Annotated in this window: 107 protein-coding genes and 3 pseudogenes (2 of these 110 cut by a window edge); 50 read left to right on the forward strand and 60 right to left on the reverse strand. The window is 71.5% G+C overall.

Annotated features, from left to right (window positions below; genetic code table 11):
- The 3 genes from mreD to ACIBEJ_RS02070 all read right to left on the reverse strand — a co-directional run.
- Positions 1-81: the beginning of a rod shape-determining protein MreD gene (gene mreD / locus ACIBEJ_RS02060; protein WP_397181985.1), read on the reverse strand. 549 nt of this gene lie to the left of the window's left edge; 81 of the gene's 630 nt are visible here — the first part of the coding sequence; it begins with the start codon at positions 79-81; its stop codon lies off the left edge, out of view.
- The gene (gene mreC / locus ACIBEJ_RS02065; protein ID WP_397180709.1) at positions 81-899 is read right to left on the reverse strand and encodes a rod shape-determining protein MreC; all 819 of its coding nucleotides are present in this window, start codon (positions 897-899) and stop codon (positions 81-83) included. Before mreC ends, mreD begins: the two co-directional genes overlap by 1 nt.
- A gap of 133 nt (positions 900-1032) precedes the next feature.
- Positions 1033-2064 (reverse strand): rod shape-determining protein, encoded by a 1032-nt coding sequence (locus ACIBEJ_RS02070; protein WP_397180710.1) that lies wholly within the window; start codon positions 2062-2064, stop codon positions 1033-1035.
- 180 nt (positions 2065-2244) lie between these two features.
- Between ACIBEJ_RS02070 and ACIBEJ_RS02075 the strand changes: the two genes are divergently transcribed.
- On the forward strand, positions 2245-3042 hold the full coding sequence (locus tag ACIBEJ_RS02075; RefSeq protein WP_397180711.1) for an IclR family transcriptional regulator: 798 nt from the start codon (positions 2245-2247) through the stop codon (positions 3040-3042).
- A 9-nt stretch (positions 3043-3051) separates the two neighbouring features.
- Here ACIBEJ_RS02075 and eda read toward each other — a convergent pair whose 3' ends face one another.
- From eda to zwf, 4 genes are read right to left on the reverse strand one after another with little or no spacing between them, the layout of a single operon-like run.
- Positions 3052-3666, reverse strand: coding sequence for a bifunctional 4-hydroxy-2-oxoglutarate aldolase/2-dehydro-3-deoxy-phosphogluconate aldolase (gene eda / locus ACIBEJ_RS02080; protein ID WP_397180712.1), 615 nt, complete (start codon positions 3664-3666; stop codon positions 3052-3054).
- Entirely contained in the window at positions 3653-4624 is a 972-nt protein-coding gene (gene glk, locus ACIBEJ_RS02085; RefSeq protein WP_397180713.1) for a glucokinase, read from the reverse strand. Before glk ends, eda begins: the two co-directional genes overlap by 14 nt.
- Complete coding sequence (gene edd / locus ACIBEJ_RS02090; RefSeq protein ID WP_397180714.1) at positions 4617-6578, reverse strand: phosphogluconate dehydratase; 1962 nt, start codon at positions 6576-6578, stop codon at positions 4617-4619. The genes glk and edd overlap by 8 nt, the downstream gene beginning before the upstream one ends.
- Entirely contained in the window at positions 6578-8056 is a 1479-nt protein-coding gene (gene zwf / locus ACIBEJ_RS02095; RefSeq protein WP_397180715.1) for a glucose-6-phosphate dehydrogenase, read from the reverse strand. Before zwf ends, edd begins: the two co-directional genes overlap by 1 nt.
- A gap of 141 nt (positions 8057-8197) precedes the next feature.
- On the opposite strand from zwf, the gene ACIBEJ_RS02100 reads away from it, so the two are divergent.
- Both ACIBEJ_RS02100 and ACIBEJ_RS02105 read left to right on the forward strand, forming a co-directional pair.
- Positions 8198-9367 carry an ROK family protein gene (locus ACIBEJ_RS02100; RefSeq protein ID WP_397180716.1) on the forward strand — a complete coding sequence of 390 codons (1170 nt, stop codon included), beginning with the start codon at positions 8198-8200 and terminating at the stop codon, positions 9365-9367.
- Positions 9368-9397: 30 nt separating this feature from the next.
- Positions 9398-10957, forward strand: coding sequence for an OmpA family protein (locus tag ACIBEJ_RS02105; RefSeq protein ID WP_397180717.1), 1560 nt, complete (start codon positions 9398-9400; stop codon positions 10955-10957).
- Between the two features lie 6 nt (positions 10958-10963).
- On the opposite strand, the gene ACIBEJ_RS02110 is transcribed toward ACIBEJ_RS02105, so the two are convergent.
- From ACIBEJ_RS02110 to ACIBEJ_RS02135, 6 genes are all read right to left on the reverse strand, one after another.
- On the reverse strand, positions 10964-11320 hold the full coding sequence (locus ACIBEJ_RS02110; protein ID WP_397180718.1) for an arsenate reductase family protein: 357 nt from the start codon (positions 11318-11320) through the stop codon (positions 10964-10966).
- 165 nt (positions 11321-11485) lie between these two features.
- Positions 11486-12703 (reverse strand): Dyp-type peroxidase, encoded by a 1218-nt coding sequence (locus ACIBEJ_RS02115; protein WP_397180719.1) that lies wholly within the window; start codon positions 12701-12703, stop codon positions 11486-11488.
- A complete protein-coding gene (locus ACIBEJ_RS02120) occupies positions 12696-13229 on the reverse strand; it encodes a copper chaperone PCu(A)C (protein WP_397180720.1) in 534 nt (177 codons plus the stop codon). The genes ACIBEJ_RS02115 and ACIBEJ_RS02120 overlap by 8 nt, the downstream gene beginning before the upstream one ends.
- 103 nt (positions 13230-13332) lie before the next feature.
- Positions 13333-13878 carry an MFS transporter gene (locus tag ACIBEJ_RS02125; RefSeq protein ID WP_397180721.1) on the reverse strand — a complete coding sequence of 182 codons (546 nt, stop codon included), beginning with the start codon at positions 13876-13878 and terminating at the stop codon, positions 13333-13335.
- Between the two features lie 428 nt (positions 13879-14306).
- Positions 14307-14858, reverse strand: coding sequence for a hypothetical protein (locus ACIBEJ_RS02130; RefSeq protein ID WP_397180722.1), 552 nt, complete (start codon positions 14856-14858; stop codon positions 14307-14309).
- A gap of 311 nt (positions 14859-15169) precedes the next feature.
- Positions 15170-15871, reverse strand: coding sequence for a DUF2470 domain-containing protein (locus ACIBEJ_RS02135; RefSeq protein WP_397180723.1), 702 nt, complete (start codon positions 15869-15871; stop codon positions 15170-15172).
- A gap of 78 nt (positions 15872-15949) precedes the next feature.
- Between ACIBEJ_RS02135 and rpsD the strand changes: the two genes are divergently transcribed.
- Both rpsD and ACIBEJ_RS02145 read left to right on the forward strand, forming a co-directional pair.
- The gene (gene rpsD, locus ACIBEJ_RS02140) at positions 15950-16564 is read left to right on the forward strand and encodes a 30S ribosomal protein S4 (RefSeq protein ID WP_397181986.1); all 615 of its coding nucleotides are present in this window, start codon (positions 15950-15952) and stop codon (positions 16562-16564) included.
- Positions 16565-16566: 2 nt separating this feature from the next.
- Positions 16567-17775, forward strand: coding sequence for a low temperature requirement protein A (locus tag ACIBEJ_RS02145; RefSeq protein ID WP_397180724.1), 1209 nt, complete (start codon positions 16567-16569; stop codon positions 17773-17775).
- 3 nt (positions 17776-17778) lie between these two features.
- Here the strand turns inward: ACIBEJ_RS02145 and ACIBEJ_RS02150 are convergent, their stop codons facing one another.
- The gene (locus tag ACIBEJ_RS02150; RefSeq protein WP_397180725.1) at positions 17779-19671 is read right to left on the reverse strand and encodes a spermidine synthase; all 1893 of its coding nucleotides are present in this window, start codon (positions 19669-19671) and stop codon (positions 17779-17781) included.
- A 326-nt stretch (positions 19672-19997) separates the two neighbouring features.
- Here ACIBEJ_RS02150 and ACIBEJ_RS02155 point away from each other — a divergent pair, with 326 nt between their 5' ends.
- Complete coding sequence (locus ACIBEJ_RS02155) at positions 19998-21356, forward strand: S8 family peptidase (protein WP_397180726.1); 1359 nt, start codon at positions 19998-20000, stop codon at positions 21354-21356.
- A 5-nt stretch (positions 21357-21361) separates the two neighbouring features.
- Positions 21362-21628 (forward strand): hypothetical protein, encoded by a 267-nt coding sequence (locus ACIBEJ_RS02160; RefSeq protein WP_397180727.1) that lies wholly within the window; start codon positions 21362-21364, stop codon positions 21626-21628.
- Here the strand turns inward: ACIBEJ_RS02160 and ACIBEJ_RS02165 are convergent.
- Both ACIBEJ_RS02165 and ACIBEJ_RS02170 read right to left on the reverse strand, forming a co-directional pair.
- A complete protein-coding gene (locus ACIBEJ_RS02165) occupies positions 21573-22310 on the reverse strand; it encodes an ABC transporter permease (RefSeq protein WP_397180728.1) in 738 nt (245 codons plus the stop codon). The two genes, ACIBEJ_RS02160 and ACIBEJ_RS02165, sit on opposite strands and share 56 nt — an antisense overlap.
- The gene (locus ACIBEJ_RS02170; RefSeq protein ID WP_397180729.1) at positions 22307-23044 is read right to left on the reverse strand and encodes an ABC transporter ATP-binding protein; all 738 of its coding nucleotides are present in this window, start codon (positions 23042-23044) and stop codon (positions 22307-22309) included. Before ACIBEJ_RS02170 ends, ACIBEJ_RS02165 begins: the two co-directional genes overlap by 4 nt.
- A 55-nt stretch (positions 23045-23099) precedes the next feature.
- On the opposite strand from ACIBEJ_RS02170, the gene ACIBEJ_RS02175 reads away from it, so the two are divergent.
- Complete coding sequence (locus ACIBEJ_RS02175) at positions 23100-23735, forward strand: TetR/AcrR family transcriptional regulator (protein ID WP_397180730.1); 636 nt, start codon at positions 23100-23102, stop codon at positions 23733-23735.
- Here the strand turns inward: ACIBEJ_RS02175 and ACIBEJ_RS02180 are convergent.
- Positions 23725-24030 carry a DUF4190 domain-containing protein gene (locus tag ACIBEJ_RS02180; RefSeq protein ID WP_397180731.1) on the reverse strand — a complete coding sequence of 102 codons (306 nt, stop codon included), beginning with the start codon at positions 24028-24030 and terminating at the stop codon, positions 23725-23727. The two genes, ACIBEJ_RS02175 and ACIBEJ_RS02180, sit on opposite strands and share 11 nt — an antisense overlap.
- 64 nt (positions 24031-24094) lie before the next feature.
- Here ACIBEJ_RS02180 and ACIBEJ_RS02185 point away from each other — a divergent pair, with 64 nt between their 5' ends.
- Both ACIBEJ_RS02185 and ACIBEJ_RS02190 read left to right on the forward strand, forming a co-directional pair.
- On the forward strand, positions 24095-24556 hold the full coding sequence (locus tag ACIBEJ_RS02185; RefSeq protein WP_397180732.1) for a nitroreductase family deazaflavin-dependent oxidoreductase: 462 nt from the start codon (positions 24095-24097) through the stop codon (positions 24554-24556).
- A 75-nt stretch (positions 24557-24631) separates the two neighbouring features.
- Entirely contained in the window at positions 24632-25453 is an 822-nt protein-coding gene (locus ACIBEJ_RS02190; protein WP_397180733.1) for an ion transporter, read from the forward strand.
- Here ACIBEJ_RS02190 and ACIBEJ_RS02195 read toward each other — a convergent pair.
- Together ACIBEJ_RS02195 and ACIBEJ_RS02200 are read right to left on the reverse strand one after the other, a co-directional pair.
- On the reverse strand, positions 25450-27003 hold the full coding sequence (locus ACIBEJ_RS02195) for an LCP family protein (RefSeq protein WP_397180734.1): 1554 nt from the start codon (positions 27001-27003) through the stop codon (positions 25450-25452). The genes ACIBEJ_RS02190 and ACIBEJ_RS02195 overlap by 4 nt on opposite strands.
- A 131-nt stretch (positions 27004-27134) precedes the next feature.
- Positions 27135-28121: a neutral zinc metallopeptidase gene (locus ACIBEJ_RS02200; protein ID WP_397180735.1), complete on the reverse strand. Its 987-nt coding sequence runs from the start codon at positions 28119-28121 to the stop codon at positions 27135-27137.
- A 649-nt stretch (positions 28122-28770) separates the two neighbouring features.
- On the opposite strand from ACIBEJ_RS02200, the gene ACIBEJ_RS02205 reads away from it, so the two are divergent.
- From ACIBEJ_RS02205 to ACIBEJ_RS02215, 3 genes are all read left to right on the forward strand, one after another.
- On the forward strand, positions 28771-29640 hold the full coding sequence (locus ACIBEJ_RS02205; RefSeq protein ID WP_397180736.1) for a LysR family transcriptional regulator: 870 nt from the start codon (positions 28771-28773) through the stop codon (positions 29638-29640).
- A 344-nt stretch (positions 29641-29984) separates the two neighbouring features.
- Positions 29985-30761 carry a dihydropteroate synthase gene (gene folP / locus ACIBEJ_RS02210; protein WP_397181987.1) on the forward strand — a complete coding sequence of 259 codons (777 nt, stop codon included), beginning with the start codon at positions 29985-29987 and terminating at the stop codon, positions 30759-30761.
- Positions 30762-30845: 84 nt separating this feature from the next.
- The gene (locus ACIBEJ_RS02215; protein WP_397180737.1) at positions 30846-33704 is read left to right on the forward strand and encodes a BTAD domain-containing putative transcriptional regulator; all 2859 of its coding nucleotides are present in this window, start codon (positions 30846-30848) and stop codon (positions 33702-33704) included.
- A 7-nt stretch (positions 33705-33711) separates the two neighbouring features.
- On the opposite strand, the gene ACIBEJ_RS02220 is transcribed toward ACIBEJ_RS02215, so the two are convergent.
- Positions 33712-35055 (reverse strand): sensor histidine kinase, encoded by a 1344-nt coding sequence (locus tag ACIBEJ_RS02220; RefSeq protein WP_397180738.1) that lies wholly within the window; start codon positions 35053-35055, stop codon positions 33712-33714.
- Positions 35048-35722, reverse strand: a complete 675-nt coding sequence (locus ACIBEJ_RS02225) for a response regulator transcription factor (protein ID WP_397180739.1) — start codon at positions 35720-35722, stop codon at positions 35048-35050. The genes ACIBEJ_RS02220 and ACIBEJ_RS02225 overlap by 8 nt, the downstream gene beginning before the upstream one ends.
- A 452-nt stretch (positions 35723-36174) precedes the next feature.
- Here ACIBEJ_RS02225 and ACIBEJ_RS02230 point away from each other — a divergent pair, with 452 nt between their 5' ends.
- Genes ACIBEJ_RS02230 through ACIBEJ_RS02240 form a run of 3 tightly spaced genes read left to right on the forward strand, consistent with a single transcriptional unit; the run spans position 36175 to position 39162 of the window.
- Positions 36175-37275, forward strand: a complete 1101-nt coding sequence (locus ACIBEJ_RS02230; protein WP_397180740.1) for an outer membrane lipoprotein carrier protein LolA — start codon at positions 36175-36177, stop codon at positions 37273-37275.
- Positions 37272-38219, forward strand: coding sequence for an ABC transporter ATP-binding protein (locus ACIBEJ_RS02235; RefSeq protein ID WP_397180741.1), 948 nt, complete (start codon positions 37272-37274; stop codon positions 38217-38219). Before ACIBEJ_RS02230 ends, ACIBEJ_RS02235 begins: the two co-directional genes overlap by 4 nt.
- Positions 38206-39162 carry an ABC transporter permease gene (locus ACIBEJ_RS02240; protein ID WP_397180742.1) on the forward strand — a complete coding sequence of 319 codons (957 nt, stop codon included), beginning with the start codon at positions 38206-38208 and terminating at the stop codon, positions 39160-39162. The genes ACIBEJ_RS02235 and ACIBEJ_RS02240 overlap by 14 nt, the downstream gene beginning before the upstream one ends.
- 169 nt (positions 39163-39331) lie before the next feature.
- Here ACIBEJ_RS02240 and ACIBEJ_RS02245 read toward each other — a convergent pair whose 3' ends face one another.
- Both ACIBEJ_RS02245 and ACIBEJ_RS02250 read right to left on the reverse strand, forming a co-directional pair.
- The gene (locus ACIBEJ_RS02245) at positions 39332-40054 is read right to left on the reverse strand and encodes a YcnI family protein (RefSeq protein ID WP_397180743.1); all 723 of its coding nucleotides are present in this window, start codon (positions 40052-40054) and stop codon (positions 39332-39334) included.
- A gap of 50 nt (positions 40055-40104) precedes the next feature.
- Positions 40105-40644 carry an MFS transporter gene (locus ACIBEJ_RS02250; protein WP_397180744.1) on the reverse strand — a complete coding sequence of 180 codons (540 nt, stop codon included), beginning with the start codon at positions 40642-40644 and terminating at the stop codon, positions 40105-40107.
- 115 nt (positions 40645-40759) lie between these two features.
- Between ACIBEJ_RS02250 and ACIBEJ_RS02255 the strand changes: the two genes are divergently transcribed.
- Positions 40760-41239 (forward strand): hypothetical protein, encoded by a 480-nt coding sequence (locus ACIBEJ_RS02255; protein WP_397180745.1) that lies wholly within the window; start codon positions 40760-40762, stop codon positions 41237-41239.
- 50 nt (positions 41240-41289) lie between these two features.
- On the opposite strand, the pseudogene ACIBEJ_RS02260 reads toward ACIBEJ_RS02255, so the two are convergent.
- The 3 genes and pseudogenes from ACIBEJ_RS02260 to ACIBEJ_RS02270 all read right to left on the reverse strand — a co-directional run.
- Positions 41290-41970 (reverse strand): annotated as a pseudogene (locus ACIBEJ_RS02260) (ATP-binding cassette domain-containing protein); the annotation flags it as partial.
- Positions 41971-41972: 2 nt separating this feature from the next.
- Positions 41973-42761 carry an ABC transporter permease gene (locus tag ACIBEJ_RS02265; RefSeq protein ID WP_397180746.1) on the reverse strand — a complete coding sequence of 263 codons (789 nt, stop codon included), beginning with the start codon at positions 42759-42761 and terminating at the stop codon, positions 41973-41975.
- Complete coding sequence (locus tag ACIBEJ_RS02270) at positions 42754-43557, reverse strand: ABC transporter permease (RefSeq protein ID WP_397180747.1); 804 nt, start codon at positions 43555-43557, stop codon at positions 42754-42756. Before ACIBEJ_RS02270 ends, ACIBEJ_RS02265 begins: the two co-directional genes overlap by 8 nt.
- Positions 43558-43724: 167 nt before the next feature.
- Here ACIBEJ_RS02270 and ACIBEJ_RS02275 point away from each other — a divergent pair, with 167 nt between their 5' ends.
- The 4 genes from ACIBEJ_RS02275 to ACIBEJ_RS02290 all read left to right on the forward strand — a co-directional run bounded on the left by ACIBEJ_RS02275 (position 43725) and on the right by ACIBEJ_RS02290 (position 48173).
- Positions 43725-44693 (forward strand): alpha/beta hydrolase, encoded by a 969-nt coding sequence (locus tag ACIBEJ_RS02275; RefSeq protein WP_397180748.1) that lies wholly within the window; start codon positions 43725-43727, stop codon positions 44691-44693.
- A gap of 72 nt (positions 44694-44765) precedes the next feature.
- The gene (locus tag ACIBEJ_RS02280) at positions 44766-45581 is read left to right on the forward strand and encodes a siderophore-interacting protein (protein WP_397180749.1); all 816 of its coding nucleotides are present in this window, start codon (positions 44766-44768) and stop codon (positions 45579-45581) included.
- 188 nt (positions 45582-45769) lie between these two features.
- Complete coding sequence (locus ACIBEJ_RS02285) at positions 45770-47239, forward strand: serine/threonine-protein kinase (protein ID WP_397180750.1); 1470 nt, start codon at positions 45770-45772, stop codon at positions 47237-47239.
- 73 nt (positions 47240-47312) lie between these two features.
- The gene (locus tag ACIBEJ_RS02290) at positions 47313-48173 is read left to right on the forward strand and encodes a phosphotransferase enzyme family protein (protein ID WP_397180751.1); all 861 of its coding nucleotides are present in this window, start codon (positions 47313-47315) and stop codon (positions 48171-48173) included.
- Here ACIBEJ_RS02290 and ACIBEJ_RS02295 read toward each other — a convergent pair.
- From ACIBEJ_RS02295 to ACIBEJ_RS02330, 8 genes are all read right to left on the reverse strand, one after another.
- Complete coding sequence (locus tag ACIBEJ_RS02295) at positions 48167-48631, reverse strand: SAM-dependent methyltransferase (protein ID WP_397180752.1); 465 nt, start codon at positions 48629-48631, stop codon at positions 48167-48169. The genes ACIBEJ_RS02290 and ACIBEJ_RS02295 overlap by 7 nt on opposite strands.
- Before the next feature lie 23 nt (positions 48632-48654).
- Positions 48655-49620 carry an alpha/beta fold hydrolase gene (locus tag ACIBEJ_RS02300; protein ID WP_397180753.1) on the reverse strand — a complete coding sequence of 322 codons (966 nt, stop codon included), beginning with the start codon at positions 49618-49620 and terminating at the stop codon, positions 48655-48657.
- A gap of 88 nt (positions 49621-49708) precedes the next feature.
- Positions 49709-50359, reverse strand: a complete 651-nt coding sequence (locus tag ACIBEJ_RS02305) for a carboxymuconolactone decarboxylase family protein (protein ID WP_397180754.1) — start codon at positions 50357-50359, stop codon at positions 49709-49711.
- Positions 50356-51189 (reverse strand): SDR family oxidoreductase, encoded by an 834-nt coding sequence (locus tag ACIBEJ_RS02310; protein ID WP_397180755.1) that lies wholly within the window; start codon positions 51187-51189, stop codon positions 50356-50358. The genes ACIBEJ_RS02305 and ACIBEJ_RS02310 overlap by 4 nt, the downstream gene beginning before the upstream one ends.
- Positions 51186-51761 (reverse strand): HXXEE domain-containing protein, encoded by a 576-nt coding sequence (locus tag ACIBEJ_RS02315; protein ID WP_397180756.1) that lies wholly within the window; start codon positions 51759-51761, stop codon positions 51186-51188. The genes ACIBEJ_RS02310 and ACIBEJ_RS02315 overlap by 4 nt, the downstream gene beginning before the upstream one ends.
- Before the next feature lie 97 nt (positions 51762-51858).
- Positions 51859-54597 carry an ATP-binding protein gene (locus tag ACIBEJ_RS02320; protein ID WP_397180757.1) on the reverse strand — a complete coding sequence of 913 codons (2739 nt, stop codon included), beginning with the start codon at positions 54595-54597 and terminating at the stop codon, positions 51859-51861.
- 96 nt (positions 54598-54693) lie between these two features.
- Positions 54694-55458, reverse strand: a complete 765-nt coding sequence (map, locus tag ACIBEJ_RS02325) for a type I methionyl aminopeptidase (RefSeq protein WP_397180758.1) — start codon at positions 55456-55458, stop codon at positions 54694-54696.
- Between the two features lie 52 nt (positions 55459-55510).
- Entirely contained in the window at positions 55511-56431 is a 921-nt protein-coding gene (locus ACIBEJ_RS02330) for an MBL fold metallo-hydrolase (RefSeq protein WP_397180759.1), read from the reverse strand.
- Positions 56432-56546: 115 nt separating this feature from the next.
- Between ACIBEJ_RS02330 and ACIBEJ_RS02335 the strand changes: the two genes are divergently transcribed.
- On the forward strand, positions 56547-57446 hold the full coding sequence (locus tag ACIBEJ_RS02335; protein ID WP_397180760.1) for a LysR family transcriptional regulator: 900 nt from the start codon (positions 56547-56549) through the stop codon (positions 57444-57446).
- Between the two features lie 29 nt (positions 57447-57475).
- On the opposite strand, the gene ACIBEJ_RS02340 is transcribed toward ACIBEJ_RS02335, so the two are convergent.
- The 3 genes from ACIBEJ_RS02340 to ACIBEJ_RS02350 all read right to left on the reverse strand — a co-directional run bounded on the left by ACIBEJ_RS02340 (position 57476) and on the right by ACIBEJ_RS02350 (position 59094).
- Complete coding sequence (locus ACIBEJ_RS02340; RefSeq protein WP_397180761.1) at positions 57476-57997, reverse strand: DUF3618 domain-containing protein; 522 nt, start codon at positions 57995-57997, stop codon at positions 57476-57478.
- Positions 57994-58395, reverse strand: coding sequence for a phage holin family protein (locus ACIBEJ_RS02345; RefSeq protein WP_397180762.1), 402 nt, complete (start codon positions 58393-58395; stop codon positions 57994-57996). The genes ACIBEJ_RS02340 and ACIBEJ_RS02345 overlap by 4 nt, the downstream gene beginning before the upstream one ends.
- A 63-nt stretch (positions 58396-58458) precedes the next feature.
- Positions 58459-59094, reverse strand: coding sequence for a TetR/AcrR family transcriptional regulator (locus ACIBEJ_RS02350; protein ID WP_397180763.1), 636 nt, complete (start codon positions 59092-59094; stop codon positions 58459-58461).
- A 62-nt stretch (positions 59095-59156) separates the two neighbouring features.
- On the opposite strand from ACIBEJ_RS02350, the gene ACIBEJ_RS02355 reads away from it, so the two are divergent.
- Both ACIBEJ_RS02355 and ACIBEJ_RS02360 read left to right on the forward strand, forming a co-directional pair.
- On the forward strand, positions 59157-59786 hold the full coding sequence (locus ACIBEJ_RS02355; protein ID WP_397180764.1) for a class I SAM-dependent methyltransferase: 630 nt from the start codon (positions 59157-59159) through the stop codon (positions 59784-59786).
- A gap of 39 nt (positions 59787-59825) precedes the next feature.
- Complete coding sequence (locus ACIBEJ_RS02360; RefSeq protein WP_397180765.1) at positions 59826-60239, forward strand: hypothetical protein; 414 nt, start codon at positions 59826-59828, stop codon at positions 60237-60239.
- On the opposite strand, the gene ACIBEJ_RS02365 is transcribed toward ACIBEJ_RS02360, so the two are convergent.
- From ACIBEJ_RS02365 to ACIBEJ_RS02375, 3 genes are read right to left on the reverse strand one after another with little or no spacing between them, the layout of a single operon-like run.
- Positions 60202-61206: an iron-containing redox enzyme family protein gene (locus ACIBEJ_RS02365; RefSeq protein ID WP_397180766.1), complete on the reverse strand. Its 1005-nt coding sequence runs from the start codon at positions 61204-61206 to the stop codon at positions 60202-60204. The genes ACIBEJ_RS02360 and ACIBEJ_RS02365 overlap by 38 nt on opposite strands.
- Positions 61203-61430 carry a CDGSH iron-sulfur domain-containing protein gene (locus tag ACIBEJ_RS02370; RefSeq protein ID WP_397180767.1) on the reverse strand — a complete coding sequence of 76 codons (228 nt, stop codon included), beginning with the start codon at positions 61428-61430 and terminating at the stop codon, positions 61203-61205. The genes ACIBEJ_RS02365 and ACIBEJ_RS02370 overlap by 4 nt, the downstream gene beginning before the upstream one ends.
- A complete protein-coding gene (locus tag ACIBEJ_RS02375) occupies positions 61402-62067 on the reverse strand; it encodes a HemK2/MTQ2 family protein methyltransferase (RefSeq protein ID WP_397180768.1) in 666 nt (221 codons plus the stop codon). The genes ACIBEJ_RS02370 and ACIBEJ_RS02375 overlap by 29 nt, the downstream gene beginning before the upstream one ends.
- Before the next feature lie 56 nt (positions 62068-62123).
- On the opposite strand from ACIBEJ_RS02375, the gene ACIBEJ_RS02380 reads away from it, so the two are divergent.
- Entirely contained in the window at positions 62124-62978 is an 855-nt protein-coding gene (locus ACIBEJ_RS02380; RefSeq protein WP_397180769.1) for a glutamate-cysteine ligase family protein, read from the forward strand.
- Positions 62979-63009: 31 nt separating this feature from the next.
- Here ACIBEJ_RS02380 and ACIBEJ_RS02385 read toward each other — a convergent pair whose 3' ends face one another.
- Positions 63010-63876, reverse strand: a complete 867-nt coding sequence (locus tag ACIBEJ_RS02385) for an SDR family oxidoreductase (RefSeq protein WP_397180770.1) — start codon at positions 63874-63876, stop codon at positions 63010-63012.
- A gap of 115 nt (positions 63877-63991) precedes the next feature.
- On the opposite strand from ACIBEJ_RS02385, the gene ACIBEJ_RS02390 reads away from it, so the two are divergent.
- The 5 genes from ACIBEJ_RS02390 (at position 63992) to ACIBEJ_RS02410 (ending at position 71094) form a co-directional block, all read left to right on the forward strand.
- Positions 63992-65029 (forward strand): NAD-dependent epimerase/dehydratase family protein, encoded by a 1038-nt coding sequence (locus ACIBEJ_RS02390; RefSeq protein WP_397180771.1) that lies wholly within the window; start codon positions 63992-63994, stop codon positions 65027-65029.
- Between the two features lie 123 nt (positions 65030-65152).
- Positions 65153-67873, forward strand: coding sequence for an AAA family ATPase (locus tag ACIBEJ_RS02395; protein ID WP_397180772.1), 2721 nt, complete (start codon positions 65153-65155; stop codon positions 67871-67873).
- A 231-nt stretch (positions 67874-68104) separates the two neighbouring features.
- Complete coding sequence (locus tag ACIBEJ_RS02400; RefSeq protein WP_397180773.1) at positions 68105-69997, forward strand: WD40 repeat domain-containing serine/threonine protein kinase; 1893 nt, start codon at positions 68105-68107, stop codon at positions 69995-69997.
- 166 nt (positions 69998-70163) lie between these two features.
- Positions 70164-70532: a YciI family protein gene (locus tag ACIBEJ_RS02405; RefSeq protein ID WP_397180774.1), complete on the forward strand. Its 369-nt coding sequence runs from the start codon at positions 70164-70166 to the stop codon at positions 70530-70532.
- A 310-nt stretch (positions 70533-70842) separates the two neighbouring features.
- Complete coding sequence (locus tag ACIBEJ_RS02410; protein ID WP_397180775.1) at positions 70843-71094, forward strand: hypothetical protein; 252 nt, start codon at positions 70843-70845, stop codon at positions 71092-71094.
- Positions 71095-71361: 267 nt separating this feature from the next.
- Here the strand turns inward: ACIBEJ_RS02410 and ACIBEJ_RS02415 are convergent, their stop codons facing one another.
- The 4 genes from ACIBEJ_RS02415 to ACIBEJ_RS02430 are packed head-to-tail and all read right to left on the reverse strand — an operon-like array spanning position 71362 to position 74118.
- Entirely contained in the window at positions 71362-72099 is a 738-nt protein-coding gene (locus ACIBEJ_RS02415) for an ABC transporter permease (RefSeq protein WP_397180776.1), read from the reverse strand.
- Positions 72096-72794 carry a fluoroquinolone transporter permease gene (locus tag ACIBEJ_RS02420; protein WP_397180777.1) on the reverse strand — a complete coding sequence of 233 codons (699 nt, stop codon included), beginning with the start codon at positions 72792-72794 and terminating at the stop codon, positions 72096-72098. The genes ACIBEJ_RS02415 and ACIBEJ_RS02420 overlap by 4 nt, the downstream gene beginning before the upstream one ends.
- Complete coding sequence (locus tag ACIBEJ_RS02425) at positions 72791-73651, reverse strand: ABC transporter ATP-binding protein (protein ID WP_397180778.1); 861 nt, start codon at positions 73649-73651, stop codon at positions 72791-72793. Before ACIBEJ_RS02425 ends, ACIBEJ_RS02420 begins: the two co-directional genes overlap by 4 nt.
- Positions 73648-74118: a GbsR/MarR family transcriptional regulator gene (locus ACIBEJ_RS02430; RefSeq protein WP_397180779.1), complete on the reverse strand. Its 471-nt coding sequence runs from the start codon at positions 74116-74118 to the stop codon at positions 73648-73650. The genes ACIBEJ_RS02425 and ACIBEJ_RS02430 overlap by 4 nt, the downstream gene beginning before the upstream one ends.
- A gap of 395 nt (positions 74119-74513) precedes the next feature.
- Here ACIBEJ_RS02430 and ACIBEJ_RS02435 point away from each other — a divergent pair, with 395 nt between their 5' ends.
- On the forward strand, positions 74514-75488 hold the full coding sequence (locus ACIBEJ_RS02435) for a helix-turn-helix domain-containing protein (protein WP_397180780.1): 975 nt from the start codon (positions 74514-74516) through the stop codon (positions 75486-75488).
- Entirely contained in the window at positions 75485-76417 is a 933-nt protein-coding gene (locus ACIBEJ_RS02440; RefSeq protein ID WP_397180781.1) for a hypothetical protein, read from the forward strand. Before ACIBEJ_RS02435 ends, ACIBEJ_RS02440 begins: the two co-directional genes overlap by 4 nt.
- On the opposite strand, the gene ACIBEJ_RS02445 is transcribed toward ACIBEJ_RS02440, so the two are convergent.
- The 3 genes from ACIBEJ_RS02445 to ACIBEJ_RS02455 all read right to left on the reverse strand — a co-directional run bounded on the left by ACIBEJ_RS02445 (position 76398) and on the right by ACIBEJ_RS02455 (position 81134).
- Entirely contained in the window at positions 76398-77357 is a 960-nt protein-coding gene (locus ACIBEJ_RS02445) for a TolB family protein (protein ID WP_397180782.1), read from the reverse strand. The genes ACIBEJ_RS02440 and ACIBEJ_RS02445 overlap by 20 nt on opposite strands.
- Positions 77354-78565 carry an MFS transporter gene (locus ACIBEJ_RS02450; RefSeq protein WP_397180783.1) on the reverse strand — a complete coding sequence of 404 codons (1212 nt, stop codon included), beginning with the start codon at positions 78563-78565 and terminating at the stop codon, positions 77354-77356. The genes ACIBEJ_RS02445 and ACIBEJ_RS02450 overlap by 4 nt, the downstream gene beginning before the upstream one ends.
- Before the next feature lie 61 nt (positions 78566-78626).
- Entirely contained in the window at positions 78627-81134 is a 2508-nt protein-coding gene (locus ACIBEJ_RS02455) for a proprotein convertase P-domain-containing protein (RefSeq protein WP_397180784.1), read from the reverse strand.
- 339 nt (positions 81135-81473) lie between these two features.
- On the opposite strand from ACIBEJ_RS02455, the gene ACIBEJ_RS02460 reads away from it, so the two are divergent.
- Positions 81474-83000 carry a S8 family serine peptidase gene (locus ACIBEJ_RS02460; protein ID WP_397180785.1) on the forward strand — a complete coding sequence of 509 codons (1527 nt, stop codon included), beginning with the start codon at positions 81474-81476 and terminating at the stop codon, positions 82998-83000.
- Positions 83001-83368: 368 nt separating this feature from the next.
- Here the strand turns inward: ACIBEJ_RS02460 and ACIBEJ_RS02465 are convergent, their stop codons facing one another.
- Positions 83369-84832 (reverse strand): trypsin-like serine protease, encoded by a 1464-nt coding sequence (locus ACIBEJ_RS02465; RefSeq protein WP_397180786.1) that lies wholly within the window; start codon positions 84830-84832, stop codon positions 83369-83371.
- A gap of 46 nt (positions 84833-84878) precedes the next feature.
- A complete protein-coding gene (locus tag ACIBEJ_RS02470; RefSeq protein ID WP_397180787.1) occupies positions 84879-86474 on the reverse strand; it encodes a S8 family peptidase in 1596 nt (531 codons plus the stop codon).
- 264 nt (positions 86475-86738) lie between these two features.
- On the opposite strand from ACIBEJ_RS02470, the gene ACIBEJ_RS02475 reads away from it, so the two are divergent.
- Positions 86739-89618: an ATP-binding protein gene (locus ACIBEJ_RS02475; RefSeq protein ID WP_397180788.1), complete on the forward strand. Its 2880-nt coding sequence runs from the start codon at positions 86739-86741 to the stop codon at positions 89616-89618.
- A gap of 319 nt (positions 89619-89937) precedes the next feature.
- On the opposite strand, the gene aceA is transcribed toward ACIBEJ_RS02475, so the two are convergent.
- Positions 89938-91224, reverse strand: coding sequence for an isocitrate lyase (aceA, locus tag ACIBEJ_RS02480; protein ID WP_397180789.1), 1287 nt, complete (start codon positions 91222-91224; stop codon positions 89938-89940).
- A 238-nt stretch (positions 91225-91462) separates the two neighbouring features.
- Between aceA and ACIBEJ_RS02485 the strand changes: the two genes are divergently transcribed.
- Positions 91463-92932, forward strand: a complete 1470-nt coding sequence (locus ACIBEJ_RS02485; RefSeq protein ID WP_397180790.1) for a helix-turn-helix domain-containing protein — start codon at positions 91463-91465, stop codon at positions 92930-92932.
- 42 nt (positions 92933-92974) lie between these two features.
- Entirely contained in the window at positions 92975-93910 is a 936-nt protein-coding gene (locus ACIBEJ_RS02490; RefSeq protein WP_397180791.1) for a glucosyl-3-phosphoglycerate synthase, read from the forward strand.
- A 2-nt stretch (positions 93911-93912) separates the two neighbouring features.
- Here ACIBEJ_RS02490 and ACIBEJ_RS02495 read toward each other — a convergent pair whose 3' ends face one another.
- Positions 93913-94797 (reverse strand): helix-turn-helix domain-containing protein, encoded by an 885-nt coding sequence (locus ACIBEJ_RS02495; RefSeq protein ID WP_397180792.1) that lies wholly within the window; start codon positions 94795-94797, stop codon positions 93913-93915.
- A 153-nt stretch (positions 94798-94950) separates the two neighbouring features.
- On the opposite strand from ACIBEJ_RS02495, the gene ACIBEJ_RS02500 reads away from it, so the two are divergent.
- Positions 94951-95136 carry a hypothetical protein gene (locus ACIBEJ_RS02500; protein ID WP_397180793.1) on the forward strand — a complete coding sequence of 62 codons (186 nt, stop codon included), beginning with the start codon at positions 94951-94953 and terminating at the stop codon, positions 95134-95136.
- 10 nt (positions 95137-95146) lie between these two features.
- Here the strand turns inward: ACIBEJ_RS02500 and ACIBEJ_RS02505 are convergent, their stop codons facing one another.
- Entirely contained in the window at positions 95147-95731 is a 585-nt protein-coding gene (locus tag ACIBEJ_RS02505) for a TetR/AcrR family transcriptional regulator (RefSeq protein WP_397180794.1), read from the reverse strand.
- 69 nt (positions 95732-95800) lie between these two features.
- Between ACIBEJ_RS02505 and ACIBEJ_RS02510 the strand changes: the two genes are divergently transcribed.
- On the forward strand, positions 95801-96991 hold the full coding sequence (locus ACIBEJ_RS02510) for an MFS transporter (RefSeq protein WP_397180795.1): 1191 nt from the start codon (positions 95801-95803) through the stop codon (positions 96989-96991).
- Positions 96992-97073: 82 nt separating this feature from the next.
- A complete protein-coding gene (locus tag ACIBEJ_RS02515) occupies positions 97074-97493 on the forward strand; it encodes a DoxX family protein (RefSeq protein WP_397180796.1) in 420 nt (139 codons plus the stop codon).
- A gap of 320 nt (positions 97494-97813) precedes the next feature.
- On the opposite strand, the gene ACIBEJ_RS02520 is transcribed toward ACIBEJ_RS02515, so the two are convergent.
- Positions 97814-98944, reverse strand: coding sequence for an MCE family protein (locus ACIBEJ_RS02520; RefSeq protein ID WP_397180797.1), 1131 nt, complete (start codon positions 98942-98944; stop codon positions 97814-97816).
- Between the two features lie 135 nt (positions 98945-99079).
- Here ACIBEJ_RS02520 and ACIBEJ_RS02525 point away from each other — a divergent pair, with 135 nt between their 5' ends.
- Positions 99080-100291 (forward strand): acyl-CoA dehydrogenase family protein, encoded by a 1212-nt coding sequence (locus ACIBEJ_RS02525; protein ID WP_397180798.1) that lies wholly within the window; start codon positions 99080-99082, stop codon positions 100289-100291.
- Positions 100292-100859: 568 nt separating this feature from the next.
- Here the strand turns inward: ACIBEJ_RS02525 and ACIBEJ_RS02530 are convergent.
- Entirely contained in the window at positions 100860-101099 is a 240-nt protein-coding gene (locus ACIBEJ_RS02530) for a hypothetical protein (RefSeq protein ID WP_397180799.1), read from the reverse strand.
- A gap of 14 nt (positions 101100-101113) precedes the next feature.
- Between ACIBEJ_RS02530 and ACIBEJ_RS02535 the strand changes: the two genes are divergently transcribed.
- Positions 101114-101653, forward strand: coding sequence for a GNAT family N-acetyltransferase (locus ACIBEJ_RS02535; protein WP_397180800.1), 540 nt, complete (start codon positions 101114-101116; stop codon positions 101651-101653).
- Positions 101654-102134: 481 nt separating this feature from the next.
- On the opposite strand, the gene ACIBEJ_RS02540 is transcribed toward ACIBEJ_RS02535, so the two are convergent.
- A complete protein-coding gene (locus ACIBEJ_RS02540) occupies positions 102135-102668 on the reverse strand; it encodes a hypothetical protein (protein ID WP_397180801.1) in 534 nt (177 codons plus the stop codon).
- 354 nt (positions 102669-103022) lie between these two features.
- On the opposite strand from ACIBEJ_RS02540, the pseudogene ACIBEJ_RS02545 reads away from it, so the two are divergent.
- Positions 103023-103115 (forward strand): annotated as a pseudogene (locus ACIBEJ_RS02545) (acyl-CoA dehydrogenase family protein); the annotation flags it as partial.
- Between the two features lie 290 nt (positions 103116-103405).
- Here ACIBEJ_RS02545 and ACIBEJ_RS02550 read toward each other — a convergent pair.
- Positions 103406-104056, reverse strand: a complete 651-nt coding sequence (locus ACIBEJ_RS02550) for a hypothetical protein (protein WP_397180802.1) — start codon at positions 104054-104056, stop codon at positions 103406-103408.
- A gap of 513 nt (positions 104057-104569) precedes the next feature.
- Here ACIBEJ_RS02550 and ACIBEJ_RS02555 point away from each other — a divergent pair.
- Positions 104570-104771, forward strand: a pseudogene (locus tag ACIBEJ_RS02555) (helix-turn-helix domain-containing protein).
- On the opposite strand, the gene ACIBEJ_RS02560 reads toward ACIBEJ_RS02555, so the two are convergent.
- Complete coding sequence (locus ACIBEJ_RS02560; protein ID WP_397180803.1) at positions 104764-105483, reverse strand: hypothetical protein; 720 nt, start codon at positions 105481-105483, stop codon at positions 104764-104766. The pseudogene ACIBEJ_RS02555 and the gene ACIBEJ_RS02560 sit on opposite strands and share 8 nt — an antisense overlap.
- Before the next feature lie 18 nt (positions 105484-105501).
- Here ACIBEJ_RS02560 and ACIBEJ_RS02565 point away from each other — a divergent pair, with 18 nt between their 5' ends.
- The 3 genes from ACIBEJ_RS02565 to ACIBEJ_RS02575 all read left to right on the forward strand — a co-directional run bounded on the left by ACIBEJ_RS02565 (position 105502) and on the right by ACIBEJ_RS02575 (position 106675).
- Complete coding sequence (locus ACIBEJ_RS02565; protein ID WP_397180804.1) at positions 105502-105735, forward strand: hypothetical protein; 234 nt, start codon at positions 105502-105504, stop codon at positions 105733-105735.
- A 24-nt stretch (positions 105736-105759) separates the two neighbouring features.
- A complete protein-coding gene (locus ACIBEJ_RS02570; protein ID WP_397180805.1) occupies positions 105760-105933 on the forward strand; it encodes a hypothetical protein in 174 nt (57 codons plus the stop codon).
- Positions 105934-106144: 211 nt separating this feature from the next.
- Positions 106145-106675 carry a DM13 domain-containing protein gene (locus tag ACIBEJ_RS02575; RefSeq protein WP_397180806.1) on the forward strand — a complete coding sequence of 177 codons (531 nt, stop codon included), beginning with the start codon at positions 106145-106147 and terminating at the stop codon, positions 106673-106675.
- Positions 106676-106719: 44 nt separating this feature from the next.
- Here ACIBEJ_RS02575 and ACIBEJ_RS02580 read toward each other — a convergent pair whose 3' ends face one another.
- On the reverse strand, positions 106720-106920 hold the full coding sequence (locus ACIBEJ_RS02580; RefSeq protein WP_397180807.1) for a hypothetical protein: 201 nt from the start codon (positions 106918-106920) through the stop codon (positions 106720-106722).
- Positions 106921-106978: 58 nt separating this feature from the next.
- On the opposite strand from ACIBEJ_RS02580, the gene ACIBEJ_RS02585 reads away from it, so the two are divergent.
- Positions 106979-107602, forward strand: coding sequence for a hypothetical protein (locus tag ACIBEJ_RS02585; RefSeq protein WP_397180808.1), 624 nt, complete (start codon positions 106979-106981; stop codon positions 107600-107602).
- A 45-nt stretch (positions 107603-107647) separates the two neighbouring features.
- Here ACIBEJ_RS02585 and ACIBEJ_RS02590 read toward each other — a convergent pair whose 3' ends face one another.
- Positions 107648-108355, reverse strand: a complete 708-nt coding sequence (locus ACIBEJ_RS02590) for a TioE family transcriptional regulator (RefSeq protein ID WP_397180809.1) — start codon at positions 108353-108355, stop codon at positions 107648-107650.
- Between the two features lie 77 nt (positions 108356-108432).
- Here ACIBEJ_RS02590 and ACIBEJ_RS02595 point away from each other — a divergent pair, with 77 nt between their 5' ends.
- The 3 genes in view from ACIBEJ_RS02595 to glpK are tightly spaced (at most 56 nt apart) and all read left to right on the forward strand, a layout consistent with a single transcriptional unit that may run on beyond the window.
- Positions 108433-109659 (forward strand): erythromycin esterase family protein, encoded by a 1227-nt coding sequence (locus tag ACIBEJ_RS02595; protein ID WP_397180810.1) that lies wholly within the window; start codon positions 108433-108435, stop codon positions 109657-109659.
- Between the two features lie 38 nt (positions 109660-109697).
- Positions 109698-110393 (forward strand): IclR family transcriptional regulator, encoded by a 696-nt coding sequence (locus tag ACIBEJ_RS02600; protein WP_397180811.1) that lies wholly within the window; start codon positions 109698-109700, stop codon positions 110391-110393.
- Positions 110394-110449: 56 nt separating this feature from the next.
- Positions 110450-110923 carry the start of a glycerol kinase GlpK gene (glpK, locus tag ACIBEJ_RS02605; protein WP_397180812.1) on the forward strand. 981 nt of this gene lie beyond the right edge of the window, so the window shows 474 of its 1455 coding nt (coding positions 1-474); the start codon lies at positions 110450-110452; the stop codon falls past the right edge of the window.

Here is a 110923-nt window from a genome sequence, read left to right on the forward strand (position 1 = left end):
GCCGGGCAGCGACAGCCGGTTGACCAGCACCACCTGGACCAGCGGCGCCAGCGCGAGCGCCGCCCAGGCCCGCGCGGGCATCACGGCCCGCTCCCCGGGGGGATGACGACGGCGACCGCGTCGAGGGCGGTGAGGCGGGCGGCGGGACGCACCAGGGCGGTGCGGGTGAGCGGCTGGGTCGGCGGCGAGACGGCGACCACCGTCCCGATCGGGACGCCGGGGGCGAAGGGCACCATCCGCCGCGATCCGAACGTCACGACCCGCTGTCCGGCCGAGACCAGGGCCTCGGCGTCGAGCAGGCTCAGGCGCAGCAGGCCGCCGGGCTTGCCACCACCGGTGACGGTGCCCACCTCGCCCTTGCCATTTTCCTGGTCAGCGGTCTTGTCTCCGGGTGCCTGGAGCCTGGCGCCGACGACCGAGGTGGCGTCGGTGACCAGCAGCACGGTGGCGGTGCCCGGACCGGCGGCCACCACCCTGCCCACCAGGCCGCCGGCGTCGACCACGGTCAGGTCGGGCCGGACGCCGGAGGTGGTGCCCGCGTCGATGGTGACGGTGGCGGACAGGCCCTGCTGCCCGCCGTACGCGATGACCTGGGCCGCGACGTGGCGCGGCCCGGGCACGGCGGGGTCGGGGCGGTACGGGCGGGTCCACAGCTCGGCCCGCAGGCGGGCGTTCTCCTGCTCCAGCGCCCGGATCCGGCGGCGGTCGGACCCGCCGGCGGCCAGGCCGGAGACCGCCCGCTCGACCGGACCCGCCACCGCGGCGCCGGCCGTGAGCAGCGGCTGCAGCGCGGCCTCCCGGTCGGCGGCCATGAGCAGCGCCGCGGCCAGCACGAGCACGCCCACCACCAGACGCCCCCGGCCGGGCCTCCTGCCGAGCGCACCCCGGCCCCTTCTCATCCGTCTTCCTCCTGTACGGCTGCCGCCCGCGCGGCCCCTGCGCCCATCCGCAGGTCGCCTCCTTCCGGATCAGCGACGGGTCTCCGATACGAACTTCCAGGTCAGCGACGGGTCTCCGGCACGAACTTCCAGGTCAGCGACGGGTCTCCGGCACGAACACGTCCTTCAGGCGGCCGAACTGCTCCACGCACCGGCCGGAGCCGAGCACCACCGACTGCAGCGGGTTCTCCACCAGCTTGATCGGCATGCCGGTGGCCTCGGACAGGCGCCGGTCGAGTCCGTGCAGCTTCGCCCCGCCGCCGGTCAGGGCGATGCCGCTGTCCATCAGGTCGCCCGACAGCTCGGGCGGGCAGTCGTCCAGCGTGGCCTGGACGGCCTCGACGATGGCGTTGACCGGCTCCGACAGCGCCTCGCGGATCTCCGCCGCGCTCACGGGGACGGTCTTGGGCAGGCCGCTGACCAGGTCGCGGCCGCGGATCTCGGCCGTCGGGTCCTCCCCGTCGGGGCAGGCGGAGCCGATGTTCATCTTGAGCTGCTCGGCGGTGCGCTCGCCGAGCATGAGGCCGTGTTCCCTCTTCGTGTGGGCGATGATCGCCTGGTCGAGCTCGTCGCCGCCCACCCGGATGGAGGTGGAGCTGACGATGCCGCCGAGCGAGATGACGGCCACCTCGGTGGTGCCGCCGCCCACGTCGACGACCATGCTGCCGGCCGGTTCGTGGACGGGCAGGCCGGCGCCGATCGCGGCGGCCATCGGCTCCTCGATGAGGTAGACCTGGCGGGCGCCCGCCTCGTAGCAGGCCTCCTTGACGGCGCGCTGCTCGACGCCGGTGGTGCCGCTGGGCACGGCGACCACGACGCGGGGGCGGACGATGTAGCGGCGGCGGTGGACCTTCTGGATGAACGAGCGCAGCATGCGCTCGGCGACCTCCAGATCGGTGATCACACCGTCCCTGAGCGGGCGGATGGCGACGATGTAGCCGGGGGTCCGGCCGATCATCTGCTTGGCGTCGCCGCCGACGGCGACGATCTTGTCGGTGCGGGTGTTGATCGCCACGACGGACGGCTCGTCGAGCACGATGCCGCGGTCTCGGACGTAGACGAGGGTGTTGGCGGTGCCGAGATCCACCGCCAGGTCACGGCCAAGGAGGGGGAACGGGATGGGCATGGGCGACACCAGCCCTCGGTGGGGGATAAATCACGCCCTTCCCCAGCTAAACCCCGTCAAACGGCCAGGTCAGAAGGTTTCACAATCGTTAGCAAGGACGGTGTGCTTGATCCCTCGTTCGGGTAAACCCGAAACCATGGATCGCACCCCGGGGGAAGCCCTTCCTTCTCCTTGGCGAGGATGAGGATGGTGGACATGCCGGGCAAGTCGATCGTGCGGCATCGGCGCGCGCCGGAGGCCGCCCAGCCGGGCAGCCTGGAGAAGGGGATCGACATCCTCTTCTCGCTCAGCGCCGCGGCGCAGCCGATCAGCCTGTCGCAACTGTGCAGGAACACCGGCCTGCCCAAGTCGACCGCGCACCGGATCCTCGCGGTCCTGTGCTCCCGCTCCCTGGCCAAGCGGGCCGGCACCGACTACCTCGTCGGCGACCTGCTCGCCCGGCTCGGCGACGCCCGCGGCCGCATCCCCGGGACGCGGCGGGCCGTCCTGCCGTACCTGCTGTACCTGTACGAGACCACCCGCCAGACGGTCAACCTGGCCGTGCTGTCGGGCCTGGAGGCCGAGTACGTCGAGCGCGTCTACGGCCACAACCGGGTCGCCTCGCCCTCCGACGGCGTGGACCGGGCGCCGCTGCACTGCACGGCCATCGGCAAGACGCTGCTCGCCTACGATCCCGGGCTGCGCCAGTCGTTCGCCGACCAGGGCAGCCCGCCGCGCCTGACCCGTCGTACCATCACCAGCCTGACCGGCCTGGACCGCGAACTGGCCCGCGTGCGCCACTACGGCGTCGCCTACGCGCAGGAGGAGTTCGCCGACGGGGTGGCCTGTGTGGCGGCGCCGGTGTTCGACGCCGCGGGCAGGGTGGCCATGTCGATCTCGGTCGCCGGACCGGCGGTCGCGCTGCCCCTGGCCCGCCTCGGCATCTCCGTCAGGGGCGCCGCCCAGGCCATCTCCGCCGCCCTGGCCCGCCTGGGCTGAGGGGCGGCGTCAGGGCCGTAGTGCCGCGGCCTCGGCGGCGAGCTTCTCCACCCGGCCCCAGTCCCCGGCCGCCAGCGCGTCGGCGGGCGTGAGCCAGGTGCCGCCCACGCAGCCCACGTTGGGCAGCGCGAGGTAGGCGGGGGCGGTGTCGGGCCTGATGCCGCCGGTCGGGCAGAACCGCACGTCCGGCAGCGGCCCGGCCAGGCTCTTCAGGTACGGCAGGCCCCCCGCCGCCTCGGCCGGGAAGAACTTGAGCTCCTTGAGCCCCCGCTCGGCCAGCGCCATGACCTCCGAGGCCGTGGCCGCCCCCGGCAGGAACGGCACGCCGGAACCCAGCAGCGCCTCGGCCAGCGCCGGGGTCGTACCGGGCGAGACCAGGAACGCCGACCCCGCCGCCACGGCCGCCGCGACGTCCGCGGCCGTCCTGACGGTCCCCGCGCCGACCACCGCGCCGGGCACCTCGGCCGCGATGCGCGCGATCGACTCCAGCGCGGCCTCCGTGCGCAGGGTCACCTCGATGACCGGCAGCCCGCCCGCGACCAGCGCCCGCGCGAGCGGGACGGCCGTCTCCACGTCGTCGATCACCACGACGGGCACGACAGGGGCGAGATCAAGCAGGCTCATGGACACTTCTCCTCGATAGCTGCTGGGTCAGCCAGGCCGCCGCCCCCGTCAGCGCCGGCTGCGGCGCGACGATCAGCGTGGTGGCGATCGACTCCAGATAGGCGGACATGCTCGGACTGGCCTCGAAGCGCCGGCGGAAGGCGCCGGCCCGCACGCGCTCCACGATACGGGGAAGCACGCCGCCGCCGATGTAGACGCCGCCCCTGGCGCCCAGGGTGAGCGCGACGTTGCCGGCGAACGTGCCGAGCATGGCGCAGAAGACCTCCACGGTCTCCGCGCACAGCGGGTCCCCCTCCCGGGCGACGATCTCCGAGGCGGTCAGCCCGTCCACGGGGGCGGCGCCGTTCACCAGCGCCAGCGCACGGTAGAGGCGGGCCAGTCCCGGACCGGACAGCACGTGCTCGGCCTCGACGTGCGGCAGGCCCTGCGCGCGCAGCGCGGAGACGATCTCCTGCTCGCGCTCGTCGTGCACCGGGACGCTGACGTGCCCGCCCTCGCCCGGCACCGGGATCCAGCCGCGCTCGGCCGGCACCAGCCCGGCCACGCCGAGCCCGGTCCCGGGCCCGAGCACCGCCTTGATCCCCTCGCCGGGCGCCGGCCCGCCGAGACCGGCCAGGTCCTGCCCGCCCAGGTGGGGCAGGGACACGGCCAGCGCCTCGAAGTCGTTGAGCAGCACCGCGTACGGCACGCCGAGATCCCTGACCGACCCCGACCAGGGCAGGTTCGTGAGCTGGTAGAAGTCACCGCCGATCGGCCCGGCCACGGCCACGCACGCCGCCCCCGGCCGCACTCCGCCCGCGTGGTCCGCGAGATAGGCGGCTACGGCATCCGGAAGGCTCGCGTGATCGGCCCCGGCCAGCACCGCGACCTGCGAGGGAGCCTCGCCCGGCGCGGTGACCAGCCCGAACCTCGCATTGGTGCCGCCGACGTCGGCGACCAGCCACGGCAGCTCACCCACGCGCGTGCTCCACGGCGTGGCGGGCGTGCTCCTCCATGACCTTCAGCCGGGACGGCGTGGCCTCGGAGTGCGCGGCACCGGCCGGCGCGGCGAAGCCCAGGCCGGGCCCGTGCTCGGGCTGCTCGGCCCCGCTGACGCCGAAGACGCCCGCGCCGTACTCGGCGGGCCCGGCCATCCGCCGGAACGCCGCGAACAGCTCGCGGCCGGTCCCCACCCACTCGGCGTCGCTCAGCGCCCGCCCCTGGGGCTCGCGTCCCGACAGGTCCGCCAGCACCTCCAGAGTCCCGGCGGCCGAGTCGAGCCGGATGACGTCGCCGTCGCGCACGAGCGCGATGGCGCCGCCGTCGGCGGCCTCCGGCGACAGGTGGATGGCCGCGGGGACCTTCCCCGACGCGCCGGACATCCGGCCGTCGGTGACGATCGCCACGTTCTGCCCGCGATCGAGCAGCACGGCCAGCGGCGGCGTCAGCTTGTGCAGCTCGGGCATGCCGTTGGCCGAAGGCCCCTGGTAGCGGATGACGGCCACGAAGTCCTGCCCGTCCAGCTCCCCGGCCTCGAAGGCGGCCAGCAGGTCGAGCTGGTCGTCGAAGACCTTGGCCGGCGCCTCGATGACCAGGTGCTCGGGCTTGACCGCCGAGACCTTGCTGACGGCGCAGCCGAGGTTGCCCTCGACCATGTGGATCCCGCCGTCGGCGGAGAACGGCGCCGAGGCCGGCCGCAGCACGTCGAGGTCGGAGCTGCCCTCGGTGCGCTCCTCCCAGACCAGCGCGCCGTCCTTCAGGGCCGGCGCGGAGCGGTAGTGGTCGAGCCCGCGCCCGGCCACGGTCAGCACGTCGCCGTGCAGCAGCCCGTGGTCGAGCAGGTCGCCGATGAGCACCTGCATGCCGCCGGCGTCGCGGAAGTGGTTCACGTCCGCCTGGCCGTTGGGGTAGATCTTGGTCAGCGACGGCACGACCTTCGACAGGCAGGCCAGGTCGTCCCAGGTCAGCACGATGCCCGCGGCGGCGGCCATGGCCACCAGGTGCAGCGTGTGGTTGGTGGAGCCGCCGGTGGCCAGCAGTGCCACGCAGGCGTTGACGATGGACTTCTCATCGACGAGCTCGCCGATGGGGGTGTACTCCGAGCCGTGCGCGGTGATCTCCACGGCCCGCCGCCCGGCCGCCTCGGTCAGGGCGTGGCGCAGCTCGGTGTGCGGGTTGACGAACGTGGAGCCGGGCAGGTGCAGGCCCATGACCTCCATGAGCGCCTGGTTGGAGTTGGCGGTGCCGTAGAAGGTGCAGGTGCCGGGGGAGTGGTAGGACTTCGCCTCGGCGTCCAGCAGCTCCTCGCGGCCGACCTTGCCCTCGGCGAACAACTGCCGGGTGCGCGCCTTCACCTTGTTCGGCAGCCCCGAGCCCATCGGGCCGGCCGGGACGAAGATCGCCGGAAGGTGCCCGAAGTGCAGCGCGCCGATGAACAGCCCCGGCACGATCTTGTCGCAGACGCCCAGCAGCAGCGTGGCGTCGAACATGTCGTGCGACAGCGCGATCGCCGTGGACATGGCGATCACGTCGCGGCTGTAGAGCGACAGCTCCATGCCGGCGCGGCCCTGCGTGATGCCGTCACACATCGCCGGCACGCCGCCCGCGACCTGGGCGACGCCGCCGGCCGCGCGCACGGCGCCCTTCAGCTCCTGCGGGTAGGTCTCGTACGGCTGGTGGGCGCTCAGCATGTCGTTGTAGCTGGTGACGATGGCGACGCCGGGCTTGGCCGTACCTCTGAGGACGGGCTTGTCCTCGGCGGAGGCGGCCGCGAAGCCGTGCGCGAGGTTGGCGCAGCCGAGGTGCGCGCGGGCCGGGCCCTTCGCGCGGGCCGCCTCGCCGTCGCGGCGGATGCGCGCCAGATAGGCGGTACGGCTGGCGGCGCTCCGCTCGGCGATCCGGTCCGTGATCTCCTGGATATCCCGGTTGGTCATCACGCCTCCTCGTGCCAGGCCCGGCCGCTGCGGCCGAGCAGTTCGTGGGCGCCCGCCGGGCCCGCGGTGCCCGCGGGGTAGGGCTCGGGCGGTTCGGGAGAGGACTCCCAGGCCGACAGGATCGGGTCGATCCAGCGCCAGGCGGCCTCGACCTCGTCGCGGCGCATGAACAGCGTCGGGTTGCCGGCCAGCACGTCCGACAGCAGCCGCTCGTAGGCCTCGGGGACGCGGGCGGTGAAGGTGTCGCCGAAGCTCAGCGACAGCGGCACCGGCTTGAGCGAGGTCTCGCCCGCGCCCGGCTCCTTGGCCATGATGTGCAGTTCGATGCCCTCCTCCGGCTGCAGGCGCAGCACCAGGCGGTTGGGCGAGCCGCCGGGGTAGATGGAGTGCGGCACGTCCTTGAACTGGACCACGATCTCCGAGACGCGGCGCGGCATGCGCTTGCCGGTGCGCAGGTAGAAGGGCACGCCCGCCCAGCGCCAGTTCTTGATCTCGGCGCGGACGGCGGTGAACGTCTCCACCCGCTTGGAGTCCTCGGTCGGCGGGGTGGAGGCGGGCTCGTCCAGGTAGCCGGCCATGCCGGCGTCGCCGACGTACTGGCCGCGCACGGTGAAGCGGTCGACCTCGCTGCTCTCCTGGATGGGGCGCAGCGCCTGCAGCACCTTCACCTTCTCGTCGCGGATGGCCTCGCGGTCGTTGCGCGCCGGGGGCTCCATCGCGGTGAGCGTGAGCAGTTGCAGCAGGTGGTTCTGGACCATGTCGCGCAGCGCGCCCGCCTGGTCGTAGTAGCCGCGCCGGCCGGGCGTGCCGACGGTCTCGGCGACGGTGATCTGCACGTGGTCGATCCAGAGGGAGTTCCAGATCGGCTCAAGGAAGGCGTTGGCGAAGCGGAGGACGAGCAGGTTCTGCACCGTCTCCTTGCCCAGGTAGTGGTCGATGCGGAAGATCTGGCGCTCCTCGAAGATGGCGCCGACCTCGTCGTTGATGCGCTGGGCGCTGGGCAGGTCGCGGCCGAGGGGCTTCTCCAGCACGACCCGCGACTGCGGGGTGACCAGCCCGGCCTGGTGCAGTTCGCGGCAGAACGGGCCGAACGTCATCGGCGGGCTGGCCAGGTAGAAGACGCGGTCGCGCTGCTCGTGGCCGGCCAGCATCTTCGACAGCTCGGCCCAGCCGGAGGCGTCCCGGCCGGCGCCGACGTCCACCGAGACGTGGTGCAGGCGGCCGAGGAAGCGCTGCCAGACGGCCGGGTCGTCGACGGGGACCTGGTCGCGTACCTCGGCGTCGACCTTGCCGCGGAAGTCGGCGTCGGTGAGCCCGCCCCGTGACATGGCGATGACGCGGGTCTCTGGCGCCAGGCGGCCGTCCCTGTCGCTGTGGTACAGCGCCGGGATCAGCTTGCGCATGGACAGGTCGCCGGTCCCGCCGAAGACGACGAGATCGGCGGCGTGGACGGCGGCGGGAGACGAGAGGGGGGACACGGCACGAGCTCCGATGATCAGCCAAGCAAGGACAGAACGGACATTAGTCAGAGTTAGGGTCGTGCACAACCCGAGTTTTGCTATTTGAGATAAGAAAGTCGGGACTGTTCATGACTTAAGCAGGTGTGATTCACTAAGTCGATGCCTCGACGTACCGCCGCGCCCCTCGCCACGAGCGGGGAGTTCCTGCGGCTCATCCGCACCGGAGAGGCCGTGACGCGAGCGGACCTCGGCCGGGTCACGGGCCTGTCCCGTCCTGCCGTGCAGTTGCGGGTGGGCGAGCTGATCGAGCGCGGCCTGGTCGTGGAGCGCACCGACGCGCCCTCCACCGGCGGGCGGCCGCCGGTCAGGCTGGAGTTCAACGCCGCGGGCGGGGTCGTGCTGGTGGCCGCGCTCGGCGCCAGCCGTACCCGGGTGGCGGTCTGTGACCTGTCCGGCGCGGAACTCGCCGCGCGGCGCTTCCACATCGACGTCGAGCAGGGCCCCGACGTCGTGCTGCCCCTGCTCATGGACACCTGGGACGAGTTGCTCGGCGACACCCCGCGCTCGCGGGTGCGCGGGGTGGGCATGGGCGTGCCGGCGACCGTCGAGTTCGCCCAGGGGCGCACCGAGAGCGCCCGCGTCATGGCCTCCTGGACAGGCGTGGTCATCCCGCCGCTGATCAGGGCCCGCTTCGACGTGCCCGTGCTGGTCGACAACGACGTGAACGTCCTCGCCATCGGCGAGCACCGCGGCGCCCACGCCGACGTGGCCGACCTCATGTTCGTCAAGATCTCCACCCGGATCGGCGCCGGGATCATCTCCGGCGGCGAGATCCTGCGCGGCGCGCTCGGCGCGGCGGGGGAGATCGGCCACATCCCGGTACGCGATGGCGGCGGCGTGCTGTGCCGGTGCGGCAACATCGACTGCGTCGACTCGGTGGCCAGCGGCACCGCGCTGCTGCGCGACCTGCGCGCCGCAGGCAAGGACGTCAAGACCATCGAGGACGTGACCGCGCTCGTGCGGGCCGGCGACGCCGAGACGATGGCCACGGTACGCGAGGCGGGCCGGCGCATCGGCGAGGTGCTGGCCTCCGCGGTCAACATCCTCAACCCGTCGGTCGTCGTCCTGGGCGGCGACGTGGCCGAGACGTTCGGGCCGCTCGTGTCCGGCATCCGCGAGGTCGTCTACCGCCGCTCCACCGCCCTCGCCACCCGCACGCTGCGGATCGAGGCCAGCAGGATGGGCGCGGGGGCGGGCATCACCGGCTGCGCGGTGATGGTCCTGGACCACGTCCTGTCACCGGACGCCGTGGACGACTCCCTCGGCTGAACACGTTTCGGTCATGGCACAATCTCCGCCATGTCTAACCGGATTCTGGCCCTGGCCGCCGTCATGACGCTGGCCGCCACCGGCTGCGGAATGTCGCCCCAACCCGGGCAGCGGCAGGCCGCGCCCGCCACGACGGCCCCCGCCACCACCCCGGCGGCGACGACGCCCGCGGCCACCTCATCCGCCACCCCCTCCGCCACCCAGGACAGCCGCCCCGCCCTGGCCGAGACCCGCAGCACCATGAACCCCGACCTCAAGGTCGAGGTGGTCGGGCTCAACCGGCTCAAGGGCAAGCACCTGGTGGTCCAGATCCGCCTCACCCACACCGGCGACGGCAAGGAAGTGTCCTGGACCGGCCAGATGGGCGACCACACCCGCCCGCTCGGCGAGATCCGGTGGGCCTCCGGCATCGGCGTGCTCGACGAGCGCGCCCGCACCTGGATCCTGCCCTACAAGCCCGAAGGCGGCCCCTGCCTCTGCACCGACCAGAAGCGCGACGGCATCGGCTACTTCGTCGACCCCGGCGCCTCGATCACCCTCTACGCCGTCCTGCCCGCCCCCGCCGGGAACCCGGAGAGCGCGACCGTCGTGACGCCGCTCGCCCCGCCCATGCTCAACGTCCCCATCAGCGACGAGGCGCCGCAGGGCGACTTCCCCGACCCCGACGCCGAGCCCGTCACCCCGGTCACCCGCCGCGTCGTGCTGCCGTCGGAGTCGGCCGACCGGACCGAGGAGACCTCGGACGACGGCAAGGACCTCCAGGTGAACCTGTCCTCCGACGTCCTGTTCGCCGTGGACAAGGCGGTGCTGACGCCGCGGGCCAAGGCAGTGCTGGCGCGTACCGCCAAGCTCGTCGACGCCTCGCCCGCCACCCAGGTCAAGGTCGAGGGCCACGCCGACTCCTCCGGCAACGACGCCATCAACGACCCGCTGTCCGCGCGCCGCGCCCAGGCCGTGCGCGCCGCCCTGGCGCCGCTGCTGAAGCGCGACGGCGTCGCCTTCCAGACCAAGGGGTACGGCTCCCGCCGCCCCCTCTACAGCAACGACACCGACGAGGGCAAACGCCGCAACCGGCGGGTCACGGTGACCTTCGCCAAGCCCCAGGCCGAACCCGTCCGCCCGTCGCAGGACGTCGTCTCCACCGTGGGCCCCGGCGAGGACCTGACGGGCAGCACCAAGGCCGACGGCCAGCCCATCGCCATGGAGATCACCGGGCTGCGCCGCCTGCCGGGCGGGCTCGGCCTGCTCACCTACACCGTGGCCAACGAGGGCACGGCGGAGGCATGGTACAACGACCTGCACGACGGGCAGGACTGGCAGTCGTACAAGTACCAGGCGGCCAGCGCCGTGGTCCTCACCGACCAGGACGGCCGCCGCCGGTACCTGCCCGGACGCCTCCAGGTGCCGTCCGGTGACGAGGCCGGGTCGTACTGCGCGTGCACCGACGTGTCCGGGGTGCGGCTGGGCACCGAGAAGTTCGCGCCTGGGCAGAAGAGGGAGTTCTGGGGGCTGTTCGCGCTGCCGGACGCGGCCTCGGGGCTGAGCGTCAAGATCGCCGGGTTCCGCGAGCTGCAGGTGCCGATCCAGTAGCCCTGCTCAGCGTGGCGGGAGGACGGAGCGTACCGCCTCCTCCGTACGGCCGATCACCGCGTGGCCGTCGTCGGCGGTGATGATGGGGCGCTGGATCAGGATCGGCCGCTCGGTCAGCGCCCGGATCCAGCGCTCCCGGCTGTCCTGGTCGCGGGGCCAGCCGGCCATGTCCTTGGCGGCGTCCTCGCCGGTGCGGGTGATGTCCCAGGGCTCCAGGCCGAGGCGGGAGAGCACCTCGCGGATCTCCGCCTCGGTGGGCGGGTCGTCCAGGTAGCGGCGGACGGTGTACTCGGCCTGCTCGGCGTCCAGCAGGGAGATCGCCGAGCGGCACTTCGAGCAGGCGGGATTGATCCAGATCTCCACCCCGAAAGCATAGGACTTCTCCTCCGGCCCGCACCGAGGAAACCTCACCCCTCCGCCCGCCAGCCCCGGCTGTGGGCCGGAGAACGACTGCACGGAGCGAAGGGGCCTTGCGGCCGGTCCGGCCGACGCGGGGTGGTGCCGCGGCGGCCGGACCGGTCTCGGGTGTCAGGTCAGGAGGTTCTGGCCCATCCAGCCGGACTCCTGGCAGCCGGGCGGGATGTAGAAGACCGCCGAGCCGATCGGGGTCGTCCACTCGTTGAGCAGGTCGGCCTTGGCCAGGCGGCGCTGGACCGGGGTGAACTGCCTGGCCACGTCCGCCTGGTAGGCGGCGAACAGCAGGCCGGTGTCCCCTTCGTCGTAGTTGTACACCCGGCGGAACATCCTCAGCCCAGGATCCTGGGTGTGGGCCCGGCGGATGTGCGCGTACTCCGAGATCACGGGGAAGCCGAGCGTGTTGAGCCTGGCGAAGTCGGCCGGGTCGTGTTCGGCCCGGCCGGTCAGCGGGGCGCCGTTGTCCAGCCGCCGCCCCACCGTGAACTCCTTGGCCACCCGGTCCGCGGCGTCCCAGGTGTCCATGAGCATCCGGATCCGCCGCAGGACCAGCATCGTGCCGCCGGCCAGCGGCCCGTCCGCGATCCACACGGCCCGCTCGAACTCCGGCGTGCCGGGGACGGGGTTGACCGTCCCGTCGAGCTGGCCCATGAGGTTGCGCTGGGTCAGCCCCGGCCGCTGCACCGCCTGCCGGAACCCGCGCTGCACCCACCTGACCTCGGTGAACGACGCGGTGTCCTTCACGATCATGCGCTGTGCGTGGGCCAGCGTGACCGGATCGTCGCAGCAGATCTGCAGCAGCAGGTCTCCTCCCGACCACCGATCCTCCAGCCGGTCCACGGAGAACCCGGGCAACTGCTCGGGACCGCCCTTGACCCGAGCGGCCCGGAACAGCCCCGGCCCGAACCCGAACGTCACCGTCAGCCGCGCGGGCAGCGCCGCCAGTTCCGGCTCGGTGTCGGCCAGCGCGCCGCGCCCCTGGGTGAGCCGCCTGGCGTCGTCGGTGAGCAGCCGCATGAGCCTGCCGAGCGCCTCCCTGCCGACGCCCTCGCGCAGGTCGAGGCCGACGAAGACGGCGTGGGCCTGGGGAGGGGTGGCGATCCCCGCCTGCCGTACCCCGTGGAACGGCTCCACCGCGGCCCCGTCACTACGGCCCGCCTGCCCGGCGGGCGGAACCGTGGCCCCGCCCGCAAAGGGCTCAGCCACAACCTGGCTCGTACCGGTCGCGGCGTCGGCGGGCAGACCGGCCGCGACCAGCCCGCCCGCCGCCGCGGCGCCGCCGGCTAGGAGGCGGCGGCGGGAGATCCTCCGCTGGTGTTCGGCGTCACTCATGGCCCGGCTGGTACTTCTCGTTGGCGCCCGCGAAGTCCTTGCCCACGGCCTTGAACTCCATCGTGCCGCCGTCCTTGAACGTCAGCGTGAACCCCACCTCGGAACCCGGCTGCACCGGCGTGGTGACGTCCATCAGCATGATGTGGTCGCCGCCCGGCTTGAGCTCCAGCTTCCCGCCCGCCGGGATCGTGAAGCCGCCCTGCTTGGGACGCATGGTCATCGCGGTGCCCTCGCCGACCGTCTCGTGGAGCTCCACCCGGGGTGAGCCGGTCGAGGTGGCGGAGACGATCGTGATCGGGGCGGCGGAGGGGTTGGCGAGGGTACCGAAGGCGGCGGTCATGCCGCTCTCCGTGGTCTTGACCCAGGGGTCGGTGATGGTCAAGGCGGTGGTGGGGGTGGCGCCGGTGCTCGCGTTGGCGGCGGGGGTCGCGGAGGCGGACGGAGCGGCGCCGGTGGCCTGCTGGCCGCCACAGGCGGCGAGCGCGGTGGTGGCCACGACCGCCAGGAGGGCATGACGAATACGCATGAGGAGGTTCTCTCTTCCAGAGGTCCGGAAAGAGGCGCCTGGCCGGTGATCGGCCAGTGGCACCTGGGCTGTTTCATGGGCGGAAGCCGCCGGACCCGCGGGGTCAGGCGGGCAGGAAGAGAGGTGGGCCCCGGTTCGAGAGCGTGTGTTCCAGGAGGGCGGAGCGGGGGGCGGGGGGTTCGGCGTGCCGTACCGGAGCGGAAGGACCTTCCACCACGGGTACGGCGGGCAGCAGCCCGAGCCGCACCAGCACCCGGCGGAACAGCCCCCACAGCGCGGCCTCGCCCCGCGACAGCCACAGCGCCGTCAGGACGATCGCCCACCCGTGCATCACGAGCATGCCCAGCCCGGGCACCAGCCCGGAGTGCGCATGCCCGCCCTGGACGGCCACCGGCGCGGCCTCGTGCAGCAGCGAGAACATCACGTGCAGAACGGCCTGCAGCACGACCAGCAACACCAGGATCCCGGGGGCCGAACGTTCCCTGCCGGTCAGCGGCAGCGCCGCCACCAGCGACAGCGCGAACGCCGCCACCGCGCCGGGCAACGCCACCGAGGCGCCGCCCACCACGTGCGCGACCATGCCCAGCCCCGCGCACACCGCGGCGAACGCCACGGCACGCACCACACGGAACGGCAGGGAGGCAGGCATAGTGCCCGCCATCCTCCCAGACCCACCCACCACCCGCCCACCCACCCCGTCCCCCACACCCCAGAAGCCACCCCCACCCACCCCGTCCTCCACACCCCAGGAGCCACCGCCCCCGCCGCTCCACCGCTTCCGAGCCCCGGCAACCCGCCGCGACCCCCGCTTCGGTCCTGTAGCGCGTGGCGACCCCGCTCTGGGCAGCGAGCGACAGTCTCCTGGCCCGACGGGGCGCCGAAACGGCAAGGACATGGGGCGCCACGATGTGTGGCGGCCCTGCTCTCGTGTGGTGCCGCGGCTCGCGGGGCGGCGTGGCCCGCGGGGTCGCGCAGCCGATCGGCGCCTTCGCCCAGGCGGGCGACGCTGGGGGAGTCCGGGTGGGCGGTGCCCGAGCCCGGTGGGGCAGCGGTGCCGGGGCTTGGCGGACTGTGCCGTTAGGGGTTGCGGGGCTGGGAGCCGGGTTTCTTGCCTGGGGTGCGGGTCTTGGTGGGCCGGGGCTTGGGGGGCTTGGTCTTGGTGGGGGTCGGGGCGGCGGTCGGGTGGGGGGCGCCGGGGGTGACGGTCGCCGGCGGCGGGGCGGCGGTGGTCTGGGCGCTGGGGTCGATGGAGGTGAGGCCGGAGGGGGAGTTCCCGCCGGTGTCGGCCGGGCTCGCGGCCACCCGGGTCGGACGGCGGGACTCGCGGGCGGGCACGGTCGTGCGCGTCGGCGGGTGGCCGGTGACCGGGGTCGGCGGGCGGGTGTGGACGTGCGGGGACGTCGTGGGAGACGGCGTGCGGGACGGGCGGGGCGTGGACGAGGGGCTCGCGTCGGCCTGCGCGGTCTTCTGGCCCGAGGAGCCAGGGGAGCCCGGCCAGCCGACGACGTTCAGCGACGCCCCGCCGAGCGCGCCTCTGGCCAAGATGGCCGCGGTCGCCAGCAGGAGCACTCCCAGGAGTACTCCGGCGATCATCAGGGCCCGGCTCGCGCGAGGACGCGTCTCGTTCACAGCCGCCGATGGTAGTCACTCATGGGGCGAATGCACACACGACGTTCACAGCGGGCCGTGATCGGCGGCTGGCATTCTGAGAGATCCGCGCGGGCCGGGCGTGGTGCGGACAGGTCCGGCCCGCGTGCCCCCCACCCGAAGCCCTCGCGTGCCGCCAAAGGCCCCGCGCCGCCTAATGGACCCGCGCCGCCTAATGGACCCGCGCCGCCTAAAGGATCCGCGTGCCGCCCAGCGTGGGATGCGAGGGGCCGGTGGGGCGTGAGAAGCTCCATCCGGTACGGCAGGCGGTCAACCGTGACGCCTGCCGTACCTCAGCAGGCGCAGATCAGCCCCCGCAGCGCCGTCTCCAGGCAGGTGCCGGTCCGGGCGGGCACCGGCCAGGGAAAGCGCACCAGCGTGTCGTCCACGCGCACGGTCGCGCCGTAGCGGTCCAGCTCCCACAGCCACGCCTCGCCCACCGGCGTCCCCAGGTGCGCGGCCACCGCGCCCTGCAGCTGCGCGCGGTGCGACTCGTTCAGGTGGGCCAGCACCCGCTCGGCGGTCTCGGCCAGCGGGTCGGGCTCGGCCTCCAGGTACTCCTCGGCGTCGAGCACGCCGGAGTCCTGGCCGGTCAGGTAGACGACCTGGGCGACGTCCATGCGCATGAGCCGGGGAGCGCCCGGCTCGCCGTACCGCTCGATGGCCTCGAACAGGTCCTCGTCGGCGCAGGCGGCCGCGACGGCGACGGCGGCGGCGCGCGTGTCCTCCTCCGGTACGGCCAGCACCCACCCCTGCACCTCGACCAGCCCCCGGGGATGCTCGACGGTGCCCAGCGTGCGTGTGGCGGTGAGGTTGACCGCGATCACCGCGTCGCCCTCCAGGCCGTGCAGGCGCTCGCCCGGCTTGATCAGGAGCACGGGGCGGCCCTGCTCGTCCACGCCGCCGCGGGCGGGGAAGGGGACGCCGTCGAGGGTGAGCCTGGCGATGCCGGCTCCGGAGGCGAGGGTGCGGATGCGTTCCGCGATCGGCGGCATGCAGGTCTCCTTGAGTTCACACGCTGTAGTAGGTTAGCCTTGCCTAAATAAGTATTACCTAACCACATTGAGGTGAACATGCGCTACACCGGGCCGAAGGTACGGCTGTCCCGACGGGCAGGCGTCCCTCTGACCAGGAAAGCCGTGCGGTACTTCGAGGCGCGGCCGTACCCGCCCGGAGAGCACGGCAGGAAGACCAGCCGCCGCAACACCGGCGACTACGGCATGCGGCTCATGGAGAAGCAGAAGCTGCGCTGGTACTACGACGTCTCCGAACGCCAGCTCCGCCGCTACTGGGACCTCGCGGTCCGCAAGGAAGGCGCATCGGGCGCCGAGCTCGTGACGCTCCTGGAGAGCCGCCTGGCCTCTCTGGTGCTGCGCTCCGGGCTGGCCCCGTCCATCTACGCCGCCCGCCAGTACGTCGCCCACGGCCACATCACCGTGGACGGCCGCAAGGTCGACATCCCGAGCTACCTCGTCAAGCCCGGCCAGGTCGTCGGCGTGCGCGAGAAGTCGCGCAGGATGCAGCCGTTCGTGGCCGCGGCCGAAGGCGTCCACGCCGACGACCGCCCCGCCGGATACCTCTCCGTCGACCTGCCGGAACTGCGCTTCACGCTGGTGAGCAGGCCGCAGCGCGAGCAGATCGCCATCCCCGTCGAGGAGCAGCTCGTGGTGGAGTTCTATTCTCGGTAGGCGTGACCGAAACGGCGGAGCGCCACGCGAGCTGGCTGGAACTGTTCTTCGACCTGGTCGTCGTCGTGGCGGTGGCCCAGCTCGCGCACCGCCTCCTCCACCCCACGTGGGCGGACGTCGCCCTGTTCGTGATGCTCTACTACGCGATCTGGAGCATCTGGACCTCCTTCACGATCTACGCCAACGTCCGCGCGGACAAGACCCGCACCCGCGCGATGCTGATCGGCATGTTCGGCATCGCGGTGATGGCCGCCGCCGCGCCCGACGTGGCCCACGCCGTGCCGGGCGGCGGCAACCACGACGACTGGTTCGCCGCCGCCTACGTCGTCTGCCGGGTCAGCGGCTCGCGTTCCATCCAGAGCTCCGGCGCGATCGTGACCTCGTGGCCCGCCGCCCAGCTCGGCGCCGGGCTGGCCCCCTGGATCGTCTCCTTCTGGGTCGCCGCGCCGGCCACGTACTGGCTCTGGGCGCTCGGCATCCTGCTCGACCTGATCTTCACCTTCCACCAGGCCCGCCACCCGGAACGGCTCATGGAGGGCCTCAGGGCGCAGGCCGAGCGGCTCAGGCAACGGGGCCGCCGCCAGGAGAACACCGGGCGCCGCCGCCCTCCCCGCGAGACGCCCGCCTTCTACGAGGCCGTCCTGCACCCCGCGCACCTCGGCGAGCGGCTCGGCCTGTTCGTGATCATCGTGCTCGGCGAGGCGGTCATGCAGATCGTCGTCGAGGCGAGCGGCCAGGACTGGGGCACCCCGCTGAAGCTCGCCGCCGCGGCCTCGTTCGCGCTGGTGGTGTGCCTGTGGTGGATGACGCTGCAGTACGGCGTGACCGCCGTGCCCGAGGCGGGGGAGCGGGGACTGCCGCCGTGGGTCGCGCTGCCGGCCCACTACGTGATGACCGCCGGGCTCGTCGCGGCGGCGGCCGGGCTCGGGGCGGCCGTCGCCGCGCCCGCCGAGCACCTGCACCCCGGCATCAGGTGGGTGCTGTGCGCGGGGCTGGCCGTGTACTTCGCCGCCTCGACCGTGATCGGCGTCGCCACCGGGGCGCGGCGGCTGTGGATCTGGGCGTGGGCGGTCCCGGCCACCGCGGTCCCCGTGCTGCTGGGGCTGCTGGGCGGGCCGCTGCCCGCGTGGGCGGTCGTCGCCGTCCTGCTGGTGGCCGCGCTGTGGCGGGTGGCCTACCGCCCACCCGCCACAGCTCCGGCCGCGGCCTGACCCTCAGACGAGGGCGGCGTTCTTGCGTGGCAGCAGGGCGAAGGCGCCCAGATAGAGCAGCCCCGCCACGATCAGCAGGCCCTGGTAGCCGATCACCAGCGCCAGGTACTCCAGGCAGCCGCCGACCATCGCGCCCAGCAGGTTCGCGCCGAAGGACGTCGTGGCGTCGGCGGAGTCGGCGAACCGCTTGGCGAACACCACGTTCGCCGCGAAGATCGGCAGGAACGCCACCGTCACCGCCGCCACCGCGCGCAACGGCGTCGGCAACGACAGCAGCCACGCGTTGGGCACCAGCCAGGCCAGGACCAGGCCGGCGAGCAGCACGCCGTACATCACGTGCAGCGGCGGGGTGCGGAAGCGGCGGGTCACCTCCACCGCGGCGAGCACCGCGACCAGCACCCCGGCGAAGACGACCGCGTTGACCACCCACGTCGTGCCGAACAGCAGCGCGAAGCCCGTCACGCTCTTGGTCTCCAGCAACAGGAAGCCCACGCCGAGCAGGAACAGGTCCGCGTAAGGACGCATCCTCCGGTACGGCCCCGCCACCACCCGCACCGCCAGCAGGCTGACGATGAGGATGAGGCCCAGCGTGATGAGGTAGATCGCCGGGATCGTCCGGTCCTTCAGATACAGGAAGGGCCGGTCGTCGGGCGCCGGGGCGGGCGTCCCGGCGGCGGCGCCCGGCCACTCGGCGGCGCAGCGCTGGGCCTGCGGGGTGAGACCCGAGGTGATGACCGCCTGGTGCCCGGCGGTGCTGACCACGTCCACGCAGGGCTTGTGGCCGAAGGCGCTCTGCACGGTGGAGGCCAGCCGGTCCACCAGCCAGCTCTCGCGGTAGTAGTTGTACATGGAGAAGGCGCCGCCCGGTTTGAGGCGGTCGCGGGCGGCCTTGATGGCCTCCTCGGTGAACAGGTAGCTCTCCAGCCGCAGCGAGCTGGCCCCGGGCACCAGCGTGAGCGAGTCGGGCAGCGCGAACAGGATCAGGTCGAACCTGCGGTCGGTCTGCTCCAGGAAGGCCCGTCCGTCGGTGATGTGGGTGGTCACGCGCGGATCGGCGTAGGGCCGGTCGGGATGCAGCTCACCGCCGAGCTGGCGCAGCTTGGGGTCGATCTCGACCGCGTCGACCGAGGTGGCGCCCTTCGACAGCGCGATGGCCACGTCGGTGCCGCTGCCCGCGCCCACGATGAGCACCTCGCGCGGCGGCGCCGCGGCCCGCTCGTACGGCAGCGCGTACTGCCGCTCGATCTGCAGCCGGGTCTCGGCCGGCATGGCCTGCTGGTGCGGGATGCCGTTGACCGAGATGTCGTAGACGGGCATCGCGTACGGCATCCGCTTGTAGGTCACCTTGTAGTACGGCGACCACAGCGCCCCGGCCGTCACGCTCTCGGCGGCCAGCAGCCCGGCCACGAGCATGGCGGGCACCGCCACCAGCCCCCAGTAGGGGACCCACGGCTTAGGCGTCAGCAGCAGCAGGAAGCAGACGGCGGCGATCGTGCCCCAGACCACCGGCGGCGCCGACAGGAACGACAGCGCGGTGAAGGCGGCGATGCCGGTGAGGCTGCCGATCAGGTCGTAGCGGTAGGCCTCCAGCCGGGGCAGCTCGGGGAAGCAGCGCCCGACCAGCTCGGCGGGTCCCATGAGCGCCAGCGCGGCGGCCACGAACACGATGGGCAGCGTGACCCAGGCCGGCGGCCCCTCCATGGACAGGCTCGTCCAGTACAGGACGCCCTCGGTGTCGCGGTTGACGGTCACCGGGAAGGCGAGCACCACGATGACGAGCACCGCGAGCACGACCGGCGAATAGTACGGCTGCCGCTTGGTCCGCCCGACCCGCAGGAATCCCAGCCCGATGCCGAGGAAGGAGCCGAGTAGGACAAAGTTCGTGAAATAACTCAAATGAACAATATTCGAGCCTGTCCACCGAATCAGCGCGAGTTCGAGGAAAAGCATGAACGCGCTGGCGAGTACGAGGCGCGGACGCACGGCCAGCCAATGCTCCGGAGCGGACTCCTGAGGGGCGGCCTGCACCTGGGTGGTCATGACGACTCACCGTAGTTGACCAACCGAAACCAAGGAAGGCTGACGCCCCAGAACAAACGTCGTCCCGTTCGCCAGAAATGAGGCATTTCAGCAGGTCAAACCTGTGACAATGCGCTGGACGCGCCGCGAGGAATGAAGGAATGTTGGGAAGTTCGTTCCCTCCAAACGTTCGGTGGTGTCCCATGCGGGTCCTGATCCAGCTCCGCCCTTCCCCCGATCTGGTCGCGGCGGTAGCCGACCCCGGCCAGACGGCCACCACGGCAGACGTCGCCGACGGCCTGCCCGGAGTCGAGCTCGACTCCGCCTTCGTCCCCGTCGCCGTGCCCAGGCCCGTCCCCCTGGCCGGCGGCGACCCCCTCTCGCTCAACCAGCCGCTCGACTTCTCCCTGGCCGCCGAGGACGCCTCGGTGCTCGTGCGCGGCACGATCTCCGACGATGAGCTGGCCACGCGCGTCACCATGCTGCCCACGATCCGGCCCGACGTGGTCGGCGTCTTCGCCGACCCGGTGATCGAGTCCAGCCTGACCTGCGGCGGCGACCCGCCGGTCGGCGACTGGCACGACGTCGAGCGGCTGGTCAACGCCGCCGGGCTGGCCGCCGAGGGGCTCGACGGCTCGGGGGTGGCGCTGGCCGTGCTCGACACCGGCATCAACGCCGCCCACGTGGCCAGGCAGCTCGGGCGCGGCGTCACCCTCGACGCCGAGCGGAGCTGGAACCCCGCGGGGGTGACGGGACGGCCTGGGGAGTTCGAGGTCGACCACGGCACGATGTGCGCCTTCGACACGCTCATCGGCGCGCCGCAGGCCAGCCTCATCGACATCCCGGTGCTGCTGTCGAGCAGGCCAGGCGGATCGGCGCTCGACGGGCTGCTGTCGGACGCGGTGGCCGCCTTCGCGCACCTGCGCACCGTCCTGGACGCCCAGCCCGCCGACTCCAGATCGCTGGTGATCAGCAACTCGTGGGGATCCTTCTCGCCCTCCTGGGACTTCCCCGTGGGCCATCCGGGCAACTACTCCGACAACGCCGCCCACCCGTTCAACCTGATCGTGGCCAGCCTCGACCGGGCGGGCGCGGACGTGCTGTTCGCCGCGGGCAACTGCGGGCGCGACTGCAAGGACGGCCGCTGCGCCTACCCGGACCGGCCCATCGTCGGCGCCAACTCCCACCCCAGGGTGCTGTCGATCGGCGGCGTCGACGTCGGCAACCGGCGGGTCGGCTACTCCTCGCAGGGACCCGGCCGGCTGACCGCCCGCAAGCCGGACATCTGCGCCTACACCCACTTCTCCGGCTCCAAGGCCTTCGGCGAGTCCGAGCCGGACTCCGGCACCTCGGCCGCCTGCCCCGTGGCCGCGGGCCTGGTGGCCGCGGTGCGCACCCGCTGGCCGTCCGCCCGGCTGTCGCCCGCGCAACTGCGCGCCCTGCTGCGCCGCACGGCCGAGGACCGCAGCGAGGTCGGCTTCGACTACGACTACGGCTACGGCATCGTCGACACCTCGGGCGTCATCGCCGCGCTGCAGCGCAGGGCCAAGAGCGTAGCCTGAGGTCCATGGTCCTCATCACCGTACGGCTGCCGCGCGGCGCGACGCTGGAGGACGCGATCAGCAGGCTGGGCCTGGACGAGGAGGACGTCGACACCGCCTACGGGCTGGTGCTCATCGACCCCGACCTCGGCCTGTACGGCCTGCGGGTGACGGAGGAGGCGGGCCGCAGGGCCGGTCCGCCCTTCTCCGACCCCAGGATCGAGCCCTACGGCCCGCCTAAGCGTTCTCCCGATGGAAGACCCGGGCCCCGACCACCAGGCTCACCGCCGTGAACACCACGACGACGGCGGCGCCGGTGGCGACCGTCGCGTTCGCGTAGTGCCCGGCGAACAGCTCCCGCATCGCCTCCAGCACGTGCCGGAACGGGCTGACCCGCGAGAGCGCCTCCAGCCAGCCCGGCGCCATCGACATGGGCAGGAACGCCCCCGACAGCAGCATCAGCGGCACCACCGCGGTCGTCATCACCGGGGCGAACAGGTGCTCGTCGAGCGTGAGCGCGGCCGCGTACGACAGCGCCGCCAGGCTCACCCCGAGCACCACCACCAGCGCCATCGCCGCCAGCACGCCGGCGATCGGCGCCCGCAGGCCGAGCGCGTAGGCCGCCGCCACCAGCAGCACGGTCTGGATCACCAGGGTGAGGGCGTCGTTGAGCACCCGGCCGAGCAGCAGGGCCAGCCGTGAGGCGGGGGTGACGCGCAGCCGCTCCAGCACGCCCGAGTGCCAGTCGAAGACGACGCCGAAGCCGGCCAGCCCCGCGCTGAGCAGCCCGAGCTGGATGATCAGGCCGGGCACCAGGATCTCCCACGAGCCGAACGTGGCGAAGATCGGCCCGAACAGCACCAGGAAGAACAACGGCTGGATGGCGGCGACCAGCAGGGCGATCCGGTGGCGCAGGCCGGCCCGCGCCGTGTGGTGGAACAGCAGCCAGGTCTCCCGGACCGCGGCGGCGCTCACGCGGCCACGTCCTCGCGCAGCGAGCGGCCGGTGATGTCGAGGAAGGCCTCGTCGAGCGTGCGCCCACCGCTCTTGAGCTCCGCGGGCGTGCCCTCCGCGGCCACCACGCCGTGGTCGATGATGACGATCCTGTCGCACAGGGCGTCGGCCTCGTCGAGGTAGTGGGTCGTCAGGAAGACGGTCGCGCCGCCCTCGCGCAGGGCGCGGACGTGGCTCCACAGGTTGGCGCGGCTCTGCGGGTCGAGTCCGGTGGTGGGCTCGTCGAGGAAGAGCAGGACCGGGTCGTGGACGAGGCAGAAGGCGATGTCGAAGCGGCGCCGCTGCCCGCCGGACAGGGCGGCGCCGGGCATCGTCTCCAGGCCGGTCAGCTCCAGGCGCTCCAGGACCCCGGCGACTCTGTCGCGGGCGGTACGGCGGGGCAGGCCATACAGCATGGCGTGGAGCTCGAGTTCCTCACCCACGGGGTTGGCGGGGCTGAGGCCGCCGTGCTGGGACAGGTAGCCGATGCGGCGGCGCACGGCGCGCGGGTCGGTCAGCAGGTCGTGCCCGGCGACGGTGGCGCTGCCCGACGTGGGGGTGAGCAGCGTCGTGAACATGCGCATCGTGGTGGTTTTTCCCGCGCCGTTGGGACCGAGGAAGCCGACGATCTCGCCCTGGTCCACGTGGAGGTCGACGCCGCGCACGGCGGCCACGCCGTTCCTGAACGTCTTGCCGAGGCTCTTTGTGGTCAACATATTTTTAGGGTAGCTGAAATTTTGGTGTCACTGCAAACTTGGTAGGATTGAAGGCATGGAAGAGGGGCTGCGGGAGCGCAAGAAGCGCGAGACGAGGCAGCGCATCGCGGACATGGCGATGGGGCTGTTCATGATGCGAGGGTTCGACGAGGTGACGGTGGCGGAGGTCGCGCGGGCAGCCGACGTCTCGGTCAACACGGTCTTCAACTACTTCCGCACGAAGGAAGACCTGTTCATGGACCGCTGGGACGAGGTCGAGGACCTGCCGAGCAAGGTCGTGCGCGAGCGCGCGCCCGGCGAGAGCGTGGTGGCCGCCTTCCGCCGCGACTTCCTCGACGCCCTCGACACGGGCGACTGGCGCTACGGGCTCAACGAGGGGGCCGAGGAGTTCGGCAAGCTGGTCGGCGACAGCCCGTCGCTGACGGCCAGGATGCGGGAGCTGGAGCACGCCACGGACGCGCGGCTGGCGCGCACGGTGGCCGAGGACGTCGACGCCGACCCCGACGACCTGGCGCCGCGGCTCGTGGCCGCGCAGATCCTGTCGGTCACCCGCCTGCTGTCCAGCCTGGCGGTACGCCGCAGGTGGGCCGGTGAGAGCTGGGGGGAGATCCTGGCCGACGTCAGGAGGCAGGCGGAGGCCGCCTTCGACCTGCTGGAGCGGGGGATCGGCGGTTACGGGGTCAGGTGTTGAAGGCGCCGGCGATGAAGGCGACGCCGAACAGCAGGGCGTAGCCGCCGACGATCAGGCCCATGAGGCAGGTGCCGATGATGCCGCAGATCCGGCCGGCGTTCACGCTGCCGCGGTTCTCGTAGTAGTAGCCGCTGGAGTCGATCTCGCGCAGCGCCTTGTTGCCCATCGCCCAGGCGAACGGCCCGATGAACAGGCAGACCACGACGCTGAGGATGCCCAGGACGAGGATCGTGGTCCCGTTCGGGTGGGTCATCGGCGGCGGGCCGTAGGGGGAGGGGCCGTGGGGATAAGCCATAGGGAGGTTTTCTACCACAACCGGACGTTTACCGAGCGCTTGCTTGTGTTCTAGCGTGTGCCGCGTGAAGGCGTTCTTCCAGCGGCTGTCGGCGACGTCGTGGTTCCCCAAGGTCGCGCCCGTGCTCGTGCCGCGCATGGACCGCCTCGTGCACCGGCTCACCCGGGGCAGGCTCGCCAGCGACGTGGTCACCCCCGTGCTGCTGCTGATCACCACCGGCGCGAAGAGCGGCGAGCGGCGCTCCTCGCCGCTGGCCTGCCTCGCCGAGCAGGGCGGGAGCATGCTCGTCGTCGGCAGCAATTACGGCCGCCCGCAACATCCCGCCTGGACCGGCAATCTCCTCAAGAACCCCGAGGCCGTCGTGAGCTTCCGCGGCGCGACCTTCCCCGTCCTCGCGACCCTGCTGGAGGGCGAGGCGCGGGCCGCGGCCTGGCAGGACCTGCTGGCGATGTGGCCGGTCTACGACCACTACACGCGGGTATCGGGACGGGAGTTACGGGTGTTCCGTCTGACCCCGACGCGTTGATCGACTGTTTATCTACCGTCCCAAAGTGTTACGTCATCATGGACGGGTCTTGATCAACCTTTGGGGAGCCTGCACGTGCGTGACCGCATTCGCGCCTGTATCGAACATCCGCGCTTCCAGCGCCTCATCATCGCCGTCATCCTCGTCAACGCCGCCACGCTCGGCCTCGAGACCTTCCCCTCCCTCGTCTCCGGGTACGGCGCCGCCCTGCGCCTCATCGACCAGGCCGCCCTCTACTTCTTCGTCGCCGAGCTTTTGGCCAAGCTCTACGTGGAGCGTTCCCGGTTCTTCCGCGACCCGTGGAACCTGTTCGACACCCTCATCGTCGGCCTGGCCCTGGCCCCCGCCAGCGGCAACCTATCGGTGCTGCGCGCCCTGCGGGTCCTGCGCGCGCTGCGCCTCATCTCGGCCGTCCCGAGCCTGCGACGGGTGGTGTCCGCCCTGCTGCGCGCCATGCCGGGGATGAGCTCCATCGTCGTGCTCCTGGCGCTGGTCCTGTACGTGGCCGCGGTCATGAGCACCAAGCTCTACGGCCAGACCGCGCCCGGCTACTTCGGCGACCTGCAGACGTCGCTGTTCACGCTGTTCCAGACCATGACCGGCGAGGCGTGGCCCGACATCGCCCGCGAGGTCATGACCGTCCACCCCGCCGCGTGGGTGTTCTTCGTGGTCTTCATCCTGCTGTGCTCGTTCGTGGTGCTGAACCTGTTCATGGCGGTGGTCGTCAGCGCCATGGAGGAGGAGTCGGCCGAGGAGCGGGCCGAGCTGGAGAACCACGCCGAGATGTCCACCCGGCTGATCCTGGACGAGCTCGCCGCGCTGCGCAGGGAGGTGGCCGAACTGCGCGAGTCCAACGAGCTGTGGGCCGGCGAGGCGGGCTCGCCGGCCGGCCGCTAGCTCAGGCCGCACAGCTCCGACAGGCTCTTGGCGGACTTGTTGGTGTTGCGGGTCGGGGTCTGGGTGGGGGCGGCGGCGCCGTTCCTGGTGGGGGTGCCGGAGGCGGAGGGCGCGGCCGAGGCGTTGGCGACCTGCGTCTTGCGGGCCGGCTTCAGCGAGTCGGTGAGCGCCTTCGCCGACGCCCTGCGGATCTTGGCCCAGTCGGGGCGGCCCGAGTAGAACTCCGGCGGCACGAACTGCAGGCTGGTGATCCTGGCGCCCTTCACCTTCACGGCCAGGTTGACCAGGTGCTCCAGCAGTTCGTGCGGGATGTTGGTGGAGGCCATGCGCTTGGCGGCGCGGGCCACCTTCTCGAAGTTGCTCAGCACCTTCATGGGCGTGGCCTGCTGGGCGAAGGCGCCGATGACGCAGCGCTGGCGGGCCATGCGGGAGAAGTCGTCGCTGCCCACGCGGGAGCGGCCGTACCACAGGGCCTCCTCGCCGGAAAGGACGTGGGTGCCCGCCTTGATGGTGCCGGCGGTGCCGTACAGGCCGCCCCAGGGGATGTCGCGCTCGACGCGGATCTTGAGGCCGCCGATCGCGTCCACGAGGTACGCGAAGCCGTACATGTTGACCAGGGCGTAGTAATCGATCTTGAGGCCGAGGGTCTGGCCGATGGCGTCCATGAGGACGCGGGCGCCCCGGTTCTTGCCGCCGGCCACCTGGGGGTTGTCGTTGGCGAACTTCCAGACCTCGTTGAGCAGGCCGCCGTTGGGCAGTTCCGCCTGGAAGCCGTTGGGGAAGTGCTTGGCCATCGGGGTGCCGGCCGGGAAGCGGATGTGCTGGAGGTTGCGCGGGAGGCTGAACAGCACCGTGTTGCCGGTCTGCACGTGCACGCTGGCCACGGTCATGCTGTCGGTGCGCACCCCCTCGCGGTTGCCCGCGCCGTCGCCGCCGACCAGCAGGAAGTTGACCCGGTCGCGGCCGTTCCAGGGGTCCTCCTGCCTGACCGGAGCCAGGTCGGGGTCCTTCTGGGCGCTGGGGAAGATCTCCTGGAGCGCGTCCTGGCCGCTCATCACGAGCTGGGCGGTCAGGGCGAAGGGCGCCATGACCGCGACGCCGAGGACGCCGACGGCGATGCCGGAGACGATCTGTCCCTGCTGCCCGAGCCTGCTGGGGCCCAGCGCGATGTAGGAGGCGAGCATGAGCGCGAACCACGCCAGCGCGCCCACGACCGCGAGCACCGTGATCGCCGTCGTCCACCCGATGACGACGCCCGGACTGGCCATGTTGATCAGGACGATGACCAGCGCGGTCAGCAGGACGAGCGCGTAGGCGCCGAGGAGGATGAGCCCGGTACGGCGGCGCCCGGCGCGCAGGTGCGCGGCGCCGGGCACGAGGACCGAGAGCGTCGTCCAGCCGAGGACGGAGGCGAGGGTGAGCGGCTTGGCGAAGCGGGGCATGGCGGGCTTGGCGGCGCCCTCCCCGGCCGGCCGGGCGGCGCGGGTGCGGCGCGCGGCCCGCCGTTTCCTGTCCGCGGGCACGGTGGCGACCTCTTCGTCCTTCGTCACACCGGCTCCTTCAAGCATTTACCAGGCAAAACCCATGGCTTTGCCCCCGGTTGCACAAGATTGCCAGATTCTAGCCCCCATAAAGGGACATCACAGACAACTGGCCAATCCAGGGTGAACGCCGGATGACCTCAGGAGGTCGAGGACGAGGACGCCGCCCAGGTGTTGCACTGGAGCGCCTGGTTGCGGTCCCAGCCCTGCCGGAACCACCGGTGGTTGTTGGCGGGAGAGCCGTGGTCGCGGGGGTATCCGGGCCAGTCGCCGACCCGGGAGTAGAACCAGAAGAGCTTGGCGCGGTTGGCCGGGCTGATCGGGTAGCTGGGCGCCACCGCCTTCATGAACATGCCCCCGAAGCAGGTGGCCTGGAGCTCCAGCCTTCTGCTGAGCGCCAGCTTCCCGCTGCGGCTGGTGGAGTCCAGGGTCCTGGACCACCAGGAGTTCATGAGGCCGGTGATGTTCTGCACGTGGTGGCCGTACTCGTGGGCCATCATGCTGATGATCGCCCCGTTCCACGGCACGATCTGGCCGTATCCGACGGCCCTGCCGTTCCCCTTGGCCATGGCCGAGGTGGAGGCGTAGATGGTGTTGTTGCGCGGGCAGTAGTAGGGCACGATGCTGCCCGGCGACGGGTAGTCCCCGCAGGCGCCGCGGCCGCGCTTGGCCGCGATCGCGTAGCCCGGCGGGCTCCAGTCGATGCCGCGGCGTTCCAGGATCGGGCCCCACGCCTGGTCCATGCACCGGCCCGTCTTCAGGATCAGCGCCTTGAGCTGGCTGTGGCTGAAGATGCTGGCGTTGCCGGCCCGGCAGTTCGTGCGCGGCAGCCCGCCCGCCCGGTACATGGTGTTGGTCCGCAGGCTCGTGTCGAGCTTCACCTGCGCGGGCGGGTTGACCGTCTCGGTGTCGTCGGGGGCCGTGTCCTCGGTCTCGGTCGCGGTGGGCGTCGGCCGCCGGGTGGGCCGGATCGGCTCCCTGGTCTGGGTGCGGGCCGGCGGCGTGTAGGTCGGCACCGCGACCGGCGTGGACGTCTCGGGACCGGAGTCGCCGCCCATGAGCAGCGCGGAACCGACCACCAGCAGTACCCCGAGCACCGCCACGACGCCGAAGACCGCGCCCAGCACGGCGGCGGTGCTGCCCGACTTCTTGCGCTGCGGCTGCGGCCACTGCCGGAACTGCCCCGGCGGGGGTGGCGGCGGCCATCGCCTCTGCGGGGGGCGGGGCGGCTGTCCGTAGGGGGCCTGTCCTTGGGGGGCCTTTCCGTAGGGCGGCCGGCCCGGTGGCGGTCCGTACGGGGGCCCGCCTTGCGGTTGTCCGTAAGGGGGACGATTTTGCGGCGGTCCCGGCTGTCCGTAAGGGGGCCTGCCCTGGGGCGGCCCAGGCTGGCCGTACGGGGGCTGACCCTGCGGCGGGTACGGCGGGCGTCCCTGCGGCGCGGAAGGCGGGTAGGAGGGCCCCTGGGGCGGTGCGGGCTGCTGATCCGGCTTGCGGTAGCCCGGAGGCGGCCACGGCCGGGACGGCGGGATCTGTGGCTGCCCCTGTCCGTGGGGCGGCGGTGGATGCTGCCCGTTCCCCGTCACCGTGAACCCCCTTCACCCCGCAGTCGGCAGTTTCGCGCGACCCACACCGGACCTTTGCCGAATTTGGGGCAGAAGCATACTGATTTATCACCCGTCACGGATGTGGGCATACTCGGTTACGGTCCGAAATCATTCGAGGTGATCTCTGCTATGTGCCGGACCGAGGGGGGCCTGTTGTCCTAGCTTCATTGGCATGAATCTGCAGCAGCTCCGCTATGTGGTCGCAACTGCGGAGCACCGCACCATGACCGACGCGGCCAGATCGCTCTACATCGCGCAACCTGCGCTTTCTCGGGCGATTCGGGACCTTGAACGCGAGCTGGGCATGACGCTCTTCGCGCGTTCGGGTCGGGGCGTCGTGGTCACGTCGCAGGGCAGGAGAGTCATCAAGCTGGCAAGGGAGGCATTGGATGCCGTAAGCGAGATCGAAGCGCTCGCGAGCCACGGCGGATCCCCTGAGGTGGAGCTGCGGATCGCCACCACACCAAGCCTGGAGGCCGGACTGGCGGGCCGTTTGGTGCCCGCCTTCACCACCGAGCATCCAGGGGCTCGCGTGCAGATCGTGCGATGTGAAGGCCGGGACGGAGTCGTCACGGCCATCAGGGAGGGCAGGGCCGACCTCGGCCTGACCGACCTCCCGGTCCCCACGGACCTGGTCACCCATCCGCTGGAACGGCAGGAGATCGTGCTGATCTCCCCGCCGAGCCTCGACCTGCCGGATCCGGTCCCCATGGGCCGGCTCCACGGCATGCGTCTGGCGCTGCCCGCACGAGGATCGTTGCGGCGCAGGGAACTGGACGCCATGTTCGGCAAGTTCGCGGTCACCCCGGTGGTGGTGCTCGAGACCGACGAGCGCAACGGGTGGCTCAACGCGGTCAGAACGGGACAGGCCTCCTTGCTGTGGTATCGGGGCCTGGCCGAGATGGCCGTCCGTGCGGGCCTGGTCGTACGTTCCTTGGACCCAGCGGTGCGGCGCGTCATAGCCGTCGTGCACGCCCGCAAGAGACTGTCGCTGAGCGCCCAGGACTTCCTGGCGACGGCGGAGAAGGGAAGTGCCGCCTGACCCTCTAGCATCCTGTCCATGACCCGACTACCGGTTGCCGTGGACGCGATCACGCCACGTTCCGACGAGGATGATCCGTTCTCCCGCAGCGGCAGGTCACCGGTATCAGCGCAGAGGCAAGGGCCTCTGAGTGAGTTCCAGTCAGAAGTCGCCGGCCCGCGCACCGGCCTCGACGACCTGGACGCGGCCCCGCAAGGCGTAATGCGGCTAGACGGCATTAAGGGGATGTGCCTTGTGGGCCGACGCGCCCGTCCTGGTCGCCATCTCGGCGGACGGCGGAACCCGTGACGACGGGGACCCTCCGCCTGGGAGAGCGGACCTTCGCCCCCGGGCAGTTCGCGATCATGGCGGTGGTCAACCGCACCCCGGACTCCTTCTATGACAAGGGCCGCACGTACGGCTTCGCCGCCGCGCTCGACGCGGTCGACCTGGCCGTGGCCGGAGGCGCCGACATCGTCGACATCGGCGGAGTCAAGGCGGGACCCGGCGACGACGTCGACGCCGCCGAAGAGATCCGCCGCGTGGCCGACCTGGTCGAGGCGGTCCGCGAACGCCATCCCGGCCTGCTGATCAGCGTCGACACCTGGCGTGCCGAGGTGGGCGAGGTGGTGGCCCGCGCCGGCGCCCATCTGCTCAACGACACGTGGGGCGGTGTCGACCCCGGACTCGCGAAGGTCGCCGCCCGGCACGGCACCGGCCTGGTCTGCGCGCACGCCGGCCGCGTGGAGCCGCGCACCCGCCCGCACCGCATCGCCTACGACGACGTGGTGGACGACGTCATCGCCTACACCTGTGACCTGGCCGAGCGCGCCGTGGCCGCCGGCGTGGCCCGCGAGGCGATCCTCATCGATCCGGCCCACGACTTCGGCAAGAACACCTTCCACTCGCTGGAGGTCAGCAGGCGGCTGGACGAGATGGTCGCGACACGCTGGCCTGTGCTCGTGGCGGTGTCCAACAAGGACTTCGTCGGCGAGACGCTCGGCGGGCTGCCGGTCGATCAGCGCCACGCCGGGACGATCGCCACCCTCGCCGTCTCCGCCCTCCAGGGGGCCCGCGTGTTCCGCGTCCACGACGCCGCGTCCGCCCGTTCGGCGCTCGCCGAGATAGCTCGTCTCGCGTAGTATCCCCCTGCCTAGCTGGGTTGCAACCGGAGTGCAGACCTTGTGCAACACCGGCTTGGAAGCATCACCGGCGGAGGAGAGCGGATGCGATTCAAGATTCTCGGACCGCTGCTGGTCGAACACGAAGGAGCGGAACTCCATCTCGGGGGAAGCCTCCAGCGGGTCGTCATGGCCATGTTGCTGCTCGAAGCGAACCGGGTCGTCCCGCTGGAGCGGATGATCGAGGCCGCCTGGGGGGAGAACCCGCCGGACACCGCGCGCAACCAGGTGCAGATCCGGATCTCGCAGTTGCGCCGCGTGCTCGGCGACACGGCGCAGCCGTACCACACGCTGATCACGCGCTCGCCCGGCTACCTCGCGAAGGTGGATCCGGCGCGGCTGGACCTGACCGAGTTCGACGACCTGCTCACCCGGGCGCGCGGCGAGGAGCCCGAGCGGGCCGTGCGCACGCTGCGCGCGGCGCTGGCGCTGTGGCGCGGCCCCGCGCTGTCCGACGTCGACAGCGACCTGATCAGGCCGATGGTCCACGACCTGGAGGAGCGCCGCCTGCTGGCCCACGAGCAGTGCGTCGAGCTGGAGCTGGGGCTCGGCCGCCACCTGGAGCTGGTCGGCGAGCTGCGGCGGCTGGTCGAGGCGCACCCGCTGCGCGAGCGGCCGCACCACCACCTCATGCTGGCCCTCTATCGCTCGGGACGGCAGGCCGAGGCGCTCGACGCCTTCCGCGGCTACCGCGAGATGCTCCTCGACACGCTCGGACTGGAGCCGAGCGACGAGCTGCGCCGCCTGGAGCTGGCCATCCTCAACCAGGAGGACGAGCTCGACCGGCCGGAGCCGCCCGCCAGGCTCACGCCGGTGCCGCGCCAGCTCCCGCCGATGATCTCCACGCTCTCCGGCCGCTCCGACGAACTGGCCAGGCTCACCGGCCTGCTTGCCGGCGCCGAGGCGGCGGGCCCGCTGCCCATGGCCGCCGTCGTCGGCCGCGCAGGCGTCGGCAAGACCGAACTCGCCGTCCACGCCGCCCACGACCTGGCCCCCCACTACCCCGACGGGCAGCTCTACGTGGACCTGCGCGAAGGGCAGACCGAGGCGACGGACGTGCTCAGCATGTTCCTGCGCGCGCTCGGCGTCAGCGCCATCCCGCGCTCGGCCGAGGAACGCGGCGCGCTGTTTCGCTCCACCGTCGCCGGACGCAGGCTGCTCGTCCTACTCGACAACGCCGGCTCCTTCGAGCAGATCTGGCCGCTGCTGCCCGGCGGCGCGCCCTGCGGCGTGCTGGTGACCTGCCGCGAGCGTCCCATCGGGCTGGCCGAGCGCTGGGTGGTCAGGCTGGAGGTCCTTGACGACGCCGGCTCCGTGCGGCTGCTCATGGGCGACGTCGGCGAACGGCGGGCCGCCGCCGAACCCGACGCGCTCAGGCGGCTCGCGGCCCAGTGCGGCGGCCTGCCGCTGGCGCTGCGCATCGCCGGGGCCCGGCTGGCGGTGCGGCCCCAGTGGACGGTCGAGACCCTGGTCGGCCTGCTCAGCGACTCGCGCACCATGCTCGACGTGCTCAGCCACGGCGACCTGGAGGTCCGGGCCAGCCTGGAGGTCTCCTACCGGGGCCTGTCGGCGCGCGCCCGTACCCTCTTCCGCCGCATCGGACTGGTCGACAGCCCGCAGACCACCGCCTGGATGGCCGGAGCGCTGCTCGACGGCGAGGCCGGCGAGGCGCTCGACGAGCTCGTCGGCGCCTCCCTGCTGTCGGTCAGGGGCGGCCACTACGCCATCCACGACCTCGTGCGCGCCTTCGCCGGCGAACGCGCCCAGACCGAGGAGCGGCGCGAGCAGCGGCTGGCCGCGCTCGAACGCGCCTGCTCCGCCTTCGTCCGCCTCAGCGAACGCGCCCACGAGCGCTACTACGGCGGCCACTTCACGCTCCTGCGCGGCAAGGCGGGACCCGGCCCGTTCGCGCCCACGCTGGCCGACGGCCTCATCGGCGACGACGCGCTCACCTGGCTCGACGGCGAGCGCGCCACCCTGCTCGCGCTGGTGCGCCAGGCCGCCGCACACGGCCTGGACGAGCTGTGCTGGAGCATCGCGATGACGGCGATCACCCTGTTCGAGACCCACGGCTACTTCGACGAGTGGCGCGCGGTCAGCGAGACGGCGCTGCGGGCCTGCCGCGAGGCGGGCAACATCCGCGGCGAGGGCGCGATGGTCTACTCGCTCAGCTCCCTCGCCGTCTTCCAGCAGAGGTACGGCGAGGCCCACCCCATGCTGATCGAGGCGCTCGACCTGTTCGACGAGATCGGCGAGACCCACGGCAGGGCCCTGGCGCTGCGGAACATGGCGATGGTCGAGCGGATGCGCGGCGACGCCAGCGCCGCCAGGGACCGCTACGAACAGGCCCTGCCCCTGCTGCGCGCGGTCGGCGACCGGGCCGCCGAGGCCCACGCGCTGGTCAACCTGGCCGTCATCCACCTGGAACGCGGCACGCTCGACGAGGGCGGCCCCCTGCTGGACCAGGCGCTGGCGATCTTCAGGGAGGAGGGCGTGCCGCGCGGCGAGGCCCAGGCGCTCAACTCGATCGGCCGCCTCGCGTTGCTGAAGGGCGAGGGTGGGCGGGCGCTGGAGGCGTTCGAGTCGGCGGCCGCCATCGTGCGCGACGTGCGCGACCGGATCGGGGAGGCCTACGTCATGCAGGGCATCGCCGAGGCCAGGATCGCGCTCGGCCAGCCCGAGCGGGCCAAGGGGACGCTGGCGGCCGCGCTGGACCTCGCCGAGCGGCTGGGGGAGCGGCTCATCGCCGGCCGGATCCGGCTGAACCTCGGGCTGCTGATGATGGAGGGCGGCGAGCGGGCCGCCGCCTCGCACCTGCGGGAGGCGTACGCGCTGTTCGAGGAGATCGGCGCCGAACCGTGGCGGGAGAAGGCCGCCGACGCCCTCGCCCGCGCCCGCGCATAGGCCCGCTTCAGGTGGTGACTGGGAGTTCCACCACCGCGCGCAGGCCGGGCAGGGCGTCCTCCAGGTAGACCCGGCCGCCGTGCGCGCGCACCGTCTCACGCACGATGGCCAGGCCCAGCCCGGCGCCGCCCTCGTCGCGGCCGCGGCCCGAGTCCAGCCGGGTGAAGCGGTCGAAGACGCGCTCGCGGTCCTCGGCCGGGATGCCGGGGCCGTCGTCGGTCACGGTCAGCACGCCGTCGGCGGTCAGCGCCACCTCCACCTTCGAGGCGGCGTGGCGGACGGCGTTGTCCAGCAGGTTCGTCAGCACCCTGGTCAGGTCGAGGGCGTCGCCGGTCACCAGGACCGGGTCGCAGGCCACCAGGTGGGCCTCGGCGTACCGCTCGACGCAGCGCCGTACCACCTCCTCCAGGGCGACGGGCTCGCGGCGGGCGGGACGGCCGCCGCGCTCGTCGAGGCGGGCCAGCGCGAGCAGGTCCTCGGCCAGGCGCGACAGGCGCAGCGTGTCCTCCAGCACGCCCTCGGCCGTCTCCTGCCAGTCCGCGCCCTCCGGGTGGCCCAGCGCCACCTCCAGTTGCAGGCGGATGCTGGCCAGCGGGCTGCGCAGCTCGTGCGAGGCGTCGGAGACCAGCGAGCGCTGGCGCTTCTCCGCCTCCTCCAGCCGGGCCAGCATGTCGTTGAGCGTGAGCGCCAGCGCGTGCACCTCGTCGCGGGCCTGCGGCACCGGCAGGCGGCGCGAGCGGGCGGTGTGGGTGATGTCGGCGGCGCCCCTGCGCAACGCGGCGATCGGCCGCAGCGTCCTGCCGATGATCAGCCAGCTCGCCGCCGCCAGCAGCACCACCAGGGCCGGCGTGCCCACGAACAGCACCTTGCCCGCCACGCCCAGGCTGCTCACGATCTCGCCGATCGGCCGCGCCGCCAGCACCGTCCGCCCCCGGTCGGCGCTCACCGCGACGACGCGCAAGGGCCCGGGGATCGCGTACGGCCGGCCGTCCAGATAGACCGCCTCGCCCTTGAGCGCCCGCCCCCTGGCCGCGGCGTCCAGCAGGGGGACCAGCCGGTCGGCGCCATAGGTGACGTTCGTGATCCGGCCATCGCGCTCCAGAACCTGCACGATCGTCCCGTCATGGGTGACGATCGGGCTCGTCAGCGTCTCGTTGTCGGCCTTGACCCGGACCGTCTGCGCCTGCTGGCGCAACGAGTCGTCCACCGTGCCCATCAGCGCCCGCTGCAGCACGGTCAGCAGGACCGACGCCGAGAACGCCAGCGCCAGCGCGAGCACCGCGGCGGCCACCATCGTCAGCCGGAAGCGCAGCCCCTGCCGCCGCCACCAGGCCAGCGGCGAGTCAGCCACCGTCGCCGGCCAGGCGGTAGCCCGCGCCGCGCACGGTCTGCAGGGCGTTCCTGCCGAACGGGGCGTCGATCTTGCGGCGGAGGTAGCCGACGTAGACCTCGACGACGTTGGGGTCGGTGTCGAAGGTGTCCCAGACGTGCTCCAGGATCTCCGACTTGGAGACCACCTCGTCGCGCCGCCGCAGCAGGTACTCCAGCAGCGCGAACTCCCGCGGGGTCAGCTCCACCTGGTTCTCGCCCCGCTCCACCTTCCGCCTGGCCGGATCCAGCGAGAGGTCCCCCGCGCTCAGCACGGCCGGCCGCCGGCCCGCGTCCCGCCTGAGCAGCGCCCTGAGCCGGGCCACGAGCACCACGTAGGAGAACGGCTTGGTGAGATAGTCGTCGGCCCCGAGATCGAGCCCGTCGGCCATGTCGTACTCGCCGTCCTTGGCCGACAGCATCAGGATCGGCACCCAGTTCTCCTCGGCCCTGAGCTGCTTGCACACGTTGTAGCCGGACAGCCTGGGCAACATGATGTCCAGGACGACGACGTCGTAGTCGCCGTTGCGGGCCAGGTGCAGCCCTTCCTCGCCGTCGTGGGCCAGATCCACGGCGAACCCCTCCGCCTGCAGACCACGCTGCAACGCCGCTGCCATGCGCCGCTCATCCTCGACGACCAGAAGCCTCATGCCCTGGAGTGTAGGGACCCCCGCCTGAGAACCCTCTCAGCCCCACTCCACCACCGGAAACACCCCACGGCAGCGAACAGGCAGCCACGCGGTCAAGCGGGTCAGCCGGGCGAGCGGGTAGCCCCGTGTTTCCGGCGCCGGTGCGGTGGAGGTCGGCGCAAGGCGTGCGGTGGGAGGGCGGGGCCGGGGGAAGTGGTGAAGGGGGCCGTTGCGGTGGGACGTGGTCCGACGTGAGAAGCGATCCCCCCGACCTGCGCCGGCGCACGTCGGCGGGTGGCGTGTGCGGCGGCCCGCCGTAACGGATGGTGCAGGTTGTGGGGGAACGAGCGAGAGGACGGCGGTGGATCAAGCTGAGAGGGTTCTCAGAGGCTCTCAGGATCGCCTAAGGACGGATGACGCACGGTGGGAGCATCCGCATACCGTTAAGGAGTGAGATGCGCAGAGGAACGATCGTGAGGTGGGGGGTTCCGATCGCGGCCGCCGCCGTGATCGGGGCGGCGATCGGCGCCGGTCCCGTGATCGCCGCCGTCAGCGGTGACCCCGTCCTGCCCGAACGCACGGCCGCGCAACTGCTGGCCGACGCCGCCGCCGCGGTCAAGAAGGCCGGCGGCCCCCCGGCGATGTCGGGGACGGTTCAGCAGACCGCGTCGCTTGGCCTGCCCGCGCTGCCCGGCCAGGGTGGCGCGGCCTCGCCGCTGGCGTTGCTGTCGGGCTCGCACGAGGTCAAGGTCTGGTACGGCTCGCAGGACCGCCTGAGAATCGCCCTCCCCGGCCAGATGAGCGAGACCAACCTGATCGTCAACGGCGACCAGACCTGGTACTGGGACAGCGGCACGAACACCGCCACCAAGGTGAAACTGCCCGCCAAGACCGAGCAGGACCAGAAGTTGCCCACCCCGGGCCCGACGGACCTGACCCCGCAGCAGGTGGCGGAGACCTTCCTGGACCGGGTCAACGAGGACACGGGGGTCTCGGTGACGAACACCTCCGAGGTCGCCGGCCGCCCCGTCTACCAGCTCGTCCTGACGCCCAAGGCGCAGAGCTCGCTGGTGAAGGAGGTGCGGCTGGCCCTGGACGGCGAGAACTACATGCCGCTGCAGGTGCAGGTGTTCGCCAAGGAGTCGGCCGAGCCGGCCTTCCAGGTCGGCTTCACGCAGGTGACGTTCAGCCCGCCGGCCGAGGAGAACTTCGTCTTCACCCCGCCCGCCGGGGCCAAGGTGGAGGAAGCGGAGCTGGGCAAGCTGCGCGAGCCGGCCGCCGCCGACCACAGCAAGGAGGCCGGGAAGGCCGCCGAGCAGGTCAAGGTCGTCGGCGACGGCTGGACGAGCGTGGCCGTGCTGCCGTTCGAGCAGAAGGGACAGCAAGGCCGGCAGGACTCGCCCGAGGCCCAGGCGGCCAAGGTCATCCTCGACCAGGCGACCCCGGTGAGCGGCACGTGGGGCTCCGGCAAGCTGATCAGGACCAAGCTGGTCACCGCCCTGCTGACCGACGACGGCCGTCTGCTGGCCGGCGCGGTCACCCCTGACGAACTCGTCAAGGTCGCAGGCCGGTGACCTCCGAGGTCATGCTGGAAGCGGGGGCGTCCTTCGGGGCGGCCCCGCCCGCCGCCATCACCACCAGCGGCCTGACCAAGCGCTTTCGCGGCGGGCAGGTCGCGGTGGACGCGATCGACCTGGACGTGCCGAGCGGCTCCGTCTACGGCTTCCTCGGGCCCAACGGCTCGGGCAAGACGACCACGATCCGCATGCTGCTCGGCCTGATCGCGCCCACGGAGGGCGAGTTCACGATGCCGCCCCTGACCACGGTGGGGGCGCTGGTGGAGGGGCCCGCCTTCTATCCGTACCTGACGGGTGAGGCCAACCTGCTGCGTTTCGACGCCGCCGACCCGAGCGCGCCGCCGCGTACCGCCAAGGCGCGGGCCGCGCGGGCGCTGGAGCGGGTGGGGCTGGCGGCGGCGGGCGGCAAGCGCTACCGGGCGTACTCGCTCGGCATGCGCCAGCGCCTGGCCATCGCCGCGGCGCTGCTGCGGCCCCGGCGGCTGCTGGTGCTCGACGAGCCCACCAACGGGCTCGACCCGCAGGGCACCCGCGAGGTGCGCACCCTGGTCAAGGACGTCGCCGCGGAGGGAACCACGGTGTTCGTCTCCTCGCACCTGCTGGCCGAGGTCGAGCAGATGTGCACGCATGCCGGGATCATGAGCGCCGGCCGGCTCGTCGCCCAGGGCACCATCGCCTCGCTGAGCGGCGGGCGCGCGGCCAGGATCAGGATCGACACGCCGGACCTGGAGGAGGCCGCGCGGGTGCTGGGCGCGCTCGGGCTGCCGGACGTGCGGGTCGGCTCCGACGTGACCGCCGAGCTCGGGGGGCGGGCGCCGGAGCGGATCAACGCGGAGCTGGTCGTGGCGGGCGTGGCCGTACGCGGGCTGTCGGTGGTGCGCACGAGCCTGGAGGACGTGTTCGTGGGACTGACGGGGGAGGGGTTCGATGTCGACGGCTGAGACCGAGACCGGCACGCGCAGGATGCCGGGGCTGGTGCCGGTGAGCGAGACCCGGCGCAGCGCCGAGCGCGCGGTCGCCGACGCTCCCGGCGAGCCCGTGCCGGCCGAGGCCGAGGCGCCGGGCGGGGCGGTGGCCTTCTGGCGGCTGCTGCGCTCGGAGCTCGGGCTGACGTTCCGGCGGCCGCGCAACCTCGTCATGCTGGGCGTGCTGGCGCTGGTGCCGGTGATCATCGGCGTGGTGCTGAAGAGCATCGGCACCGAGGAGGCCGACGGCGGCATGGGCGCGCTGCTGGCGGCCACGGCGGGCAACAGCCTCATGCTGACGTTCGTGGCGCTGTCGGCGCTGGTGCCGTTGCTGATGCCGATCGCGGTCGCGGTCGTGGCGGGGGACTCGATCGCCGGCGAGGCCGGTGGTGGCACGCTGCGCTACCTGCTGGCCGCCCCGGCCGGGCGGGGACGGCTGCTGGCGGTCAAGTACCTCAACGCGGTCGCCTTCGCCGCCGCCGTGACCGCCGCCGTGGCGGCGTCGGCGCTGGTGGTGGGCATGGTGCTGTTCCCCGTCGGGCCGGTGACGCTGCTGTCGGGCACGACCGTGAGCTTCGCGGAGGGGCTGCTGCGCATCCTCATCACCGTCGGCTACGTGACCGCGGGCATGGCGGCGCTGGCGGCGGTCGCGATGGCGCTGTCGACGCTGACGGAGGTGCCGATCGGGTCCATCGCGACCACGCTGGTGCTGATCATCGTCACGCAGGTGCTGCGCGCGTTCCCGCAGCTCGACGCGGTGGCCCCGTATCTGCTGCCGACGCACTGGTCGGGCTTCGACGGGGCCCTTCGCGACCCGATCGGCGACATGTCCCCCGGCCTGCTGGCCTTCGCCGCGTATGTCTTCCTCTTTCTCTCCCTTTCGTGGGCGAGGTTCTCCGGCAAGGACATCTCTTCTTAGCCTTACGGCACAGCCAGCCAGGCGCCACCCGCCGACGTGAGCGGGCGCAGATCGGGGGATCGCTTCTCACGTCGGACGTGGCGCCCACCGTCACGGCCCTTCGTCAACCAGGGCCGGGGTGTAGCGGACCCAGGGCGGCGGGTTCGCGGGCCGGTGGGGTTGTGGTTGGTCAGGAAGGGCGGCGGCGGAGGGCCAGGGCGGCCACCACCACGCCGATGACGCCTACCGCCAGGCCCGCGCCGCCCAGGACGCGGGCGGTGTTGTCGGCGGAGGACGCCGCGGCCACCGGGGTCATCGAGGGCTGGGCGGCCGGGGCGGCGGCCGGGGTAGGAGAGGCCGAGGCGGCGCCGTGGCCGTCGCCCGTGGCGGGGGTGAGCTTCAGGACCGGGGCCGGGTGCTCCACCTCCGAGCCGTCCGGCTTGGGCGCGTCGGCCCACTTGACGACCTCGCCGCTGGAGTAGGTCTGGGTGGCGGGGAAGACGAGTTCGGTCACGTCCTTGGGGAGCTGGCCCATCGAGACCTCGAACTCCTGGAACTCACCCGGGTTGATCTTGCCGCCGGACCACTCGATCTTGGTGACGGCCTCCTCCAGGTCGCCGAACTCGGTCTTCACCGGCTTCGGCAGCTTGCTCTCGGTGACCTTGACCTTCCAGCCGTTCACGGGCTTGACGCTGACGAAGGCGAGCGGGTGGTCGGTCGGGAAGGCGACCTCGATCTTGGTGGTGCCGGCGTCGTCGCGCTCGTTCGGCACCCGGAAGGCGACCTTGGTGAACCCGCCCTGCTCGGCGGTTCCGGGGTTGATGGTGACGTGGGCCAGGGCGGGGGCGGCCAGGCCGAGGGTAAGGGCTGAGGCGGCGGCCAGCACGGTCGCGGCACGTCGGAACATGGACATGCGGAAGTCTCCACTTCGCGTTCGGGAAAAGGGGATGGGGTGTCAGGCGGTCAGGCGGGAAGTGGAGGACCGCGCCTGCTGACGGTGAGCGTGACGGCCGGGCAGACCGGTACGCGGCGGGAGGTGGGGAAGACGGCCTGCCGTACCCGGGCAGGAGGGGCGCACACGAGCAGCAGCACCAGGCGGCGGCCCACGCGGCGCAGCAGCGACCACAGCGCGCCCTCGCCGCGCGCCAGCCACCAGCCCGTGAGCAGGGTGGCGATCAGGTGCGTGAGGAGCATGCCGGTGTTCGTGCCGAGGCCGTGCTCGGGGTCGGTCAGCGGGGACAGGACCGCGGGACCCGCGGCGTAACCGAAGGCGGTGTGCAGGGCGAACTGCGTGGCGACGAGGACGGTGTTGATCGTGGCGGGGGCGCGTTCGCGGCCGGACAGAACCGCTCCCAGCGCCATCACGGCCGCCAGGCTCAGGCACAGCAGGCCCGGCGCGGGCGCGGCGCCGCCGGCCATGGTGTGGGCGAGCGCGGCGAGTCCCACCCCGACGGCGGCGAAGGCGGCCGAGCGGGTGAGCCGGAGCGGGAGTTGGGCGCGCATGGGTTGCCCCATGGTCTCACGGGGCAGGGGTCGTGGTAGTCCCAACCTGATCGATGCCTGGATGATTTGTGGCATTTGTCGCTAGGGTCTGTGCCGATCGCGTTGACATGAGGTGATGACGTTGCGGCACTTTGCTGGATTACTCCTCGGCCTGGTGGTGACAGCCGCCGTGCTGGTGGGCGGGGGATGGGCCGTGCAGCAGGCGTTCGTCGCCGGCATGGGGACGCCCGTGAGCGGGCAGCGGCTGTGGATCGCGCTCGGGGCCATGGCGGCCGTCGGGCTGGTGGTCGGGCTGGTGGTGGCCGGGAGGGTCTCGCCGCTGGCCACGTTCGTCCCGTCGCTGGTGCTGCTGGCCTGGACCGTGGTCTACGCCCTCGACTCGGTACGCGCGCTGTCGCTCATCCCCGACCAGCCCACCATGCACTGGCTGCTCACCGAGGCGGGCGCGGGCAACAAGGCGATGCTGACCTCGGGCTTCTACGCCCTGCTCGGCGTCGCGATGTTCATCCCCGTGCTGATCCCCTCCCGCTGGGCCCGCCGCTACGACGACATGGACGAAGAGTACGAGCAGACGCAGGAGAGCACCTACTACTGAGCGCCCGCGGTGTAGAGGCGGGTGACGACCTCCTCCAGGGAGCTCTCGCCCGCCATCAGCTCGTCCAGCGTGCCGTCGAACTGCAGCCTGCCGTGGTCGATCACCATGACCCGCCGGCACAGGCGCTCGATGTCGCCGAGGTCGTGGGTGGTGAGCAGCACGGTGGTGCCGCGCTCGGCGTTCACGCGCTGGAGGAAGGCGCGGATGCTGTTCTTGCTGACCACGTCCAGGCCGATCGTGGGCTCGTCCAGCACCAGCACCTCGGGCGCGTGCAGGAGCGCGGCGGTCAGGTCGCCGCGCATGCGCTGGCCCAGGCTGAGCTGGCGCACCGGCGTCTTCATGAACGTTCCGAGGCCGAGCGTCTCGACCAGCTCCTCCAGCCGGTTCCGGTAGTCCTCGCGATCTACTTTGTAAAGGAGCCGGATCAGGTCGAAGCTGTCCTTGAGCGGCAGGTCCCACCACAGCGTCGTACGCTGCCCGAAGACCACGCCGATGCGCCTGGCCACGACCGTGCGCCGGCGCGAGGGATCGAGCCCGGCCACGCGCACCGTGCCCGAGGTGGGCGTGAGGATGCCGCAGAGCATCTTGATGGTGGTGGACTTGCCGGCGCCGTTGGGGCCGAGGTAGCCGACGAACTCTCCCGGCGACACGGTGAACGACAGGTCGCTGACGGCGTGCACGACGTTCCTCTTCACCTTGAAGGAACGCGCGGCCCGGTCCAGCTCGATCATGGTCAACTCCCGGTGGATCGGTAGCGTCGGATGCCCTGGCGCCAGGCCAGCCCGGCCAGCAGGGCGAGGACGAGGGCCGCGGCGGGCCCCAGGAAGCGCATGAACTCCGGCGTGCCGAAGGGATCGGGCAGGCCCAGGACGTAGAGGCCGGGTTGCCAGTTGACGAAGGCCAGCGGCAGCACGTACGTCACCCCGCGCACCAGTTCCTTGCCGTAGACGGCGAACGGGTACTGGGTGAGGTGCCCGCTGGCGTAGGTGAAGGAGCTGGACACCTCGGGCGCGTCGGTCAGCACGAACTGCAGCGCGCCGGCGATGGTCCAGAGGGCGGAGAAGATGACGATGCCGCAGCCGATCATGACCGGCACCATCCACAGTCGCGACCAGGGCAGGTCGAGCGCCACCAGCGCGTAGCCGAGCACCAGGGCGGCCTGGACGACCCGGCCGATGCGCGTGATCAGGAAGCGGTCCGTGGCCGCCTGGATCCAGGTGCTGACCGGGCGGATCAGCATGCTGTCGAACGTGCCCGCCTTCACGTGCACGCTGATCCGGTCGAGGTTGCTGACCAGCGTGTCGCAGATCGCGAAGGCCACGTTCGAGGTCCCGTACAGGAACAGGACCTGCTCGCGGGTGAAGCCGGCCAGCGTGGTGGTGTTGGAGAAGATCACCAGGATGGCGGCCACGTCGAGCCCGGCGACCGCGAAGGCGAGCACGGTCATGATCGTGAAGGAGACGGGGTACGCGGCCGCGGCGCGCGTCCAGACCCAGGCCAGCAGCAGGTAGGTCCTAACCACCCTGGATCACCACCCGGTGGCGGATCAGGCGGGTGCCGAGCGCGCCCAGCCCGAGCAGGACCGCGGCCCAGAACGCCTGGCCGCCGAGCGCCTGCCAGAGGTCGGCCTTGCCCAGGTAGACGTCCAGGGGGACCTGGACCATGGCCGCCCACGGCAGGGCCTCGGCCAGGTCGCCGAGGAATCCGGGGAACAGGCCGAGCGGCAGCGTCATGCCGCTGAAGAACGTGGTCAGCACCAGGGAGACCGCCATGACGCCGCGGTCGTCGCTCAGCCAGCACACCGACAGCGCCACCAGGTAGCGCCAGCCGAAGCTGACCACCACGCCCAGCGTGAAGCTGGCCATGAAGGCGAGGGCGTCGTGCGGCGCGCCGATGCCGAACAGCAGGGCGCCGAGCAGCACCGGCGGCAGGCCGCGCACGACGAACAGGTAGGCGGCCCTGCCGAGGTCCTCCGCCAGCGAGCACAGTTGCAGGGAGGCGGGGCGGACCAGGTCGAGGGCGATGTCGCCGCTGCGGATGCGTTCGGGGATGCTCAGGCCGCCGCCGAACAGTTGCATCGAGCCGATGAAGGCCTGGGTGACGAAGCAGAACGTGACGGCGTCGTGGACGTCGTAGCCGGCCAGGCCGGGCCTGGCCTGCCACAGGGCGATGAGGACGTAGGCGCGCAGGATGCCGAAGACGCTGTTGGTGAAGGCCCCGGCCAGCGCTGCCGCGACGTAGGTGGCGTGTTTGCGGAAGCCGTACCGGACGAGCCGGGCGTAGAGGAGAATGGTGGCACCTCCGGAGCGTGAGGGCATGACGACAGCCCGTGCGCGGGAGAGCGCACGGGTATGCCGGGCGAAGCCCCGTATTATGCGGCGGCCCGCCCGCCGGGTGCAACGGGTTTCGGCGGCGGGGGCGAGTAGGTGCTTACCGGTGGGTAGAGCGGTGTTTCCGGGGGAATGGGATACATCGGAGGCCTTGTATGCGCATCGACAGGGACGTCTACCCCGACTACCCCATGAGCTGGCAGGCCCGCGCGCTCAACGGCGTGCTCCGCGGCACGCTGAAGCCCGCGTCCAGCCTGCTGCTGCGCCATCCGCTGGCCATCGACGCGGCCGCCCGGCTGGGGACGCTGTCGCGCCTGCTGCCGATGGCTCCGCCCGAACACGTCGACATCGTCCCGGCCAGTTTCAGCGACTGCGGGGGCGAGTGGATCCGCGCGGGGGAGGGCCTGGACGAGCGTAAGGTCCTGCTCTACTTCCACGGCGGCGGCTACTTCTCCTGCTCGCCGCGTACCCACCGGCCCGTCACCTGGCGGCTGTCGGTCGTGGCCAGGCGTCCGGTGCTCGCCCTGGACTACCGCCAGGGACCGGTGCACCGGCTGGCCGAGTCGCTGGCCGACGCCCTGGACGCGTACTCCTGCCTGCTGGAGCGCGGTCACGCGCCCTCCGACATCCTGCTGGCGGGGGACTCGGCCGGCGGGCACCTGTGCCTGTCCGCCTTGCTCGCCCTGCGCGATCGCGGCCTGCCGCTGCCCGAGGCGGCGCTGTGCCTGTCGCCGTGGGCCGACCTGACCGACGCGCCGCGCCGGGCCAACCGCTGGCAGGATCCGATGCTGCCGGCCGGGCGGGTGCGCTGGCTGGCCCGGCACTGGACCGCCGGCCTGGACCCGCGTGACCCGCTCGTCTCGCCGGTCAACGGCGACTACACGGGTCTGCCGCCGTTGATGATCGTCACCGGCTCGACCGAGGTGCTGCGCGAGGAGGCCCACCGGGTCGCGGTCAGAGCGCGCGCGGCGGGCGTGCCGGTCCGCTACGAGGAGTGGCCGAGGATGCCGCACGTCTTCCCCATCCTGGCCGACGTGCTGCCGGAGGCGCGGCTGGCGTTCCGGCACATGGCGTCGTTCCTGGCGGACGTGCAAGGGCGTACTTTCCTCGAAGATGCCGCCTGACGGCGCATCGCTCCTTACCGGGGGTGTAGGTTAGGTATACCTAAGTAAGCTCCGGAGGGGGATGGGCCCGGGATGTCGAAGAGCGAGCACAAGGCGACCGTGCTGCGGACCGAGCAGCTCACGCCGCACATGATCCGCGTGGTGGTGGGCGGGGAGAGCCTGCGCGGCTTCGCCACCTCCGGATTGACCGACCACTACGTCAAGCTCGTCTTCCGCCATGAGGGCGTGGAGTATCCGGAGCCGTTCAGCGTGCAGACCTGCCGCGAGGAGATGCCCCGCGAGCACTGGCCGAGGCTGCGCACCTACACCGTGCGCGCCTGGGACCCCGACGCGCTGGAGCTGACGATCGACTTCGTCCACCACGGCGACGAGGGGCTGGCCGGTCCCTGGGCGGCCGCCGCTCAGCCGGGCGACACCCTCTACATGCTCGGGCCGGGCGGCGGCTACGCCCCCGACCCGGCCGCCGGCTGGCACCTGCTCGTCGGCGACGAGAGCGCGCTGCCCGCGATCGCCGCCGCCCTGGAGGCGCTGCCCGAGGACGCGGTGGCGCACGTGTTCGTCGAGATCGAGGGCCCGGTCGAGGAGCAGAAGCTGGATCGCCCGGTGACCTGGCTCTACCGCGGTGACCGGCCGGTGGGCCGGCTGCTGGTCGAGGCGGTGCGGGGGCTGGAGTTCCCGGAGGGCGACGTGCACGCCTTCGTCCACGGCGAGGCGGGTTTCGTCAAGGAGTTGCGGCGCCACCTGCGGGTGGAGCGCGGCGTGCCGCTGGAGCGGCTGTCGATCTCCGGCTACTGGCGGCTCGGCGTCGACGACGAGGGCTGGCGGGCGGTCAAGAAGGACTGGAACCAGGCGGTCGAGGCCGAGGAGGCCAAGGAGCTGTCGTCGTAAAACGCCACTTCAGGCCGTCCAGTCACACCTCTTACTAGCCGAAAGGTAACACCCGCCTTACTCGCGATACCCCTTGGGAAAACCATGCGGAAACCCTCCGCCTGATCGGGCCACAGTGTGCTTGCCAGGTCCCATACAGGAGAGGCGAGATCCGGATGGCGCGTGGTGCGAGCGACATGCCTCCAGGCGTGCGACCGCTGACGGTGGGAGACCCGGTCATCATCGGCCGCTACCTTCTCCTGGGCCGGCTCGGCACGGGCGGGATGGGCGTCGTCTACCTCGCCGAACATCCCCGCGGCGGCCTCGTCGCGCTCAAGACGCCGCACGCGGTGCACCTCGGCGACCAGACGCTGCGGGCACGCTTCGCCGAGGAGGTCGCGTTCTCGCGGCGCGTGGTGCCGTTCTGCACCGCCGCAGTGATCGAGGACGGCACCGACCGCGACCGGCCCTACCTCGTCACCGACTACATCCCGGGGCCCGCGCTCTCGCAGGTCGTGGAGGCGCGCGGGCCGCTCACCCCCGATCTGGCCTACGGCGTGGCCCTGGGCGTGGCCGCCGCGCTCGTGGCCGTGCACGACGCCGGGCTCGTCCACCGGGATCTGAAGCCGGGCAACGTGCTGCTGTCCACGCACGGGCCGCGCGTCATCGACTTCGGCATCGCCCGCGACGTCGACACCCTCGCCGCCCACACGCAGGCCGGGCAGGTCATGGGCAGTCCCGGGTGGGTGGCGCCGGAGCGGCTGACGGGGGGCGCGGCCGTACCGGCGGCTGACGTGTTCTCCTGGGGCTGCCTGGTGGCCTACGCCGCGAGCGGCCACCACCCGTTCGGGCGGGGCGAGACCGACGTGATCATGCGGCGCATCATGCTGGAGCCGCCGCGCCTGGACGCCGTCCCCGCCATGCTGCGGCCCGCGGTGGAGGCGGCCCTGGCCAAGGAGCCCGCCGACCGCCCGCGCGCCGCCGACCTGCTGCGCGCGCTGCTCGCCGCGGGCGGCGTCGGCGACCCGTGGGACCTTCGCGCCGCCGTCGGCGACGTCCTGGACGAGCTCTGGACGCCCGTGCCCTACCCTCCGGGCGCGGGCAGGGTACGGCTGGCGCCGCCCCCGGCGGAGGAGAGTCCCAAACGCCGCCGGGCCCGTGCCGGGGCCCACTTATCCCACGCCAGCTTCGCCGCCCTGGCCACGGTCTCGATCGCGGCGATCACGGTCGTGGCCGCGGGCAACCCCGGCAGCCTCGGCTTCTCCGGCAGTTCCGTCATCCCCGACATCCCGGTCGTGCAGCCGCACGGGTCGGCGGGCTCGACCGTCCGGCCCACCTCGGGTGTGGCCTCCGGCGTGCCGACGCCCGTGACCACCCCGCCCTCCAGCCCGACCGTCACGCTGACCCGCACCCTGAGCCCCAGCGCCATCCCGAGCCCGTCGCCGCACCGGCGTACCACCGACGGCATGGGAACGTTCCTGCCCGAGCCGCCCGAGGACGACGACTGCGTGAACCCGGCGGGGCGCAAGCGGGGCAACGCGGCCAAGCGGGACTGCCCGGTGCCCTCGACCGGCATCACCACGATCCCCCAGGAGGGGCCGGGCGAGGAGTCGCCGGGCCCCAGCGTCACCCCCACCCTCAGCCCCACCTCCAACCCCACGCCGACCACCACCACCTGACCGCCGGTCGTCGCGGCACCTTCCAGACCGGGGGCTTGCCGTAACGTCTGGAGGAGAAGCGGAGGGGGATGGCGTGAACAGCGCTGAGATCGCGCGGGCGGTGGCGGCGGCCGTCGAGACGGCCGCCGGGTACGGGCTGGGCGCCGACGACGCGTCCGTGCTGCACCACTCCAACCGGATCGCCGTCCTGCTGCGGCCCGGCGGCGTGCTCGCCCGGGTCGCGCCTGTCTCGCAGCGCCTCGACTTCGAGGCCGAGGTCGCCCGGCGCCTGGCCGGGACGGGCAGTCCGGTGGCGGGTCTCGATCCGAGGGCCGAGCCCCGCGTCCACGTCCGCGACGGTTTCGCCGTCACCCTCTGGACCTACCACGAGCCCGCCGCACCGGGCGACCTCCCGCCCGCCGCCTACGCCGGCGCCCTGGCCCGGCTCCACGCCGGTCTGCGCCGCGTCGACCTTCCCGCGCCGCACTTCACCGGCCGCGTCGCCGAGGCCCTGCGCGTTGTCGAGGACCCCGCCGTCAGCCCGGACCTCGCTACGGCGGAACGCGCCCTGCTGACCGGCACCCTGCGCGGCATCAGCCGCGCGATCCTGGACCGCGACCCGCGCCAGCAGCTCCTGCACGGCGAGCCGCACCCCGGCAACCTGCTGGCCACCGCGGACGGGCCGCTCTTCATCGACCTGGAGACCGTCTGCCGCGGGCCCGTCGAGTTCGACCTCGCGCATGCCCCCGAGGACGTCGCCGCGCACTATCCGGGCGCCGACCCCGGGCTGCTCGCCGACTGCCGCGTCCTCAGCCTCGCCCTCGTGGTCTCCTGGCGCTGGGACCGCGACGACCGGCTCCCCGACGGGCGCGCGCGGGGCCGGGAGTGGCTCGCCCAGCTCCGGGCCGCCCTCGGCCGCAGACAGGAACCGGTTCCCGGCCGTGCGGGTCAGTAGTAGCCGCGCATCAGCTCGCTCGCCCACTCCGGCTGCCGCGTCGGCCCCTGCGGCCCGAACTCGGTCATGTACGGCTTGATGTCCAGGACCGGCGAGCCGTCGATGGCGTCCAGGCCGCGGACCCGCAGGTCGAGCCCTTCGACGGCGAGCAGCCGGCAGCGGGAGACGCCGAGCAGGTTCGGGCGGTTCTTGCCCCGCTGGGCGAAGATGCCGACCTTGGGCCAGCCGGGGTTCCCGCGGGGATGCCGGGCGGAGGTGTTGATCGAGGCGGGGTCCACGCGATGGAACCGGAACACCACCTCCAGATGGGAGAAGGCCTCCAGCCCGGCCAGGGACTCCGGCCCGAAGCGGGCCGCGTCGAGGCGGATCAGCGCCTGCTCGGTGTCCCAGTCGTCGTCGACCGCCTCGGCGCGCCCGCCGATGACCGTCCCGATCGGCTCCACAACGATGGTCTGCACGGCGTTTTCCTCCGGTGATCGTGTCAGTTCGCGAAGAAGGACTGGAGATGCCGGTTGACCGGTTCCGGGCAGTCGAGCTGGGGCGCGTGGCCGCAGCCGTCCAGGATCACGAGCCGGTCGTCCGGGAGCAGTTCGGCGAAGCGGTGGGCGCGCTCGACGGGCTGGACGGTGTCCTGCCCGCCCCACAACACCAGCGTCGGGATCCTGGTGGCCGGCAGGGCGCGTTCCGTCACCGCCCAGTCCAGGCGGCGCTCCAGCAGGTAGGTGGCGCGGATGTTGTCGTGGAAGGTCATCGGCGCCCACCACTCGTCCAGCAACTGCTCGGTGACGCGCCCCTTGTCGACCATCATGCCCTCGGCCAGCCCGCGGACGGTTGCCCTGCCCGTGGACAGCTTGACGGCCAGCTCGCCGAAGACGGGGATCTTCAGCGACTCCCACATCAGCGTGCCCGGCTCGTCCAGTCCGGTGGCGTCCAGCAGGGCCAGCTTGCTGACCCGGTCGGGGTGTCGCTGGGCGAAGGCCAGCGCCCAGCCGCCGCTCCACGAGTTGCCCGCGAGGGCGGCCCGCCGTACTCCGAGGGCGTCCATGAAGGCGCCGACGGCCGCGACCATCGCGTCCAGGTCGTAGGCGAAGCCGGGGTCGTTCAGCCGGGTGTATCCCTGGCCGGGCAGGTCGACCACGTACACGGTGTGGTCGCGGGCCAGCGCCGCGAGCTGGTCCTTCCAGCCGATGACCGAGGTGCCGCCGGGCGAGAGCAGGATGACCGGCGTGCCGGATCCCGCCCGGACGTAGTGGAAGCGCGCGATCGGGGTGTCGGCGTGGCGCGAGCCGACCTGCGCGAGGTACGGCGAGCGGAAGGCGCGGCCCTCCTCGGCCGGCTGCCAGACGTAGGCGCCGGCCAGCAGCGCCGCCACCAGCGGCACGGCCACGGCCAGCGCCCATCGGCGCCGTTTGCGCGCGGGGCGGGCGGTGTCGTCCAGACGGACCATGATGATTCCTTGGTGAGGGTCGGAGCGCTTTCATGCGTCTGGACGGGACGGCGCTCGCGGGCGTGACAACGACGGCACGTGATCTGGCTCACGGGTGGAACAGGGCCGCCGCGGCGGCCCACGCCCGGGTGAGCCCGAACTCGGCCAGGCCGCGGACCAGGTCGCGCAGGGTCTCCTCGGTGGCGCCGGCCGACCTGGCCAGCTCGGCGTGCAGGCGCAGGGACGGGCCCGGCGTCTGGTAGAGGACGTCCACGGTCAGGCAGGCGATCGCCCGCTCGCGGACGTCGAGGTGCGGCCTGGCCCACCGCTGCGCGAGCTGGTCCTCGGTGAACGCGGCCAGCCCGGGGTCGACGTCCTCGAGCTCGCGTACGGCAGCGGCCAGCGGGCCGTCCAGCGGCACCGGCGTGACCGGATCGGTGTCGCGCGCCTCCGGCAGGCCCAGCTCGGCCAGCCGCTGGAAGGCGGGGACCACGATCGGGTACCCCACGTACGGGGCCAGGTGCCGGTACAGCTCCCTGATCGACTCGGGGTCCACGTCATGGGCCAGGGCCATCTGGACGTGCATGGCCAGGGGCAGTCCGAGGTGGGGGTGGCACAGGTCGGCGGTCAGGCAGACGAAGGACTTCTCCCGCATGGTCAGGTGGGCCAGGCCCCACAGGTGGTGACCCGCTCCGACGGCGAGCCGGGCGAAGATGGGGTCGAGCGCGGTCAGGGCGTCGGCGCCGGCGAGCTGGGTCATCGGTGTGGCTCCGTTCTGGACAGGCCGAGCGCGCGCAGGCGCAGGGTGTCGAGGGTGTACTGGGGGACGATCCGGCCGAGCGTGCTCATCAGCCGGGACTTCCTGCCGACCGGGTAGCGTGCGCGGGGGCGGCGCGCGGTGAGGGCGTGCAGGACGGCGCGGGCGACCACGTCCGGGCTGGAGCCGGACCGCTCCTCCTTCAGCCCGCTGGCGACCATGGTCCGGTAGGCGGTGCCGTACAGGCGCCTGCCGTCGGCGCCGAGGGAGGCCAGGCGGGGCTCGACCTCGTCTTCGAGCTTGTCGACGGCGTCGGTGTGGATGGAGCCGGGTTCGATGAGGACGGCCGCGACGCCGTACGGCCTGAGCTCCATGCGCAGGGCGTCGTTGAGTGAGCGGATGGCGTGCTTGGAGGAGCACAGCGGGCCGCCGAAGGGCAGCGTGATCCAGCTCCCGACCGAGCCGACGGTGACCACCCGGCCGCGCGCGGCGCGCAGCTTCGGCAGCATGGCCTGGGTGACGGCGACCTGGCCGAAGACGTTGACCTCGTACTGCCGGCGCAGCGCGTCCAGGGGGACGAACTCGAGCGGGCCGGTGACGCCGATGCCCGCGTTGTTGACCAGGGCGTCGAGGTGGCCGATGCGCTCGGCGGCGGCGGCGATCTGGCCGGGGTCGGTGACGTCGAGCAGGATCGGGGTGACGGCGGGGCCGAGCGCCTGCCCGTCCGCCTCCTTGCGCACTCCGGCGTGGACGGTGAAGCCCGCGCGGGCCAGCAGCAGGGCGGTGGCGCGGCCGATTCCGGTGGAGGCGCCGGTGACCAGCACGTTCTTCATGCCGTCCGTACCTCGGCCTTGAGCTGCCGGTTCTCCCTGACGAGCAGGTAGATGAGCAGCGTGCTCATGAGGAGGTGCCCGGCGGCGGTGTACAGGCCGGGGAAGTAGCCGCCCTTGAGGATCGGGAAGACGAAGTGGGCGATGCCGTTGAGCAGGCCGGCGCCCAGGGCGTACCACCACAGGAAGAAGTTGGCCACGCGGATCCGGTACAGCGCGCCCGCGCCGGCGAAGAAGTAGAGCGCGCCGAAGCCGAAGACGAAGACCAGCAGGAACTCCTTCTCCGGCCAGTCGCGCGGCGAGTCGAACAGCTCGACGATCTCGTGCGGGAAGCCGCCGGTGTACTCCTCGGCCATGTGGATGAGCTGGAAGCCGACCGCGCACAGGTAGACGGCGATCACCCTCCTGGACTTCACCGGGTGGGTGTAGCTGAAGGCCATCCATCCGCTCCAGCCCAGCACGCTGGCCACCACGAGGATGACGGCGCCCTGCAGGGGTAAGGTCAGCAGCGCCCAGGCGCAGAACGCGGCGGCGAGGATCGCCATCACGACCGCCGAGTACGGTTCAGGTTTCATGGCCAGAACGGTAGGAAGCGGGCGGTGCCGGCCGCCTCTGTCAGGTGACTGATGGTCGCCGGCGGCACCTCAGTCACCTGGCGGAGGGCCACGCTGGTCAGGCGATGAGGCCGGGGATCCTGGCCAGCTCGGCCCGCGAGGCGACGCCCAGCTTGGGAAAGGCCTTGTACAGGTGCGAGGCGACCGTGCGCGGGCTCAGGAAGAGCTGGGCGCCGATCTCACGGTTGGACGCGCCCGTGACGGCCAGCCGTACCACCTGCAGTTCCTGCGGCGTCAGGACGTCCAGCCGGTCCCCGGCCCTGGCGCGATCGGGCAGCGGGACCCCGCAGGCGCGCAGCTCGGCGGCGGCGCGCGCGGACCACGGAGCCGCGCCGAGACGGTCGAAGGTCTCCATGGCCGCCTCCAACTGGGCGCGCGCGTCGGTGCGGCGGTGCCGGCGGCGCAGCCACTCCCCGTAGGTCAGGCGGGTACGCGCCTCGTCGAAGGGCTGCCGGTCCTCGGCGTGCAGCGCCAGCGCGCGCTCGTACAGGTCCCCGGCCGCGCCGTCCGCGCCCAGCAGCGCGCGCGCCCGATGGAGTACGGCCAGCGGCCCCGGCCGGCCGATGGACTCGGCCCAGCCCGCGTAGCGCCCGAGCAGATCCCGCGCCCGTCGCGGATCCCCGGCCCGCGCGGCGGCCTCGATGGCGTCCGGCCAGGAGTAACGCCACAGGAAGGCGTGGCGCGCGGGGCCGGTCATCGCCCGATCCACCCGGTCGAGCACCGCCTCGTAGCGGCCGAGCCCGAGGTCGAGCATCGCCCGCGCGTACTCGGTCCAGCAGGAGGCCAGGATCCACCGGCGGTGGTCGGCGTCGCGGATCGCCCGCGCGGTCATCGCCTCGCACTCCTGCTCGGCCCCGGCGACCGCGGACAGCCACGCGTGCAGGCCGGCCAGGTACCCGGCCGAGGTCGGCTGCCCGGCGTCCGAGGCCAGGGCCAGGCCCGCCGTCACGGTGACCCGCGCGGCCGGGTGCCGGCCGCTGATCAACTGGGCGATGGCCAGCAACGTCATGGCCTGGGGCAGGCGGGCGAGCCGCCCCTCGGCCCGGCACTCCTCGACGAGCGCGCTCGCGCCGTCGAGCAGGCCCTCGGCGTCGCCGTGCACGACGCCCTGGAAGGACTGGAGATAGCGCAGCTCGTACGGGATGTGCTCGCCCGGCGCCGGCGCCGGGAAGGCGGGCGTGGCCACGACGCCGCCCTCCAGGCTGAGGCGGAAGGCGTGGTTGATCGTGCGGACCACCGCGGGCAGCCCGTCGCCCGGCGGGCACAGTTCCTCGGTACGGCGGGCCAGCGCGAGCTGGTCGGGGTGGGCGCTGCTGGCCCAGGCGTAGGAGCCCGCCATGCTCAGCAGCGACAGCTTCACGCCCAGGTCGCCGCTCGCCTCGACTCCCTGGTGCAGCAGCCGCACGCCGTCCAGCGGGCGGCCGGCCTCGATCTCCAGCTTCGCCCGCACGTAGGCCAGCTCCGCCTGGACGGCGCCCGTCAGCGTCGCCGCCTCGGCCTGCCGTCTGGCCCTGTCCACCAGCTCACGCGCGCGCTGCCACAGGCCCGCCTCGGTCGCCGCCTCCGCCGCGGCCGCCCACCGGTGTACGGCCCGGCCGGGATCGGCCGACAGCTCGGCGGCCCGCGCGTAGGCCGCCGACACCGCCGCCTGGCCGCCGCGTTGACGCGCGCGCAGCGCGAGGTTCTCCAGCTCGGCCGCGACCTCCTCGTCGGGCCGCAGGGTGACGGCCGCCAGGTGCCAGGTGCGCCGGTCGTCGTCCACCGCCTCGGCCAGCGCGCGGTGCGCGGCCATCCGGGCGGCGATGTCGCAGGCCAGCAGCACCGCCGTACGCACCAGCGGGTGGCGGAAGGCCACCTCGGCCAGGCCCACCCGGACCAGGCCCGCACGTTCGGCCGCCGCGAGGTCGCCCAGCGACGCGCCGAGCCGGCCGGCGGCGCGATCGAGCACGTCCAGCTCGACGTGGTGGTCGAGGGCCGCCACCAGCAGGCAGGACCGGGTGGCGTCGGGGAGGTCCGCGACCCGGTCGCGGAATCCGGTCAGCACCCGGTCCGTGACGGCCGTGGCCGTACCGAGGGAGAACGGCAGCGGGAGCAGCGCGCCGCCGCGCTGCCCGGCGGTGAGCATGCGGGGCAGCTCGATCAGCGCCAGCGGGTTGCCCCCGGCCTCGGCGAGAAGGTGGTCGCGCACGGCCGGCGGCAGGCCGGCGGCCTGCTCGGCGAGCAGCTTCCGGGCGGCCTCGGCGTCCAGCTCGCCCAGCCGCAGCTCCGGCAGCCCTCTGGCGGGGAAGGCGCCGTCGCCGTCGCGCGCGGCGAACAGGACCGTCACCGGCTCGGCGTGCAGGCGGCGGGCGGCGAACAGCAGCGCGTCGGCCGACTCGCCGTCCAGCCACTGCGCGTCGTCGACCAGGCACAGCACCGGGCTCGCCGCCGACAGCTCCACCAGAAGGCTGAGCGTCGCCAGCCCGACCAGGAAGCGGTCGCCGCGGATGGCGCCGCCCTGGCCGAGCGCGCCGCGCAGCGCGTCGGCCTGCTGCGGCGGCAGGGCCCGCGCGTGCTCCAGGATCGGGCGCAGCAGCAGGTGCAGGGCGGCGAACGGCAGGTCGGCCTCGGACTCGACGCCGGTCACCCGCAGCACGCGGGCCTCCGTCGCTCGCGCGGCCGCGTCCTCCAGGAGCGCCGACTTGCCGATGCCCGCCTCGCCCCGCACGACCAGGGCGCCGGAGCGGGCCGCGAGCAACTCGCCGAGGACGGCCTGTTCGGCCTGACGCCCGTACAGCGTGACGTTGACGTGCTCCACGGGTGTTCCTCCGGGCTCGGTCGGACGGGCTGGCAAGGATCATAGGCTTCGCCCGGCTTCCGGCTCGCATGGGCGGCGACGGTCACCATACGGTCTTCAGAGGGCGGTCAGCACCCGCGGGCCTTCCTCCGTCACCGCCACCGTGCGCTCCACGTGCGCCGCCCAGCGCCGGCTCACGCTCCGCAACGTCCACCCGTCGTCGTCCACCTGGTAGCGGCCGTCGCTGCCCGCCACCAGCATGGGCTCGATCGCCAGCACCATCCCCGGTCGCAGCACGAGCCCCCGGCCGTCCCTGCCGGTGTTCGGCACCGGCGGATCCTCGTGCATGTGCCGGCCGATCCCGTGTCCGCCGAACCCGCTCATCACCGCGAGTCCCGACGTCTTGGCCACCGCGCCGATCGCCGCGCTCACGTCGCCCAGGCGGTTGCCCGGCACCATCTTGGCGATCCCCGCCGCGAGGGCCCGCTCGGCCGCCTCGATGAGCCCCTCGCGGTCGTGGTCCGCGCCCACCGTGATCGAGAACGCCGCGTCGCCCGCCCACCCGTCCAGGTAGGCGCCCGCGTCCACGCTCAGCAGGTCGCCCTCGCGCAACCGGTAGCCGTCGGGGATGCCGTGCACGATCGCGTCGTTGACCGAGGTGCAGATCACCTTCGGGTAGGGCGTCGGGGCGAAGTCGGGCTGGTAGTTCAGGAACGCCGAGGTGGCCTTGTGATCGGCGATCACCTGTTTGGCCGCCTCGTCCAGTTCCGCCAGCCGTACTCCTGGGGCCACCAGTTGCCGGGCCGCTTCCAGTGCTCTGGCCACCACACGGCCCGCTTCGCGCATGGCGTCGATCTCGCCCGGGGTCTTCAGTTCCATCATGAGCGATAACTATACCGGTATTACTATACCGATGGACAGGGTGGGTGGCGCGTTACAGGCTGCGGGTCGTGGCGCAGGCCCATCGCGGAATCGGATCGTAGGCGTGCACGTCGTGTGCCGGCACCACGTGCATCCGGTCGGCCAGGCTGATGACGCGCAGCAGCCCTTCGCGCACCCGCGCGGGCTGGACGTCGGCCAGCACGCGCAGCATCTTCGGCCGCTCCGCCCGCAGCGTCACGCCCTCCATCTGCCAGGTCAGATCGCCGATGAAGGCGAACCGGCGAGCGTCGGGAAGGCTGACGAAGACCACGACGGAGCCGTCCGTGTGCCCACCGGCCTCGACGATGACGACCGAGCCGTCGCCGTACACGTCGTGACTGCTCGGGAAGCCGAGGTACGGCGGGCCGTCGAACGTGTACGAGTGGACCTGCCGGCGACCGGCGATGCCGCGGAACAACGCCGCGTCCTTGGCGCGTTCGACGTACCGGCCCTCGGCGGGGTTCATCCAGATCGGCACGTCGAGGTCTTCCAGGCCGCTGACATGGTCCCAGTGCGCGTGGGTGATGAGGACGCCGCGCAGGCGGCCCAGGTCGTAGTTCTTCGCCCGCAACTGCTCGTCTACCGTGGCCCCGAGTTCGTGCGGGGTGCGCCGGTAGGACGGCATGGCCGCGATGTGCGCCTCGACGCCGGCGCCGAATCCGGCGTCGATCAGCAGGTCGCCCGCCGGGTGCTGAACGAGTACGGCGGTGGCCGCGAACCTTCGCACGTCGCCGAACGATCCGCCGCGGTAGGCCAGGGCGGCCCGATTCTCGTACGTGCCGGTCGGGAGCTGGAAGATCGCCATGCCCTCCGGCGGTGCCGCCTGCGGCAGCGGGCCCGTCCACGGCGCCGGCGCCGGGAGCGGCGCGGGCCGGAAGGAGCGGACGACGAGGAACACCGCGGCGGTGGCGGCCAGCGCCACACCGGTCCACACATAGATCATGGTGCGTCGTGCCTTTCTGCGGCTGCGGTCGTCCAGCCCCTCGATTGCATCGCGCCGCCGGCAGGGGCGTCCAACACCTGATGAGAGGCGGCGATACCCTGAGGGTATGGTCGATCTGCGCACTCTCGGCTACTTCGTCGCGGTGGCCGAAGAGCTCAACGTGGGCCGGGCGGCAGCCCGGCTGCACATGTCGCAGCCCCCGCTGAGCAGAGCGATCCAGAAGCTCGAAGTGGAGCTCGGCGCCGAGCTGTTCACCCGTTCCGCTCGCGGCATGGCATTGACCCAGGCCGGTCACGCGCTGCTGCCGGAAGCGCGGGAGGTGCTCGCCAGGGTCGAGTCGTTGCCGTCGCTGGTGGCGCAGACGGCGGAGGTGCGCACGCTCACCATCGGGACGCTCGCCGACAGCGTGGATCGTGCCGGCGGCGCGCTGATCGAGGTGTTCCGTTCGCGTTACCCCGGTGTGGAGATCCGCATCGTCGAGGGCGACCTCACCGATCCGACCATCGGCGTCGGCCGCGGGCTCGTGGACGTGGCCGTCACCCGCACCCCGTTCACCGCCAACGGCGTCGCCGTCGCCGAGATCCGGCGCGACCCGGTTGGCATCGTCATGCGCGACACCGACCCGCTCGCCGCCCGGGAACGGCTTCAGCTACGAGACGTGCGGGACCGCCGGTGGTTCCGCATCCCCGACACGGCGGATCCGCTCTGGCGCGACTACTGGGCAGGCGGGCGCGTGAACCAGGACGACACCATCGTGCGAACCGTACGCGAATGCATCAAAGCCGTCCTGTGGTCACACGCCATCGGCCTCGCACCGCTGACCATCAGCCGGGCGCCCGGCATCGTCGTCGTGCCGATCGACGACGTCGCGCCGAGCCCGCTCGTCGTCGCCTGGCGGCGGCGGGATCGCAGGTCGCTCATCCACGGCTTCGTGGAGGTGGCGACGACCATCGCGCGACCGCCTGACGTGGCGACGAGCGCCGCGCGAGCGGCTCCCGTCCGCTGACGGCTTCGCGCATGGCGGCTCCTGGAGGTTCAGCGTCTGCGCTTGAGGAGGCGGCGCACGACGAGGGCGACGACGGCGCCCACGGCGGCCAGCACCAGGACGGGACGCTTCTTCGCCTTGGTGACGGCGTCGCCCGCCTTCTCCTTCGCCGTCGCCATCACCTCGTCCGCCTGGTCTCGCACCCTGCTGGGCACGTCGGCTTTGGCGGCCAGCGCCTCGACGGTGTCGCCCAGGTCCTGTCTCGTCCGGACGATGTCCTGCTTCACCGCTTCCTCGCCCGGCTCCTGCTCAGGCTGGACGTCCGAGTCCTGGGTGGCCTCCGGGAGCGGACGGTCGTCCGCGGGGCGTTCTTCCGCGATGGGCGGCTGCGGGACGAACGTCTCGTGCGACTCGCGCTCCGCCTCGTCGGCCAGGGCGTTCTCCGCCGCTCCCGGCCTGGTCGGGGGCACGTTCACCGAGATGTCGTCCGTCGGGGTGCCCACCGTCGCCCGGCGCGCGCCCACGTTTCCCGCGTTGTGTTCCCGGTCCATGCCGGGGTCTGCCTCGGTCATCTCCGGGCCCTCTCCTTCACCACGTCGACGTCCGTCTTGAGGCTGTCGATCGCCTGGGTCGGCACCGGGGGAGTGGCCCGCCGTACCTGGGACCTGCCCGCCAGGGCGAGCACGCCCGCGAGCGCCAGCAGCGCCCCCGCCACCACCCCGGCGGCCGCCCAAGCGGGCAGCACCAGGGCCAGCAGCAGGATCACGGCCGCGACCAGCGCGGCGGCGCCGAAGAACGCGGTCATCCCCGCCGCGCCGAACAGCCCGGCGCCGAAGCCGGCCCGCCGCCCCTTGCCCTTGAGTTCGAGCGCGGCCAGCCGCATCTCGTCGCGGACCAGCCTGCTCACCTGCTCGGACAACTGCCCGACCAGCTCAGCGGTGGACAGGTTGCCCTTCGGGTTCTCCCTCACGGCCGTCACCTCCTCCGATGAGGTAGGCGCCTACCCAGCCTGCGGGCGCTCTATCACCGCTGTTCAGCCAGGGGCGCAGAGCTGGGAGGTCAGGGTGGTGCGGGCCCATGCCTCCCAGGCGTCCGGGGACCAGTCCCGGTCCCGGACGAAGATCAGATAGAGCTCCGGGCTGAGCAGGCCGTACAGCAGGTCCGCCGCCATCCCGGCGGTCAGGCCGGGACGGGCGTCGGGCTTGCCGGCCAGGGCTTCGGCCGCCGCGTACTGCACGGTGTAACGCGGGTCGGGACCGTCCGGCCACTGTGCGGCGATCTCGGGGTCGGTGGCCGCGGCGGCCGCGATCAGCGGCATGATCGGGGCGACCCGGCCCAGGATCTCCCGGGTGCCCTGGACGTGGGCGCGCAGTTGCCCGGCGGCCGTGGGCTCGGCGCACGCGGCGCGAAACCACTCCCGATCCATGGTGGCGACCGGCTCGGTGTCCCCGGCGATGGACGCGTCGACGACGTCCTTGAACAGCGTGCGCTTGTTGCCGAAGACGAAGTAGACCGTCTGGACGGCAACCCCCGCCCGATCCGCCACCTCCTGAAGGCTCGTCGCCCCGTAACCCTGCGCGACGAACAGCTCGCGAGCCGCCGCCACGACCTTTTCGCGGGTACGGCGCGAGCGCTCGGCTCGCTTGTCCGGCCGCTTGACTCGATCCATGAGGCGAGTATATCTCTAGAGTCAATCACTAGAGTTCAACTACAAACTCTTGGAGGAGTCCGATGGACGACAAGCAGCGAGACCGCGAGGAAGAGTCCGTCTACCGCGCACTGGAGGGCTACTACCGGGGCGGCAAACCGCCGTGGGACACCGGCGTGACACCGCCCGAGCTGTCCGCCCTGGTCGAGGGGGACGGCGCGCTGCCGCCCGGCCGCGCCCTCGAACTCGGCTGCGGCACCGGGACCAACGCCGTCTACCTCGCCCGGCACGGCTGGGACGTGGCCGCCGTGGACGTGATCGAGCACGCCGTCGACCAGGCCGGGAAGAAGGCCGAGGCGGCGGGAGTGGCGGTACGGCTGCTGCACGGAGACGCCACCCGCCTCGACGAACTGGACGTGCCCGGCCCCTTCGACCTGTTCTTCGACCTGAGCTGCTACTGCGGCATCCCGCTGCACCGCCGCGACGCCTACGCCGCCGGGCTGACGCACCGCGCCGCTCCAGGAGCGCGGCTGCTGATGTTCGGGTACGGCCCCGAGCCGCTCGGCAACCCGACCTCCGAGATCACCTCATGGGCGGCGGGGGTCACGGCCGACGAACTCCGCACCAGGTTCCCCGGCTGGGAACTGGTCGAGGTCACACCGGGCACCAACTCGGTGCCGACCTTCTGGTTCACGCTGCGCCGCAGCGCCTAGACACCGTGTGTCCCGCCGGCGTGCGGGCATCCTGGACTCATGACTCAGATGCCGCCGTCGGCCGACCGGTTCGACTTCGCGTTCGACGACCGTTACCGGTGGCCGCTGTGGTTGCTGGGCATCCGCCCCGGCAACTGCGCGGTCATGGTCACCGAACGCGGCGTCCGGGCCCGGTTCGGCCCGTGGGAGCTGGTCACCGACCTGCCGAACCTGGCCGGTGCCGAGCTCAGCGGTCCGTACGCGGCGATCAAGGCCATCGGGCCGCGGATCTCCCTGGCCGACCGAGGGCTGACCTTCGGAACGAACACTAGGCAGGGCGTGTGCCTGCGCTTTCACCACCCGGTGAACGGCGGCGAGCCGATCGGATTGATGCGCCACCCCGGTCTGACCGTCACCGTGGCGGATCCGGCCGCGCTCATCCGGCGGCTTCAGCCGTACCTCGAACGGGGGTGAGCGGCCCGGCCCTCAGCGAGCTGCGTGGGCCGTCCGTGCTTCGCCAGTGTTCCAGCACGTGGTCGGCGAAGCGGCCTTCGAGCGCCTGGGTGGTCTGGACGCCCAGCACCACGTCGGCGGCCAGGTCCGGCTCGGTCAGCAGGAGGTCGCCGATGACGTCGCGGCGCAGCACGAGCTCGTGCACCGCGTCGGCCTCGACGTGCTCGGAGAAGAAGATCGCCTCGACGCCCAGGCGCCGCAGGCCGCGGTCGATCCGGTCGGCGCTGGGCGCGGTGGTGATCTCGGCGGCGGCGAAGTGGCCCACCAGCGCTCCGCGCAGGCGGCGATGCAGGCCGTACAGCGACATCATGTTCACGATCGCCAGCATGGGGGCGGGCACGCGGTCGAGGTAGAAGCCGTAGCCGGAGTCCAGGCCCAGCTCGTCCATCAGGTCGGCGAACAGTCGCGCGTGTACCATCTCGGCCCTGCCGCCGCCGAACTCGTCGAACTCGACCGCGACCAGCGCCGCCTTGGCCCGTCCCGACAGCCGGGGGATCACCCAGGCGTGCGGGTCGGCCTCCTTCAGGTGGTAGACGGAGCGGTGCACGACGTACTCGCGCAGTTGCCACAGCTCGGCGTGGTCGCGCAGATGATGCGAGACGCCCTCGTCATCGGCGCGTTCCACCAGCAGGTCCTCCAGGACCGAGGGCACGTCGGCGCCGCCGTCGGTCACCTCGCGCAGGCCGGACAGGAACACGTCCTCCATCGCGGCGCGCAGGCGCAGCAGGTCAGGGTCCCACTCCCACGCGGGCGCGACCCGGTCGAAGCCGCGGTAGTGCAGCTCGTAGCAGACGTAGAGGGCGAGCTGCAGGTCCTCACAGAACGGATCATCCGGTACGGCAGGCCAGGCCCCCTCCACACCAGGAACGGACAGCGCCGCGATCACCGCCTCCGACAGCGGTCCGCGCGGGCCGGGAAGGACGCTCATGGCGAGCCCTCCTCCGCCTGGCCGCGTCTCCTGCGCCGGTGACTGGCGTCGCAGAAGGGGAGGCGCCGGCTGCGGCGGCAGGCGCACAGGGCGACCAGGAAGCGCTCCGATCTGACCGTGCTCCCATCCTCGAGGACGACCTCGACCGGCCCCTCGACGAGCATCGGCCCGCCGGGCACCATCGTGACGCGGGTGTCACGCCGCGTTGCGGGTTCGGTCGGCACGGATGACCACCAGTTCCTCATGACGTTGCCCGGGGCTGATCAGCCCGTGGGCTTCGAGCAGTTTCGCCCGGCCGCGCATGACCGGGCCGAACGGTTCGAGCTGCCGGGCGACCACCTCGGCGGCGAGGCCCTCGCACCTGAGCCGGTACAGCGACTCGCGCACCCCGCTCAGCGACGACTGCACGAGGAGCAGCGTTCCGCCGCTGGTCAGGTGCGCGCTCGCATGCCGGCAGATGCGGTCGAGCAGCCTGCGGCCGTCGGCTCCCGCGTTCCAGGCGCGGCTGGCGCTGTGCGGGGCGGGCTGGGCCTCGATCCCGGGCACGTACGGCGGGTTGGCCAGGATGAGGTCGAAGCGTTCGCCGTCCACGGGGGCGAACAGGTTGCCGCGGATCACCCGCAGCCGCAGCCCCCGCAGCACCGCGTTGAAACGCGCGGACAGCACGGCACGAAGGGACAGGTCGATCGCGGTCACCTCGGCTTCCGGCCCGCGGGCGGCGATCACCGCCAGCGCGCCGGTGCCGGTGCCCAGGTCCAGGATCCTGCCCCCGGGCGGCAACGCCAGCCGGCCCAGAGCCTGGGCCAGCATCCTTGTATCCCCTTGCGGGCGATACACCCCCGGCAGGCGCAGCAAGAACATGCCCAGCAACTACCCCAAAGCGGACTTATAACACGTGACAGGGGTAGAAGTGGGCGATGGGGACATTCGGCGTGGAGGAAGAGTTCTTCCTGGTGGAAGCGCATTCCGGCCAGCCGGCGGAGCGGGCGTCAGCCGTTCTGGAGGGGGCGGGACGCCATCCCGGCGCCGAACAATGGGGCGGATACCACGCCGAGCTGCACCAGACCCAGGTGGCCGCCACCGGCGTGTGTCACGACCTCGGCGAGATCCGCGGGCAGATCGAGCACGCGCGCGGCGCCCTGGCCCACGCGGCCCATGGGCTCGGGCTCCGGGTGCTGAGCACGGCCACACCGCCCCTGACCTCGGCCGCCCCGCCCGCGTTCACCTCCGGAGACCGCTTCCGGCGCATCGGCGACGCCTACGCCGCCCTGGTGAACCGGTACGAGTCGTGCGGCTGCCACGTCCACGTCGGCGTGGACGACCGGGACACCGCGGTCGCCGTCATGAACCACCTGCGACGCCGTGCTCCAGGCCGCCCTCACCAGGGCTGCGGTCGCCACGGCCTTGGCGGAGCTGGCCGCCGGGCGGCAGGCGCCCGCGGCCGACGACCAGGTGTGCGCCGCCGCCGTGTGGAACGCCGCCCGCCACGGCCTCGACGGTCCGGGCGTGGACGTGGTCGCGGGGACGCGGCGGCCTGCCGTACGCCTGCTGGAAGCCTTCGTCCGGCACGTCACGCCCGCGCTGGAGGCCGCTGGAGATCTGCCGGAGGTGCGGGCGTCGCTGGCCAGGCTGCGGCGGCGCGGGACGGGGGGCGCATGGCAGCGCCGAATCCGCCGCTCCGGCCCCGAGGCGCTGCTGGAGGCACTGACACCCGGTTCCGGTCCGCGACGTCCGCAGGGGCTCGGCGAGCCGGTGGTGAACGGAGCGGGTGAGACCACGACGCGTCGTGTATTGAGTGGCGGGTCAGCCTGGCATCGTCTCGCCACCGACCGGGGCGAGGATCTCGCCGGTGTAGTAGGAGGACAGACGGTCCGCGGCGAAGAAGACGTAGGACGGCGCGATCTCGTCGGGCTGGGCGGCGCGTTTCATGGGCGCCTGCCGGCCGAACTGCTCGACCTTCTCCGGGGGCATGGTGGCGGGGATCAGCGGCGTCCAGACCGGTCCCGGTGCGACCGCGTTGACCCGGATGCCCCGTTCCATCAGCGTCTGCGCAAGTGAGTAGGTGAAGGCGTTGACCGCGCCCTTCGTGGCGGCGTAGTCGATGAGGTCCTTGTTGCCGCGCAGGCCGTTGACCGAGGAGGTGTTGACGATCGCGGCTCCGCGCGGCAGGTGGGCGAGCGCCGCTCTGGTGATCCAGAAGTAGCTGCCGATGTTGACGGCGAACGTGCGTTCCCACTGCTCGTCGGACAGTTCCTCCAGGCCGTTCACGGGAGACTGGGTGGCGACGTTGTTGACCAGGAGGTCCAGGCCGCCGAGCGCCTTCGCGGCGTCGCCGACCACCTGCGCGCAGTGCGCGGGCGCGGCCAGGTCGCCGGGCAGCAGGACGCAGGTGCGGCCGCACTCCTCGACCAGCGATCTGGTGTGCTCGGCGTCGGCGTGCTCGCTGAGGTAGGCCACGGCCACGTCGGCGCCCTCCTTGGCGAACGCCACCGCGACCGCGCGGCCGATGCCCGAGTCGCCGCCGGTGACCAGTGCCTTGCGCCCGGCCAGGAGATCGCGTCCGGTATAGGCGCGCATCTCGTCCTGCGGCTCCGGGTCCATCGCATCGGAGTACCCGGGGTACGGCTGCTGCTGCGCCGGCTGAGCGGTGTCTTCGTTGTCACTGGTCATGACCGACCGCTACCCCCGCACCAGGCTCTTGAACAGTCACTGCCAGGCCGTCAGGTCAGGTTTCCGCTTCTCAGCGGGGGTAGGCGTGCCGTACACCTCCGAGGGGAGACGGCACATGAGAGTCGTCGTCGTGGGCGCCACCGGCAACGTCGGCACGAGCGTCCTGAACGCGCTGCGCGTGGATCCGGCCGTCACCGCCGTGGTCGGCGTGGCCGATCGGCGGCCGGAACGCGATTTCGGCGCCAAGACGAGCTGGCAGACGGCGGACGTGACCCGGGACGATCTGGTCGCCGTCTTCCGGGGCGCCGACGTGGTCATCCATCTGGCCTGGCTGTTCCAGCCCATCCGCGACAGCGCCGTCACCTGGCGCGCCAACGTCCTGGGCAGCATGCGCGTGTTCGACGCGGTGGCCAGGGCGGACGTCCCGGCTCTGGTGTACGCCTCGTCGGTCGGCGCCTACTCGCCGGGCCCCCGTGACCGGGTCGTCGACGAGTCGTGGCCCACCCACGGCTGGCCACGCGCCGCGTACGGCAGGGAGAAGGCGTACGTCGAGCGCGCCCTCGACGTCTTCGAACGTGATCACCCCGACATCCGCGTCGTCAGGCTCCGGCCCGGCTACGTCTTCCAGCGCGCCGCGGCCAGCGAGCAGCGCCGCCTGTTCGCCGGGCCGTTCCTGCCGGGCAGGCTCGTGAAACGGGTGCCCGTCCTTCCCGACCTGCCGGAACTGCGGCTGCAGACGGTCCACGCCGAGGACATGGGGCAGGCCTACCGGCTGGCCGCCGTGCGGCCGGTGTCGGGTCCGTTCAACATCGCGGCCGACCCGGTGCTGACCACGCGTGAGCTGGCGGAGATGCTGGGCGCCCGGACGGTGACCGTACCTCCGTGGCTGGCACGCGGCGCGCTGGCCGCGGCCTGGCACGCCCACCTCGTCCCCGCCTCGCCGGGCCTGTTCGAGATGGCGATGCACGTGCCGGTCATGGACACGACCAGAGCACGCACCGAACTCGGTTGGAGCCCCCGGCACAGCGCGGGCGACGCCGTACGCGAGATGATCGAGGGACTGTCGGAGGGCGCCGGTCTGGACACGCCGCCGCTGAAACCGGACGGCTCACGCCTGGACGAACTGGCCTCGGGAGTGGGCGAACGACGCTGAAGGCGGCCCACCCCGGCCGGGTTCCGTTCGACACCCCTTCCGAGCTGCGGGAAACTCCTCGGGATGACGACAGGGCTCCTGGCCCGCATCGTCGGCGACACGGCTTGACCTAGGAGTAACGCGATGGCACTGGTAGGCAGGGAGGTCGAACGAGCGCGGGTTCAACGCCTTCTGAGCGACGCACGCGGCGAACGCAGCGGCGCGCTGGGGCTGCGGGGCCCGGCGGGCATCGGGAAGTCGGTGCTCCTCGACCACGCGGTGTCCATCGCCGAGACCGAGGGCATGCGCGTGGTCCGCGGAACGGGGGTCGAGTCCGACTCCGAGCTGGCCTACGGCGGGCTGCACCAGCTCCTGTTCCCGCACTTGGATCGGCTGGAGGCGCTCCCCGCTCCGCAGGCCAGGGCGCTGCGGTGCGCCTTCGGCATGGCGGAGGGAGACGAGGTCAACCGGTTCCTGATCTCCGCCGGGACCCTGTCGTTGCTCGCCGACCTGGCGGAGGACGCCCCGCTGCTGTGCGTGGTCGACGACCTGCAATGGCTCGACCAGGGGTCCCTGGAGGCGCTGTTGTTCGCGGCCCGCCGGTTCGTGGCCGATCCCATCGCGATGCTGTTCGCGGTGCGCGAGACGACGGTGCCGTTCGAGGTCGCGGGCGTCGAGGTCGTGGACCTGTCCGGCCTCGCCGCGCCCGATGCCGGCCGCCTGCTCGACGACCACGCGCCGGCACTCGTCGAACCGGTGCGAGCCCGGGTCCTCACGGAGTCCGGCGGCAACCCCCTGGCCATCATCGAGCTCGGGTCGTCGCGGCAGGCGGCCAAGGACGTCGACGCGTCCGACCCGGCCGAGCAGGTCGGCCCGCTGCCGGTGACCCGCCGTGTGCAGGAGGCGTTCCGCCACCAGATCGTGCGGCTGCCCGAGCCCGCCCAGCGCGCGCTTCTGGTGGCGGCGGCCGACCTGGCGGCGCCGCTGACGACGATCCTGCACGTGATCGAGTCCCTCGGCGGCGCCGCCGGCGACCTGGCTCCCGCCGAAGGCGACCGGCTGGTCTGGATCGACAGCCGGGTCACCTTCCGCCACCCCCTGGTACGGGCTGCCGCCTACCAGGACGCGCCCCTGCACCGGCGGATCGAGGTCCATCGCGCCTACGCCGAGGCGCTGCGCGCGGACGCCGACGCCGACCGCCGGGCGTGGCACCTCGCCGCCGCCACCACCGCCCCCGACGAGACCGTGGCCGCCGAACTGGAAGCCGTGGCGGAACGGGCCTGGCACCGAGGCGGCGCGATGGCGATGTCCGCCGCCTACGACCGCGCCGGTCGGCTCAGCGCCGACCGGGAGCTCAAGGCCCGGCGCATCGCCCGGGCCAGCCAGGCCGCGTTCGACGCCGGCAAGGCCGACCGCGCCGCCCGGCTGGCGGCCGAGGCACTCTCGCTCACCACCGACCCCGGCATCCGGGCCGCGGCCATCTACACCCGTGGCGCCGTGGAGTACGAACGCACCTCGCCGCGGGCCGATGCGGAACTGACGCTCGAAGCCGCCGCCCTGGTGTGCGACACCGATCCGGAGCGCGCCGCGCTCACGCTCTACGAGGCCGCGCACGCCGCCCGGCACGGAGCGGCGCACGACCTCCTGCGGCGTGCCGCGGAGCTGATGCACGGGTTCACCCCGCCGGAGCACTGGGCGTCCGTCGTCGCCGCCCTGCTCGGGTGGGCGGAGCTCTTCGCCGGCCGCCCGGAACTGGCCGTCGGCCCGATGCGCGATCTTCACGCCGCCATCCGCGCGGGCGACGACCTGACGCATCGCATCACGGCCGGGTTCGGCGGGCTCATGATCGCGGACGAGGACCGTGTCATCGCCGGAACCGAGGACATGCTGGCCGAGGTGCGGGCCAACGGGGCGCTGGGATGGGTCCCGTACATCCTGAACGTGCTCGCCGTGGCGCGGCTGTTCCGCGGCGAGTTCGCCGACGCCCGCGCCTGCGTGGCCGAGGGCGCGTCCGTCGGCGACGAGCTCGAGAACCCGACGGAGAGCCTGGCACACCGGTCGATCGAGGTGTGGCTGCACGCCGTGTCGGGTGACGAGGCACGCTGCCGGGCTCTCGCCGGGGAGGTGCTCCCGCGAGCCCGAGCCCGGCACCGGGTCAACGCCGAGATCGCGGCCTGGGGCCTCGGCATGCTCGACCTGTCCGCCCGGCGGTTCGCGGAGGCACTCGACACGCTCGAAGAAGTGTCCCAAGGCCCGGCGAGCCGCGACCTCCTGGTCCGCGCGGTGCCGGACCTGGTGGAAGCGGCCGTGCGCGCCGGCCTGCCGGATCGCGCCCACGCAGCCCTGGCTGAGTTCCGCCACTGGGCCAAGTGCGTCGACCGCCCGGTCGCCGCCGGGCTCGTCCTGCGCTGCCAGGCCCTGCTGGCCGACGACGGCGACGCCGACGCGCTGTACGCCGAGGCGCTGCGCCTGCACGAACGGCACGGCGGCCCGTATGAGCGTGCCCGTACCCAACTGGTCTATGGCGAGTGGCTGCGCCGCCGGCGCCGCCGTACCGAGGCCCGCGCCCATCTCGCGGGGGCGGTGTCCGCGTTCGAGCGCCTCGGCGCGCGGCTGTGGGCCGAGCGGGCGCGCGGTGAGCTGGCCGTCTTCGGCGAGCGGGGCGACGAACCTCAGCACAGCGGCCCGCTCACGCTGTTGACGCCACAGGAACTTCAGGTGGTACGGCTGGCCGCCACCGGTCACACGAACAAGGAGATCGCCGCCCAGTTGTTCCTGAGTCCGCGAACCGTCGGCCACCACCTCTACAAGGCCTACCCGAAGCTCGGCGTCACGGGTCGCGCCGAACTGACCGACCTCGTCTAGCGTCCCGCCGTTGCTGAAGCCACGCCTGTCCAAGCCTCGAGGCAGAAGATCGGGCCCATAGACTCGGGGTTCTTGAGATCTTCGTACACGCCGGACAGATCGTGGCGCAGGACTTGCGAGGTTCGGGGGAGGCTGGCGCATGCGAGTGAGCGAGTTAGGAGCGGCCCGCGGTGGCCAGGAGCGGTCCGCCATCGCGCGGATGCGGGGACTGCCGCGAGAGCGCCTCGCCGCATGAACCCGCTGGGCGGCACCGATCCCAAGAAGATCGGGAGATACCGACTGCTGGGCGTCCTGGGAGAAGGCGGTCAGGGCGCCGTCTACCTGGGCGAAGGGCCGGACGGTGACCAGGCCGCGATCAAGATCCTGCACGCCGGGGCGGCGCTCGATCCCGGAGCGCGGCGGCGCTTCTTCGCCGAGGCCGAGGCGGCTCGCCGGGTGGACATCTTCTGCACCGCCCAGGTCCTCGACGTCGGCACCCACGAACGCCGGCCGTACATCGTCAGTGAGTACATCAGGGGCATCTCACTCGCCGACCACGTACGCCGGCGCGGGCCCTGGACGGGCAGCGGCTTTCACCGGCTGGCCATCACCACGATCACGGCGCTGGCCGCCATCCACCGAGCCGGCGTGGCGCACCTGGACTTCAAGCCGGGCAACGTCATCCTCGGCGAGGAGGGCCCGGTCGTCATCGACTTCGGCATCGCGCAGGTCGTCGACCAGACGATGATCAGGTCGGGGGCCATCGGAACGCCGGGGTACATGGCGCCGGAGCAGATTTCCGAGGAGGCGACCGGGCCCGCGTCGGACGTGTTCGGCTGGGCCGCGACGATGGTCTACGCCTGTGCCGGCCACCCGGCCTTCCCCGGCTCCAACGTGCCGTCGATCATCAACGCGATCCTCAGCCGGCCGCCCGACCTGTCCGGAGTGCCGTCCTCGCACGCTCCGTTGCTGGCCCGGTGCCTGGACAAGGACCCCGCGCGACGCCCCGGCACGGATGAGATCGGGCGGATGCTCACCGGGCAGGCGCCGATGGATCGCCGCCGTCCCGCGTGGCGGCGCCCCGGGACCCTTGTCGTCGCGGCCGCCGCGCTCACCGCCGTCGTCGTCGCGGTTCCGCTCGTGCGGGGCCTGACGGAAACCGCCGCACCGGGACCCTCACCGTTCGCCGCGGCGCCCATGGCCACACGGCTGGCCAAGCCCGCGGGACTGACCTACGGCGAGATGTACACGCTGGGACAGATCGAGGTCGGGGGACGGCAGATCGTGGTGGGCGGCGGATTCGGCGGGGCCCTGGCCACCTGGGATGCGCGCACCGGCCTGCAGGTCGGCGAGAAGATGCCCGTCGGCGACTTGATCCACAAGCTGGCCCTGACGCGCATCGGCGACGAGGCGCTCGCGCTCGCCGCGAGCTCCGACGGAACGGTCACCGTATGGGACCTCGCCACCTGCCGGCGGCGCGGGGTGCTCGACAACGAAGACCAGGTCGCGATGACCGCGGTGGCAGGCGCCACGGTCGCGGGCAAGGCGGTCGTGGTCGCCGCCGGGAGCGACCACAGGCTCCGGATGTGGGACCTGTCCACCGAGCGGCCCGTCGGCGGGCCCTTCGGCGGGCACACCGGGCGTGTCCAGGATCTGGCCGTCGCCGAGGTGAACGGGCGGCAGGTGGCGATCAGCGTGAGCGACGACGGCACCGTGCGGCGCTGGGATCTGGCCGCCCGCGAGCAGATCGGCGACCCGCTGTGGAGCGGATCCGGCCGCGTCTCCGCCGTCGCCACCGGCGAACTCGACGGCAGGCCGTACGCGGTCAGCGGCCACAGCGACGGGCGGGTGATCGTATGGGACCTCACCACGGGCAGGGTTCATGTGGGCGGCCGGCTGAGCGGCGAAGGTGAAGGCGTCCGCGCGGTGGCGGTCGTGGCCTCCCGCGACAGGACCCTCGTCGCCGCCGGTGACCTCGCCGGCAAGGTGCGGCTGTGGGACATGAGGACCGGAGTGGAGCGCCTGCCGCCACTACGCGGACACCGCCAGATCAACGCCGTGAGCCTGGCCTTCCTTACGGACCGGATCACCGTGGTGACGGCAGGCTCGGAGGGCACCACCCAGATCTGGCGGTTGACGCCATAGAGGGGCGGTGGAGGCAGGCCGTCGATCCGAGCTTCAGAGGTAAGGGCCGGTCATCGATCTGCCGGACATAGGTAACGGTGACCGATGCCGTACCGGGGAGCCCCGGCCTAACGTTCAGGCAGTGGTCGCCGGACGATCCAGCGACCACCCTGACGAGGAGATGACAATGACGCAGTACTTTCTGAGCATCCCCCACGCCTCCGACGAGGAGCCGACGATGGAGAGCATGGACCCCGCGGAGCTGCAGGAGGCTATCGCCGCGGTCGGTGCGTTCAACACCGCGCTTCAGGAGGCGGGCGCGTTCGTGTCGGCCGGCGGCCTGCAGCCGCCGTCGAGCGCGACCACCGTGGACTACTCCGGTGACAGCCCCGTGCTCACCCCGGGCCCGTTCGTCAAGGCCGACGAGTACCTGGGCGGCTTCTGGATCATCGAGGCCGAGAACGACGACGTCGCGATCGAATGGACCAAGCAGGTCTCGCGGGCGCTGCGCAGCAGGATCGAGGTGCGCGCCCTCCAGGAGGCGCCTCCCGCCTGACATTCCACAGCCCGGTGGCGGCTACCGACAGCGTCGGTGGCCGCCACCGGGCTTTGTCGCGTACCCGGCGCCCGCTCGCGAGGAGCGCGAGCTGTGTCCGGGTCTGTCCCGTCTGGTGGAATCGCTGGCCTGATGGCGGTTCGCGAGGTTCATTGGAGGCACGACCAAGGAGCCCGTTCCGAAAGGGGAACCGTCCATGATCAGGACAGTGAGCCGTGTTGTCGTGGCTTCCTTACCCGTGTGCGCCCTGCTTACGGGCCTCGTCCAGCCTGCTTCGGCCGCCTCCGCCGCCGCGTGCAGCTCGACCGCCGTGAACCGAAGCGCGGCGTATTCGCTGTGCACGCCGTTCGTCATCCTCTCCCAGCACCGGGTCAAGATCACGTGCGGGACCGGGCCGACCCGCAGAACCGCCTACGGACCCTGGAAGAACTACGGGACACGGTCCAGCGCGACCTGCCCGATCGGCTTCCTCATCGGCCACACCTACCAGACCCGCTCCTCGAACTGCCTCCTCCCCGACTCCGGCGACGACGCGGCCCGCGAGGAGTCGGTGGCCTGTTAGACCGGGCACCGGGCTGATCCGGCTCGCCAGGAGCCGGACGCCCGCGTTCAGGTGGGAACATGTTGTCCGGTTCGACGCGATGGCTCCACGATCTGCTGTTCGCGGCACCCGCCTCGGTTGCTCCGCCGTTGGCCGCGCCGTCCACGTGTCAGCCGAGCGGCCACAGGCGCCACGGTCTTGCCAAGGGCGTCAGCGTGGCCGGCGCTGCCCATGGCGTACAACGGGTTGTCGTGGCGGACGAAGTCGTGGATCACGGCGTTGCGCTCTCTATCTGGTCAGACGTCGGTTCAGCGCTTTGAGCAGAGTCAGGCAGAGCACGGTGTTGTAGAGGAGCCCGGCCAGCAGATACGGCCAGTAGGCGCCGCCGTCCATAAGCGCCCAGAACGCGCGCATCGGCCAGTACGGCGGCAGGATTCCAAAGGCGAGTTGCCACGGTTCGTGGAGGAAGAAGAATGGGACGAACGGGATGGTGAACACCGTCAGCCCGAGCACGCGCATCACCGCCAGTCCTTCGACCTTGTTACGTGCGAGGGAGGCCATCAGGAAGCCCATGATCGGAGCGAGCAGCCCGGCGCTGATGGCCACCGGGATGCTCCGCACCAGTTCCTGAGCGGTGAGCGTGCGCGAAACGGCCAGTGAGGCGATGATCATGAGCGTGGTGACCGTGCCGGTGATGGCCGCCCGGTAGGCGGGATAGAGCCCCGGCGGGACTGGAGTGACGCGGAGTGCGGACATGGTGCGCTGGTCGCGTTCGTCCAGCAGTTGCAGCGCCATGACCGCGCAGAGCAGGAGCGGCGGCCCCATCACGCAGAACGCGCTGATGATCAGGGACCGGTAGGGGATGAGGTCGAAGGCCCATTGCCGCTCGGCGACGGTGGTGGCCGCGGGCAGGAACCACAGAAAGGCCGCGTACAGGAAGGGCCCGAGCAGTACCCCGGCCAACAGGGAGTCCCGGCGGACGGTCCGCAGGTCGTTGCGGCCGAAGGCGCCGATCATGCGCATCATCGGCCGCCCTCCCTGGCCACGACGTGCCGGTCGAAGACCCATCGGGCGGTACGGCACAGCAGCGCGATCCACAGGGCCGGATACGCCACGGCGTAGACCGCCTGCCAGCCGGTGAGCGATACCTGGTGGAAGGCCGAGCCCAGCAGCAGGGCCACGCCCTCGGTCGGAATCAAATAGAACGCCCAGTGTGGCACCAGCCCGGAGTAGTCCAGCAGGGGCAGGTTGGCCAGGGCGAGCACCAGGGTGGAGGGCATCAGCCACTCGCTGACCGAGGGGAACAGCGGCGCGGTCACGAAGCCGGCCAGGATCATCAGCAGCGCCATCGCGCTCACTCCGGCCGTCAGCGCGAGCGGGTCGAAGCCGAGGCCGTAGTCGGCCAGTACCACGACGGCACAGGTGAGCAGGGCCAGCGCCAGCATGGACAGCAGCTTGGCCGTCAGATAGTGGCCGAACCGCAGCGGGGTGATCAGCAGCGCGAACAGGGTCCGCTCGCCCTTCTCGAAGAACAGCGCGCCACCGATGAAGAACATGAAGAACTCCAGGTCGGCCATCAGCAGGTACGGCATCGCCGCCCCGAGCAACTGGTCCGGCACGATCCACAGCACGCCGATCCAGAGGAGGATGACGAACGCGGTGGCGTGCCAGAATCCGTATCGGCGCTGCAGGCGGAAGTCCAGGAGCAGCGCGGCCCTCATGCCAGTGCCCTTCCGGTGACGTCGATGAAGACGTCTTCGAGGCTGGCCTCCTGGCTGTGCAGGGCTTCGATGGCGTTCTCGGCCGCCAGCGAGCGAAAGAGCGGGTCGTCGGCGAAGCCGTCCAGCGGGAAGTCCTTGCTCGCCAACCGGGTTCCGGCGCGGTAGGTGACGCGTACCAGCCGGCGGCTGCGGCTGACCTTGTGCTCGGCGGGGGTGTCGAGGGCGGCGATCCGGCCATCGTTGACGAAGGCGACCCGGTCGCACAGTTGGTCGGCGGTGGCCATGTCGTGGGTGGTGAGGAACACGGTGCGGCCTTCGGCGCGGATCTCGCCGATGATGTCCTTGACCCGGCGGGCGTTGACGGGGTCCATGCCCGAGGTGGGTTCGTCCAGGAAGAGCAGTTCTGGCCGGTGCAGCAGGGCCCGGACGAAGACGAGCCGCATCTGCATGCCTTTGGAGTAGGCGCCTACCCGGACGTGGGCGTGCTCGGCCAGGTCGACGCGCTCCAGCAGCGTCATGGGGTCCTCGGTCGGCCCGTGGTAGAGGGAGGCGAAGAAGCGCAGGTTCTCCAGCGCGGTGAGCTTGTGGTAGTGGTTGGGCAGCTCGAAGGAGACGCCGATGCGCTGGTAGTAGTCGCCGCCCCAGGCGGCGGGTTCCTTCCCCCAGACGGTGGCCCGCCCGCCGTGGCCGGCCAGCAGCCCGGTGAGGATCTTCTGCGTGGTCGACTTCCCGGCGCCGCTGGGCCCGAGAAAGCCGAACACCTCGCCCTGCTCGACGGTGAAGCCCATGCCGTTCACGGCGGGCTCGGCCGATTTCGGGTAGGTGAAGGTCAGCTCGCTGACGTCGACAACGGTCATGTCTCCTTCTTCGCCTGATGTTCCAGCCATCGATCCTGGATGCGGCCGTACTCCTGCTCCAGGAAGGCGTACATGTCGTGCGCCTCCTGCATGCGCCGGCGGCTGTCCTCGCCGCGGTCGCTCAGCAGTTCCAGCCCGCGTTCGGTGACCTTGCGCCACTCGCCGGCCATCCGGGCCTTGTCCTCGGCCTCGCGCAGCCAAAACCCCGGCCGCATCCGGTAGTACGTGCGACGCGTCCCGGGCACGAGGTGGCGCTCCACCGAGCCACCGGCCATCAGCATCCGCACCGACATGCTGATAGCGCCGCGGCTGGCCTGCAGCGCCTCGGCCAGCTCGTCGGCGGACTGATGAGGAGGCTCACACACCATCAACCAGCCCAGCACCCGCCCGGCCATGCGAGGCAGCCCGAGCCCCTCTATCCACGCGCCGATCTCGTCGGCGTAGTCGTGCAACGCGGTCCTGTCCATGCGGAAAAGATAGACGCTGACGGACTGAACTTTCAATACTTATTGAAAGTTCAGTCAAGGGTGGCAAGGTCGTAGGCGACGCCGGCCACCCTGATCGCGCGCATCCGGGGGTCGTCGATCAGGATGCGGAGGTCGCGGATACGGGTGCGCTGGGTGACGTAGGCGTAGGCCAGACCGTCAGCGGCAGACTTGGGCGGCGCCTTCAGGCGAGGCCGAACTCATCCAGGTTGGCTCCATCATGGTCGTGCGGGCCGGCGACCCAGCCGCGGAGCCCGGCCAGCCCGTTTCCGGGCAACTGACAGGGGGCGAGCTCCGGCGCGTCGCCGTCCGGCGGGTCCGGGGAACTGTGGGCGAAGGGCCGGGAGTATCGGGCCGGAACATGCCATAGTGACCGCGTGGAACAGGAGGATCTGCACCACCAGCTCGTCCTGCTGGGCCTGCGTGCCGACACGGCGAGAGTCTACGAGCATCTGTTCAGAGTGCGACGCGCCACCGAGGCCGAGCTGGCGGCGGCACTGGACCTGCGCGGCGACGGCGTGCGCGCCGCGGTCAAGGAACTGATCACCTGGGGGCTGGCCGCCCGCCACGACACCGGCGGAGGCGTGCGCGCGGTGATCCCCGAAGCGGGCCTGGAGGCGCTGGTACGGCGCCGCCAGGTCGAGCTGGAACAGGCCAGGATCGCGGTGAGCCAGTCCTTTGAGGAGCACCGCAGATCCGCGCGTCCGGTCGATGTCGACTCCCCGGTCGAGGTGGTCACCGGCGCGGCGGTGAAGCTGCGCATCCGGCAACTGGCGGCGGGTGTCCGCCACGGGATCCGCCGCCTGGACCGGCCGCCGCACTTGTTCGGCGCCGCCAACCGGGCCGAGATCGAGCACCTGGGCCGCGGCGTGAGCTACCGCGTGGTCTACTCGCGCGACTGCCTGGAACTGCCCGGCTACCTCGAGGAGAACGTCATCCCCTGCGTCGAGGCCGGTGAGCAGGCACGGGTGGCGCCGGAACTGCCGGTGAACATGACCGTCCTGGACGCGGACCTGGCCTGGCTGACCCGGCCGGGCGACGGCCCGGACGCGCGGCTGGTCATCGTGTACGCGGGCGGGCTGCTGGAGGCGTTGATCGGCCTGTTCGACCTGGCCTGGGCCACGGCGGTGCCGCTGCACCTGGCCGGCGGGCCCGCGGCGGCCATCAAGCCGGCCGATCGACGGCTGCTGGTGCTGCTCAACTCCGGCATCAGCGACACCAGGGCGGCCGAGACGCTCGGCTTGAGCCGCCGGACCTTCTACCGCCGCCTGGAGCAGCTCATGGCCCAGACCGCGACGACCAACCGCTTCCAGCTTGCCGCCGCTGCCGCCGGCCGGGGCTGGCTGTCGTGAGCAGGAGGCGCACGGAGCCGGCGCTTGCCGACGCACTGGAGAGCGGACCGTTCAGCCTGGCGCTGCGTCTGGCCATCCAGGCCAGCGGCCTCAGCCTGGAGCGGCTCCAGCACCATCTGCGCGAGCAAGGGCTCTCGGTGAGCCGGACGGCGCTGAGCTACTGGCAGTCGGGCCGCACCCAGCCCGAGCGCGCCGACTCCCTGCGGGCGGTCGGCGTCCTGGAGCGGATGCTGGAGTTGCCCGCCGGCTCACTGGTCACGCTGCTCGGTCCGCCACGTCCCCGAGGCCGCTGGAGCGGGCACCACCCCTCGCGCCCCGACCAGGCGTGGGCCAGGCCAGAAGGGCTGTGGCGAGCATTGGCGCAGTTGGAGGCGACCCCCGACTGCCTGACCCGGCTGGAGCGGCTGCGGCACAGCGCACTGCTGCGCATGGACGCGCATCGGCAGATCCGGTCCCTGACCACGCAGGTGGTGGTGCGCGCTCACCGCGAGCCGGTGTGGCGTGAACTCATGGTGCACCGCTCGTTCATGGCGGGTGTTCCGGGGCCGGAGATCGAACAGGCGCGCGGCTGGCGGCCCGGCCGGATCAGGAACGACCCGGAGACCGGTTTCGAGGTGCACGAGATGCTCCTGGACCGGGAACTGCCGGTGGGCGGGACCGCGGTGCTGGAATACACCCTGGCCTTTCCGCCCGGGCACATCGACCGCTACGCGAGTTTCCGCGTCGACGAGGGAATGCGCGAGCTGACGGTGGAGATCGCCTTCGATCCGGCCGTGTTGCCCGCGCACTGCCACGCCTACTTCCAGCCCTCGGTCGCCCATCCGAAGCGTGAGGTGGGGCAGTTGCGGATCGGGTGCTCGGCCGTCGCCGCGCACGTCAGGCTCGATCCCGAGCACGGCATCCACGGCGTCAGCTGGGAATGGGACTGACCAGCGCCGGAGACGTGGCCTCGCGCCGCAGCAGCCGTGGCGCCCCGCCGCCGTCGGCGGGCACGGCGAACAGCGCCGGACGCCCGTCGACCGGACGCGAGTAGGCCACGGTCGAGCCGTCCAGCCACGCCGCCTGGTCGTCCACCTCGGCGGGTTCGGCCAACGGGGTCTCCCTACCGCCGGCCAGATCTCGGACGTGCAGCCGCCAGTGCTCGCCCACGCGCTTCTTGTAGACCAGCCGGGTGCCGTCGGGCGACAGGGACGGGCACTCGGCGTCCCGCCCGATCGCGGTGAGCGTGCGGGTGGACAGCTCACCGCGCAGCAGCCAGATCTTCGTGGCCGAGCCCATGGTGGCGTAGAAGGTCTCGTCGTCGGCGGCGAAGGTCACGCCCCAGAAATTACGATCCTCCCGCCGGTACGGCTCGCCGTCCACCACCACCGAGAAGTCCTCCAGCGAGCCGTGGTGTATGCCCGTGCCGGTGTCGTAGATGCCGGTGGTGGTGGCGAAGCCGCCCGGATCGTAGGAGTCGCCGCTCCGGAAGACCGTCCAGGCCGCCAGCCGCCCGCTGGGAGAGACACGGGCCCGGCTGGGTGTGCCGTCGATGTGCAGCGGCTCGGTCACCGGCCGGTCGTCACGCGTGATCACCGCCTCGAACCCGGCGGGGAGCGTGACCGGACGCAGGCAGATCGTGGTGCGGGCGGCGGTGTAGGAACGCACGCAACTCTGCCCGCGCGGGGCCGGGGCCGCGCCGGGGTCGGCGGCGGGCACCTGGGCCAGGGTGCGGCCCTTGTCGAGGAAGACCAGCCGGGCGGCGCCGCTCGTGGCGGCCTGCCGTACCGGTGGCTGGTCTTGGCTGTCAACGGCCTGGGCCACGTAGCCGCCGCCCGCGCCGAGGATGGCCACGATGGAAAGGACGCCGATCACGGTGCTGCGCTTCATGACGGGGACCTCCAGGCCGTCAAAAGGATCACGCCGAGCGCGAGGCCCGCGGCGGTGAACGACCACCCCAGGCCCAGCCCGGTGGCCAGTACGCCGAAACCGACCGCCCCGCCCGCGCGGGCCACGGCCTGCGCGGTCTGGGTGAGGGCCAGGCCGCTGGCCCGCAGGTGGACGGGCAGGCGGTGAGCCAGCAACGCCATCAGGACGCCGTCGGTGGCCGCGTAGTAGAGCCCGAGCAGTGGCAGCGCGAACAACGCCGTCGCCGGCAGCGCGAGCAGGCCGTAGGACGACGCAAGCAGGGCGTGACCGATCAGGAAGACCCGCCAGCCGCCCATGCGGTCGGCCAGCCGGCCCAGCGGCACCGCCGCCAGCAGGAATATCAGCGAGGTGGCCAGCGGCATCAGCGGCAGCGTCCCGACCGGCAGCCCGGCCTGCCGCTGTACCGCCACGAAGACGAACGCGTCACCGGCGGTGACCAGGCCGAAGAGTCCGGCGTACAGGGTCACCCGGCGCAGCGCCGGGTCGCTCACCAGTCGCAGGCCGTCCTTGAGCACGACCTTCGGCCGTGTCCCGGCCTCGATCCGGCGCTCCCGGACGAAACAGGCCAGAATCATCAGCCCGATCAGCGCCAGGCAGAAGCTGGTGACGAAGACGGCGTCGTAGGCGTCGCCGATCACGGCCACCAGCGCGAAGACCGCCAGCGGGCCCAGCAGTGCGCCCGCGGTGTCCAGCGCGCGATGCACTCCGAACGCGGCGCCGAGGCGCGGCGGCGGCGTCGCGGCCGTGATCATGGCGTCGCGGGGAGCCGTCCGCAGGCCCTTGCCCGCCCGGTCGACGGCGATGGCCGCGCTGATCCCGGCGACCGCTCCGCCCGCCACCGGGAACAGCAGCTTGCTCAGCGCCGACAGGCCGTAACCGGCCATGGCCACAACTTTGGGGCGTGCCAGGCGATCGGCCAGATGCCCTCCCGCCAGGCGTAGCAGGGCGCTGGCCCCGGTGTGCAGCCCGTCGAGCAGGCCGAGCTGCAGGTAGCCCGCGCCCAGCCCGTAAAGCACGTACATGGGGAGGAACGCGGCGATCATCTCACTGGAGATGTCGGTGAAGAAGCTGACCAGGCCCAGTGCCACCACGGTGGCCGGGACGCGGAAGGAACGCGGGCCTCCGCCCGCCGGAGCGGGGGCGGCAGCCCTGGTGGAGGACAGGTACACAGCACACCTCTGAAGAGAGAGGCGGGTGCGGGGCCCGGAATCCCCGCACCCGCGGTGGCGGTCAGAAGGTCAGGCTCCACCCGGTCAGGACGCCGTTGTCCTGCGCGAGGGTGTCCTTGACCCGCAGCCGCCACGTCCCGTCGGCCACCACGGCTGAGGCGTCGACGATGGTGTCGAGCGCCAGGTCGGTGCCGTCCTGTTTGGTGTGCGGCGCCTTGACCGGGAAGATCCGGTTGTCCGGCGCCACCACCTCGACCGCCAGGTCACCCCGATAGGGATGGGTGACCTGGGCCTTGACCCGGAGCGCGGCCGGGGCGTTGCCCGGCTGCCCGGTGACCTCCACCGCGCTTTCCGCGCTCCCCTGGTCGGCGACGGGGACGTCGGCGTCGTTGCCGAACGTCGCCCCGCCGGCCCCCGACGCGGTGACGCTCACGTCGTCGATCGCGGCCTCGATGAGGCTCGCGGTGTCGGCGTCGGCCGTCTCCACCAGGATCCGGACGGTCTGCCCGGCGAAGGCCGAAAGGTCGGCCGTCAGCGAGGTCCACGCGCCGTCCAGGTCGGTGCCGGCCGTGCCCTTGCGTTCCAGCACGGTGGCGGTGGTGGAGCCGATCACCTTGACGCGCAGGAAGTCGGCGGCGGAGGAGTTGTCGCGGTGGGAGAAGGTGTGCGAGAGCTTCAGCGTGGATGTCCCGGAAGGCAGCGTGATGGCCGGCGACCGCACACTCGTGAGGCCGCCGTCCACGTCGTTGGCGCCCGGGCCCGATCCGGCGAGCCTGCCGGTGACCAGCGTGTTGGTGCCGCTCACGGCGGTGCCGAGCTGCTTGACGCCGGACTCGGCGGTCTCTTCCGGGTCGCCGCGCTCCCAGCGGCCGGACGTGGCCGTGTCGGTCCCGGCCGGGTTGACCTGCCAGCCTCGGTCCTGCTCGAAGTCGTCGGCGAAGACCGGGCCGCCACCCGTGCCGACCGTGAGCCGGACCTGCGTGGAGTGGGACAGGGACCCGGAGGCTCCGGTCACGGTCAGGGTGTGGGTGCCGGGCGGGAGGCCCTGGGCCACCGCCACGTCGAGCCTGGCGCTTGCCGTGCCTCCGGAGGGCAGCGTCACCGACGACGGCGAGAGGGTCGCGGTGATGCCGGACGGGGCGGAGGCCGACAGCCGCGCGGTGCCTGCGAAGCCGTTCGTGCTGGCCAGGGCAACGGTAGCGGAGCCGGAGGCGCCCGGGGCGACCGAAAGCGCGGCTGGATCGGCGCTCATGGCGAAGTCCGGGTCGCCGGTTCCGGCCTTGTGACAGCGCTGGGTGCCGGAGTCGGTGAAGGTCCGGCCGGCGATCGGCACGAAATCGAAGCGGTAGGACTCGGCCGACAGGGTCAGCTTGAGCACGCCGTGGGTGTTGGCGTTCTTTACCTGGAGGTTGGCCGGGTTGCCGGAGCCGAGGGGGTAGAAGCTCCTGCCGCCGGTGCCGACCAGGATCTCCCGGACACCGTCGGCCTTGGCCGCGCCCTGGTGGTCCTGCGGCGCCCAGCGCTGATAGTTGTGGTCGTGGCCGGCCAGCATCAGGTCGGCCTTGGCGTCATACAGCGCCTTCCACAGCGGCCGGGTGCCGGTGGAAGGACTGTGCCTGCCGACGTTGTAGAGCGGGTGATGCAGGTACGCGGCGGTGCAGGGCTTGGTGTTGGCGGCCAGGTCCTGGCGTAGCCACTGCTCCTGTGCCGAGCCGGTGGCCATGGAGACGTTGCTGTTGAGGGCGATGAAGTGCCAGTCGCCGATGTCCCAGCTGTAATAGCCCTGGCCACGGACGCCGGCGCGGGCCCCGAAATAGTCGAAGTAACCCGAGGCGCCACTGGTCTCGTACTCGTGGTTGCCCGGGGTCGGATAAGTCTTGCCGAAGAAGGGGCCCCAGGTGCGGTGGTAGGCACCCCTGTACTCACTCAGCGTGCCGCTTTCGTAGGCGTTGTCGCCGGTGGTGAAGACGGCCGCCGGGTTGATGGAGGTGAGCAGCTTTCCGGTCTCGGCGCAGGCGCTGCCGCAGATGTCGCCCGCGCCGGCCACCACGACCTCGGCCGACGCCAGAGGTCGTGTCCCGGCCTGGACGCTCTCCACGGCGTAGACGCTGGCCGGGTCGGCGAAGCGCGGTTCGACCTTGACGCAGTCGCCCTGGAACGCGCGGGTGGTGAAGCCGCGGTCGCGCCAGTGGGCGCCGGTGAAACGGAAGGTGCCACCGCGCGAGCCGGTCAGCTTCAGGCTGTCCTTACCGCGCAGGTCCAGGCGGGTGAAACGGAGGCGCAGCCAGGCGGCGCCGCTGCTGCAGACGTCGCGGGCGGTGGTGCCGGAAGCGCCGGCGGCGGTGACGGTGGCACCGGCCTCGGCGAGCTGGGGGACCGCGTTCGTGGCCGGTGCGGCCTGGTCGCGAAGGACGGCCTTCTGGGGTGGTGCCGCTTCCTGCTGGGGTACGGCTAACGCGGCGGAAGCGGGCATGGCCTGGGCCGGAGTGATGGTCGTGCCCAGGGCCGCCAGCATCACCACGCCCGTCGCGCCGGCCAGCAGCCGTCGTCGATGCTCGTGACGGATCACTGTGGGGGTTCCTCTCGGATTGGGGGGAGATCGCGAGTTGATCCGTGGGCCCACGGCGGACTGAAAACTACCCGCGCTGAACTCCGAGTCAATGGGCCGGTCATGCCGGGCACCTTCATTCCGTGAATAGCCGGGCAGGGCGGACGGGTCTTTGCCGAGGTGAAGGTGGTAATTCTGCGTGCCAAATCGGGTTGTTCCGTGATTTGGCCCCTTCCTCAGTTGGGCATTTAAGATCTTTTATGGTGATATATCGGTTTTTGTCGCCTTGGGCATGGCACATTGGTGCCAGTGGCAATGGACGGCCCACACGTGCGGATTGTGGGGCGACCTTTCTGACCCATGAGACGAAGCACCCGCACGCTGGCCGCCGGCCTGATCGCTGTCACGGCCGTCGCGTACTCGCCGGTCGACGCCCACGCCGCCCCGCCGCCTGATCCACAGGCCATCCCCGACCGCTACATCGTCGTACTCAAGGACACCGGGGAGTTGCACGGACGTGGTGTCGCTCCGGCGGCCAGGGATCTCGCCGCGCGTTACGGCGGCGAGGTGGAACGCACGTACTCCACCGCGATCAAGGGCTTCGCCGCGGCGATGAGCCAGACCGCGGCGCGCGAACTGGCCACCGACCCCTCGGTGGCGCATGTGGAACAGGACTCCATGGCCATCCTCGCCGCCGATCGGCAGGACGACCCGCCGAGCTGGGGGCTGGACCGGATCGACCAGCGCGACCTGCCCCTGTCGCGCTCCTTCACCTATCCGGGCACCGGGCAGGGGGTCCGGGCCTACGTGATCGACACCGGAATCCGCATCACCCACGCCGACTTCGGCGGCCGGGCCTCCTACGGACGCGATCTCCTCGACGGTGACGACGTGGCCTCCGACTGCAACGGCCACGGCACGCATGTGGCCGCCACTATCGGCGGCACCGCCCACGGCGTGGCCAAGAAGGCCATGCCCATCGCCGTCCGGGTGCTGGGCTGCGACGGGCGCGGCCCCAACTCCGCGGTCCTGTCCGGTGTGGACTGGATCGCCGCCAACGGCACTGCGCCCGCGGTGGTCAACGTCAGCGTGAAGACCGCCGTCAGCTCGGCCCTCACCACCGCTATCCGCAACTCCGTCAGCCGCGGCTACACCTACGTGGCCGCCGCGGCCAACGACAACGCCGACGCCTGCTCGGTTGGCCCGGCCTCCGTCCCCGAGGTGATCACCGTCGGCGCGACCAACTCCAACGACAGCCGCCGCAGCACCTCCAACTGGGGACGATGCCTGGACCTGTTCGCGCCCGGCGGGGAGATCACCTCCGCCTGGCACACCTCCGACAGCGCCGTCAACACCATCAGCGGAACCTCGATGGCTTCGCCGCACGTCGCCGGAGCCGCGGCGCTGCTGCTGGGCGCCTCGCCGGGCAGGACGCCGGCCCAGATCCAGCAGTCGATCATCGATTCGGCCACCTCCGGCAAGGTCACCGGTGCCGGGTCCGGCTCGCCCAACCGCCTGCTGTTCATCCCCCAGGCGGCGGCCTGCGGGCCGTTCACCGACGCCCGGGGCGCTGATCTGGCCGACCGTGCGACCGTCGAACGCCCAGTCACCACGGCCGGGTGCACGGGCACCGGATCGGCGTCCGCCAAGGTGGCGGTGAACCTCCGTCACACCTACCGCGGCGACCTGGTCGTGGACCTGATCGCGCCCGACGGCAGCGCGTATCCGCTCAAGCGGGCCGACTCCGACGACTCCGCCGCTGATCTGATCGCCGATTATCCCGTCGACCTCAGCGCGGAGGTGCTGGAGGGCGTCTGGCGCCTGCGCGTCCGCGACGCCTACAAGGCCGACGCCGGAGCGGTGATCTCCTGGACCCTGACCCCATGAACGTGGCCGGCTCCGCCCATCTCCAACTGCCCGACGAGGTCGCCCTGAAGCGTCGATCTCCTTCGGCGTCAGGGGGTTGCGGGGACGTGCCGACGCGCCTGCTCCGGCAGTTTGCGCGCAACGCGCACGCCCTGATCCTGCCGGGCCAGGACGCGGGACGGGCAGCCCATGGAGGCTGTGCTGCCCACCCCTGACGCCTGTCTGAACCGTCGCCACCCCCGATCGGGGCCAGGGTTCGTCTGGGGCAGGGGGACACCGCGTCGTGGCGGGCGACTTCTGCTCGAAGGTGTTCTCCAGTTCCGGCCGCGACCCGGCGGGCCGTGGCCGGTTCGTACGGCCCGCCGGGTCCTGAACTCACCGATGCGAGATCATCGCACGGTGAGGGTGTAGAGGGCGCTGCCGGACTTGGACGCGCCGTCCGTGGCGGTGATCGTGATCGTGTAGGTGCCCGGTGTGAAGGGCGCGAAGATCATGACCTGTGATCTCCCGCCCGGACTGACGGACGAGGGGTTGAAGAACGGGCTGATGGGCAGCCCGGGCCCGGATGCGCTCAGCCTGCTGGTGCCCGATCCGCCGGTCACGGTGACCGTCGCCTGGGCGAGCCCGCCGCGCTGGACGGTTCCGGACGCGGGCGAGACGGAAACCTGTGGGCCTTCGGTGCCGCCGCCGTCGCCGACGGTCAGGGTGTAGTCGGCGGTCTTGGCGCTGCCGGAGCCGCTCTGAGCGGTGACAGTGATCTTGTAGGTGCCCTTCGGGGTACTCGCCGCCGTCTCGATGGTCAGCTTGGCGGTGTCGCCCGCGTTGACCCTGGCCGGCTGGAAGGTCGCTCTGGCGCCGCCGGGCAGCCCCGCGGCGGACAGGTCGAGCCCCTCCGGCCCCTGATCGCCGGCCTGGCTGGTGACGGTCGTGGAGATGTACGCGCCGGGCTCCACCTTGCCGGCCGACGGGCTGAGGCCGACGCCGAACGTCCCGTCGCCTGGCTCCTGACCGATGGTCTCCCGGGCCCAGTCGCCCATCGCGTTGGTGAGACGGGCCATGATGCTGTAGCGGTCACAGGTGCCCGCGCCGAACGACACGATGCCGACGACGACTCCGTCCACGGTGAACGGGCCGCCGCTGTCGCCGGAGCAGATCCCCGTCCGCCCGTCGTCATAGCCCGTGCACAGCATGACGTCGCCGTTGACGCTGACGTCGAATACCTGGCAGCCGCCGGGGTCGTTGACCGGCAGCGTGGCCGAGTACAGCTTGCCCTGCTGGTGCTTGCCGAACCCGAGCACAATGCCGGTCCTGCCCGGCTGCGTGAGCGCGGCGTCCCCCGATCCGGCCACCCTGGCCCATTGGCTTCGGGGTACGGGCAGGTCGTCCTGGGTGGTGACGACGGCGACGTCGTACCCCTTACGCCAGTCGTTGGCCTGCCGGTACTCCGGATGCGTGACGAACTTGTCCACCCGCGTGCGGAACGCCTCGTCGCCCGCGGTGGTCAGGTCGTCGTCGCCGTACACGTAGCTCTTCTCGCCGGCGACGTCGATCATGCAGTGTGCGGCGGTGAGGATCGTCCGCTTCCCGACGACGGACGCCGTGCAGGAGGCGCCCTGCGGCCCGCTACCACCGACGCGTAAGCCCGCGATGACGGACGGGTGGTCGCGGTGTGAGGCCGGCTGCCCGTTGACGATGCCGGGGCTCGGGGTCGCGCCCGGCGTGAGCCGGTCGGTGGGGGTGGCCGCGGTGCTGCGCGGGCGGGGCGGCGGGTCGGCCGCGGCCGGGCCCGTCATGGGCGTCATCGTCACGGCCAGCGCGAGGGCCAGCGGCAGTATGAGACGTGGTGCTCTCATTCGAGTTCCCTTTGCTGTGGGGTGTGGTGGGAACGGCACGTACGCATCAGAAGGTGATGGACCAGCCGGTCAGCTTGCCGGTGTCGAACCGGTACACGTCCTGGATCTGCAGCTTCCAGGTGCCGTTGGCGTTCTCACGCGAGGCGTCCACGGTGTAGGTCTGGTGCACTCCGTCGTGCGCGCCGACGCCGCCGGCCTTCTCGAGGTTGTAGACGGTGCCGCTCGGGCCGATGAGGTCGATCGCCAGATCGCCGGTGTAGGTGTGGTCGATGTCCACCTTGACCGGCAGCGTGGCCGATGCCCGGCCCTCGCAGGCGTCCTGAACGATCGTGGTGCCGACCGGGCGCGGGGGCATGGCGCCGGTCGCGGGGTCGGGGATGTCGACGTCCGCGTCGTTGGCCACGGTGCCGCACGTCGGGGTCCCGGCGCCGATGAAGCCCGTCCACAGAAGCCTGTTCGGTGAGCCGGTGCCGGGACTCGTCACCAGGCCGGGGGTGGCGTTGTCGACGAGGGCGTCGCGCACCTGCTGCGGCGTGGCGGACCTGTTGGCCTGCACGTACATGGCCGCCGCGCCCGCGACGTGCGGCGAAGCCATCGACGTGCCGCTGCCCGAGCGGTAGCCGCCGGTGTGGTCGGCCGAGTGAATGCCGCCGCCGGGTGCGAACAGGTCGAGGCAGGTGCCGTAGTTCCCGCTGCGTCCGCCACCCTGGTTGATCCAGCCGACGGTGATCGCTTCGGGTGTCCTGGCGGGGCTCACGCCGCACGCGTCCTGGCCGTTGTTGCCGGCCGCGACCGCGACCACGAAGCCTTTCCGCACCAGCGCCTTCACCTGCTCGTCGCCGACGCCGGCCGAGTCCATCGTGAGGCTCATGTTCACCACGGCCGGGAGCACGCCGTTCGCGCCGACCCACTCCATCGCGCTCACGGTCGCCGAGTCCGGCGCGCTCCCGCCGCAGCCGAGTGAGCGTAACGCCACGACCTTGGCCTTTTTGGCGACGCCGACGGTCTTGCCGGCGATCGTTCCGGCGACGTGCGTGCCGTGCCAGAAACAGTCGGAGGCGTCGGCGTCGTCGTCCACGAAGTCGTAGCCGTAGGAGGCGCGGCCCTCGAACTCCGTATGGTCCCGGTTGACGCCCGAGTCGATGACGTAGGCGGTGACGCTTCCGGCGGTGTTGGGGTAGACGTACTTCTTGTCGAGGGTGGTCGTCTTCTGGTCGATCTGGTCCAGGCCCCATGAGGGCGGGTTCGGCTGCTCGTCGGCGGCCCGGGTGATGCCGTCCTCGTACACGGCCTTGACCGACGGGTCCGCGGCGAGTTCGCGCGCCTGCCGGTCAGACAGGTTTTCGACGGTGTACCCGTTGAGCGTGACGGCATAGGTGGCGGTGACGTCGCCACCGTAGCGGCGGCTCAGCGCGGCCGCCTGTCCCTGGGCGGCCCGCGGGGCGTCCTGCCTGAGGACCACGATGTACTGCCCGCTGACGTGGCGTTCGGCCTGCACCACCTCGCCGTCTGGACCGTCGGCCGCGGCGGTGCCGGTCAGCATCGCCGTAGCGCAGGCGAAGACGGCCAGGGCCGCGGTCAGGGAGGTGCGGCGCGCGGACCCTCGCCCGGCCCCTGTCGGGGTTCGTTCTGGCTGTGCCATGACCACTCCATCTCCCCGGTCCCGGCCGCGCGCGGCTGAGACAAGCGGCCTGCGGGGCGGGGGGTGGAGGAAATGTCGGCCGCTCGGCGGTTACCATCCGCCACCACGCAGCGGGGAACAACCGTGGCAACGACCCGTAAGGGGTACGGGATTTGCCGATCGCGACTGCCCGGGTTCCGCAACCGTACGGTGCGCAATACGCTCGGGAGATCCGCACCGGCGCCGCCCGCGGGCCGCGGCGTGACACCCCGGCGGGAGCGAACGATGACCGACGGCAGGCACCTGATCGAGCACGGCCGGTCGAGTCCGTCCACGGCCTCGATCCGCGTCGGTTCCCCCGTGCTGATCGGGCGCGGGGCCGAGCTGGACACCCTCGTCACCGCCGTCGCCGCGTCCCCGTCCATCGTGTTCGTCGAGGGAGAAGCGGGCGTCGGCAAGACCCGGCTGGTCAACGAGCTGATGACCGGGCTGACGGCCGGACCGGAGCCGTGGGTCGCCGCCGGGCACTGCCAGCCGCTGCGTGAGCCGTTCCCCTATGGCGTGATCTTCGAATGTCTGCGCTCCTGCGGCCCCCGGCTTGGCCGGCCAAGCGCGGTGACCGGCGTGCTGCGCCCCTACCTGCCCGAGCTGGCCGACCGGCTGCCCGCCCTACCGGACCCGCTGAACGACCCGGCCGCCGAGCGGCACCGGCTGTTCCGGGCGATCCGCGAGCTGCTGGACGCGCTCGGACGAGCGGTGCTGGTGATCGAGGACGTTCACTGGGCCGACGACGGCACCCGACAGCTCCTGCGGTTCGTCATGACGGACCCGCCTCCCGCCCTGTCGCTGGTGGTCACCTTCCGCCGCGAGGACCTGCCCGCCGACGCGCCGCTGGGCCGCGCGTTCCGCCCGCCGCCGGGCACCACAGCCGCGCACCTCGTCCTGGGCCCACTCGACACCGAGGGCGTCCGCGGGCTGGTCCAGGCCATCCTCGGCGGGCGGAACGTCTCCCTGGGATTCGCCGAGACCATGCGGCAACGCACCGCGGGCATCCCCTTCGTCGTCGAAGAGACCACCTACGCGCTGTGCGACCGCGGCGGCGACCTCCAGCTCGGCGGTACGGCGGCGCGGCGCCTGCTCGACGACGTCGAGGTGCCCACACTGCTGCGGGAGACCATGGCCGAGCGCATGCGCGCGCTGCCCGGTGCCGCGCGAGCCCTCGCGCAGGCGGCGGCCGTCCTCGGCGTGCCCACGACCGCGGAGCTGCTGGCCGCCGTCGCCGCGTGCGGGAGCGGCGAGCAGGTCACCCGGCTGCTGGAGGACGCGGTCCTGGTCGAGACCGCCGAGAACGAGTACGGCTACCGCCACGCCCTGGCCCAGCGGGCCGTCTACGACGTGCTGCCCGGCCCCTACCGGCAGGAGTTGCATCTGCGCGCGGTGCGGGCGCTGGCCGTCCTCGACCCGCCCCCGCTGGTACGGCTGGCCGCGCACGCCAAGCACGCCGGGCTGGCGGACGAGTGGCTGCGCTACAGCGAACTCGCCGCCGACGCCGCAGTGGACGCGGGAGACGCCCCCACGGCGATCGACCTGCTCTGCGCCACCGTCGCCGACCCGTCCGCCGCCACGGCGGACGTGAACAGGCTGGCGACCAAGCTGTGCCAGTACGCGCTCACCGGCCTGCACCACGACGAGGTGATCGCCCAGATCGAGCGGCTGCTGTCGGACCCCCGGCTGTCCGGCGCGGCCCGCGGCGAGGTCCAGCTCTGGCTGGGCCTGCTCCTGGTACGCAAGACCGGGGAGATGGACCGGGGGCGCACCTACATCGAGCAGGCTATCGGCTCGCTGCGCGAACGCCCCGAGCGAAGGTTACGCGGGATGGCCGTCCTCGCCCTGCCCTATCTGGGCACCACGCCGATCACCGGCAGCCGAGCCTGGCTGGAGCGGGTCGAGGACGCGCTCGGCGCGCTGCCGCCCGGCGCGCTGCCCACCTCGCTGCTGGCCAACACCGTGAGCGCCCGGCTCATGTCCGGCGACCCCGAGGCCCGGCAGCGTATCGCGCTCCTGAGGCCACCCCGGGATCCGGGCGGCACGGAGCAGACGCGGGAACTGGCGCGAGGACACTGCAACCTGGCCGACGCATGCGCGTGGATCGGCGACTACCCGGGGGCGCGAGAGCACCTGCGCACCGGGCTGAGCCTCGCCACGCAGTCGGGCGCCGCGTACGTGATCGGCACCGCCGAGTCCACCCGCATCCGGCTGGACTGGCTGGCCGGCGCGTGGGAAGGGCTGCGGGAGCGGGCCGAGCGCATGGCCCAGACCTACGCGTACCTGTTGCCCGTCACCAGCGAACTGCACCTCGTCCTCGGCTGGCTGGCCGCCACACGCGGCGACTGGGGTCGCGCCGAGTCCTGCTACCAGGCCACCCGTATGTCCCAGCCCGACTCCGCCATCATCCCCGTCGCGAACGCCGCGACCGGCGGCATGATCACCATGCTGCTGAGCCGCGGTGACGTCTCCGCCGCCTGCGCCCACGCCGACCGCGGGACCGCCCTGCTCCACCGCAAGGGCCTGTGGGTGTGGGCGGGCGACCTGGCGCCGCAGGCCGTTGAGGCCTATCTGGCGGCGGGCCGTACCGGCGACGCGCGCAGACTCATCGAGGACCTGCGCGCCGGGCTCGCCGGCCGCTACGCTCCGCTGGCCCGTGCGACCTTGGTCGCCTGCCGCGCCCGGCTTACCCTCGCCACAGGAAGCCCGGCCGCGGCCGCCCGCCTGTTCGAGATCGCGATCCATCGGCATCGGCAACTCGGCCTGCCCTACCAGACGGCCCGGCTCTCCGAGGAGGCCGCTCGCATCCACCCGCCCGACACCAGCGTGCTCACCGAACTGGCGCGTTCCTACGAAAAGCTCGGCGCCCCCCTGGACGCCGCCCGCTGCCGCCACCTCGTCCGCAGTACAGGCGTCGCCACCCCGTCCGCCCGGGGTCGCCGCGGCTACGGCGACGAACTGTCACCCCGCGAACGTGAAGTCGCCGAGTTGCTGGCAGGCGGGCTGACCAACCGCGAGATCGCGCACACCCTGTTCCTGTCGCGCCGGACCGTCGAGGATCACGTCGCCAGGATCCTGCGCAAACTCAACGTGGGTTCCCGCAAGGACGTGCACTTCTGAGAGGGCGTTGACGGGAGCACCCTGGTCCGGGCGCGCACGCACTCGGCTGATCGTCGGGCCGGGAAAGGGCGGACGCGAACGTGGTCTCGCGGCGCTTCTGCTGGGTTTCGAAGGGCCGGTTCCCCACACGAAGCCCCTGAGGGCTCTCGGGCCGGGCATGGCGAAAGGGCCGTGCCCGGTGGCGGCCCGGCACGGCCCTTGTTCGCCGGTGAACGCCCGTCACCACGGGGTCCGGCGAGCTGTGCGGTCGTCGCGACGGTGACGACCGTGTTCCTGGGAGGTCCTCAGCCCCGTACGGCGGATGGGGCTGGGGGCGCCGCTAGTGGGCGGCGAACTGCTCCTCTTCGGTGGAGCCCTTCAGGGCGGTGGTGGAGGAGTCGGGGGCGATCGCGGTGCTGACCAGGTCGAAGTAGCCGGTGCCGACCTCGCGCTGGTGGCGGGTGGCGGTGTAGCCGCGGGTCTCGGCGGCGAACTCGGCCTCCTGCAACTCCACGTACGCCGTCATGCCGTCGGCCGCGTACCCCTGGGCCAGGTCGAACATGGAGTAGTTCAGCGAGTGGAAGCCGGCCAGCGTGATGAACTGGAACTTGTACCCCATGTGCCCCAGCTCGCGCTGGAACTTGGCGATCGTGGAGTCGTCGAGGTGCTTCTTCCAGTTGAACGACGGCGAGCAGTTGTAGGCGAGCATCTGGTCCGGGTACTCGGCCTTGATCGCCTCGGCGAACTCGCGGGCGACGTCGAGGTCGGGGGTGCCGGTCTCCATCCAGAGCAGGTCGGAGTGGGGCGCGTAGGCCAGGCCGCGGGCGATGCACGCCTGCACGCCGTTGCGGACCCGGTAGAAGCCCTCCGCGGTACGGTCCCCGGTGGTGAACGCCTGGTCACGCGGGTCCACGTCACTGGTCAGGAGCGTCGCGGCCTGGGCGTCGGTCCGCGCGATGATCAGGGACGCGACGCCGGCCACGTCGGCGGCCAGCCGCGCGGCGTTGAGAGTCTTGATGTGCTGGCCGGTCGGGATGAGGACCTTGCCGCCCAGGTGGCCGCACTTCTTCTCGGAGGCGAGCTGGTCCTCCCAGTGCACGCCCGCGGCGCCGGCGGCGATCATGCCCTTCATCAGCTCGAAGGCGTTGAGCACGCCGCCGAAGCCGGCCTCGGCGTCGGCCACGATCGGCGCCAGCCAGTGGGGCGCCTCGATGCCCTCCGACCAGGTGATCTGGTCGGCGCGCAGCAGCGCGTTGTTGATGCGGCGCACGACGGCAGGCACGGAGTTGGCCGGGTACAGCGACTGGTCGGGGTAGGTCTGCCCGCCCAGGTTGGCGTCGGCGGCGACCTGCCAGCCGGACAGGTAGATCGCCTGCAGCCCGGCCTTCACCTGCTGGACGGCCTGGTTGCCGGTCAGCGCGCCGAGCGCGTGGACGTAGTCCTCGGTGTGCAGCAGGTTCCACAGCCGTTCGGCGCCGAGCCGCGCCAGCGTGTGCTCCTCCTGGATCGAGCCGCGCAACCGGATGACGTCCTCGGCGCTGTAGGTGCGCTCGACGCCGGCCCAGCGGGGGTTGCTCTCCCAGTCCTGCCGCAGCTCCTCAGCCGCTCCCTTGAGGCGATCGTTCATGTTCGCTCCTTATGTCGTCCCCTGGGTGCTTGCTGCTGAGTCTGTGCCCCGCCGTACCGCTTCCCTAGAGGTTTTTCGGAGCGAAGAACGCGCAGATTTCTGCTAGAGAAAATACTGAAGCGTATTCGAAGCAGAAAAGTTCGCGAAGTTTTCCGTTGGCCTAGACCAATCGCGGCGCGCCCGGATCGGCAGCGGCTACCCCTAGAAGAAGTGGCGTTTTTCTGTCTAAGCTCAGCTCATGGCCTCCCTGATGCGCGAAGAACCGCTGTCTTTGACTCAGGAGCTCGATCTCATCGCTTTCGGGCAGCGGCTCCGTCACCTGCGCAAACAGCGCGGCCTGACCCTGTCCGACCTCGGGGAGCGGGTCAGCCGCGCCCCCAGCCAGCTCTCCCTGCTGGAGAACGGCAAGCGCGAGCCCAAGCTGTCGCTGCTCAAGTCCCTCGCCGGAGCGCTCGGCGTCCCCGTCGAGGAGTTGCTGCGCCGTCAGGCGCCCAACCGCCGCGCCCAACTGGAGATCCAGTTGGAGGAGGCGCAGCGCGACCCCATCTACGCCGGTCTGGGCCTGCCGCGGCTGAAGGTCTCCGCGCGCGTGCCCAACGACGTGCTCGAACACCTTCTCGGCCTGTACGGCGAGCTGCGCGCCCGCCAGGCGAGGGGCACGGCCACCCCGGAGGAGGCCCGGGCCGCCAACGCCGAGCTCCGGCGCAGGCAGCGGGAGCTGGGCAACTACTTCCCCGAGATCGAGAAGGCCGCGGCCGAGGCGCTGTCGGCGGTCGGCTACCGCACCGGCGCCCTGTCGCAGTCGCTCATCCAGGCCCTCGTTGCTCATCTCGGCTACACGGTCCACACCGCCCAGGACCTGCCCCGATCGGTACGCTCCATCACCGACCTCCGCAACCGCCGCATCTACGTCAAGCACGAGCAGCTCGGCATGCACACCCCGCGCACGATCCTGCTGCAGACCATCGGCCACCTCGCCCTGGGCCACGACAAGCCGCGCGACTTCGCCGACTTCCTGCGCCAGCGCACCGAGGCCAACTACTTCGCCGCCGCCGTCCTGGTCCCCGAGCGGGCGGCGGCGCCGTTCCTGCGCGAGGCCAAGCAGGACCGGGCCCTGTCGGTGGAGGACCTGCGCGACGTGTTCGCCGTCTCCTACGAGATGGCCGCCCACCGCTTCACCAACCTGGCCACCCACCACCTCGACCTGGTCTGCCACTTCGTCCGCAACGACGCCGGCGGCATCATCTACAAGGCCTACGAGAACGACGGCATCGTCTTCCCCGCCGACGAGCAGGGCGCCATCGAGGGCCAGCGCATGTGCCAGCGGTGGTCGGGCCGGCAGGTGTTCCTGTCGCCCGACCGCTTCTCGGTCTTCTACCAGTACTCGGACTCGCCGACCGGGACCTACTTCTGCGTCGCGCACGTGGACCCGTCGCGGGAGCGGGACTTCGCCATCACGCTGGGCGTGCCGTACCGGGAGTCGCGGTGGTTCCGCGGCCGGGAGACGACCAACCGCACCAAGTCCAACTGCCCGAACGGCGACTGCTGCCGCCGGCCGCCGACCGAGCTGGCCGAGCGCTGGGAGGGCTACGCCTGGCCGTCGGCGCGCGCAAACTCGCACGTGCTGGCCGCGCTGCCGCCCGGCTCGTTCCCCGGCGTGGACGAGGCCGACGTCTACACCTTCCTGGAACGGCACGCGGCGCCGTAAAGCTTAAGCTGGTAGGCGTCTGGTTGACGGGGGAGGGGTCGCGTGCTGCCTGAGGTGGAGTCCTGGTGGCGTCGCCGTACCTTCTCCGCGGTGGACTGGCCCCTGGAGCGCCTGGTCGAGGCCAAGGGCGGCACGTCGGTCAGCGTGGTTCTTCCGGCGCGCGACGAGCGGGAGACCGTCGGGGAGATCGTCGGCGTCCTGCTGCGCGAGCTGCCCGACCTGGTGGACGAGGTCGTGGTGATCGACTCGCGCTCCACCGACGACACCGCCGCGGTGGCCAGACGGGCCGGCGCCGCCGTACACGCGCAGGACGAGATCCTTCCCGGGCTCAAGCCGCTCGACGGCAAGGGCGAGGCGCTGTGGAAGTCGCTGGCGGTGACCTCGGGCGAGCTGGTCGCCTTCGTGGACTCCGACATCCGCAACTTTCAGTCGTCGCTGGTCACGGGGTTGCTCGGGCCGCTGCTCGACGATCCCGGGCTCGCGTACGTGAAGGGCTGCTACGACCGGCCCCTGCGCGGCGCGCCGACCGGCGGCGGGCGCGTCACCGAGCTGGTCGCCCGCCCGCTGATCAACCTGCACTGGCCCGAGCTGGCCGGGTTCATGCAGCCGCTGGCGGGGGAGTACGCGGGGCGCAGGAGCGCGCTGGAGCGGGTGCCGTTCATCACCGGGTACGGCGTGGAGCTGGGCCTGCTCGTCGACCTGCTCTCCCTGGCCGGTCTGGACGGCCTCGCCCAGGTGGACCTCGGCGCCCGCGAGCACTCCCACCAGTCGACCGAGGCGCTCGGCGCGATGGCCGCGCAGATCATGCTCGCCGCCTGGTCCCGCCTGGAACGCCAGGACAAGATCCACGCGGCGCACGAGCCGTCGACCCGCCTGACCCAGTTCCGCCGCGGCCTCGCCGGCCACCACACCGCCGACCGCGACGTCTCCATCGCCGAACGCCCGCCCATCCTGACCGTGGACGGCTACCGCCCCTAGGATTACCGCGGCATCGCGGCGAGGATGACGCGCTTGGAGTCCTCCGGGGTGTGGGCCGTGGCGATGAGCCTCTCGAAGGCGTTCGTGTACGCGTCCAGGTCCACCCTCCTTTCCAGGAAGGCGCCCTGGTTCAGGTGCTCGACGAACACGGCGTCGGGCAGTTCCACGTCGGAGAACCGGAGGATCGAGAACGGTTCGCTGACGTCGCGAGGAGTCGTGAACGGGAGGATCTGGACGCAGACCTCCGGACTTTTGCTCACCTCAAGCAGGTGCCGCAACTGCGCGCGCATGACCTCCGGGCCGCCGATCGGGCGCAGCAGGACGGCTTCGTCGATCACGAACCAGAGCCGCGGCGGCTCGGCCCCGTCGAGGAGCTGCCGGCGCCGCACGTGGTAGTCGATCCGGCGCTGCCGGGCTTCCTCCGGGAGGTCGGGAGGAAGGAGCCCCGCCGCGTACTCCCGGGTCATCAGGAGATCCGGGATGTCGAGGGGTTCGTAGCCGCGGATGAGGTGGGCCGCCTCCTCGAGCCCGAGGTAGGGCTGGAACCAGTGCGGGATGGCGTCGGCGAAGCGGTGCCACCAGCTCGGGACGTTCGACTGCCTGGTCATCGCGAGCAGGGTCTCGCGTGTGCCGGAATCGGTCACCGCGTACAGGGTGAGCAGGTCCGCGACGTCGCGTTCCTTCAGCCCGATCCGCCCGGACTCCATGCGGCTGATCTTCGACTGGCTGCCCCTGATCGCGTACGCGGCCGCGTCGGCGGTGATGCCCCGGTCCAGGCGCAGGCGGCGCAACTGGGAACCGAGCTGGATGCGCAGCACCGTGGAGCCGCTGCCGAGAACGTACGTGTTCGGCGTCACGCCGGGCTCCCGGCCCGCCGATTCGCCCATGAACGCTCCTGTCCTCGTCGCGGTGTACCAGCATCCTAAGGGCTGAGCCGGTCGATCTTCCAGAATGCATATGCATCGCGATGCACTTGCATATGCATTTGCGCGCGGCCATGATGAGCATGGCGATTCCCACCGACAAGGGCGAGGTTCATCATGGACGCACCACAGAAGGGCGCGGAGCCACCCGCTGAGCGCCCCTTATTGAGCTCGCGCGCGCTGCTCATCATCCTCACCGCGGTGCTGGTCGGCGTGGTGGTCGCGCTGTATCCGGCGCTCGCGGTGCCCGTCGGGATCGGCGTGGCCGTGCTGACGCTGCTGGTGAGGATCCTCGGGGACTGATCGGGTCCGTTCAGGCGGGCGGCCGCTGAAGTGCGGCGGCGACGAAGGCGGTCACGTGCTCGCGCATGTCCTCGTGCGCCTCGGCGTCCTCGCCCAGCATGATCCTGGCCAGTTGCGGCAACATGTGCGGGAGTAGCGCCAGCCCCGTGAGCAGGAACATCGTCCTGGCCGTGCTCGCCGAGGGCTCCTGGCCGAGCCCTTCGGCCAGGGACGCGTTCTTGCGGGCGCACCGCTCGACCCTGACCTCCTGGCCGGGCAGCAGGTCCTGCCCCCGGTAGTTGAGGGCCTCCCACATCAGCAGCCGCACGAGCTGCGGATGTTTCGCGTAGTAGGCCGACAGCCGGTCCGCGTACGCGGCCGGGTCCGCGCCGGGCAGGGCGATCTGGGCGGTCAGCTCGTCCAGCGCCTCGGTGATGACGGCGTCGAACAACTTCTCCTTGTTGCCGAAGTGTCCGTAGATCCGCTCCTTGTTGACTCCGGCCCGCTCGGCGATGCGGTCGACGCGCGCCCCCGCGATGCCGTGCGCGGCGAACTCCTCCCGCGCCGCGTCCAGCAGGGCGGTCCGGGTGGCGGCGGTGGAGACGTTGGGTGCCATGCCTCGCATCCTACAGCTTCCAACTAGTTGGTTGACATCCAACTAGTTGGTTGGCTACGGTCCGACCTCATGACTCTCGTCGGCATCCCACCAGAGGCGGCGCCCGGCCCGGCCGCCGAGCGGTACGCCTCCTTCACCCCCACCGTGACCGCCTTCACCCTCGCCGCGATCCTGGTCAGCGGCCAGCTCTACATCGTCATCCCCCTGCTCCACGACATGGCCGCCGTCTGGACGACCACCACCGCGTCCCTCGCCTGGCTGGTCACCGCCTTCGCCATCGGCTACGGCGTCGGCTTCCTGCTGTCCGGCCCGCTCTCCGACCGTTTCGGCCGCCGCAGGCTTATCCTGTACGGCCTGCCGCTCGCCGCCCTGGCCACCGCGGCCGTCACCCTGAGCCCGACCCCCGAGGCCGCCGTCGCACTACGCCTCGTCCAGGGCCTGGCCGTGGCCACCTTCCCTCCGGCCGCCCTCGCCTACCTGGCCGAACGCGTGGACCCGAGGCGCCGGGCCGTCGCTATCTCCGCGGTGACCGCCGCCTTCCTCGCCTCCGCCGTACTCCTGCAGGTCGGCGCCCAGATCCTCGTCCCCCTGACCGGCTGGCGCGCCCCGTTCCTCATCTCCGCCGCGGGGCTGGCCCTGTCGATGCCGGTCATCCGCGTGATCATGCTCCCCGACACCCCGCGCGCCACCACGCCCTCACTCCTCGGCGCCTACCGCGCCCTGCCCGGCCTGCTGCTCCACCGCACCCTGCTGCCGCGCTACCTGGCCACGCTCATCCTCATGATCGGCTTCGTGGCCGTCTACACCGCCCTCCAGCTCCACGGCGTCACCGCCACCTCCTCCCAGCTCCTGGCCCTGCGCGCGGCCGGACTGCCGGCGATCGTCGCCATCCCGCTCCTCATGCCCTGGCTGAGCCGCCTGTCCGCCCCCGTCCGGGCCGCGGGCTTCCTGGCGCTGGCGGCGGTGGCGGTGACCGCCGTGGCCGTCATCGCGCCGTCCGCCACCTGGCTGGCCGTCCTCCTGGCTCTGTACGTGGCCGCCGTCGCCGGCGCCCTCCCCGGCCTGAACGAGTCGATCTCCGCCGCCGCGGGCCCCGCCCGCGGCGGCGCCCTGGCCCTGTTCTCCTTCTCCCTGGCGGTGGGCAGCGCCATCGGCCCCCCGCTGGCCGCCGCCTTCCCCGCCTTCCCTCCTCTCCTGTACGGCGTGGCCGCCGCCATGACCCTGGCCGCCCTGGCCGTCCTGGCTTCCAGCAGGCGTTGAGGAAAGGTCAACTTCGATGGGACCCGACATTGTGCGCTTGTGACTGGACTACTACTGTCAAAACAGGAGGGAAGGAGGAGTCATGGTCGACCAGGTCCGTCCCATCGTTCTCTTGCTCGCCCGCGTAGCCATCGGTGCGATCTTCCTCGTCCACGGGTTGGTCAAGTTCACCGGCGGCATAGGCGGGACGACGGCCTTCTTCGAGCAGATCGGCATTCCGCTGCCCGGGCTGGCCGCGCCCGTGGTCGCCGTGGTGGAGACGCTCGGCGGCGCCGCGCTGATCCTCGGCGCCGGCCTGCCGATCGTGAGCGTGCTGCTCGCGCTGGACATGCTCGGCGCGGCGGTGTTCGTGCACTTCGCCAATGGTTTCTTCATCGACAAGGGCGGCTTCGAGTTCGTCCTGGCCCTGGCGGCGGGCGCGCTCGCCGTCGGCTTCACCGGTGGTGGCGCGCTGGCTCTCGACAGCCTGTGGCAGCGCCGCCGTACCACCACGACCGCCTGATCGAGCGCCTGGCGATTACCCAGATCTCCAGGCGCCCTCAATCCCGCGCCCAGCACCCGCGGAACCCGGCGGCCGAAACCCGCGCCCGTGGAAACCCGCGCCCGTGGAAACCCGCGCCTGCGGAATCCGCGACCATCACCCGCAGAACCCGCACCCGGAACCCCGCACCCGGAACCGCGACCAGCATCCGCAGCCGGAACCCGCGACCATCGGCGCCCACGGCCCGCGCCCACGGCCCGCGCCCACGGCCGGCGATCACAACCCGTGGCCACAACACGCGATCAGAACCCGTGGCTCAGCGGCCACGTCAGCACGCGGGCTCAGCGGCCGCGGGGGAGTAGGCCGCCCACGGTCGCGTCGGGGCGGTCCACGTGGGCGTCGGGTAAGAGGGCGGAGGCGTCCAGACCGGCGTGGTTCAGGGCGCGGCCGAGTGGGTTCAGGGGCTCCAGCAGGGGTTCGCACTGGGACGGGGGCGTGCCCATCGAGTACGCCAGCGAACACAACCACATCGCCAGGTCGTCGCTCTGGCCGTTGAGGTCGACGCGGGCGCGGAACGTCCCTGAGCGCGGGTCGTAGGCGTTGCTCGCGTTGTTCACGGCCAGCGGGGCGGTCTGGAGGAACGTCTCGATCGAGGCGCGCTGCCGTACCAGAAGCCGGGTGATGTGGGCGAGGTCGCGGGTGTTGGCGGTGATCTCGGTGCGGTTGTCGTCGACGAAGTCGGCGACCTGAGTGAGCGTGCCGGACAGGCCCTTGAAGACGGCGCGCAGCTCGTCGCGTTCGGCGGCGAGGTGCCCCGACGCCGTGGCCAGGTCGCGCATGAACGCGCGGATCCGGGCGTCGTCCTCGGCCATCGTGCCGGTGATCAGGGCCAGGTTGCGGATGGTCTGGGAGAACTCGTCCTTGTCGGCGGCCAGCGCGGCGGCGGCGTCGGACAGGTCGCGCACGCTCGCCCCGACGGTGGCGCCCTGGCCGCCGAAGGTGTCGGCGGAGACCCTGAGCAGGCGCGACAGCGAGCCGTCCGCGTTCGCGCCATCGGGGCCGAGCGCCCTGGTCAGCGTGTTGAAGCTGCGCAGCGCCTCGTCGATCTCGACGGGTGTCTGTCCGGCGGCGAGCGTCCCGCCGTCCCTCAGCACCGCGCCCCCCGTGTACGGCGGCGCGAGCTGCACATACCGATCGGCCACCACCGACCTGGCCACGATGACGGCCTGCGCGTGCGCGGGGACTTTGAGCCCGGCGTCGTAGGCCAGATCCACCCGGACCTGGTCGCCGATCGGCGTCACGGCCGTCACCTCGCCCACCTTGACGCCCAGGATCCGCACGTCGGAGCCGGGATAAAGGCCCACCACCCGCTCGAAGCGCACGCTCACGCGCACGGTGGAGTCAGGCTGGAGCAGCAGGAACCCGGCCGCGCCCAGAAGGGCGGCCAGCAGGGCGGCGAGCCAGCGGTTCATGGGGGTCTTCCGACGGGGATGGGATGGTGAGCGAAAGGCTACCGAGGGTGACTGACATTCGCGGGCTTTCGGCGCTGCCTACTCACCGGTAGGGTGTTACCGGCGGTAACCCCAGGAACTTCAGGGAGCGGCGAGATGACCGGCTTTTGTCCAGAGCTCAGTGACGATGTGCGTGAAGTGCGTGACTGGGTGCGGACCTTCGCCCGCGACGTCATCCGCCCCGCCGGCGCCGAATGGGACGAACGCGAGCAGACCCCGTGGCCCGTCATCCAGGAGGCCGCCAAGATCGGGCTGTACTCGCTGGACTTCTTCGCCACCCAATGGTTCGAGGAGAGCGGGCTGGCGCTGCCGGTCGCGTTCGAGGAGATCTTCTGGGGTGACGCCGGGATCGGCCTGTCGATCGTCGGAACCGGCCTGGCCGCCGCCGCGCTCTCCGCCGGCGGCACGCCCGAGCAGATGGGGGAGTGGCTGCCCCAGATGTTCGGCACCGAGAACGACGTCAAGGTCGGCGCGTTCTGCGCCTCGGAGCCCGACGCCGGCTCCGACGTGGGCGCCATCCGCACCCGCGCGGAACGCGACCCGTCCGGCGACTGGATCCTGAACGGCGTCAAGACCTGGGCCACCAACGGCGGCATCGCCAACGTCCACGTCGTCGTCGCCTCCGTCGACCCGGCCCTCGGCACCCGCGGCCAGGCCACGTTCGTCATCCCGCCGGGTACACCGGGCCTGTCCATGGGCCAGAAGTTCAGGAAGCACGGCATCCGCGCCTCCCACACCGCCGAGGTGGTCCTCGACCGGGTACGCGTCCCCGCCGCCTGCCTCCTGGGCGGCCAGGAGAAGCTGGACGCGCGCCTGGCCCGCGTACGCAACGGCGAACGTTCCGGCGAGCAGGCCGCGATGCGCACTTTCGAGACCACCCGCCCGTCAGTGGCCGCGATGGCCGTGGGCATCGCCCGCGCGGGCTACGAGTACGCCCGCGACTACGCCGTCGAACGCGAGCAGTTCGGCCGCAAGATCGGCGAGAACCAGGCCATCGCCTTCCTCCTGGCCGACATGGCGACCCGCGTGGACATGGCCCGCCTGCTCACCTGGCGGGCGGCCTGGATGGCGCGCAACGGCCGCCAGTTCGAGCAGGCAGAGGGGTCGATGTCGAAGCTGGTGGCGGGCGAGACGGCGGTGTGGGTGACCGAGCAGGCCATCCAGATCCTGGGCGGCGCGGGATACACGCGCGAGCACCCAGTGGAGCGCTTCCACCGCGACGCCAAGATCTACACCATCTTCGAGGGCACGTCGGAGATCCAGCGCCTGATCATCGGTCGAGCGGTGACCGGATTGCCCGTGCGGTAGCTCTGAACAGCACAAACGCGCCCTCTGCTGTTCTAATGGCAGAGGGCGCGTTCTTAGCAGACGAGACTATTAGCACTAGTGATCAAGCTCTGTTCCGTACCTGTTCCGTGATCTTGTTAGGACTCGGAACGGGTGAAATGGTCATGGATCGCGTCTCGGGCGCGTTGATGTGAGCTCGGAAGCATGTGGGCGTAGCGGCGGAGGGTGAAGGCCGGGTCTGTGTGACCAAGGTACTCGGCGAGTTCGTTAATGGAGACGCCGCCAGCGAGAGTGATGGAGTTGGTGTGTTCCCTCGCGGCGGGTGGTGGCGTAGCAGAGACGGGTACGTCGTTTGCCGTCGAGGCCGGGTTGCTCAGGTTTGAGCTTTCGTGAGGGGGCGGGGATGATGCCGACCTTGACGAGAGCGGACTTTCAGATCTGTTCGCTGTAGGTGCGGGCATGGCCATGCTCTCCGATGACCGGCCAGCGGGGTTATCCAGTATGCCGAGGACGCTTGGAGTCACGTCGAACCAGACGACATGGGCGAACTGGGAGGCATCGCAACCTTCAGCCGTCCCCGCCGGGTCTACTACGCTGCTGATGCTCTTGCATGGCTGCCCTCCGAATCCAACAAGGGGAGATCGAAGGAGCCGCTGAAGCTCTCGTGCCAGTCCTCGATCTCCCGTCTTACCGGCGCATCAACGGCATCATCAAGTTCGTGGAGCACGTTCATCAGGTCCTCGCCAAGGCGCTCACCAGTGGCGAGGCCCAGGAAGTGCAAGAGCACATCGAGTTTCTTCGCACGTACGCCGTTGAAGGCACTTCCCATGTAGATTTCGGATCATGTATCCGGTGTATCTGCCCAGTAAGAAAGTAGTCCTACGCGAGTTTCGTCAAGATGACGCGGAGGCTGCGTTCCACGTCGTTGGTGACTCTCGCGTAACTGACTGGCTGTCCTTCGATGCCCGCTCCCATGAGCAGGCTACCGACATGGTGGCCGGTATCGTCGCGCGTGCCCAGGACCAACCACGTACCGAGTACTACCTAGCGATCACCACCCATGAATCAGATAGCTTGATCGGGTTCGTGCGTCTCGGGCTCTCTGGTGTCCAAGCGGCTAAGCTCGGATTCGCCATTACTGCTGACGCATGGGGGCATGGATACGCAACCGACGCAGCCAGGACACTAACCACGTTCGCCTTCCGCAGCCTCGATCTGCATCGAGTTAGCGCAGCCATCGGCCCTACAATTAGAGTTTCCATGCTCTTGGTTACCAAGCTTGGCTTTGTCCCCGAAGGCCGGATCAGAGATCATGTGTTCACGAACGGTGCATGGAGAGATAGCGTTCTCTACTCTGTGCTGAATGACGAGTGGTCTGGATAATCCTGTAAGAACTTTCTTCTCATGCTTAAGTGGCCCTGACGGGCCGCACGCGCCGCCCACGCGGCGCGGGCCGACTGCTCCCGCTTGAGCTCCCGCACCGGCCCGCACGAACGCCGGTCGGCTGGCGCGAACGAGGACAGGGCCGCTTTGGGGCGCGGTGCCCTGCTCACGGCGTTGATCTCGCTAAGCGCAAGCGGAGCCAGTCACAGGGCCGGGGTCACGGCATGCCTCCGGCGGGGGCGCTCCGGCTCCGGGCTGGCCAAGATCGCGACGTACGGCGGTGGAGTGGCTTAGGTGGAAGCCTGCCCGCCTGCCGCCGTCCCAGGACAAGCCCTAGCAGGCCAGCCGCGGGGCCGCCTTCGCTCCATGACAGCCGTGACACCGGGCGTATGGTAGGGCAGCCCCGCGGCTGGCCCGCTACCTCGCCAGGAGGGACGACGGCAGACGGGCAAGCCAGGGGATGGATGTGCCTGGCGCAGGCTCACTGTCCACGATCGCGTTTGAACTTCTCTCGATCTAGAAAGTGCTCAGCCATTTCACTTGTGGCCTTAACAACGACGGGTTCCTGAAGGGGGGCGGGCCAGATCTGAATGTAGTGGTTATCGACGCCATCATCCCTCGAGCCTTCCCAATCCATGTTCTTGACGTGGTACCGAATGCGGTAAGTCCCGGGTCCGGCCGGAAGAGGAGGAAGCGGATGCATCACTGCATTATCATGGGCGAATCCGCCCATCTCTACTTCGCCTGATATGGACACATAGCCAATGTCTACGATGTCCTCATAGGTGGAAAGATCTGCCCCGGGGTCCTGGTCAGCCATAGTCACGGTGAAGTCGGCGGGCCCATACTGATGTGTAATGTGAAGAGTGACCCAGCCCTGCTCGACCTCGATGAACCCAACAGACTGGGCTGGTGTATCTGCATATCCTTCAAGTTCCCTGTCCTGTAGGCCAGCGATGCCATAGTCAGAGACATCGACGGTCAGCCGTACAGTGCGAGTCTCATCGTTGTTCATGAACAGGAAGCGTAGACGCCGCTACCCACAAATCTCTCGAAATCCTAACGGTTTGGCCTGTCTCAAGACCGTGATTGGCTGAGCGGCGGAAGGGGAGCCAATCCGGGAGCCACACCAGGTGAACCGGCCTGAACAGATCTGGGCTCGATTGACCAGCCGACCTCGCGTCAGGACTGGCGTGAACCTATCCAACCGGCGAAAAGCTGGGTCGAGTCCTTTCGCGGATCACAGGACTGATCTTGCTCCGTCTCTGTTCCGTCAGACTCAGAAAACCGCCGTAAGAGGACGGCAGACGTTCCGAGGTGTCAGCCCTTGTCAGCGCCGTGATTCGACAGCCTGCCCAAGTCGCGATCACGCGCAGTCAAGATCTACACCATCTTCGAGGGCACGTCGGAGATCCAGAGATTGATCATCGGCCGCGCCGTCACCGGCCTGCCCGTGCGATAGGAACCTCGTACGTCAGAAGGGGGCCGAAGGTGGAGCGGTGACACTCGGCGGGTAACAGCGGGTGCAGCCGGTCCCAGACGCCGGCCGCGTGCTGCACGCCGCCGGCCGACTCGACAGGTCGTCAACGGTGATCGACAGCTCGCGCGTCGGGCGTACAAGGGCGGCCCGAAACCGGCCCGAGCCCGGCCGACCGTGCCAAGCCGGGCTCGAAACATCACGTCATGCCTCTGGTCAAACCCGTCATGGCCCGCTGCGGACGCGGCCATCAGCCTCGTCCGCTGATCTTTCTGTCAGGACCTCGTAGGCAGTCTGTAGATCCAGAGCGCTACCTGCTGGCCTGAGATGGTGTGCGATGCGTTCACCGCGTCCGGGTAGCCGTATGTCGTGGGGACCTTGTTGACGCCCCGTGTCCTGTCCAGAGAGGCTTCGGGGGTGTTGTAGATGCTCTCGACAGTGATGGGGACCTGGCTTCCGGAGTGTCCGGCCGCAGCGAGGAGGTCGCGGTAGAAAATCTGGAGGCGGGCCTTGCACCCTGTGCATGGCCCGATGTTGCTGATCAGGATGACCTGGATCGATTGAGCGGCGACCTTGAATCCTTGATCGGCAATCCACTCGTAGGCATCGAGCAGAGTGGTGACCTCGCTGTCCTGCTGCGAGAGCTTGGCCTCGTCCAGACTGATCTCTCTGGGACGTTCGGCGCCTTCTGTCGCTGTGAGGGTGTAGTAGCCCTGGCCGGACCTGGGCGCCGCGACCGGGGTCAAGTAGCAGTTGTCGCTGTCGCCCTCGGCGGGGATGTTGCCGTCGACGATCACCATGATGCGGGAGTAGAGGCCGGGTTCTCCTACCTGATGGTCTTTTGCGGCGAGTTCGTGGATCACGGCCAGTTCCCGCACGATCGCCTGGGTTCGCAAGTCAGGGCCCTGGGCGTGACTGTGCGACATCGTCGACCTCCTTCATCGGGGAATTTCACCTTCTCATCGGGCGAGGGCGAATCAAGGGGCCGTCAGTGTCCAACTCCGGCCAAAACTGCAGGTAGTGGCGCTATTGCCCCTATTCGTACCGACCGGTATCGAAGGTCGAGTCGGTACCAGCAGGGTCCGCTACCCGCAGGCGTCGCGACGCGAGAACGCCAGGCTGCTCAGCTCCCCGCGTTGGAGGAGGTGTTGCCAGTCTGCGTCCGGGTGGTGGGCTGTTTGACACTCCCGGGCGACGGAGAGACGTGTGCCCCCCGGACCGATCATGGTTCGGGGGTGTTTGTGTCCCCGTGACAGTGACGTCGGCTGCTGTTCGGCTGGCCGGGAGGCGGTGACGATCCGGAAGTGGGGCCGTGAGGTTGTCCACGACTTCGCGGATCCGGCGTGGGGACGAGGCGCCCGAGTCACCGGAGGGCCGGGATGCGTTGCGGGCTCGGCTGGCGTCGACAGTGTGAAGCGAGGCAACCAGGGGTGGCCGTGATGGCAAGGAAGTACCAGCGGGTGACGGGCGCGGAGCGCGAGGAGTTGAAGCGCCGGTACCTCGCGGAGGAGTCGATCCGGGGCTGTCGATCTCGACGGGCCGTTCGTACGGGTTCGTTCACCGGCTGCTGCAGGAGGCGGGGCCCCGCTGAGGTCGCCGGGCGGCAGCCAGAGGCCGGCTCGCCGGATTGCGGTCAGCTGATCCAGTTGACGAAAACGCCGATAGGCACGGACATGCTGATTCCGAGTACGAAGAACATCCACTGATGACGCCGTTCGGCGCGGACGGTTGCCTTCGTCTCGCCAACGAGAATCTGTCTGATCTTCTCGGCCTGTTCCTTGTCGATCTCGAGTAGTTTCTGCTGACTATCGGCTTCCGCTAGCAGTGCTTCGCGCACGGTTTGCTGGGCTTCGAGGTCGCGTCGCAGTTCGTCCATCAGGATGGCGGCTTCGGTGAACGCGTCGTTTACCGCCTTGATTCGGGTTCGGAGCCGTTCACCTGGATCGCTGCGTACTTCCAGGGGGAAGATCTCAACCTCGCGCTGCCGTTCGGTGCGCCTTGAGGTCCTGCGCTCCCAGGCATCTCTCATGGACATCACCCAAGAGATGATCGCTATGGCAGCGAAGGCGACCAAGACCGGCCATGACACCCAGGGATGCCTGTCGATGAGCCGCATGAGACCGACGAGCGCCCAGAACCCTCCGATGGCCAAGGGAAGGCCCACAAGGACGCCTGCCAAGGTCCAAGCAAGTAGGGAAGCTAGCGCGGCGCGAATTCTCGTGTTCACGGTGCCTATTGCATCGCGGGTTGGGCCGTACCCATCGGCGTTTGGGCAGATCGCCATGTGACTGTTGAAGATCGGTACGAGCGGAACATTGTCCAAGTTGAGTTCCGCTCCGTGTGCTAATGCCACGAGTGATCCACTTCCCTCGTGAAAGGTGCTCTCAGGAGCAACCACAGCAGCGACCGGCTCCACCCCGCCGCTCCGCTCGACGACCTGATCACCCGCGTCCGCCTCCGCCGGCCCGACGCGACCGGCGAGTTCATCGCCGCCGCCCTCCACTCCTCCCCGAGCTGTACGCCCGAGTTGGAAGCGCTCGCCGCCGACAACCAGACGCTCCGGGTGCTGCTCGGCGAACTCGCGCAGGCCGGTGGGCGGACGTGAGTACCGAGCTGGTCAAGGCACCGCGTGGCGACCTCGCGCCACCCGATCATCCTTAACCTGACCCGGACGTGGCTGCGCTCGTACGACTCGCCGAACACGCGCGAGGCGTACGAGCGGAACATCCGGCGGTGGTTCCGGTTCTGCACGGAGACCGGCCTCGACCCACTGGAGGCGCGCAAGCCGCACGGCGACGTGTGAGGACAAGAATTCGCCCAGGTCAGGACTGCTCTTGCGGACCAGCTACAGGTGGGGGTTTGAGTGCCGTAGCTCTACACGATCTTCGAGGGCACGTCGGAGATCCAGGGTTTGATCATCGGTCGAGCCGTCACCGGGCCTGCCCGTGTGGTGATGACGCGGGCGTAATCGCGTCGTAAGACCCGGGCGGGGGCTGATGGGGTTACCTGGGGGCATGAGCATCTTCAGGCGGCCCGTGACCTGGCTGGTCGCCGGCGTGGCCCTGGTGGTCGCGGCGGTCGGCCTGTATCTCTTCCAGCCCTGGCGGCTGTTCACGACCGTCACGGTCGACGAGGCGCTGCCGGTCGTCGCCACGACGCCCGCCGCCACCCAGGCGGCGGCGCCCACACGGGTGGCCGTTCCCGAGGTCCAGGTGCTGGCGCGCGGCGAGTTCCGCAGTCACGAGCACAAGACCAGGGGCACCGCGAAGGTCCTGCGCCTGGCCGACGGCAGCCGGGTCCTGCGGATCGAGAAGCTCGACACCTCCGACGGGCCCGACCTGCGCGTGTGGCTCACCGACCGGCCGGTGACCGACGACTGGTTCAGCGTCGGCCGGGGACGGAACGTGGAGCTCGGCGACCTCAAGGGCAACAAGGGCAACGCCAACTACGTCATCCCGGCCGGTACCGACCTCGACGTGTTCACCAGCGTCACGATCTGGTGCAAACGCTTCAGCGTCTCTTTCGGCGCCGCCGCACTCAAGTGAGCTCCGTCGGGGACGGTGCTGACCTGACGCGCCTGGACCATGTGTCAGGAACGCACGTCGGTCACCTCCGCGCCGAGCAGGTCGGCGATAGCCGGCAGGCCGGCCAGCCGGTGACCGGTGCCCAAAGCCCAGTGGTGCGAGATGCCGGTCGCAATCGGCCTCGGCGGTAGGCCCCATCGTAGCGACGCCACCATGGCCGGCGTCTCGACGATGACCGCCACGGCCATCAGGAACACGAGGCGCAAAGGCAAGGATCCACTCGAAACCCGCCAGACTGCGGATAAACCTCCGATGTGGTGGATCATGGCCTTCGTGGACTTCGCGGGGGTATTCGACATCCATCTGACCGTCGCGCCCGGCGGCGACGTGGACCGGCTGGACGCCTGGGCGGCGGGCAACCAGGCCACGCTGGCCCATGTCGTGCTGGCGCGCGGCGCGGTGCCGTGCCAGCCGACGGTGACGCTGGCCGGCCGCGGCACCCTGCCCGAGCAGCGCGCGGCCGCCGCGACCTGCGCGGAGGGGCTGGAGGAGGCCGGGTTCCGCGTGGTCAGGGTGAAGATCGAGGCGGCGCCCTGGAACCGTGACGTGCCATGGACCGCCGCCGCGGCGGCGAAGCTGGACGGATGCTACTTCGAGCACCACGTCACGGTGATCGACCCCGCCAGGACGGAGGAACTGGCCGGGATCGCGCAGCGGCACTCCGCGCACCTGTCGCGCGACGCTCTGCGGGTGCGGGCGGACGGCTCGGCCGAGCGGTACGTCACGCAGCGCTGCCGCGGCGTCGGCCTGTCGGTGGCGGGGCACCGGCTCGACGGCCTGGTACGGGCACTGGGCGCGGACGGCTTCGCCGTACTGGAGGCCGAGCGCGAGTTCGTCGTCCACGACGACAACCCCGGCATCGACCGGGGCTGGATCGAGGAGCGGTGAGGCTCGGCGGCGCGCAGGTAGGTGCTGACGGTTGGTGGCGTGCGGTTAGGGAGGCGGTGACGGTTGGCCGCGTGCGGTCAGGTAGGCGTCGAGGGCGGCGGCGCCGCTCAGCATGGCCAGGCCGCGGGCCGACAGCCGTTCGCGCCAGCCCGACAGCGCGGCCTCCAGCGGGGCGATGCCGCCGGCCGTTCGGACCTGGGTGAGCAGGGGGGCGATCTGGTCCAGCAGGTAGCCGCCGCGCCTGAGCTGGTGGGCGAGCTGGGCGTCGCGGACGTCGCCCGAGGCGTAGACGCGGTAGCCGGTGTGCCGGTCGCGGCCGGGGCGCAGGATGCCCGCCTGCTCCCACTTGCGCAGCGTGGCGGGGCGCACGCCGAGCCTACGGGCGAGCGGGCCGATGTGGGTGACGCCGTGTTCGGGCGGGGTGGGGGCCAGGTCGCGCAGCGCGTTCTCGACGGCGGTCAGCGTGCGGCGGTCCTCCAGGAGCTGGGCGTGGCTCTCGTCGATGAGCCGCAGGGCCTCCTCCAGCGCGTCCTCGTTGACCGCGCGCAGGACCGCGGTGGCCGTGTGGTGCCCGTGGGCGGGGATCAGGGCGACGAAGGCGCGCAGCGCCTGCGCGTGCAGCGGGGTGTAGGCGCGGTAGCCGCTCGGGGTGCGCGCCGCCCGTGGGAGGATGCCCGCCTCCTCATAGTTGCGTACGGCCTGCGAGGAGATGCCGTGCTCACGGGCCAGGTCGATCGGGCGGAGCTGCCTCATGGTTTAAGGTTACGGCCTCGCCGTACTGGATGGCATCTTCAGACCCTCAACAGAAAGTTCAACGATATCGTCGAAGCATGCGGACGGATGCGGAGGAACTGGGCGCGGCGGTGCTCAGGCTGGCGGGTGAGCGTACGCGGCTGCTGGGGCTGGGGGAGCCGACGCACGGGGTGGAGGCGTTTCCCCGGCTGCGCAACGAGCTCTTCCGGTATCTGGCCGGGCACGCGGGGTTCCGCTCGGTGGCGATCGAGAGCGACTGCCTGAAGGGGCTGGTCGTCGACGACTACGTGGCGGGCGGCGAGGGTGACGTCGAGGAGGTCGTGCGCGAGGGGTTCAGCCACGGGCTCGGCGCGTCGGCCGCGGCGCGGGAGCTCGTGCTCTGGATGCGGGAGCACAACCACGGCCGGCCCGAGCACGAGCGGCTGCGGTTCTACGGGTTCGACGCGCCCATGGAGCTGAGCGGCGCCGCGAGCCCGCGCGAGGCCGTTCTGCGCCTGCACGCGGCGCTGGCCGCCCACGTGCCGCTTGCGTGGGACGTGCCGGAGTTCGCGGGGCTGTTCGGCGCCGACGAGCGCTGGGACAACCTCGACGCGATGATGGACCCCGCGCGCTCGATCGGCCGCTCCGCCGACGCGGTACGGCTGCGCCTGCTCGCCGATGACCTCACCGGCTACCTCGACGCCCACGCGCCCCGGCTGGCCGGCGCGGGCGAGCGGGACTGGTGGCGAGCCCGCCTCTACGGCAGGACGGCCACCGGCCTGCTGCGCTACCACGCGGCGATGGCCGACGACACCCCCGACCGGCTGGCCCGGCTGAGCGGAATGCGCGACGCCATGATGGCCGCCAACCTCCTGGCGATCGAGGCCCGCGAGACCGGGCGCGGCGCCACGCTCGTCTACGCCCACAACCGCCACCTGCAGCGCGAGCTGAGCACCATGCGGCTGGGGGAGACGTACGTGGAGTGGTGGAGCGCGGGGGCGATGACCCATGCGCGCCTCGGCGACCGCTACGCCTTCTTCGCCACCGGCGTGGGCCACTGGCCGGGCCTGGAGCCTCCCGCGCCGGACACGCTCGAAGGCGTCCTGTCCGCCCTGCCGGGCGAGCGCCTGGTGGCCGATCCAAAGGCACTGGCGGCCACCGGCGTACGGCTGAAGCCCCGGATCAGCACCGACTACCGCTACATCCCGCTGGAGCCCGACCACGACGCCGAAGGCATCGTCTTCCTGAAGACCGCCGAAGCGGACACCGAAGAGGCTGCCGCAGCGGACGCCGAACAGGACGCCGCGACAGACCTCCCAGGTTAGCTGTTCGACGATCCCGAACAGGCGCTATCGTCGGCTGCGTGGGAGAGACGATCCAGTCAGTGGAGCGGGCCGCGGCCATCCTCAGGCTCCTGGCCGCGGGCCCGCGCCAGTTGGGCGTGGCCGAGCTGGCCAGAGCCATGGCGCTGCCCAAGGGCACGCTCCACGGCATCCTGCGCACGCTCGTGCACGTCGGCTTCGTCGAGCAGGACGCCGCCACCGGCAAGTACCGGCTCGGCGCCACGCTGCTCCACCTGGGCAGCAGCTACCTCGACGTCAACGAGCTGCGCGCCCGCTCGCTCAACTGGGCTGACGGCCTGGCCGGGCGCAGCAGGGAGAGCGTGTGGATCGGCACCCTGCACGAGGGCCAGGTCCTGGTCATCCACCACGTCTTCCGCCCCGACGACAGCATGCAGGTGCTCCAGGTGGGCGCCCACCTGCCGGCCCGCACCACCGCGCTCGGCAAGGTCCTGCTGGCCCACGACCCCTACGAGGAGCCGGGCGAGGACGAGCTGGACCAGGTCAGGTCCCGGGGCTGGGCCGCCGACCTGGAGGAGCTGGAGGAGGGCGAGGTCTCCGTCGCCGCCCCCATCAAGGACCCCAGCGGCGTGGTCGTCGGCGCGATCGGCATCCGCGGCGCCGTTGAGCGCCTGACCAGGGACGGCGAACTCGACATGCGCTACGTCTCCTACGTGCGCGACGCCGCCAGGGCGATCACCCGCGACCTGGCCCGTTGAAACATGCGCCCCGCACCCCATACGATTCCCCCGAGCGTTCGGCATTGTCGAACATCGTGGAAAGAGGCTTCCCCGTGTACGTAGCCGCCATCGACCAGGGCACCACCTCCAGCCGGTGCATCGTGTTCGACCACGACGGCAACATCATCTCCGTCGCCCAGCGCGAGCACCGCCAGATCTTCCCCCGCCCCGGCTGGGTGGAGCACGACGCCACCGAGATCTGGGCGGCCGTGCGCGAGGTGCTCGACGAGGCGGTCGACGGCCTGGAGATCGCGGCGCTCGGCATCACCAACCAGCGCGAGACGGCCGTGCTGTGGGACCGGCACACCGGCGAGCCCGTCTGCCCGGCGATCGTCTGGCAGGACACCCGCACCGACGAGCTCATCGACGGGATGGACGGCCAGATCTTCCGCGAGCGCGCCGGGCTGCCGCTGACCACGTACTTCTCCGGTCCCAAGGTGCGCTGGATGCTCGACCGGGGGCTGCGCGAGCGGGCCGAGCGGGGCGAGATCCTGTTCGGGACCGTGGAC

Origin of the sequence: Nonomuraea sp. NPDC050790, assembly GCF_044456745.1 — a bacterium.
Lineage (GTDB): Bacteria > Actinomycetota > Actinomycetes > Streptosporangiales > Streptosporangiaceae > Nonomuraea.

Coding starts and splice junctions, on each gene's coding strand:
- mreC (WP_397180709.1), bottom strand. CDS start 899: ATGAGAAGGGGCCGGGGTGCGCTCGGCAGGAGGCCCGGCCGGGGGCGT.
- ACIBEJ_RS02070 (WP_397180710.1), bottom strand. CDS start 2,064: ATGCCCATCCCGTTCCCCCTCCTTGGCCGTGACCTGGCGGTGGATCTC.
- ACIBEJ_RS02075 (WP_397180711.1), top strand. CDS start 2,245: ATGAGGATGGTGGACATGCCGGGCAAGTCGATCGTGCGGCATCGGCGC.
- eda (WP_397180712.1), bottom strand. CDS start 3,666: ATGAGCCTGCTTGATCTCGCCCCTGTCGTGCCCGTCGTGGTGATCGAC.
- edd (WP_397180714.1), bottom strand. CDS start 6,578: ATGACCAACCGGGATATCCAGGAGATCACGGACCGGATCGCCGAGCGG.
- ACIBEJ_RS02100 (WP_397180716.1), top strand. CDS start 8,198: ATGCCTCGACGTACCGCCGCGCCCCTCGCCACGAGCGGGGAGTTCCTG.
- ACIBEJ_RS02105 (WP_397180717.1), top strand. CDS start 9,398: ATGTCTAACCGGATTCTGGCCCTGGCCGCCGTCATGACGCTGGCCGCC.
- ACIBEJ_RS02115 (WP_397180719.1), bottom strand. CDS start 12,703: ATGAGTGACGCCGAACACCAGCGGAGGATCTCCCGCCGCCGCCTCCTA.
- ACIBEJ_RS02120 (WP_397180720.1), bottom strand. CDS start 13,229: ATGCGTATTCGTCATGCCCTCCTGGCGGTCGTGGCCACCACCGCGCTC.
- ACIBEJ_RS02125 (WP_397180721.1), bottom strand. CDS start 13,878: ATGCCTGCCTCCCTGCCGTTCCGTGTGGTGCGTGCCGTGGCGTTCGCC.
- ACIBEJ_RS02135 (WP_397180723.1), bottom strand. CDS start 15,871: ATGCCGCCGATCGCGGAACGCATCCGCACCCTCGCCTCCGGAGCCGGC.
- rpsD (WP_397181986.1), top strand. CDS start 15,950: ATGCGCTACACCGGGCCGAAGGTACGGCTGTCCCGACGGGCAGGCGTC.
- ACIBEJ_RS02155 (WP_397180726.1), top strand. CDS start 19,998: ATGCGGGTCCTGATCCAGCTCCGCCCTTCCCCCGATCTGGTCGCGGCG.
- ACIBEJ_RS02160 (WP_397180727.1), top strand. CDS start 21,362: ATGGTCCTCATCACCGTACGGCTGCCGCGCGGCGCGACGCTGGAGGAC.
- ACIBEJ_RS02170 (WP_397180729.1), bottom strand. CDS start 23,044: ATGTTGACCACAAAGAGCCTCGGCAAGACGTTCAGGAACGGCGTGGCC.
- ACIBEJ_RS02175 (WP_397180730.1), top strand. CDS start 23,100: ATGGAAGAGGGGCTGCGGGAGCGCAAGAAGCGCGAGACGAGGCAGCGC.
- ACIBEJ_RS02180 (WP_397180731.1), bottom strand. CDS start 24,030: ATGGCTTATCCCCACGGCCCCTCCCCCTACGGCCCGCCGCCGATGACC.
- ACIBEJ_RS02205 (WP_397180736.1), top strand. CDS start 28,771: ATGAATCTGCAGCAGCTCCGCTATGTGGTCGCAACTGCGGAGCACCGC.
- folP (WP_397181987.1), top strand. CDS start 29,985: ATGGCGGTGGTCAACCGCACCCCGGACTCCTTCTATGACAAGGGCCGC.
- ACIBEJ_RS02215 (WP_397180737.1), top strand. CDS start 30,846: ATGCGATTCAAGATTCTCGGACCGCTGCTGGTCGAACACGAAGGAGCG.
- ACIBEJ_RS02225 (WP_397180739.1), bottom strand. CDS start 35,722: ATGAGGCTTCTGGTCGTCGAGGATGAGCGGCGCATGGCAGCGGCGTTG.
- ACIBEJ_RS02240 (WP_397180742.1), top strand. CDS start 38,206: ATGTCGACGGCTGAGACCGAGACCGGCACGCGCAGGATGCCGGGGCTG.
- ACIBEJ_RS02245 (WP_397180743.1), bottom strand. CDS start 40,054: ATGTCCATGTTCCGACGTGCCGCGACCGTGCTGGCCGCCGCCTCAGCC.
- ACIBEJ_RS02250 (WP_397180744.1), bottom strand. CDS start 40,644: ATGCGCGCCCAACTCCCGCTCCGGCTCACCCGCTCGGCCGCCTTCGCC.
- ACIBEJ_RS02255 (WP_397180745.1), top strand. CDS start 40,760: ATGACGTTGCGGCACTTTGCTGGATTACTCCTCGGCCTGGTGGTGACA.
- ACIBEJ_RS02270 (WP_397180747.1), bottom strand. CDS start 43,557: ATGCCCTCACGCTCCGGAGGTGCCACCATTCTCCTCTACGCCCGGCTC.
- ACIBEJ_RS02275 (WP_397180748.1), top strand. CDS start 43,725: ATGCGCATCGACAGGGACGTCTACCCCGACTACCCCATGAGCTGGCAG.
- ACIBEJ_RS02280 (WP_397180749.1), top strand. CDS start 44,766: ATGTCGAAGAGCGAGCACAAGGCGACCGTGCTGCGGACCGAGCAGCTC.
- ACIBEJ_RS02300 (WP_397180753.1), bottom strand. CDS start 49,620: ATGGTCCGTCTGGACGACACCGCCCGCCCCGCGCGCAAACGGCGCCGA.
- ACIBEJ_RS02305 (WP_397180754.1), bottom strand. CDS start 50,359: ATGACCCAGCTCGCCGGCGCCGACGCCCTGACCGCGCTCGACCCCATC.
- ACIBEJ_RS02310 (WP_397180755.1), bottom strand. CDS start 51,189: ATGAAGAACGTGCTGGTCACCGGCGCCTCCACCGGAATCGGCCGCGCC.
- ACIBEJ_RS02315 (WP_397180756.1), bottom strand. CDS start 51,761: ATGAAACCTGAACCGTACTCGGCGGTCGTGATGGCGATCCTCGCCGCC.
- map (WP_397180758.1), bottom strand. CDS start 55,458: ATGATGGAACTGAAGACCCCGGGCGAGATCGACGCCATGCGCGAAGCG.
- ACIBEJ_RS02335 (WP_397180760.1), top strand. CDS start 56,547: ATGGTCGATCTGCGCACTCTCGGCTACTTCGTCGCGGTGGCCGAAGAG.
- ACIBEJ_RS02340 (WP_397180761.1), bottom strand. CDS start 57,997: ATGACCGAGGCAGACCCCGGCATGGACCGGGAACACAACGCGGGAAAC.
- ACIBEJ_RS02350 (WP_397180763.1), bottom strand. CDS start 59,094: ATGGATCGAGTCAAGCGGCCGGACAAGCGAGCCGAGCGCTCGCGCCGT.
- ACIBEJ_RS02355 (WP_397180764.1), top strand. CDS start 59,157: ATGGACGACAAGCAGCGAGACCGCGAGGAAGAGTCCGTCTACCGCGCA.
- ACIBEJ_RS02360 (WP_397180765.1), top strand. CDS start 59,826: ATGACTCAGATGCCGCCGTCGGCCGACCGGTTCGACTTCGCGTTCGAC.
- ACIBEJ_RS02365 (WP_397180766.1), bottom strand. CDS start 61,206: ATGAGCGTCCTTCCCGGCCCGCGCGGACCGCTGTCGGAGGCGGTGATC.
- ACIBEJ_RS02375 (WP_397180768.1), bottom strand. CDS start 62,067: ATGTTCTTGCTGCGCCTGCCGGGGGTGTATCGCCCGCAAGGGGATACA.
- ACIBEJ_RS02380 (WP_397180769.1), top strand. CDS start 62,124: ATGGGGACATTCGGCGTGGAGGAAGAGTTCTTCCTGGTGGAAGCGCAT.
- ACIBEJ_RS02385 (WP_397180770.1), bottom strand. CDS start 63,876: ATGACCAGTGACAACGAAGACACCGCTCAGCCGGCGCAGCAGCAGCCG.
- ACIBEJ_RS02390 (WP_397180771.1), top strand. CDS start 63,992: ATGAGAGTCGTCGTCGTGGGCGCCACCGGCAACGTCGGCACGAGCGTC.
- ACIBEJ_RS02395 (WP_397180772.1), top strand. CDS start 65,153: ATGGCACTGGTAGGCAGGGAGGTCGAACGAGCGCGGGTTCAACGCCTT.
- ACIBEJ_RS02400 (WP_397180773.1), top strand. CDS start 68,105: ATGAACCCGCTGGGCGGCACCGATCCCAAGAAGATCGGGAGATACCGA.
- ACIBEJ_RS02405 (WP_397180774.1), top strand. CDS start 70,164: ATGACGCAGTACTTTCTGAGCATCCCCCACGCCTCCGACGAGGAGCCG.
- ACIBEJ_RS02415 (WP_397180776.1), bottom strand. CDS start 72,099: ATGATGCGCATGATCGGCGCCTTCGGCCGCAACGACCTGCGGACCGTC.
- ACIBEJ_RS02420 (WP_397180777.1), bottom strand. CDS start 72,794: ATGAGGGCCGCGCTGCTCCTGGACTTCCGCCTGCAGCGCCGATACGGA.
- ACIBEJ_RS02425 (WP_397180778.1), bottom strand. CDS start 73,651: ATGACCGTTGTCGACGTCAGCGAGCTGACCTTCACCTACCCGAAATCG.
- ACIBEJ_RS02430 (WP_397180779.1), bottom strand. CDS start 74,118: ATGGACAGGACCGCGTTGCACGACTACGCCGACGAGATCGGCGCGTGG.
- ACIBEJ_RS02445 (WP_397180782.1), bottom strand. CDS start 77,357: ATGAAGCGCAGCACCGTGATCGGCGTCCTTTCCATCGTGGCCATCCTC.
- ACIBEJ_RS02460 (WP_397180785.1), top strand. CDS start 81,474: ATGAGACGAAGCACCCGCACGCTGGCCGCCGGCCTGATCGCTGTCACG.
- ACIBEJ_RS02465 (WP_397180786.1), bottom strand. CDS start 84,832: ATGAGAGCACCACGTCTCATACTGCCGCTGGCCCTCGCGCTGGCCGTG.
- ACIBEJ_RS02470 (WP_397180787.1), bottom strand. CDS start 86,474: ATGGCACAGCCAGAACGAACCCCGACAGGGGCCGGGCGAGGGTCCGCG.
- ACIBEJ_RS02475 (WP_397180788.1), top strand. CDS start 86,739: ATGACCGACGGCAGGCACCTGATCGAGCACGGCCGGTCGAGTCCGTCC.
- aceA (WP_397180789.1), bottom strand. CDS start 91,224: ATGAACGATCGCCTCAAGGGAGCGGCTGAGGAGCTGCGGCAGGACTGG.
- ACIBEJ_RS02485 (WP_397180790.1), top strand. CDS start 91,463: ATGGCCTCCCTGATGCGCGAAGAACCGCTGTCTTTGACTCAGGAGCTC.
- ACIBEJ_RS02495 (WP_397180792.1), bottom strand. CDS start 94,797: ATGGGCGAATCGGCGGGCCGGGAGCCCGGCGTGACGCCGAACACGTAC.
- ACIBEJ_RS02500 (WP_397180793.1), top strand. CDS start 94,951: ATGGACGCACCACAGAAGGGCGCGGAGCCACCCGCTGAGCGCCCCTTA.
- ACIBEJ_RS02505 (WP_397180794.1), bottom strand. CDS start 95,731: ATGGCACCCAACGTCTCCACCGCCGCCACCCGGACCGCCCTGCTGGAC.
- ACIBEJ_RS02510 (WP_397180795.1), top strand. CDS start 95,801: ATGACTCTCGTCGGCATCCCACCAGAGGCGGCGCCCGGCCCGGCCGCC.
- ACIBEJ_RS02515 (WP_397180796.1), top strand. CDS start 97,074: ATGGTCGACCAGGTCCGTCCCATCGTTCTCTTGCTCGCCCGCGTAGCC.
- ACIBEJ_RS02520 (WP_397180797.1), bottom strand. CDS start 98,944: ATGAACCGCTGGCTCGCCGCCCTGCTGGCCGCCCTTCTGGGCGCGGCC.
- ACIBEJ_RS02525 (WP_397180798.1), top strand. CDS start 99,080: ATGACCGGCTTTTGTCCAGAGCTCAGTGACGATGTGCGTGAAGTGCGT.
- ACIBEJ_RS02530 (WP_397180799.1), bottom strand. CDS start 101,099: ATGGGAAGTGCCTTCAACGGCGTACGTGCGAAGAAACTCGATGTGCTC.
- ACIBEJ_RS02535 (WP_397180800.1), top strand. CDS start 101,114: ATGTATCCGGTGTATCTGCCCAGTAAGAAAGTAGTCCTACGCGAGTTT.
- ACIBEJ_RS02540 (WP_397180801.1), bottom strand. CDS start 102,668: ATGAACAACGATGAGACTCGCACTGTACGGCTGACCGTCGATGTCTCT.
- ACIBEJ_RS02550 (WP_397180802.1), bottom strand. CDS start 104,056: ATGTCGCACAGTCACGCCCAGGGCCCTGACTTGCGAACCCAGGCGATC.
- ACIBEJ_RS02575 (WP_397180806.1), top strand. CDS start 106,145: ATGAGCATCTTCAGGCGGCCCGTGACCTGGCTGGTCGCCGGCGTGGCC.
- ACIBEJ_RS02585 (WP_397180808.1), top strand. CDS start 106,979: ATGGCCTTCGTGGACTTCGCGGGGGTATTCGACATCCATCTGACCGTC.
- ACIBEJ_RS02590 (WP_397180809.1), bottom strand. CDS start 108,355: ATGAGGCAGCTCCGCCCGATCGACCTGGCCCGTGAGCACGGCATCTCC.
- ACIBEJ_RS02595 (WP_397180810.1), top strand. CDS start 108,433: ATGCGGACGGATGCGGAGGAACTGGGCGCGGCGGTGCTCAGGCTGGCG.